This is a genomic window from Photobacterium sanguinicancri (assembly GCF_024346675.1).
Classification (GTDB): Bacteria; Pseudomonadota; Gammaproteobacteria; order Enterobacterales; family Vibrionaceae; genus Photobacterium; species Photobacterium sanguinicancri.
Map to the genome: position 1 here is coordinate 1,095,759 of NZ_AP024850.1, position 115,343 is coordinate 1,211,101.

The 115,343-nt window shown below is 44.0% G+C and carries 101 protein-coding genes (2 of these 101 cut by a window edge); 53 read left to right on the plus strand and 48 right to left on the minus strand.

Annotation, left to right across the window (positions count from 1 at the left end; genetic code table 11):
- The 5 genes from moaA to OCU87_RS05440 form a co-directional block, all read left to right on the plus strand.
- Positions 1-914, plus strand: partial view of a GTP 3',8-cyclase MoaA gene (gene moaA, locus OCU87_RS05420; RefSeq protein WP_062688478.1) — the 3' portion only. The gene continues 76 nt to the left of window position 1, outside the view; only the last 914 of its 990 coding nucleotides appear in the window; its start codon lies beyond the left edge, outside the window; the stop codon is at positions 912-914.
- Between the two features lie 61 nt (positions 915-975).
- Positions 976-1,455, plus strand: coding sequence for a cyclic pyranopterin monophosphate synthase MoaC (moaC, locus tag OCU87_RS05425; RefSeq protein ID WP_062688480.1), 480 nt, complete (start codon positions 976-978; stop codon positions 1,453-1,455).
- The gene (gene moaD / locus OCU87_RS05430; RefSeq protein WP_062688482.1) at positions 1,452-1,697 is read left to right on the plus strand and encodes a molybdopterin synthase sulfur carrier subunit; all 246 of its coding nucleotides are present in this window, start codon (positions 1,452-1,454) and stop codon (positions 1,695-1,697) included. The genes moaC and moaD overlap by 4 nt, the downstream gene beginning before the upstream one ends.
- A 2-nt stretch (positions 1,698-1,699) precedes the next feature.
- The gene (moaE, locus tag OCU87_RS05435) at positions 1,700-2,149 is read left to right on the plus strand and encodes a molybdopterin synthase catalytic subunit MoaE (protein WP_261857960.1); all 450 of its coding nucleotides are present in this window, start codon (positions 1,700-1,702) and stop codon (positions 2,147-2,149) included.
- Positions 2,150-2,766: 617 nt separating this feature from the next.
- Positions 2,767-3,303 carry a hypothetical protein gene (locus OCU87_RS05440; RefSeq protein ID WP_062688486.1) on the plus strand — a complete coding sequence of 179 codons (537 nt, stop codon included), beginning with the start codon at positions 2,767-2,769 and terminating at the stop codon, positions 3,301-3,303.
- 92 nt (positions 3,304-3,395) lie between these two features.
- Here the strand turns inward: OCU87_RS05440 and OCU87_RS05445 are convergent, their stop codons facing one another.
- A complete protein-coding gene (locus OCU87_RS05445) occupies positions 3,396-3,785 on the minus strand; it encodes a hypothetical protein (RefSeq protein WP_261857961.1) in 390 nt (129 codons plus the stop codon).
- Between the two features lie 101 nt (positions 3,786-3,886).
- The gene (locus OCU87_RS05450; RefSeq protein WP_062688488.1) at positions 3,887-5,089 is read right to left on the minus strand and encodes an aspartyl protease family protein; all 1,203 of its coding nucleotides are present in this window, start codon (positions 5,087-5,089) and stop codon (positions 3,887-3,889) included.
- A gap of 156 nt (positions 5,090-5,245) precedes the next feature.
- Between OCU87_RS05450 and OCU87_RS05455 the strand changes: the two genes are divergently transcribed.
- The 9 genes from OCU87_RS05455 (at position 5,246) to OCU87_RS05495 (ending at position 15,099) form a co-directional block, all read left to right on the plus strand.
- The gene (locus OCU87_RS05455; protein ID WP_261857962.1) at positions 5,246-5,779 is read left to right on the plus strand and encodes a DUF2975 domain-containing protein; all 534 of its coding nucleotides are present in this window, start codon (positions 5,246-5,248) and stop codon (positions 5,777-5,779) included.
- A complete protein-coding gene (locus OCU87_RS05460) occupies positions 5,780-5,995 on the plus strand; it encodes a helix-turn-helix domain-containing protein (RefSeq protein WP_062688490.1) in 216 nt (71 codons plus the stop codon).
- A 558-nt stretch (positions 5,996-6,553) separates the two neighbouring features.
- Positions 6,554-6,718: a hypothetical protein gene (locus OCU87_RS05465; RefSeq protein ID WP_164488541.1), complete on the plus strand. Its 165-nt coding sequence runs from the start codon at positions 6,554-6,556 to the stop codon at positions 6,716-6,718.
- Between the two features lie 451 nt (positions 6,719-7,169).
- The gene (locus OCU87_RS05470; protein ID WP_062688492.1) at positions 7,170-8,804 is read left to right on the plus strand and encodes an ABC transporter substrate-binding protein; all 1,635 of its coding nucleotides are present in this window, start codon (positions 7,170-7,172) and stop codon (positions 8,802-8,804) included.
- 79 nt (positions 8,805-8,883) lie between these two features.
- A complete protein-coding gene (gene oppB / locus OCU87_RS05475; RefSeq protein ID WP_062688494.1) occupies positions 8,884-9,804 on the plus strand; it encodes an oligopeptide ABC transporter permease OppB in 921 nt (306 codons plus the stop codon).
- A 15-nt stretch (positions 9,805-9,819) separates the two neighbouring features.
- Complete coding sequence (gene oppC / locus OCU87_RS05480) at positions 9,820-10,731, plus strand: oligopeptide ABC transporter permease OppC (protein ID WP_062688847.1); 912 nt, start codon at positions 9,820-9,822, stop codon at positions 10,729-10,731.
- A 111-nt stretch (positions 10,732-10,842) separates the two neighbouring features.
- Positions 10,843-11,808 (plus strand): ABC transporter ATP-binding protein, encoded by a 966-nt coding sequence (gene oppD / locus OCU87_RS05485; protein WP_062688496.1) that lies wholly within the window; start codon positions 10,843-10,845, stop codon positions 11,806-11,808.
- Positions 11,808-12,794 carry a murein tripeptide/oligopeptide ABC transporter ATP binding protein OppF gene (gene oppF, locus OCU87_RS05490; RefSeq protein WP_261857963.1) on the plus strand — a complete coding sequence of 329 codons (987 nt, stop codon included), beginning with the start codon at positions 11,808-11,810 and terminating at the stop codon, positions 12,792-12,794. The genes oppD and oppF overlap by 1 nt, the downstream gene beginning before the upstream one ends.
- Before the next feature lie 202 nt (positions 12,795-12,996).
- A complete protein-coding gene (locus OCU87_RS05495; protein WP_261857964.1) occupies positions 12,997-15,099 on the plus strand; it encodes a methyl-accepting chemotaxis protein in 2,103 nt (700 codons plus the stop codon).
- An 81-nt stretch (positions 15,100-15,180) separates the two neighbouring features.
- On the opposite strand, the gene OCU87_RS05500 is transcribed toward OCU87_RS05495, so the two are convergent.
- The 7 genes from OCU87_RS05500 to OCU87_RS05530 form a co-directional block, all read right to left on the minus strand.
- A complete protein-coding gene (locus OCU87_RS05500) occupies positions 15,181-16,314 on the minus strand; it encodes a ribosomal protein uL16 3-hydroxylase (protein ID WP_261857965.1) in 1,134 nt (377 codons plus the stop codon).
- A gap of 100 nt (positions 16,315-16,414) precedes the next feature.
- A complete protein-coding gene (gene norW, locus OCU87_RS05505; RefSeq protein ID WP_261857966.1) occupies positions 16,415-17,566 on the minus strand; it encodes an NADH:flavorubredoxin reductase NorW in 1,152 nt (383 codons plus the stop codon).
- Between the two features lie 11 nt (positions 17,567-17,577).
- Positions 17,578-19,092 carry an anaerobic nitric oxide reductase flavorubredoxin gene (gene norV / locus OCU87_RS05510; RefSeq protein WP_261857967.1) on the minus strand — a complete coding sequence of 505 codons (1,515 nt, stop codon included), beginning with the start codon at positions 19,090-19,092 and terminating at the stop codon, positions 17,578-17,580.
- A gap of 246 nt (positions 19,093-19,338) precedes the next feature.
- Positions 19,339-20,709, minus strand: a complete 1,371-nt coding sequence (gene purB / locus OCU87_RS05515) for an adenylosuccinate lyase (RefSeq protein WP_094958706.1) — start codon at positions 20,707-20,709, stop codon at positions 19,339-19,341.
- A gap of 81 nt (positions 20,710-20,790) precedes the next feature.
- Positions 20,791-21,408: a high frequency lysogenization protein HflD gene (gene hflD / locus OCU87_RS05520; protein WP_261857968.1), complete on the minus strand. Its 618-nt coding sequence runs from the start codon at positions 21,406-21,408 to the stop codon at positions 20,791-20,793.
- Between the two features lie 13 nt (positions 21,409-21,421).
- Positions 21,422-22,537: a tRNA 2-thiouridine(34) synthase MnmA gene (gene mnmA, locus OCU87_RS05525; RefSeq protein ID WP_062688504.1), complete on the minus strand. Its 1,116-nt coding sequence runs from the start codon at positions 22,535-22,537 to the stop codon at positions 21,422-21,424.
- A 390-nt stretch (positions 22,538-22,927) separates the two neighbouring features.
- Positions 22,928-23,572 (minus strand): pseudouridine synthase, encoded by a 645-nt coding sequence (locus OCU87_RS05530; RefSeq protein ID WP_094958709.1) that lies wholly within the window; start codon positions 23,570-23,572, stop codon positions 22,928-22,930.
- A 141-nt stretch (positions 23,573-23,713) separates the two neighbouring features.
- On the opposite strand from OCU87_RS05530, the gene icd reads away from it, so the two are divergent.
- On the plus strand, positions 23,714-24,964 hold the full coding sequence (gene icd, locus OCU87_RS05535) for an NADP-dependent isocitrate dehydrogenase (protein ID WP_261857969.1): 1,251 nt from the start codon (positions 23,714-23,716) through the stop codon (positions 24,962-24,964).
- A 197-nt stretch (positions 24,965-25,161) separates the two neighbouring features.
- On the opposite strand, the gene cspD is transcribed toward icd, so the two are convergent.
- A complete protein-coding gene (gene cspD / locus OCU87_RS05540; RefSeq protein WP_062688509.1) occupies positions 25,162-25,383 on the minus strand; it encodes a cold shock domain-containing protein CspD in 222 nt (73 codons plus the stop codon).
- Positions 25,384-25,967: 584 nt separating this feature from the next.
- On the opposite strand from cspD, the gene clpS reads away from it, so the two are divergent.
- Positions 25,968-26,288 carry an ATP-dependent Clp protease adapter ClpS gene (gene clpS / locus OCU87_RS05545; protein WP_094957116.1) on the plus strand — a complete coding sequence of 107 codons (321 nt, stop codon included), beginning with the start codon at positions 25,968-25,970 and terminating at the stop codon, positions 26,286-26,288.
- 45 nt (positions 26,289-26,333) lie between these two features.
- A complete protein-coding gene (gene clpA, locus OCU87_RS05550; protein WP_094957117.1) occupies positions 26,334-28,598 on the plus strand; it encodes an ATP-dependent Clp protease ATP-binding subunit ClpA in 2,265 nt (754 codons plus the stop codon).
- A gap of 103 nt (positions 28,599-28,701) precedes the next feature.
- Here clpA and speB read toward each other — a convergent pair whose 3' ends face one another.
- The 5 genes from speB to aat all read right to left on the minus strand — a co-directional run bounded on the left by speB (position 28,702) and on the right by aat (position 34,110).
- On the minus strand, positions 28,702-29,616 hold the full coding sequence (gene speB / locus OCU87_RS05555; protein WP_261857970.1) for an agmatinase: 915 nt from the start codon (positions 29,614-29,616) through the stop codon (positions 28,702-28,704).
- Between the two features lie 94 nt (positions 29,617-29,710).
- Positions 29,711-31,615, minus strand: coding sequence for a biosynthetic arginine decarboxylase (gene speA, locus OCU87_RS05560; protein WP_261857971.1), 1,905 nt, complete (start codon positions 31,613-31,615; stop codon positions 29,711-29,713).
- A 647-nt stretch (positions 31,616-32,262) separates the two neighbouring features.
- Positions 32,263-32,481 carry a translation initiation factor IF-1 gene (infA, locus tag OCU87_RS05565; RefSeq protein WP_005298441.1) on the minus strand — a complete coding sequence of 73 codons (219 nt, stop codon included), beginning with the start codon at positions 32,479-32,481 and terminating at the stop codon, positions 32,263-32,265.
- A 217-nt stretch (positions 32,482-32,698) separates the two neighbouring features.
- Positions 32,699-33,394 carry an arginyltransferase gene (locus tag OCU87_RS05570; protein WP_094957120.1) on the minus strand — a complete coding sequence of 232 codons (696 nt, stop codon included), beginning with the start codon at positions 33,392-33,394 and terminating at the stop codon, positions 32,699-32,701.
- A gap of 2 nt (positions 33,395-33,396) precedes the next feature.
- Positions 33,397-34,110: a leucyl/phenylalanyl-tRNA--protein transferase gene (gene aat, locus OCU87_RS05575; protein WP_062688515.1), complete on the minus strand. Its 714-nt coding sequence runs from the start codon at positions 34,108-34,110 to the stop codon at positions 33,397-33,399.
- 37 nt (positions 34,111-34,147) lie between these two features.
- Between aat and OCU87_RS05580 the strand changes: the two genes are divergently transcribed.
- Entirely contained in the window at positions 34,148-34,609 is a 462-nt protein-coding gene (locus tag OCU87_RS05580; protein ID WP_062688517.1) for an outer membrane lipoprotein, read from the plus strand.
- A gap of 99 nt (positions 34,610-34,708) precedes the next feature.
- On the opposite strand, the gene cydC is transcribed toward OCU87_RS05580, so the two are convergent.
- The 4 genes from cydC to ald all read right to left on the minus strand — a co-directional run bounded on the left by cydC (position 34,709) and on the right by ald (position 40,680).
- Positions 34,709-36,430 carry a heme ABC transporter ATP-binding protein/permease CydC gene (gene cydC / locus OCU87_RS05585; RefSeq protein WP_261857972.1) on the minus strand — a complete coding sequence of 574 codons (1,722 nt, stop codon included), beginning with the start codon at positions 36,428-36,430 and terminating at the stop codon, positions 34,709-34,711.
- Positions 36,423-38,195, minus strand: coding sequence for a heme ABC transporter permease/ATP-binding protein CydD (cydD, locus tag OCU87_RS05590; protein WP_261857973.1), 1,773 nt, complete (start codon positions 38,193-38,195; stop codon positions 36,423-36,425). The genes cydC and cydD overlap by 8 nt, the downstream gene beginning before the upstream one ends.
- Positions 38,196-38,401: 206 nt before the next feature.
- Positions 38,402-39,364: a thioredoxin-disulfide reductase gene (trxB, locus tag OCU87_RS05595; RefSeq protein WP_094957123.1), complete on the minus strand. Its 963-nt coding sequence runs from the start codon at positions 39,362-39,364 to the stop codon at positions 38,402-38,404.
- A gap of 194 nt (positions 39,365-39,558) precedes the next feature.
- Positions 39,559-40,680 (minus strand): alanine dehydrogenase, encoded by a 1,122-nt coding sequence (gene ald / locus OCU87_RS05600; protein WP_062688519.1) that lies wholly within the window; start codon positions 40,678-40,680, stop codon positions 39,559-39,561.
- A gap of 157 nt (positions 40,681-40,837) precedes the next feature.
- On the opposite strand from ald, the gene lrp reads away from it, so the two are divergent.
- The 5 genes from lrp to serS all read left to right on the plus strand — a co-directional run bounded on the left by lrp (position 40,838) and on the right by serS (position 48,523).
- Positions 40,838-41,332, plus strand: coding sequence for a leucine-responsive transcriptional regulator Lrp (gene lrp / locus OCU87_RS05605; RefSeq protein ID WP_048896983.1), 495 nt, complete (start codon positions 40,838-40,840; stop codon positions 41,330-41,332).
- 398 nt (positions 41,333-41,730) lie between these two features.
- Positions 41,731-45,000 carry a DNA translocase FtsK 4TM domain-containing protein gene (locus OCU87_RS05610; RefSeq protein WP_261857974.1) on the plus strand — a complete coding sequence of 1,090 codons (3,270 nt, stop codon included), beginning with the start codon at positions 41,731-41,733 and terminating at the stop codon, positions 44,998-45,000.
- Positions 45,001-45,057: 57 nt separating this feature from the next.
- The gene (gene lolA, locus OCU87_RS05615) at positions 45,058-45,690 is read left to right on the plus strand and encodes an outer membrane lipoprotein chaperone LolA (RefSeq protein WP_094957124.1); all 633 of its coding nucleotides are present in this window, start codon (positions 45,058-45,060) and stop codon (positions 45,688-45,690) included.
- A gap of 73 nt (positions 45,691-45,763) precedes the next feature.
- Complete coding sequence (locus tag OCU87_RS05620; protein ID WP_094957125.1) at positions 45,764-47,104, plus strand: replication-associated recombination protein A; 1,341 nt, start codon at positions 45,764-45,766, stop codon at positions 47,102-47,104.
- Positions 47,105-47,230: 126 nt separating this feature from the next.
- Positions 47,231-48,523 (plus strand): serine--tRNA ligase, encoded by a 1,293-nt coding sequence (gene serS, locus OCU87_RS05625; protein ID WP_094957126.1) that lies wholly within the window; start codon positions 47,231-47,233, stop codon positions 48,521-48,523.
- Positions 48,524-48,659: 136 nt separating this feature from the next.
- On the opposite strand, the gene OCU87_RS05630 is transcribed toward serS, so the two are convergent.
- The 4 genes from OCU87_RS05630 to metG form a co-directional block, all read right to left on the minus strand.
- Positions 48,660-49,829 carry a DUF3103 domain-containing protein gene (locus OCU87_RS05630; RefSeq protein WP_261857975.1) on the minus strand — a complete coding sequence of 390 codons (1,170 nt, stop codon included), beginning with the start codon at positions 49,827-49,829 and terminating at the stop codon, positions 48,660-48,662.
- 58 nt (positions 49,830-49,887) lie between these two features.
- Complete coding sequence (locus OCU87_RS05635) at positions 49,888-50,742, minus strand: hypothetical protein (RefSeq protein WP_261857976.1); 855 nt, start codon at positions 50,740-50,742, stop codon at positions 49,888-49,890.
- 470 nt (positions 50,743-51,212) lie between these two features.
- Entirely contained in the window at positions 51,213-52,526 is a 1,314-nt protein-coding gene (locus OCU87_RS05640) for a dicarboxylate/amino acid:cation symporter (protein WP_094955759.1), read from the minus strand.
- A gap of 575 nt (positions 52,527-53,101) precedes the next feature.
- Positions 53,102-55,150 (minus strand): methionine--tRNA ligase, encoded by a 2,049-nt coding sequence (gene metG / locus OCU87_RS05645; protein WP_062688532.1) that lies wholly within the window; start codon positions 55,148-55,150, stop codon positions 53,102-53,104.
- Between the two features lie 224 nt (positions 55,151-55,374).
- On the opposite strand from metG, the gene apbC reads away from it, so the two are divergent.
- From apbC to OCU87_RS05660, 3 genes are all read left to right on the plus strand, one after another.
- On the plus strand, positions 55,375-56,469 hold the full coding sequence (gene apbC / locus OCU87_RS05650) for an iron-sulfur cluster carrier protein ApbC (RefSeq protein WP_241148806.1): 1,095 nt from the start codon (positions 55,375-55,377) through the stop codon (positions 56,467-56,469).
- A 180-nt stretch (positions 56,470-56,649) separates the two neighbouring features.
- Positions 56,650-57,294 carry a uridine kinase gene (gene udk / locus OCU87_RS05655; RefSeq protein WP_062688534.1) on the plus strand — a complete coding sequence of 215 codons (645 nt, stop codon included), beginning with the start codon at positions 56,650-56,652 and terminating at the stop codon, positions 57,292-57,294.
- A 289-nt stretch (positions 57,295-57,583) separates the two neighbouring features.
- Positions 57,584-59,743: an AsmA family protein gene (locus tag OCU87_RS05660; RefSeq protein ID WP_261857977.1), complete on the plus strand. Its 2,160-nt coding sequence runs from the start codon at positions 57,584-57,586 to the stop codon at positions 59,741-59,743.
- Between the two features lie 90 nt (positions 59,744-59,833).
- Here the strand turns inward: OCU87_RS05660 and OCU87_RS05665 are convergent, their stop codons facing one another.
- On the minus strand, positions 59,834-60,286 hold the full coding sequence (locus tag OCU87_RS05665; protein ID WP_094955762.1) for a CBS domain-containing protein: 453 nt from the start codon (positions 60,284-60,286) through the stop codon (positions 59,834-59,836).
- Between the two features lie 268 nt (positions 60,287-60,554).
- Between OCU87_RS05665 and OCU87_RS05670 the strand changes: the two genes are divergently transcribed.
- The gene (locus tag OCU87_RS05670; protein ID WP_261857978.1) at positions 60,555-61,613 is read left to right on the plus strand and encodes a metal-dependent hydrolase; all 1,059 of its coding nucleotides are present in this window, start codon (positions 60,555-60,557) and stop codon (positions 61,611-61,613) included.
- Between the two features lie 366 nt (positions 61,614-61,979).
- A complete protein-coding gene (locus tag OCU87_RS05675) occupies positions 61,980-63,308 on the plus strand; it encodes an anaerobic C4-dicarboxylate transporter (protein WP_062688540.1) in 1,329 nt (442 codons plus the stop codon).
- Positions 63,309-63,384: 76 nt separating this feature from the next.
- Here the strand turns inward: OCU87_RS05675 and OCU87_RS05680 are convergent, their stop codons facing one another.
- From OCU87_RS05680 to OCU87_RS05705, 6 genes are all read right to left on the minus strand, one after another.
- On the minus strand, positions 63,385-63,819 hold the full coding sequence (locus OCU87_RS05680) for a phosphate-starvation-inducible protein PsiE (RefSeq protein ID WP_062688542.1): 435 nt from the start codon (positions 63,817-63,819) through the stop codon (positions 63,385-63,387).
- A gap of 216 nt (positions 63,820-64,035) precedes the next feature.
- Positions 64,036-65,397, minus strand: coding sequence for an endonuclease/exonuclease/phosphatase family protein (locus OCU87_RS05685; RefSeq protein WP_062688545.1), 1,362 nt, complete (start codon positions 65,395-65,397; stop codon positions 64,036-64,038).
- Positions 65,398-65,717: 320 nt separating this feature from the next.
- A complete protein-coding gene (gene cobO, locus OCU87_RS05690) occupies positions 65,718-66,323 on the minus strand; it encodes a cob(I)yrinic acid a,c-diamide adenosyltransferase (protein WP_062688547.1) in 606 nt (201 codons plus the stop codon).
- A 25-nt stretch (positions 66,324-66,348) separates the two neighbouring features.
- Positions 66,349-67,164 (minus strand): adenosylcobinamide-GDP ribazoletransferase, encoded by an 816-nt coding sequence (locus tag OCU87_RS05695; RefSeq protein WP_261857979.1) that lies wholly within the window; start codon positions 67,162-67,164, stop codon positions 66,349-66,351.
- Complete coding sequence (gene cobT / locus OCU87_RS05700) at positions 67,161-68,189, minus strand: nicotinate-nucleotide--dimethylbenzimidazole phosphoribosyltransferase (RefSeq protein WP_261857980.1); 1,029 nt, start codon at positions 68,187-68,189, stop codon at positions 67,161-67,163. The genes OCU87_RS05695 and cobT overlap by 4 nt, the downstream gene beginning before the upstream one ends.
- A gap of 184 nt (positions 68,190-68,373) precedes the next feature.
- Positions 68,374-69,285: a D-alanine--D-alanine ligase gene (locus OCU87_RS05705; protein WP_162267736.1), complete on the minus strand. Its 912-nt coding sequence runs from the start codon at positions 69,283-69,285 to the stop codon at positions 68,374-68,376.
- A gap of 96 nt (positions 69,286-69,381) precedes the next feature.
- Between OCU87_RS05705 and OCU87_RS05710 the strand changes: the two genes are divergently transcribed.
- Positions 69,382-69,855 (plus strand): low molecular weight protein-tyrosine-phosphatase, encoded by a 474-nt coding sequence (locus tag OCU87_RS05710; RefSeq protein ID WP_062688549.1) that lies wholly within the window; start codon positions 69,382-69,384, stop codon positions 69,853-69,855.
- 144 nt (positions 69,856-69,999) lie between these two features.
- Here the strand turns inward: OCU87_RS05710 and OCU87_RS05715 are convergent, their stop codons facing one another.
- Together OCU87_RS05715 and rne are read right to left on the minus strand one after the other, a co-directional pair.
- Complete coding sequence (locus OCU87_RS05715; RefSeq protein ID WP_062688551.1) at positions 70,000-71,559, minus strand: SulP family inorganic anion transporter; 1,560 nt, start codon at positions 71,557-71,559, stop codon at positions 70,000-70,002.
- A gap of 226 nt (positions 71,560-71,785) precedes the next feature.
- Positions 71,786-75,022 (minus strand): ribonuclease E, encoded by a 3,237-nt coding sequence (gene rne, locus OCU87_RS05720; protein ID WP_261857981.1) that lies wholly within the window; start codon positions 75,020-75,022, stop codon positions 71,786-71,788.
- Between the two features lie 647 nt (positions 75,023-75,669).
- Here rne and rluC point away from each other — a divergent pair.
- Complete coding sequence (gene rluC / locus OCU87_RS05725; protein WP_062688554.1) at positions 75,670-76,617, plus strand: 23S rRNA pseudouridine(955/2504/2580) synthase RluC; 948 nt, start codon at positions 75,670-75,672, stop codon at positions 76,615-76,617.
- Positions 76,618-76,751: 134 nt separating this feature from the next.
- Here the strand turns inward: rluC and OCU87_RS05730 are convergent, their stop codons facing one another.
- Complete coding sequence (locus tag OCU87_RS05730; protein WP_261857982.1) at positions 76,752-77,333, minus strand: Maf family protein; 582 nt, start codon at positions 77,331-77,333, stop codon at positions 76,752-76,754.
- A 277-nt stretch (positions 77,334-77,610) separates the two neighbouring features.
- On the opposite strand from OCU87_RS05730, the gene yceD reads away from it, so the two are divergent.
- The 14 genes from yceD to ptsG all read left to right on the plus strand — a co-directional run bounded on the left by yceD (position 77,611) and on the right by ptsG (position 90,037).
- A complete protein-coding gene (yceD, locus tag OCU87_RS05735; protein ID WP_062688556.1) occupies positions 77,611-78,126 on the plus strand; it encodes a 23S rRNA accumulation protein YceD in 516 nt (171 codons plus the stop codon).
- A 19-nt stretch (positions 78,127-78,145) separates the two neighbouring features.
- Positions 78,146-78,316 (plus strand): 50S ribosomal protein L32, encoded by a 171-nt coding sequence (gene rpmF, locus OCU87_RS05740; protein ID WP_062688557.1) that lies wholly within the window; start codon positions 78,146-78,148, stop codon positions 78,314-78,316.
- A 9-nt stretch (positions 78,317-78,325) separates the two neighbouring features.
- Complete coding sequence (plsX, locus tag OCU87_RS05745; protein WP_083540825.1) at positions 78,326-79,351, plus strand: phosphate acyltransferase PlsX; 1,026 nt, start codon at positions 78,326-78,328, stop codon at positions 79,349-79,351.
- A gap of 5 nt (positions 79,352-79,356) precedes the next feature.
- Positions 79,357-80,313 carry a beta-ketoacyl-ACP synthase III gene (locus OCU87_RS05750; RefSeq protein WP_062688559.1) on the plus strand — a complete coding sequence of 319 codons (957 nt, stop codon included), beginning with the start codon at positions 79,357-79,359 and terminating at the stop codon, positions 80,311-80,313.
- Positions 80,314-80,399: 86 nt separating this feature from the next.
- Positions 80,400-81,323 (plus strand): ACP S-malonyltransferase, encoded by a 924-nt coding sequence (fabD, locus tag OCU87_RS05755; protein WP_062688561.1) that lies wholly within the window; start codon positions 80,400-80,402, stop codon positions 81,321-81,323.
- Between the two features lie 53 nt (positions 81,324-81,376).
- A complete protein-coding gene (fabG, locus tag OCU87_RS05760; RefSeq protein ID WP_094955770.1) occupies positions 81,377-82,111 on the plus strand; it encodes a 3-oxoacyl-ACP reductase FabG in 735 nt (244 codons plus the stop codon).
- Positions 82,112-82,268: 157 nt separating this feature from the next.
- Positions 82,269-82,505, plus strand: coding sequence for an acyl carrier protein (gene acpP / locus OCU87_RS05765; protein ID WP_062688563.1), 237 nt, complete (start codon positions 82,269-82,271; stop codon positions 82,503-82,505).
- An 86-nt stretch (positions 82,506-82,591) separates the two neighbouring features.
- Entirely contained in the window at positions 82,592-83,830 is a 1,239-nt protein-coding gene (gene fabF, locus OCU87_RS05770) for a beta-ketoacyl-ACP synthase II (RefSeq protein WP_062688565.1), read from the plus strand.
- Between the two features lie 107 nt (positions 83,831-83,937).
- Positions 83,938-84,747 (plus strand): aminodeoxychorismate lyase, encoded by an 810-nt coding sequence (pabC, locus tag OCU87_RS05775; RefSeq protein ID WP_094955771.1) that lies wholly within the window; start codon positions 83,938-83,940, stop codon positions 84,745-84,747.
- The gene (gene mltG, locus OCU87_RS05780) at positions 84,741-85,751 is read left to right on the plus strand and encodes an endolytic transglycosylase MltG (protein WP_261857983.1); all 1,011 of its coding nucleotides are present in this window, start codon (positions 84,741-84,743) and stop codon (positions 85,749-85,751) included. The genes pabC and mltG overlap by 7 nt, the downstream gene beginning before the upstream one ends.
- Positions 85,751-86,380 (plus strand): dTMP kinase, encoded by a 630-nt coding sequence (tmk, locus tag OCU87_RS05785; RefSeq protein WP_062688568.1) that lies wholly within the window; start codon positions 85,751-85,753, stop codon positions 86,378-86,380. The genes mltG and tmk overlap by 1 nt, the downstream gene beginning before the upstream one ends.
- Entirely contained in the window at positions 86,381-87,346 is a 966-nt protein-coding gene (gene holB / locus OCU87_RS05790; RefSeq protein ID WP_261857984.1) for a DNA polymerase III subunit delta', read from the plus strand.
- 15 nt (positions 87,347-87,361) lie between these two features.
- Entirely contained in the window at positions 87,362-88,141 is a 780-nt protein-coding gene (locus OCU87_RS05795) for a TatD family hydrolase (RefSeq protein WP_062688571.1), read from the plus strand.
- Positions 88,142-88,606: 465 nt separating this feature from the next.
- Positions 88,607-90,037: a PTS glucose transporter subunit IIBC gene (gene ptsG / locus OCU87_RS05800; RefSeq protein WP_062688572.1), complete on the plus strand. Its 1,431-nt coding sequence runs from the start codon at positions 88,607-88,609 to the stop codon at positions 90,035-90,037.
- A 413-nt stretch (positions 90,038-90,450) separates the two neighbouring features.
- Here the strand turns inward: ptsG and OCU87_RS05805 are convergent, their stop codons facing one another.
- The 3 genes from OCU87_RS05805 to OCU87_RS05815 all read right to left on the minus strand — a co-directional run bounded on the left by OCU87_RS05805 (position 90,451) and on the right by OCU87_RS05815 (position 93,146).
- The gene (locus OCU87_RS05805; protein WP_261857985.1) at positions 90,451-91,350 is read right to left on the minus strand and encodes a lysine exporter LysO family protein; all 900 of its coding nucleotides are present in this window, start codon (positions 91,348-91,350) and stop codon (positions 90,451-90,453) included.
- Positions 91,351-91,525: 175 nt separating this feature from the next.
- Positions 91,526-92,449, minus strand: coding sequence for an HDOD domain-containing protein (locus OCU87_RS05810; RefSeq protein ID WP_062688576.1), 924 nt, complete (start codon positions 92,447-92,449; stop codon positions 91,526-91,528).
- 121 nt (positions 92,450-92,570) lie between these two features.
- Positions 92,571-93,146, minus strand: a complete 576-nt coding sequence (locus OCU87_RS05815) for an LON peptidase substrate-binding domain-containing protein (protein ID WP_261857986.1) — start codon at positions 93,144-93,146, stop codon at positions 92,571-92,573.
- 444 nt (positions 93,147-93,590) lie between these two features.
- Here OCU87_RS05815 and OCU87_RS05820 point away from each other — a divergent pair, with 444 nt between their 5' ends.
- The 3 genes from OCU87_RS05820 to OCU87_RS05830 all read left to right on the plus strand — a co-directional run bounded on the left by OCU87_RS05820 (position 93,591) and on the right by OCU87_RS05830 (position 95,801).
- Positions 93,591-94,175 carry a TfoX/Sxy family DNA transformation protein gene (locus tag OCU87_RS05820; RefSeq protein WP_062688579.1) on the plus strand — a complete coding sequence of 195 codons (585 nt, stop codon included), beginning with the start codon at positions 93,591-93,593 and terminating at the stop codon, positions 94,173-94,175.
- Between the two features lie 102 nt (positions 94,176-94,277).
- Complete coding sequence (gene dsdC / locus OCU87_RS05825; protein ID WP_062688581.1) at positions 94,278-95,189, plus strand: DNA-binding transcriptional regulator DsdC; 912 nt, start codon at positions 94,278-94,280, stop codon at positions 95,187-95,189.
- 90 nt (positions 95,190-95,279) lie between these two features.
- Positions 95,280-95,801, plus strand: a complete 522-nt coding sequence (locus OCU87_RS05830; protein ID WP_094955777.1) for a DUF2058 domain-containing protein — start codon at positions 95,280-95,282, stop codon at positions 95,799-95,801.
- Between the two features lie 85 nt (positions 95,802-95,886).
- Here OCU87_RS05830 and OCU87_RS05835 read toward each other — a convergent pair whose 3' ends face one another.
- From OCU87_RS05835 to OCU87_RS05870, 8 genes are all read right to left on the minus strand, one after another.
- Complete coding sequence (locus tag OCU87_RS05835) at positions 95,887-97,071, minus strand: dicarboxylate/amino acid:cation symporter (RefSeq protein WP_261858346.1); 1,185 nt, start codon at positions 97,069-97,071, stop codon at positions 95,887-95,889.
- Positions 97,072-97,519: 448 nt separating this feature from the next.
- Positions 97,520-98,326 carry a tryptophan synthase subunit alpha gene (trpA, locus tag OCU87_RS05840; RefSeq protein WP_062688586.1) on the minus strand — a complete coding sequence of 269 codons (807 nt, stop codon included), beginning with the start codon at positions 98,324-98,326 and terminating at the stop codon, positions 97,520-97,522.
- Entirely contained in the window at positions 98,326-99,516 is a 1,191-nt protein-coding gene (gene trpB, locus OCU87_RS05845; protein WP_094955780.1) for a tryptophan synthase subunit beta, read from the minus strand. Before trpB ends, trpA begins: the two co-directional genes overlap by 1 nt.
- A 1-nt stretch (position 99,517) precedes the next feature.
- Positions 99,518-100,900: a bifunctional indole-3-glycerol-phosphate synthase TrpC/phosphoribosylanthranilate isomerase TrpF gene (trpCF, locus tag OCU87_RS05850; RefSeq protein ID WP_261857987.1), complete on the minus strand. Its 1,383-nt coding sequence runs from the start codon at positions 100,898-100,900 to the stop codon at positions 99,518-99,520.
- 2 nt (positions 100,901-100,902) lie between these two features.
- On the minus strand, positions 100,903-101,913 hold the full coding sequence (gene trpD / locus OCU87_RS05855) for an anthranilate phosphoribosyltransferase (protein WP_062688587.1): 1,011 nt from the start codon (positions 101,911-101,913) through the stop codon (positions 100,903-100,905).
- Positions 101,914-101,927: 14 nt separating this feature from the next.
- Positions 101,928-102,560: an aminodeoxychorismate/anthranilate synthase component II gene (locus tag OCU87_RS05860; RefSeq protein ID WP_062688589.1), complete on the minus strand. Its 633-nt coding sequence runs from the start codon at positions 102,558-102,560 to the stop codon at positions 101,928-101,930.
- 10 nt (positions 102,561-102,570) lie between these two features.
- Positions 102,571-104,139: an anthranilate synthase component 1 gene (locus OCU87_RS05865; protein ID WP_261857988.1), complete on the minus strand. Its 1,569-nt coding sequence runs from the start codon at positions 104,137-104,139 to the stop codon at positions 102,571-102,573.
- Positions 104,136-105,149, minus strand: a complete 1,014-nt coding sequence (locus OCU87_RS05870) for a bifunctional 3-deoxy-7-phosphoheptulonate synthase/chorismate mutase (protein WP_261857989.1) — start codon at positions 105,147-105,149, stop codon at positions 104,136-104,138. The genes OCU87_RS05865 and OCU87_RS05870 overlap by 4 nt, the downstream gene beginning before the upstream one ends.
- Before the next feature lie 299 nt (positions 105,150-105,448).
- On the opposite strand from OCU87_RS05870, the gene rnm reads away from it, so the two are divergent.
- From rnm to rluB, 3 genes are all read left to right on the plus strand, one after another.
- Entirely contained in the window at positions 105,449-106,318 is an 870-nt protein-coding gene (rnm, locus tag OCU87_RS05875) for an RNase RNM (RefSeq protein ID WP_094955786.1), read from the plus strand.
- Between the two features lie 31 nt (positions 106,319-106,349).
- Entirely contained in the window at positions 106,350-106,970 is a 621-nt protein-coding gene (locus OCU87_RS05880; RefSeq protein ID WP_094955787.1) for an L-threonylcarbamoyladenylate synthase, read from the plus strand.
- Positions 106,971-107,115: 145 nt separating this feature from the next.
- The gene (gene rluB, locus OCU87_RS05885) at positions 107,116-108,168 is read left to right on the plus strand and encodes a 23S rRNA pseudouridine(2605) synthase RluB (RefSeq protein ID WP_062688593.1); all 1,053 of its coding nucleotides are present in this window, start codon (positions 107,116-107,118) and stop codon (positions 108,166-108,168) included.
- An 86-nt stretch (positions 108,169-108,254) separates the two neighbouring features.
- Here rluB and OCU87_RS05890 read toward each other — a convergent pair whose 3' ends face one another.
- A complete protein-coding gene (locus OCU87_RS05890; RefSeq protein ID WP_062688595.1) occupies positions 108,255-108,998 on the minus strand; it encodes a YciK family oxidoreductase in 744 nt (247 codons plus the stop codon).
- A gap of 201 nt (positions 108,999-109,199) precedes the next feature.
- Between OCU87_RS05890 and sohB the strand changes: the two genes are divergently transcribed.
- Both sohB and OCU87_RS05900 read left to right on the plus strand, forming a co-directional pair.
- A complete protein-coding gene (gene sohB, locus OCU87_RS05895) occupies positions 109,200-110,261 on the plus strand; it encodes a protease SohB (RefSeq protein WP_261857990.1) in 1,062 nt (353 codons plus the stop codon).
- Positions 110,262-110,269: 8 nt separating this feature from the next.
- Positions 110,270-110,683, plus strand: coding sequence for a DUF805 domain-containing protein (locus OCU87_RS05900; protein WP_094955789.1), 414 nt, complete (start codon positions 110,270-110,272; stop codon positions 110,681-110,683).
- 108 nt (positions 110,684-110,791) lie between these two features.
- Here the strand turns inward: OCU87_RS05900 and OCU87_RS05905 are convergent, their stop codons facing one another.
- Entirely contained in the window at positions 110,792-111,040 is a 249-nt protein-coding gene (locus OCU87_RS05905; protein ID WP_062688599.1) for a YciN family protein, read from the minus strand.
- A 461-nt stretch (positions 111,041-111,501) separates the two neighbouring features.
- Between OCU87_RS05905 and topA the strand changes: the two genes are divergently transcribed.
- Entirely contained in the window at positions 111,502-114,153 is a 2,652-nt protein-coding gene (topA, locus tag OCU87_RS05910; RefSeq protein WP_062688600.1) for a type I DNA topoisomerase, read from the plus strand.
- Between the two features lie 70 nt (positions 114,154-114,223).
- Here the strand turns inward: topA and miaE are convergent, their stop codons facing one another.
- Together miaE and OCU87_RS05920 are read right to left on the minus strand one after the other, a co-directional pair.
- Positions 114,224-114,979 (minus strand): tRNA isopentenyl-2-thiomethyl-A-37 hydroxylase MiaE, encoded by a 756-nt coding sequence (miaE, locus tag OCU87_RS05915; RefSeq protein WP_261857991.1) that lies wholly within the window; start codon positions 114,977-114,979, stop codon positions 114,224-114,226.
- A gap of 139 nt (positions 114,980-115,118) precedes the next feature.
- A protein-coding gene (locus OCU87_RS05920) for a hypothetical protein (RefSeq protein WP_062688603.1) crosses the window boundary here: on the minus strand, positions 115,119-115,343 show its end. The gene runs 537 nt beyond the window's last position; only the last 225 of its 762 coding nucleotides appear in the window; the start codon falls outside the window, past its right edge; the stop codon is at positions 115,119-115,121.

A 115,343-nucleotide genomic window follows, 5' to 3' on the forward strand; every position in this document is an offset into this window, starting at 1 on the left:
TTAAATGTACTTATTGCCTGCCTGACGGTTACCGTCCGGAAGGTCATAAGAAACCCTCATTCCTAACGCTTGATGAAATCGAGCGTGTCACTGGCGCGTTTGCACAGTGTGGTACAACTAAAGTCCGAATCACAGGTGGTGAACCCAGTTTACGCCGTGATTTTACCGACATTATTCGTACTGTTGCTGATCAGCCTGGTATTACCAAAGTCGCTACTACGACTAACGGTTACCGCATGGCTAAGCATGTGCATGAATGGCGCGAAGCTGGCTTAACCAACATTAATGTCAGTGTTGATAGTCTTGATCCTAAAATGTTCTACCAGATCACTGGCGAGAATATGTTTAATCAGGTGATGGAAGGGATCGACGCTGCCTTTGATGCAGGTTTTGAGCAAGTGAAAATCAATACCGTTTTGCTTAAAGACCTTAACTCACAAGAGTTGCCTAAATTTCTTGATTGGATCAAAACACGTCCAATTCAATTGCGCTTTATTGAGTTAATGCAAACCGGTGAGATGGACAATTTGTTCAAGAAACACCATGTCTCAGGGGTAAGTATTCGTAATCACCTGATTGCGAATGGCTGGATTTTGAAACTCAAAAGCAGCAATGATGGCCCCGCTCAGGTTTTTTGTCATCCAGACTACATGGGTGAGATTGGCCTCATCATGCCGTACGAAAAAGACTTTTGCCAAAGTTGTAATCGTCTGCGTGTTTCTGCAAAAGGTAAGCTTCACCTTTGTCTATTTGGTGACCAAGGTATCGAATTACGTGATTTACTAGAGCAAAACGAGCAACGTGATGCTTTAATTGCCCGCATTCAAGGCGGTTTGCAACAAAAATCAGTAAGTCACTTTTTGCAAGACGGAAACACGGGTATGACCCCACACCTAGCCTCTATTGGCGGTTAATTCTATCGCAGAGTAGGCGCATGCTTACTCTGTGCGAACATCATTCTGAGAACTCAAAAACATGACCCAATTTACCCACATCAATGCTTCTGGCGAAGCGAACATGGTGGATGTTTCTGCGAAAACTGACACTGTCCGTGAAGCTCGCGCTGAAGCTTTTGTTCATATGGCTCCTGAAACGTTAGCACTCATTGTTTCTGGCGATCACCATAAAGGTGATGTTTTCGCAACAGCACGTATTGCGGGCATTCAAGCCGCTAAGAAAACATGGGATTTGATCCCTCTTTGTCATCCATTGCTGCTTTCTAAAGTTGAAGTGCAGTTAGAAGCCATTGAAGCTGAAAGCAAAGTACGCATTGAATCTTGCTGTAAATTGGCAGGTAAAACAGGTGTTGAAATGGAAGCACTGACTGCAGCATCTGTTGCGGCGCTGACTATCTATGACATGTGTAAAGCTGTTCAGAAAGACATGGTGATAGATCAAGTCCGTCTACTTGAAAAAACGGGTGGTAAATCAGGTCATTTTAAGGTGGAAGCATGATTAACGTCCTTTTCTTTGCCCAAGTGAAAGAGCTTGTGGGTACTGATAAACTTGAGATTGCTGCTGAATTTACAACGGCTGATGCACTACGTGAACATTTAGCACAACGCGGTGATAAGTGGGAATTAGCTTTAGAGAAAGGTAAACTGCTTGTTGCTGTCAACCAAACCATTTGTGCGTTAGATAGCGCGATTACCGATGGTGACGAAGTGGCTTTCTTTCCGCCAGTAACTGGGGGTTAAGAATGATCTCAGTACAAGAAGCAGATTTCTCTGTTGCTGAAGAATACGAGCGCTTAGCGCAAGGTACCAGTGCTGGCGCTGTTGTCACTTTCATTGGTAAAGTGCGTGATTTTAACCAAGGTGACGATGTTACTGGGTTATCGCTTGAGCATTACCCTGGCATGACGGAAAAGTCGCTAGAGAAAATTGTTGAGCAAGCGAATGAGCGCTGGCCATTAATTGCTACACGTGTCATTCACCGTGTAGGCGATTTAGAGCTGGGCGATCAAATTGTGTTTGTTGGCGTATCAAGTGCACACCGTGGCGCTGCTTTTCAGGCATGTGAGTTCATTATGGATTACTTGAAAACACAAGCGCCGTTTTGGAAGAAAGAGCGTACAGCGGAAGCAACTCGTTGGGTTGATGCGCGTGATACCGACACAAGCGCTGCAGATCGCTGGAATCAAGATTAACCGATTATTTAGCGATAAAGTGAGTATTGAGAGAAAGGAGCTTATTAGCTCCTTTTTTTATGGCTTCATTTCCTGTCCTGCGTGCTAATTTTTAAGCGCATTGCTCTACTCAAATAATATGTTGTCGTGAAACGGCAGATGTATATCAATCCTACCCATTATTAAATCCTTCTTGTTAGTTTAATCCTATGCCTAGCTCTACCTGTTTTCTTGGGCAATATTTTGTTTGGCTCATCAATTGAATTGATATTCTTGAATGCTATTTTGACTACATTTTCATTTGTTGCTTTTTCTAATGAAAGGCGTAAAAACTGTTATTTAGATAAGCATTCATTTCTTTTTTTAGCTGCTTATGAATATAAAAGACACTTTTTGCTAATTTATTACGCTTGTTTTAGCTTGAGATTTAAGTTTGAATTCCTTTATTTTAGGGGCTTAGAGTGGTGAATTGGAGGTGTGAATAATCTTTCTTGTATATTCGGGTTTTGTTTCATAAAACACTGTGCTATGTTCAATTTAACAGCATAAATAACCTGTATATGTGAATGGTTATATTTTATTTGAGTGTGTTAAATGTGTTACGCGATTAAGTATCATGCAATAGAAGGAGAGACATTATGATCAGGAGCGATCGCTTACTCTACGACATTGCCCCAGAAGGCTTTGGTGAACGTCATTGTGAATCTTGGGATACTTGGCGCGTGCGAGCACATACCATGTTGCCGCAGTTTCCTGATGAAGTATTAGAGCAGTGGCTTTATCGCCACTGGAAGGGGGTACTGTGCAATTGGGGATGGCTAGACTTCAGTGCGATGAGTTTTACGAAACAGTCGTGGAGCAGTGATAAGATCTTATCTGAGATCTGTACACCACATGATGATGTGATTGATAAGCTATCTCGTCGTATGAGCAACCCTATTTTTCAGCGCAGCTGGCTTGTACAAAACATGCAAGACACTGGAACCTGGCCTGTAGCACCGATTGTACTTGAGTATGAGCGTGATTTGTACGCCACCAATGGCCGTGTACTAAAAGCGCCATTTAATTTACTGGAAGGTCATCACCGCTTTGCTTACTTAAAGAACTTGTCTGAGAATCATGAGTTCATCCAAGATAAGCATGAAATATGGGTCGCTAAGATCCCTGTTCATTAGAGCGCCAACCTTATTTAGGACGAGACACAATCTATATAAAAAGGCCGATTATTCGGCCTTTTTATTGGGGCGGAGATATAATCGATAGTCTTTTAGTCAAATTCCCACTTCACACCCATGCTCATCTCACCGTCTTCGTTAGATTGCATGTGAGTTTCTATACCTTGGCCTGGAAATTGGGTGATATAACATGCGCTATCATTTTTTTTCTGTTGGCTCTGTTTAGCGCTTAATTGATCTTGTGTGATGTATACGCAGTCATCGCCACTGAGTTGTTGCTGCGTTGGTGTCGTGCTGGTTGAATACGCAGAAGGTTGCCAGTCTGTGGATTCTGCGGCTAGCGTTTGATTGTTTAATGCTACAAGCTCTGTGGGTTTTGCAATTGTAGCTTGGCTGTTTAGCTCTGTTAGAAATGTTTCACCAGCAAAAGTGGGGCAGGCTGATAACGTTAAATACGCGGCTAATAAAGAGTGTGTTTTCATGAATGATCCTTTGGCTTATTTTATTTGGTTAATGATGCCAGTGAGTCGATGTGTTTAAGCGGCACTAACACTTCTGTGTCGTTGCTTCTTTTTGCTTGATATTATTTTTTGTAATAAATACTAATGTCTTTTTGTTTACCTTTCCGAAGAACGGTTAAATTCAATCTTTTACTTCGGCTGATATACAAACTATTGGATTTGTCGAGATAGACGTTGCAGTAATCATTCTGAGAGAAAATAGACTTATTCGAACCATTGATGGCGATGATCTGGTCACCATTCTTCAGCCCTGCTTGATGAGCGAGCATCCCCTTAGCAACATGTGACGTTAAAAGCTTTCCATCTGGTGTTAGATCTAAGTTGAAGCCATATCTGGGTAAAGATAATCCATCTTCTTCTTTACTAATGGGCTTGAGCCAAAGCACTCGGGATGGGAAGTCAATAATGGTTTTAAAGTAACTGAGAAAGCCCACACCAGCGAGAGATATCCCTTCTTTTACTTGAACTGTTACCCTTGTATCGTTTAGCACAACACGGCCGATGTTCATATTGCTGAGCGTATAGTCTCGTACGTCATACTCTTTTAAGCCATACATGCCAAGTGCATCTATTGTATAGCGATTGTCTGGTTTATATCCGAGGTTTTCTAATACCGATAGCATTTCAGGATGATTGAAAGTAATGCCGTTATTTTTGCCGGTATCAATACCAAGAAGAAGGTCGCCAAACTGATGAAATATAGCGACTTGAGGAGCGTCATCATTATAGAAAGAAAAACCTATGGGGTTATAGCCTTCCGACACAGGGTTTCCTTGGTAGGCATTACTCAGCGTAATTTCATTTTTTTGAAAGTCGATAGCCACTGCAGGGTGGCGTAGCAAGTTATACCCAAGTATTCCATCGAGCTTAAAACATGACATTGGAAAATCTTTTAATGTATCTAGTGCTGCAAAGTCGAAATTTGTAAAAGAGACATCGCCTATGTGCAGATCTGGCCCTTTATATAATTTTGATTCACGCTCCTCACCACTAATGTCATGAAGCTTTATTGTGTAGCTACGTTTCTTTAGACCTAGTTCTTTAATGGCTTGATTGCTGAGTACATTTGTAGCGCCCGTATCAAACATAAAATGGTAGTTTTTGCCCTTAATCGGTAAAGAGACAATCATCATGTTATCAACGAGCTTAAATGGTAGAGAGACAGAGTAATGAGCTTTCGATATTTCACCGGAATCCAGAATAGATGCATATGCACCTAAAGGAGTGATGAAAACAATAGCTAGCAATAAGGTGAGTATTTTCATAGGGGCTCTTAGGGCTCTTCTTACTTACATGTTTATTAGGCTAATGAGTGGTATCACCTTGGTCAATAAAAAGTTATCGTAAAACGGTAAGTTTTTATTGTTTTTTGATTTTTATTGAGTAAGATAAACTCAAATTATTTGGGAGTTAGGTGAATTATGTCGCAACAATCAATCAGTAGCTTTAGCCGTAAGTTGCTTATTTTATTCTGGTTATCTTTAATATTTGTTGCTGTAGTGAACGCTGCATTTTGGTTCGTTCCTACTTTACTAGGTGATAACTTCGATTGCCTTACAGTTACATTTCCTGTCGAGGTGATTTTACCGCTTCCCGTGATGCGCTCTTTGTTAGGGTTTATCCCGAGTATGTTTTCAGCCTTTTTGACTGTGGCATTACTGTGGCAACTTATTGTTCTGTTTCGTCTATATGAGCAAGGTACGATTTTTAAACGTAAAAATGTAGACTGCTACAAAAAGCTAAGTTATTTATTGATTGCTTCTCCGTTTGTCAGTGTAGTGGGGGATGTACTCGTGAGTTTAGTTTTAACACTTGATAATGAAGGGTTTAACTTATCCGCAGAGACCAATGATGCTGATATTACTATGATGGTGATTGGCTTTATCGTACGTGTTATTGCGGTAGTTATGGAAAGAGCGGTAGAGCTCCATGAAGAAAGTGAGCTAACAATCTAAATGGCGATAATAATCAACCTGGATGTAATGCTAGCGAAAAGAAAAATGCGTTCAAATGAGCTTGCAAAACGAGTGGGTATCACAGAGCAAAACTTGTCAGTTCTTAAAAACGGGCGCGCCAAAGCGGTAAAGCTCGTAACACTAGAGGCCATTTGCCTTCACTTAGATTGCCAGCCTGGTGATATTTTAGAGTATGTGCCTGAGAAGGAGGATTAAAGAGGGCTTTTGGCCTGGTGAGTACGTCTAATAACCGCTATGTCTTCTATAAAATGTAAACCTTTGTCGGTATTTATGTACTTGTTGTTTGCGGGCTTGTGCCACAGACAAAAAAAATAGCCCCTGAAATCAGGGGCTACGAGGTTGTGCTGTATGTGTTAACGAGTAACTTATTTAGCACTGTTTGCTTCGTCTTTCGCTTTATGCGCTGGTGGCACGTAGCCATGACGAACACGGGAAGGACTTGGGCGTGAGAAACAACCAGCTGGTCTCATATGTAAACTCTCGACTTCTACTTACGGAACGGGAACGGAATGAGAAAAAGCATAAAAAGCCAGGAAAAACTCTTAATGCAACTCTCATTTCTGATAGTAGCGTCATTGAGTGGTTGTAGGTACTTGAATTCTTCGTAAAAACAGCGATGTGAAAAGTTAATCTATTGGTGTTTTTTTTATGCCTTTTTGTTATTAAAAGTGACCTGAGACACGCACAAATTGTGCCATGCTTATTAGTGCTAAACAGAAATACGTTTGGCACTGTTTAACATTGGAGGGTTGAATGAAACATAGACGTGTATCAAATAAACGCATGAAGCAATTGTTGGCTGAAGTGGGTATTGGTCAAGATAACCATGAAAATGAAGAACAAGCATTGCTAGAGAAAAAACAGCAATCGGTCAATCCAGACAAACAACTAATTAACATTGATAGCCAAAATAAATAGAATTGAGACTTATTATTAAAAAGCGCCGTGTTGGCGCTTTTTTTGTTTTTATTGTTACGAGAATGTGATCGTTGTTGCTGACTATGTTGTGTTCTGCTGTTAGTACTGGTGGAAAATGCTGGTTATTTATGCAAAACAATAATTATTTATTCAAAAATGAGCCTTTTTTGGCTGATTTGGCGGATCTTTCTTTGTTTTTACTAAATCACAAACACTTTGTCTGAAACTGACTTTCTTTGTGGTGGATGTAACTGCCTGTTCAGCTGTTATTAAGAATAATACTGCTTTTTGTGATAGTTTTGTGGCAAATTACTTCAATGCCTGTTAGTGTTTTGAGCAATTCTTCGGTTAGATTTACATTGTTTAGGATTAACGATGTGAATATTGCGTAACATTAGACGCCTACCGAAGAACGTCATGGACGCAACGATAGAATGTATTGGAGTTATGCATGTATAAGAATAAAATCACTCAGGCGTTATTAGTAAGTGCGGGTCTGGCTGCTTCAGCTATGTCATTTTCAGCACTAGCAGCAGAAGTGCCTGAGGGTGTAAAACTGGCAGCTACACAAGAGTTAGTTCGAGGTAATGGTACTGAAGTTGCTTCGCTTGACCCACACAAGACTGAAGGTGTGCCAGAATCAAACGTTATCCGTGACCTACTTGAAGGCTTAGTTAACCAAGATGGTGACGGTAACACTATCCCTGGTGCTGCTGAAAGCTGGGAAACTACTGATAACCGCACATTTACCTTCCACCTACGTAAAGATGCTAAATGGTCTAACGGTGACCCTGTTACCGCTGACGATTTCGTTTATAGCTTCAAGCGTGCCGTCGATCCTGCAACAGCTTCGCCTTATTCATGGTATTTAGAAATGACCACCATGAAGAATGCTGAAAAAATTATCGCAGGTAAAGCAGACAAAGAATCACTAGGTGTGACAGCGGTAGACCCGTATACACTGAAGATCGAACTTGAATCTGCAGTACCTTACTTTGTGAAAATGATGGGCCATACAACGGTTAAGCCTGTAAATCGCAAAGTAGTAGAGAAATTTGGTGATGATTGGACTAAACCTGCAAACTTCGTGGGTAACGGTGCATTCGTACTTGATAAGTGGGTAGTGAACGAGCGTATCGTGCTTAAGCGTAATACGCAGTACTGGGACGATAAGAAAACAGTTATCGATCAAGTAACTTACCTGCCAATCGAAAACCAAGTAGCGGAAATGAACCGCTTCTTATCTGGTGAAATTGATATCACCAATGAATTACCAAACGAGCACTTCCGTCGCTTGCAAAAGCAACATGCTGAAGATGTACAAATTGTTGGTAACCTATGTTCGTACTATTACGGTTTCAATAACGAGAAAGCGCCGTTTAATGATGCACGTGTTCGTAAAGCCCTATCTTATGCGATTGACCGTGACATAGTAACGAAAGCATTGCTTGGCCAAGGCCAAAAGTCTGGTTATTTCCTAACACCTGAAATTACTGCGAACTTCAATCCAGTAACGCCAGCCTACGGCAAGCTTTCGCAAAAAGAGCGTAATGCTAAAGCGAAAGAACTGCTGGCAGAAGCTGGTTTTGATAGCAGCAACCCTCTAGAGTTTACTCTGCTATACAACACCTCTGAAAACCATAAGAAAATTGCGGTTGCAATTGCCTCTATGTGGAAGAAGAACCTAGGTGTGACAACTAACCTTGAAAACCAAGAGTGGAAAACGTACCTAGACAACCGTCGTCAAGGTAACTTTGATGTAACTCGTGCGGGTTGGTGTGGTGATTACAATGAAGCATCAAGCTTCTTGTCACTAATGCAAAGTAACAACAGCTCAAATGATCCTAAGTACCACAGCAAAGAGTACGACGGAATCATGGAAAAAGCGCTGGCGTCGACTTCAGATGCTGAGCGTGAAGCGCTATACATCCAAGCTGAAAAACTTCTGGCAAAAGACATGCCAATTGCCCCTATCTATCAGTATGTTAAAGCTCGCCTTGTGAACCCTCATGTGGGTGGTGTAGCAATGAATAACGCTGAAGATAAGCTTTTCTCTAAAGATATGTACATCATTGCTGACAAATAAACAGCAAGCATAATAAATAAACACTACACCCAGGACTGGGTGTAGTGTCTTCTGTCACAGACCAAACTCGGTAGAAATTATGATTAAACTAATTGCTAAAAGGATTTTAGAAGCAATACCAACTTTGTTGGTGTTAATCACTATCTCTTTTTTCTTAATGCGTTTTGCACCAGGTAACCCTTTTTCTTCAGAGCGTCCATTACCACCAGAAGTAATGGCCAACATTGAAGCGAAATACGGCCTTGATAAGCCAGTATTTGAGCAGTACACCACTTACCTTGGCAACGTATTACAAGGGGACTTCGGTCCGTCTTTTAAATATAAAGATTTCACAGTTAATGAACTAGTAAGCAAGGCATTGCCTGTTTCAGCAAAGATTGGTTTCTTTGCCTTCATTTTTGCAGTTGTTATGGGGGTTACGGTCGGAACGGTGGCCGCCTTGAAGCATAATACCTGGATAGACTACACCATAATGTCTACGGCAATGGCCGGGGTCGTCATGCCCTCCTTTATTCTCGCCCCAGTATTGATCTATATTTTTGCGATTAATCTTGGTTGGTTACCTGCTGGTGGCTGGCAAGACGGTTCGCTGAAATTCATGTTATTACCCATGTTTGGTATGTCGTTGCTTTACGTTGCTACTTTTGCTCGTATCACTCGCGGTAGCATGATTGAAACGCTAAACAGTAACTTTATTCGTACCGCCCGTGCGAAAGGTCTAAGTTACCCTTACATCATTTTAAAACATGCACTTAAACCTGCGCTTCTTCCTGTTGTGTCATACATGGGTCCTGCGTTTGTCGGCATCATCACAGGGTCGGTTGTTATCGAAACCATCTTTGGCCTACCAGGTATTGGTAAGCTATTTGTGAATGCAGCCTTCAACCGTGATTACTCATTGGTACTGGGTGTGACCATCCTAATTGGTGCGTTGACCATTATCTTCAATGCCATCGTTGATATTGTACTTGCGTACATTGATCCGAAAATTCGTTACTAGGAGAACAAGAAGATGATGTTAGTTAAAAAGGAAAGCGTTGACGCTATCGAGAACTTCTCTGATCAGTTAGAAATTGAAGGTCGTAGTTTGTGGCAAGATGCCCGTACTCGATTTAAGCGTAACAAAGCTGCGATGGTGAGCTTGACGATTCTTACGCTAATCACTCTCGCGGTTGTTTTTGGTCCAATGTTCAGCCAGTACGCGTTTGATGATACCGATTGGTATGCATTGCACGCGGCGCCAAGCCTTGGCGCTGAAGGTCACTTTTTTGGTACTGATAGCTTAGGTCGTGACTTGTACACACGTACGTTGGTTGGTGGCCGAATCTCTTTGATGGTGGGTATTCTTGGTGCCTTGGTCGCGGTTGTGATTGGTACACTTTATGGTGCGACATCTGGCTTTATTGGTGGCCGTACCGACCGTATCATGATGCGTATTTTGGAAGTGCTTTACTCCATTCCATTCATGTTCTTTGTTATCGTGCTTGTGACATTCTTTGGCCGAAACATCATGCTGATATTTGTCGCTATTGGTGCAATATCTTGGCTTGATATGGCGCGGATTGTACGTGGTCAAACGCTGTCTTTACGCAGTAAAGAGTTTATTGAAGCAGCGGAAGTCTGTGGTGTAAGCCGCTGGAGAATTATTACTCGTCACATTGTTCCTAACGTACTCGGTATTGTTGCGGTCTACTCAACGTTGCTAGTACCGTCAATGATTCTGACTGAGTCATTCCTTAGTTTCCTTGGCCTTGGTGTACAAGAGCCAATGACAAGCTGGGGTGCATTATTGCAAGAAGGTTCTCAAACCATGGAAGTTGCTATTTGGCAACTGTTGTTCCCGGCTGCATTTATGGTCGTAACTTTGTTCTGCTTTAACTATGTCGGTGATGGTCTGCGCGATGCGCTTGATCCGAAAGACAGATAACAACAGCACCTGCTAACAGGTACAGAACAAATTAATGGATATATTGCAATAGTTTAGCGCAGCCCTATCAAGCAACACTGCGCTGAACCGTTGCAAATAAGGAAGGAAGCAATGAGCCTATTAGATGTCAAAGATCTGCGTGTTGAATTTACTACGCAAGACGGGATTGTTACCGCAGTTAACGATCTAAACTTTTCTCTAAACCAAGGTGAAACCTTGGGTATTGTGGGTGAATCAGGATCAGGTAAAAGCCAAACTGTATTCGCTATTATGGGTCTACTCGCTAAAAACGGTATCATCAGCGGTAGTGCTGAATTTGAAGGCCGTAACATTCTAAATTTGCCAGAGAAAGAACTGAACAAAGTTCGTGCTGAGCAAATTGCGATGATTTTCCAAGACCCAATGACTTCGCTTAACCCATATATGAAAGTCTGCGATCAGCTGATGGAAGTGTTGATGCTGCACAAAGGCATGAGCAAAAGAGAAGCTTTCGAAGAATCGGTTCGTATGCTTGACGCGGTTAAAATCCCGGAAGCACGTAAGCGTATTACCATGTATCCTCACGAGTTTTCTGGCGGCATGCGCCAGCGTGTAATGATTGCGATGGCACTGCTTTGTCGTCCTAAATTATTGATTGCCGATGAACCAACAACGGCATTGGATGTAACCGTTCAAGCGCAAATCATGGAAATGCTTAACGAGCTTAAAACGGATTTCAATACCGCGATTATCATGATCACGCATGACTTAGGTGTTGTTGCGGGTAGCTGTGACAAGGTACTCGTTATGTACGCTGGCCGTACAATGGAATATGGCAAAATTGATGAGATTTTCTACAAACCTTCGCACCCATATACGGAAGGTTTATTACGCGCTATCCCACGCTTAGACACTGAAGGTGAAGTATTACCAACGATTCCAGGTAATCCACCTAACTTACTTCGCTTGCCTGTTGGCTGCCCGTATCAAGACCGTTGCCACCGTGTGACAAGCCGTTGTAAGCAAGAAGCACCAGATCTAAAAGCTTTCACTGAAGGCCGTCTACGTGCGTGTTTTTCTGATGTGGGGACGTGGTAATGAATACTCAAAAGAATCTGTTATTAGATATAAAAGACCTTAAAGTTCATTTTAACATTGCGGCTAAATCAGCGTGGCCTTGGGCTAAGCCATTAAAGCTTAAAGCCGTCGATGGTGTTGATATTCGTTTATACGAAGGCGAAACCTTGGGTGTGGTAGGTGAATCTGGTTGTGGAAAATCGACCTTTGCTCGTGCAGTTATTGGCTTAGTGGAAGCAACAGAAGGTAGTGTTGTTTGGTTGGGCCAAGATCTGACGAAGTTGCAGCACAATGCTTTGCGTGAGAAACGCAAAGAGATCCAAATGATCTTCCAGGATCCGCTGGCGTCGCTAAACCCACGTATGACAGTCGGCGAGATCATCGCGGAACCGTTGAAAACCTTCTTTCCTGAATTATCAGAGGAAGAGGTAAAAGAGCAAGTGAAACAAATGATGACCAAGGTGGGCTTACTACCAAACGTTATTAACCGTTACCCACATGAATTTTCGGGGGGTCAGTGCCAGCGTATTGGTATTGCTCGTGCGCTTATTCTTAAGCCGAAAATGATCATTTGTGATGAACCTGTATCTGCTTTGGATGTGTCTATCCAAGCGCAGGTGGTGAATTTGCTTAAAGAGCTGCAGAAAGAAATGGGGCTAAGTTTAGTCTTTATTGCCCATGATTTGTCTGTCGTTAAACATATATCTGATCGTGTACTGGTTATGTACCTTGGTAATGCGGTGGAGATGGGTGAAAGTGATGCGTTATTTGCAGAACCTAAGCACCCTTATACCCGTGCGCTGATGTCTGCGGTACCGATCCCTGATCCTGAACTAGAAAGAAACAAGACTATTCAGTTGTTGGAAGGTGAATTGCCATCACCCATAAATCCACCAACAGGCTGTGTGTTCCGTACACGTTGTCCGCAAGCAACTGAAGCTTGTGCACAGCAAAAACCATCGTTAAAAGGCGATGATATTCATGCGGTAGCTTGTTTGAATGTGTAACAATTCGAGCCTGTGACAGGCTTTGAGCGCGGTGTTAAAACCGCGCTTTTTTTATGCCTGTAATTTAGACTCGAGTTATGTGCGTCATAAAAATGACTTCATAGTCAATGATTTAACATATTGATAACTGGCTTAATAAAGGTTAAATTTAACACTTAGTTTACTTTTATAATTTGGTTTGGCATTACACAAGGATGTTGTTATGCGGTCGCTTTCAGTGCAATGGAAAATTACGCTACTTGCAGGTATGAGTTTACTCGCCACAATTACAGTGCTTACTGGCCTGTCATTTTATTTCTCATCTCAAAGCCAACGCTTGGTGAATGAGCAGACATTTTCGTCGCTCAGAGAACAATCTCAATCTTTGGTGCGGGTTCAAGCGCAGCGTCAGGCTATTCACGTTAAGCAGTATTTAGATGAAGCGGCTTACCGTGCTGAAATGTTGGCGCAGAGTGTGCTTTTCTTAAAGTTTAACGCGGAAGAAAACTATACGAATAGTTCTGAGCTTCGTGGTTCAATCAATGAACTGTTACGTCGTTCAGTAGATAGTTTCAGTAACATTCGTGGTGCTTTTGTTGTATTCAATCCGAACGCTTTGGATGGCGAAGATGGCAATTACCATGGCGCCGATTACGTTGGTGCTAACTCAACAGGGCGTTTTTCACCTTATTGGGTGACAGCGCAGGATGGAACCCCACAGCAAACTATTATCAATGAAGCGGATATTACAACATCGGCACAACGTCGGTTTAATTGCAGTATTGCTCAGCAAGCAGCCTGTGTGCTGAGCCCTACGCGTTCTGCTAATCAGATGCTAATCAGTTCAATCACTACGCCACTCATTGTTGAAGGCCAAGCGATTGGCTTGCTGGGGCTCGATATTAATTTAAGTGCGTTGCAGAGTGTCATTTCTGATGTTGATGGCAATCTGTTTGATGGTGCAGGCAAGGTCAGTTTGCTTAGCGATAACGGTACAATTGTCGCATGGGATCAAAGTCGTCAACGTATTGGTAGCCAATATAGTGCCAGCGATGCACTCCCGAGTGAGATTACTACTTGGTTAGCGGCAGGTGATGAATTCATCGATTGGAGTGCTGATCAGCAGTGGTTAACCGCTTATATGCCGGTTGAACTTGGTCAATCAGCATGGGGGATTGTTATTCAGCTCCCTACAGGCAAGGTGCTAGCAGAGGCAACGGCATTGAATGCCAACATAGATACGTTGCGGGTTGAGTCATCGCAGGTGCAAATCATAGCCAGTGTGGTGATGGCATTCGTTGGGTTAGTGGTTGTGTTATTCGCTTCTGCAAAGCTAGTGGCTCCAATCAAGGTGTTGGCTGCTCGGTTAGAAGATATCGCATCGGGTGAAGGTGATCTTACCCAGCGTATTCAGCTTGATCAGCAAGATGAAGTGGGCCAGTTAGCAATGTGGTTCAATCGTTTTCTTGATAAGTTGCAAACGACAATGAAACAAGTTGTCGTGGCGGTTGATGAAGTTGATACCACGGCCAGTGAAGCGGCTAAAGTGGCGAGCAATAGTCGCGATGGTAGCCAAGCGCAATTTAAAGAAGTGGATATGGTCGCGACGGCCTCGGAAGAGATGACACAAACCGCTGGTGAAGTGGTACAACATACCCAAACCGCGCTGGAAGCTGCGCAGCAGGCGGGTGAAGCCGCGATGGCAGGGCAAGGCGTTATTCAGCAATCTGCGAGTTCGATGACGAGTTTGGTTGAACGGATGGAGCTGGCGGTGCCAGTTGCAAATGAACTTTCTAATAGCAGCAAAAATATTGAAGAAATACTGCAAGTGATTGGCGGCATTTCGGAACAAACAAATTTGCTGGCTCTGAATGCAGCGATAGAGGCGGCAAGGGCGGGTGAGCAAGGACGTGGTTTTGCGGTTGTGGCTGATGAAGTACGCCAGCTTGCGAGTCGGACTCAAGATTCGGTAGGGCAAATTCGTGAAGTCATCGAACAATTACAGCAAGGTACTCGGAGTGTGGTCGCGGCGATTCAAGAAGGGAACCACTTAGCGGGTAATACCGCGTCACAGGTGTCTGAGGCTGTCGTGAGTCTAGAACAAATTACTGATTCAGTAACGGCGATTCAAACCATGAACGAACAAATCATGCGTGCGGCGCAAGAGCAGCAGGCGGTCTCGGGGGAAGTGAACCGCAATGTTTCGAATATTCGAGAGTTGAGTGAAAGTATTTTGCATCAAGCGGGCAGTTCTGCGGATATTAGTGATCGTTTAACCGCACTAGCTGAGCAGCAAAAACGATTAACAGGGCAATTTAAAGTCTGATAAATTCGTTACGCTAAATCAGAGATGAAAAAGCCGAATCCTTGGATTCGGCTTTATTGTATAGGTTTGTCCGTCTTGAAATTACTCGGCAGGGTACCAGCAACCTTGGTTGATCAGCTGAGTCAGCAGATCAATTACGGCAGGGTGCTCACGCATAGCCCCTAATGTTTTACCATCAAGTGTTTCTTGATCACAAAGCGCAATGATCACTTGGCTGCACTCTTCTGGTAATTCAACGGTTTCACCATTGATATAGCCAATATGAGGTGTTTCAGGGTAATAGAAAGCACGTAAACCACCAAGGCGCTTTAAGGTTTCGTTCGCCATGAAGAATTGGTGTGTTTCACTGTTTTCCCATGACGGTTCAGCAGCAATCAGATCTAGCTCATGACGGCTTTGGCTTAGGTGTTCACCCATCCAGCTTTTCATTAGCTCTGGGTGGTCTAATAAGCTACGCATCATATCTTCTAAATCTTGACGTTCAGCGTCTAAGATCGCACCGCTGTTACTGCGTGCCGGTAAATCAGGGTTGTGATAGTGCACATCGCCAATTTCATTGGCAATTACATGATCAGCAAAACTGCTTAATAACTCTTGTTTTTTCGGTGAACGGAAACCGACCGAAAAACTCATTGATGTTTCGATTGCGTAGCCATCGTGTGGGAAGCCCGGTGGGATATATAAAATATCACCCGGTTCTAATACATCGTCGATGATAGGGTCAAAAGATTTAATTTGACGCAATGCAGGGTGACGAAACTCTTCTTCGTAATCGTCACTTTTAGGGCCAACACGCCAATGACGCTTACCCGAACCTTGAGTAATGAATACATCGTATTGATCGATATGAGGGCCAACACCGCCACCAGGGGTCGAGTAGCTGATCATCAAATCGTCCATCAACCAGTTTGGTAGTTGGCGAAATGATGTCACAAGGCGAGCTGCGCCTTCGTGCCAATGGTTTGCAGCCTGAACGATGAAAGACCAGTGATCTTCTGGTACGTCATCAAATGTCAGCGGACCGTGTTTAACTTCCCATTCGTCGCCATGTTGGGCAATGTAACGTGAATCAACTTCGTCTTCCATTGCAAGACCTGCAAGTTCATCAGGACTGATTGGATCAATAAAGTTTTTGAAGCCACCTTTAATCATGGTGGGTTTTTTCTGCCAATATTCGGCAAGGAATTCTTCGAAGTTGAAAGTTAAATCGTACATGTAGGTTTTGACTCGATGTGCATGAGCCGCGATTATAGCGTATTCCTCACCAAACGTGATGAGGAATTCGTTTAATGCGTATAGGTGAAGCTTTGAACCGTTATTGCAACTGCCTTAGCAGAGGAAATGCTGAGGATTGTTGATCGTGACTTGCGACAAAACCTAGCAAATTATTGGTTTGTGGATCAAAGGCTTTAGCTATATATCCACTCTCAGTCTTGATGATTTCCCACTTAGTATCTTTACGTGTTGTTTGACCTGAAAGCGATAGTGGGAACCACGGCGTTTTTGCTTTTATCAAACTATTTGGAAGATTAACTGGGGTTGGATTTCCCGTTAATGTTTTCGCTAATGCCATTGCTGATAGCATGGTTGGTTGTAAGAAAGCCCGTACTTGCCCATCCATTTCTGCGCAATCACCCAGTGCGTAGATATCTGGATGTGACGTTTGCAGATGACGATCAATCACAATGCCCTGTTGGATTGTTAAACCCGCTTGCTTCGCTAAAGTGATATTCGATTTAAGCCCCATTGCTGCAATAATGACGTCATATTCGGTATTCTGACCGTCACTAGTTTGGGCTATTAATTGCTGATGGTGGCGATGAATACTGTCAACGGTTTTGCCTAGCTTGAGTACGACACCATGCTCCGCCATCGTTTGATATACCGACGCACTCAGTAGTTCTGGCAGTAAGCTTGGCATGATATGAGTGGCTTTATCAGTTAGGGTGACTTGCTTTCCTGCTATCGATAAATCCATCGCAATTTCAGTGCCAATGAGACCAGCACCAAGGACTAATACTGACTTAGCGGCTGCAATTTTGTCCTGATTGGCTGCGTACTCCGTCAAGCTATTAAGCGTGACCACCTCATCCGCGGCGTTACCTGTAAAGGGAGGTACGAAAGCTTGCGCGCCTGTAGCGAGTACTAACTTGCTATATTGCAGCGTACCTTTACTTGATTCATTGACGTAATCTAGTTGTTTATCCGTTGAATCAATCGCTTCAACCCAGGTATTGTTTAGCAATGTGATTGCATTTGTTTGAGCAAACTCTGTTGCGGATTGTTTAATTAAATCACTGGCTGTTTGCTGCCGTGAAAAAACATGGCTGAGATCGGGCTTCGCGTAATCATCACCATTGTCAGCGGTGACAACGGTAATAGCGGTGGCGGTATCTAGCTTACGGATTGATTTTACAAGTTGGTAAGCGGCAAAGCCGCTCCCAACAATAACAATGTGATCGCTCATTGTATTTTTCCTTACGCCAATGGCTCAAAAACTTCTTTGCCAATGCCGCACTCTGGGCATAGGAAGCTATCTGAAAGGTCATGGAATGAAGTGCCAGGTTCTACATTTTGGTTCGGCTCGCCAACTCTAGGGTCATAGATCCAATTGCAGACAGTGCAGATATAGCAAGTGCAATCATCAGCGTGATCCCCTTTATTAGCTTCCACTTTAGCGGCTTCTTGAGCAGCCTCTAGAGGAACTTGAACTTCTGATTGTAGCTGTTCATCAGTTTGACTTGTTACAGTCTCTGGCTCTTGAGGTTTCTCGCCCATGTCTGCCGCAACAACATTTTGGTCATTCCATGCTTTGGCAATAGACACACCATACTCAACAGAAGTTGCAACGCCTTCACCGTCTGGTTTCCAGTGTAAGTGCAAGGGTGCTTCAACGCTAAATCCAGCTTCTTTCAGACGGGCATCAATGCGCTTCACTGCACCACCAGTCCAGCCTGAAGACCCAAATGCTGCCGCCGCTTTTTCTTTGAAGCGCAGGCCATGAATTTCTTCAAGCAGAGCCGCTACTTTAGGCATCATGACATTGTTCATTGTAGAGCTGCCCACTAGCACGCCTTTAGAGCGGAATATGTTAGCGAGAATGACGTTCTTATCATGACGAGAAATATTATAAATTTTGATTGCAGTATTAGGACTTTCGCTACGAATACCTTTAGCAACCGCATCTGCCATGATTCGAGTATTACCACTCATGCTGTCATAAACGATTGTGATGCAATCTTCTTTGTATGCTTGTGACCACTCGTAGTATTTCTCTACGATTTGAGTCGCGTTCTCGCGCCAGATACAGCCGTGAGATGTGGCGATAATGTCGATTGGAACACCAAGTGCTAGAACCTCTTCGATTTTAGCTTTAACTAGCGGTGCGAACGGAGTCAGAATGTTTGAGAAGTAGCGCTGGCATTCATCGAATAGCTCAGTCTGATTCATCTCATCATTGAACAGGTGCTCATCACAGTAGTGCTGGCCGAAAGCATCATTAGAGAATAGGATGTTGTCGCCAGTCATGTAAGTAGCCATTGAATCAGGCCAGTGCAGCATCTTCATCTCAACAAAGACAAGTGCTTTGCCGTTACCAATATCAAGTGTGTCACCCGTCTTGACCACTCGGAAATCCCAGTCTGGCTGGTGGTGATGACCAATGATACTGTCAACGCCAGCCTCAGTGCAGTAGATCGGTGTGTTTGGAATCTTTGCCATTAGCGTAGACAATGCACCAGCGTGGTCATGCTCTGCATGTTGAGTGATGATGTAATCAATTTGGTTAAGGTCAATTTCTTGTTCTAGGTTCGCAATGAATTGCTCGTCGAACTGATGGTCGACTGTGTCGATTAGAACCGTTTTTTCTTCTTGGATTAGGTAGCTGTTGTAACTCGTACCACGGCCCATTTTGTACTCAGTACCGTGGAAGTATTCTGTTTCCCAGTCTTTGATACCAACCCATTTCACATTGTTTTTAACTTGAATAGACATAACAGCTACCTATGTATTTTGCATAACATGTATTTTGAGTGCATGTTATACCTCGATATTTGTTATGGCAACACTAAACATGCATAAAAAATACATGTTATAAATAAATTATTGATTATATTGATTATAAAAATAAAACTGGGTGTTTTATGATTGAGGGGATAAAGGGCGGGGGATTAGTTTTGGCTGGAAAGTAAACAAAAAAAAGGTTGGCACTAGGCCAACCTTTTTATGTCAGAGCGTGAATTAAAGTGCGTCTGTTAGCTTAACTGCATCACCGATGTAGTTAGCTGGTGTCATTTCTTTTAGACGTGCTTTTTCGTGCTCAGGAAGCTCAAGGCCATCAATGAATGCACGCATGCCTTCACCGTCGACACGCTTACCGCGCGTTAGCTCTTTTAGCTTCTCGTAAGGTTTTTCGATGCCGTAACGACGCATAACGGTCTGTACTGGCTCTGCCAATACTTCCCAGTTACGGTCTAATTCAGCTTCTAGCGCAGCTTGGTTTACTTCAAGCTTGCTAATACCTTTAAGCGTTGATGTGTATGCAATGATCGCATAACCACAACCTACACCTAGGTTACGAAGTACTGTTGAGTCAGTAAGGTCACGCTGCCAGCGAGAAACTGGAAGCTTTTGAGCTAGGTGATTAAAGATAGCGTTAGCTAGACCTAGGTTACCTTCTGAGTTTTCAAAGTCGATTGGGTTAACTTTGTGTGGCATGGTTGAAGAACCAATTTCGCCAGCAATGGTTTTTTGCTTAAAGTGACCCAGTGCAATGTAACCCCAAACGTCGCGATCGAAATCAAGAAGAATGGTGTTGAAGCGTGCGACTGCATCGAATAGCTCTGCGATGTAATCGTGCGGCTCGATTTGCGTTGTATATGGGTTCCACGTTACGCCAAGAGATTCAGTGATGAACTCTTCGCTGAACTGGTGCCAATCAACTTCAGGGTAAGCCGAGATGTGTGCGTTGTAGTTGCCTACAGCACCATTGATTTTCGCAAGAATTTCAACGCTTTCGATTTGCTTGAATTGACGTTCCATACGGTACGCCACGTTAGCCATTTCTTTACCCATCGTTGACGGAGAAGCAGGCTGGCCGTGTGTACGAGACAGTAGTGGAATTTCACGGTATTCGTTAGCCAATGCTTTAATAGCGTCGATAACGTTACGGATTTCAGGAAGGATCACAGTCTCACGCGCTTCGCTTAGCATTAGTGCGTGAGAAGTGTTGTTGATGTCTTCAGAAGTACATGCAAAGTGAATAAACTCATTCACAGCGTGTAGCTCAGGTACGTCAGCAACTTTCTCTTTCAGGAAGTATTCAACCGCTTTTACGTCGTGGTTTGTTGTACGCTCGATCTCTTTGATACGTAGCGCATCTTCTTCACTAAATTCAGCAGCAACGCGATCTAAAAAGGCGTTTGCTTCTGCGCTGAATGCAGGAACTTCCACGATAGCGTCAGTAGCAGCCAGTTTTTGTAACCAACGGATTTCAACAATAGTGCGGTACTTTAGCAGACCAAATTCACTGAAGATGCTGCGAAGGGCAATTGTTTTACTTCCGTATCGGCCGTCTACCGGGGAAACAGCAGTCAATGCTGACAGTTCCATGTTGTCTCTCTCCTGATTGATGAGGTTTAACAAATTGGATATTACGAAGCAGTATTAACTGCTTCGTAATCAATAAAATTATTAACAGCGAGCAAGCAAAATTTTTGCTTGTTCAACCATTTGCTTACGCCCGAAAATTAAATGACGACGCTTACCACCGACTTGACGCCACAATACAGCACTGCGCACAGCGGCAAGTAGCAAACCGCGTACTTTGTGCTGAACACTATTTTGTTGTAAGTGGGCAGGTGTACCTGTTACCTGAATGCGAGGCCCTAATGGGCTGATGGTATCAAGGTAAACGCTGGCAATATTGCTAATCATTTGTTCTTCGAGCAATTCAAAATGCTCGGTTTGGCGCTTGAGAACGTCAATGCGCTCGCCAAGCTGAGCCATGCTATCGCGGCGGCTAGATAATTTACGCTCTAGTGCCATTACGCTAACGAGGTAGCGTGTGATTTCATTGCCAGATGGTGTGTTATCAATCTCTGCTGTTAAGGTTTCTAAGCCCAAACGTAAGCTTGATTCATCACCGTAAATATCAAGGGTGTTAGCAGGATCTGTCGCCATAATACTATTTAGACAGGTTGCTAACTCATCGCTATCGCAATTGCCGTCGCGGGCAACTTTCTGAACGAGTTTCACTGCTTGGCAGATACCAGCAAAAGCGATGGTACGATCGTATAAAGAGTTTGCCACGTGCGACTGCTCCTTAAATGCGTTGTTCAATAATGCCGCCACCTAGACAAATTTCGTCAAGGTAGAAGACTGCTGATTGGCCGGGTGTTACTGCGATCTGTGGTTCATCAAAGATGACTTTGATGTTCTCATCATCGATTGGCAAGATAGTACAAGGGATATCTTGCTGACGGTAACGTGTTTTCACCGTACATTTCAGTGGTTCACGAATTGGCTGACGATCAACCCAATGCAGTTGTGAAGCCACTAAACCTTCTGATTTTAGGCGAGGGTGATCTTTACCTTGGCCTACAATTAAAACGTTACGTTTCACATCTTTATCAACTACGTACCAAGCGTCTTCTAAGCCGTTTCCGCCTTTTTGTCCGCCAATATGTAGGCCTTTACGTTGACCTAGTGTGTGGTACATCAAGCCTTGGTGTTCGCCAATGACTTTACCTTCGTCAGCCGTTTCGATTTTGCCAGGCTGCGCAGGTAAGTACTTACCTAAGAATTCAGTAAACTTACGCTCACCGATGAAACAAATACCGGTTGAATCTTTTTTCTTGGCTGTGATCAGGTCTTGCTCTTCTGCAATACGGCGAACTTCAGGTTTTTCTAGTTCACCAACAGGGAATAGGCTACGAGAAATTTGCTCATGGCTTAGTGTGTATAAGAAGTAGCTTTGATCTTTGTTGTTATCAACACCACGTAGCATCTGAGGTTTATCACCTTCAGTAGTTGGGAAACTACGGCGTGTGTAGTGACCCATCGCGATGTAATCGGCTTCTAGAACTTCGTCTGCAAATTCTAAAAACGCTTTAAATTTGATTTCTTTATTACAAAGAATATCTGGGTTAGGGGTACGGCCAGCCTTGTATTCTTCAAGGAAGTATTCAAAGACGTTGTCCCAGTATTCAGCTGCAAAGTTAATGGTGTGCAGTTGAATGCCCAGTTTGTCACATACAGCTTGTGCGTCAGCCAGGTCTTCTGCAGCAGAGCAGTATTCCTCGTTATCATCTTCTTCCCAGTTCTTCATGAACAGGCCTTCAACCTGATAACCTTGTTGAAGGAGTAGGTAAGCGGATACCGATGAATCAACGCCGCCGGACATACCGACTATGACTTTTTTTGGGCTGTTATCTGACATATTTCTCTTCAGTCGCTAATAAGTGTTAAGAGCGTAATTCTAACAGAAAGCAATCTGACGAAACAGACTACGATATGAATCACACTTTCATTATTGGCTTCTTTTTACGCTGTTATCAGCAGTAGTACAGCAAGAACGTGCTTTTCATTAGGAAATTAGCGTTTCAGCGCTAGCTATAGATATAAGCTAAAAGATTGAAACAGACTTTTAGTCTAGCTAGGCAAACGTTTGCTATTTGCGGCAATAATAGAGTAACTGAGTGTAAAAAGGTAGTGTTTTATCTACGGTGCCACAGGGTTTTGTGGTTATTTAAGCGGTAATGTTGAAAGGGATAGGGGATTGACTAAGTCTGAAAAAGATTATTGATCTGACTTAGTCATTAATGCGCTTTTATTGCGAAGATGGCAGTGTGACCTCTCGCCATTCGCCAGGAGCAAGATCATCAACTGTCCATTGCGCCATTTTGTAGCGGATCAGACGAAGTGTCGGGTGATTGATGTGTGCTGTCATACGACGAACCTGACGGTTACGGCCTTCTTGCAAGGTAATGGCTAACCAAGTGGTCGGCACATTTTTGCGTTCACGAATAGGTGGAACACGATCCCATATAGGAGGCTCGACCATGCGTTCAACTTCAGCTGGTAGTGTTGGTCCATCTTTTAGGGTTACACCATTACGTAGCGCGTCTAGTTGCTCATCGCTTGGCTCACCTTCTACTTGTGCCCAATAGGTTTTTGGAGACTTAGATTGTGGTTGAGTCAATCGAGCCTGCAAGATGCCATCATTGGTTAGCACTAGCAAACCTTCACTGTCTTTATCCAATCTTCCTGCTGGGTAAACGTCTTTTACAGGGATGAAATCAGACAGTGTTATATCGCCTTCTTCACCCGTAAATTGGGTCAGAACGTTGAAGGGTTTGTTAAATAAAATGATCTTTTGAGGGCCGCGAGGACGCTTCGGTTTATTGAGTTTTCTTGATGCTCTGCGCTCATTATTGGCACGTTGAGGTTGACGTGAGGTTGTATTTGGCTTCATAAATAGCGTGTTACTGGGTATTTAGTGATGATGACTCGCATATTATACGTGAAAATTCGTAGATTGGCGTGTCGTTAAAAAATCGAGTATGATTTGCGCGCATCTTACAAAAAGATAACAAATGGACGCTAGGAGATTTAAATGGATAGTAAAGTAGTTGTACCAGTTGAAGGTCAGAAAATTACGCTAGATTCTGAAGGCAAACTGGTTGTTCCTAACAACCCTGTCATTCCTTATATTGAAGGTGATGGTATTGGGGTTGATGTAAGCCCTGCAATGATCAAAGTAGTTGATGCGGCTGTCAACAAAGCCTATGCCGGTGACCGTAAGATTGAATGGATGGAAATCTACACGGGCGAAAAATCGACCCAAGTCTACGGTGAAGATGCATGGCTACCACAAGAAACATTAGACTTTATTCGTGATTATAAAGTTTCGATTAAAGGCCCACTGACAACGCCTGTTGGCGGTGGTATTCGCTCGTTGAATGTAGCATTACGTCAAGAGCTTGATTTATATATTTGTGCTCGCCCAGTACGTTACTTTGAAGGTGTTCCAAGCCCAGTTAAACAACCTGAGTTAACTGACATGGTTATCTACCGTGAAAACTCAGAAGATATTTACGCGGGTGTTGAATTCCAAGCGGGTACAAAAGAAGCTGATAAAGTGATTAAGTTCCTTCAAGACGAAATGGGTGCCACTAAAATCCGTTTCCCACAACAATGTGGTGTAGGCATTAAACCTATCTCTGAAGAAGGTACTAAGCGCCTAGTACGCGCAGCACTTCAGTATACAATCGATAATGATCGTGATTCATTAACGATTGTACACAAAGGTAACATCATGAAGTTCACCGAAGGTGCCTTCAAAGATTGGGGTTACGAAATTGCTGTTGAATTCGGTGCTGAGCTGCTTGATGGTGGCCCATGGATGACATTGAAAAATCCAAACACAGGCAAAGAAATTGTAATCAAAGACTGCATCGCTGATGCTTTCTTGCAGCAAATTCTTCTACGTCCAGCAGAATACGATGTTATCGCAACCATGAACCTTAATGGTGACTACATTTCTGATGCACTAGCTGCGCAGGTTGGTGGTATCGGTATCGCACCGGGTGCGAACATTGGCGATGGTGTTGCATTGTTTGAAGCAACACACGGTACTGCGCCTAAGTATGCAGGCCAAGACAAAGTGAACCCTGGTTCATTGATTCTTTCTGCTGAAATGATGCTTCGCCACCTAGGTTGGACTGAAGCGGCAGATTTGATCATTAGCTCAATGGAAGCTGCGATCAGTAATAAGACAGTAACTTATGATTTTGAGCGCCTAATGGAAGGTGCAACACTGCGTAAGTGTTCTGAATTTGCTGACGATATGATTGAGCACATGTAATTAATCACTGATTATATGTCGAGAAACCTCAGCGTTATGCTGGGGTTTTTTTGATCTATCGTCAATTGTTAACAATAATGTTAATAGGTGTGATTTGTTTGTACTGCCAAATATTCAATTACTATTCATTGAATATTAATTTTTAGATTCAAAAAAGGTGAGCAAGATGCTCACCTTTAATACTGCCAGAGAGAAGACTACTTAGTGAGTTCACCTTCAACGGGAACGATTTCACTGGCATGGAAACCTTTAGGACCGGTTTCTATCGTATAGTTGACCTGCTGGCCCGCTTTAAGCGTACGATACCCATCCATTTGAATGGTAGAATAGTGTGCGAAGATATCGCCATCACCCTGCTCTGGACAAATGAACCCAAATCCTTTGGCGTTATTGAACCACTTAACTGTACCTGTTGCCATGCTTATACTTCCTTCTTCGCATTTCAGTTCCATTGAGCATTTAGTGTACAGGGGTGTCAAAGACTTGTCTTGCATACTAATGCTATTTTGATGCAGTTTATACCTACTACAGGTTACACTTTAGTAAATGAAGCTAGACAGTCAAGTGCATATTGTAACATCCCGATAAAATCTTATTTGTGTCGCTAAAAGCAGTAGGATGTTATTGAAATAATGAAATGAGAGTCATTTTCAATGATGATTTCCTAGTAAATATCGGACCGTTAATTTGGATATTTCGGGGATGTCTCAGGGGTGGTACATTCTGGGCTTATTCCGCAATATTAGCCTAGCGAGCATGGTACTTTCGCTTATAAAGCACTCGTGTTTTTTGATTATGCATACTGTTTGTACTTATGATCTGCGCTGAATCACCTCATAAGACTTTGAGCATGGTCATCTTAGATTTGCTGGAATACAATGTGTGCATTAGTCTCAGTATATAGGTAGGCAAAAGTGCTAGCGCTGCACTGATTGTTGGCAATAGAAATTGTTGAAAATTGTTGATTTTTGGTTTGTTTCTACCGAGCGTATAAGTTAGGTTTATGAGTAAGTTATATGAATGGGTTGTGCCTGAGTCTGATGTCTTAGATAAGGAAGAAGCTCAAGTAAAACCACCATCGATGTATAAGGTACTTATCAATAATGATGATTACACACCGATGGATTTTGTGATAGAAGTGTTACAGAAGTTCTTCTCCATGGATCTGGAGAAAGCAACACAGTTGATGCTTTCAGTGCATTATGAAGGAAAAGCTATTTGTGGCACCTTTACTGCCGAAGTCGCTGAAACAAAAGTGGCACAGGTAATGATGCACGCAAGAGAGCATGAACATCCGCTGTTGTGTACGATGGAAAAAGCCTAGCTTTTTCCGGCACGCCATTTTGAGTGGTATTTAGGGGAGGTGCCTATGCTAAACAAAGAACTTGAAGCTAGCTTGAATGGAGCATTCGCTCGAGCACGAGAGAAGCGCCATGAATTTATGACAGTCGAGCATCTGCTACTGGCATTGCTTGAGAACGCTTCAGCACAAGAGGCACTCATTGCTTGTCGTGCGGATTTGGATCAGCTTCGCAAAGAGCTTGATTCTTTTATCGAGCAAACCACGCCTCTTATCCCTGCTGATGATGAGAGCCGAGAAACCCAACCTACACTCAGCTTCCAGCGTGTACTTCAACGTGCTGTTTTCCATGTTCAGTCTTCTGGTCGAAGTGAAGTAACTGGGGCCAATGTCCTTGTTGCGATTTTCAGTGAACAGGAATCTCACGCTGCTTACTTGCTTAAGAAAAGTGACATTAGCCGCCTTGATGTTGTTAACTTTATTTCTCACGGTACCGTGAAAGATAGTGACAACGATGATATGGGTGGGGCAGATGTTGGTGGTGAAGAAGTTCGCGCAGAACAAAACTCTGAAGATAAATTAGAGAACTTCGCAACGAACCTCAATCATCTTGCAAAAGCGGGGGGGATTGACCCATTAATTGGTCGAGATGGTGAACTTGAACGTACGGTTCAAGTGCTGTGTCGTCGCCGTAAGAATAACCCATTGTTAGTTGGTGAAGCGGGTGTCGGTAAAACGGCTATCGCGGAAGGATTAGCATGGCGTATTGTTGAAGGCCAAGTGCCTGATATCATCAAAGACTGTGTTATTTACTCACTGGATATTGGTTCGCTATTGGCGGGCACGAAATACCGTGGTGATTTCGAGAAACGTTTCAAAGGTATTTTGAAGCAACTTGAAAAAGAAGAACATGCGGTATTGTTCATTGATGAGATCCACACGATTATCGGTGCTGGTGCGGCTTCTGGCGGTCAAGTTGATGCGGCTAACTTAATTAAGCCATTGCTTAGTAGTGGTAAATTACGCTGCATGGGCTCGACGACTTATCAAGAGTACAGCAATATTTTTGAGAAAGAGCGTGCCTTGTCTCGCCGTTTCCAAAAAATTGATGTGATTGAACCATCGCTTGATGACACCACTAAGATTTTGATGGGCTTGAAGCCAAAATACGAAGCACACCATGAGGTGCGTTTTACCAATAAAGCGATTCGTGCTGCGGTAGAGCTTTCAGCGAAATACATTAATGAGCGTCATCTGCCTGATAAGGCGATTGATGTAATTGATGAAGCGGGTGCCCGTTGTCGTCTTGCTCCTGCTAGCCGTCGAAAGAAAACGGTGAATGTGAGTGACATTGAGGCAATGATCGCCAAAATGGCACGTATTCCAGAGAAATCGGTTTCTTCAAGTGATCGCGATGTACTGAAAAACCTTGATAGCAAACTGAAGATGCTGGTGTTCGGACAAGATCCCGCAATTAACGTACTCACAGAAGCCATTAAACTAAGCCGTGCCGGTTTAGGGGCAGACAATAAGCCTGTTGGTTCATTCTTGTTTGCGGGCCCTACAGGGGTAGGTAAAACAGAAGTGACCGTTCAGCTTGCACGTACTTTAGGCATTGAGCTACTGCGCTTTGATATGTCTGAGTATATGGAACGTCACACAGTGAGTCGCTTGATTGGTGCACCTCCGGGCTATGTTGGTTACGATCAAGGTGGTCTGTTAACCGATGCTGTTATCAAACAACCTCATTCTGTTGTGTTGCTTGATGAAATCGAAAAAGCACACCCAGATGTATTTAATTTGCTATTGCAAATTATGGATAACGGTACGCTAACAGATAACAATGGCCGTAAAGCTGACTTCCGTAATGTTATTTTCGTGATGACAACCAATGCGGGTGTAACGGAAACAGTACGTAAATCGATTGGTCTGATTCAGCAAGATCACAGTCACGATGCAATGGCGGAAATTAAGCGCGTATTTACGCCTGAATTCCGTAACCGTTTAGATAACATCATTTGGTTTAATCACCTTGAAAAAGATGTTATTCACCAAGTGGTTGATAAGTTCATTGTTGAGTTACAAGCACAGCTTGATGCACGCGGTGTTTCAATGGAAGTGTCTGAAGTCGCTCGTCAGTGGTTATCTGATAAAGGCTACGATAAAGCGATGGGTGCGCGTCCAATGGCACGTGTTATCCAAGAGAACCTTAAAAAACCAATGGCAAACGAGTTATTGTTTGGTTGCCTAACTAACGGTGGTTCGGTACGTGTTGATTTAGTGAATGATGAGCTAGATTTCCAATTCAGTAGTGAAATGGAACCTGCACACTAATCTCCACTTATTAAGCTAAGTGATCTTTTCGTTAGAAATAAAATAACCGCCAATTGGCGGTTATTTTTTATCTAAACTTACGCGTTTCGCTATTTATCTGCGGTTAGCGCTGACTAGCCCAAAGGTGCAGTAAATCTGTTGCGATAGTCGCTGCCGCTAATGCTGTCATGTCGGCATGATCGTAGGCTGGTGCAACTTCTACTACATCCATGCCAATCAAGTTAATGCCTTGTAAGCCACGAATGATTTTCAGTGCTTTATCAGACGTTAAGCCACCGCAAACCGGTGTACCAGTTCCCGGAGCAAAAGCAGGATCGAGGCAATCAATATCAAATGTTAAGTAAACAGGGCGATCGCCGACGGTTTGCTTAATATTTTCGACAATTTGCTCAACAGACCAATCATTAGCTGTGCCAGCATCAATCACATTAAAACCCAGAGTGTTGTCATAATCAGTACGAATACCAATTTGCACTGAGTGCTTAGGATCGATCAAACCTTCGTTTGGTGCATGATAAAACATGGTGCCGTGATCGTACTGACTACCCATATCATAGGTATCTGTGTGCGCGTCGAAATGGATCAGTGCCATTTCGCCGTGTTTTTTAGCATGCGCACGTAGCAAAGGCAGCGTGACAAAGTGATCACCGCCAAATGTCAGTAAGGTTTTACCTTGCTCTATCAAGCTGGAGGCATGCTGTTCTAGGCGTTCGCACATTTGGCCTGCATCACCACAGTCAAAAACAAGATCACCGCAATCAGCCATGCTAATTTTGTCTGTCAGCGAAAAAGACCAAGGCCAGCGCTTCCCTTCCCATGCAAGGTTGGTTGAAATTTGGCGAATAGCGCCAGGCCCCATACGGCTGCCAGAACGGCCCGTCGTCGCCATATCAAATGGCACACCAGTAATGATGACATCTGCATCTGATGTTTGCGGATTAAAATCTAACGGCTGGCGTAAAAAGCCAAAGGCATTGGCATACAGTGAGTAATCAGGGTGTGTGGCTAGTGTTGCCATAGTAAAACTCCTAACAGCTCGAACCTACGATTCGAGCTGTGTTAAACATGTTGTCAGTGACGGCTTTAAGCGCTGAGAATCGAGCGAATCACTCTCACTCTAGATAGGTGTAACCTTTTAGGCCTTCAGCCAGCTCTGCCAGAATAGTTTCATGTTCGTCTTCTGGTAGATGCTGTTTTACCATCAGCTCATATTGGTGTAGGAACTGCTCTGAATCAAGGTGTACATAACGAAGTACATCACCCACACTGTCACCACGTACTATTTGCTCTATGTCGTAGCTACCTTCCGCGTTACAACGAACAATTGCAGTATCAGTATCGCCAAATAAGTTGTGCATGTTGCCCAGCACTTCTTGGTAGGCACCTACCATGAAAAAGCCTAAGCGGTATGGCGATTCATCGGTCCATGTTGGTACAGCGAGTGTACTTTCAATGCCTTGGCCTTCTACATACTGATCGATTGCACCGTCTGAATCACACGTCACGTCAAGAATCACAGCGCGACGCTCAGGCTCTTTGTCCAATTTACTTAGCGGTAGAACAGGGAAAATCTGATCGATCCCCCATGCATCTGGCAGTGATTGGAATAGTGAAAAGTTCACAAAGAACTTATCAGCTAAACGCTCGTGCATTTCGTCTAATAATGGGCGGTGTGCACGGTTTTTAGTCGATAGTCGTTTTTCAAGCTCGTAGCATAAACGTAAGCTGATTTGTTCAGCCCACGCACGTTCTGTAAAGTTCAACATACCCATGGCAAACTGAGTGTGTACTTCAGCAAGATCGCTTTGGTTGTCATGGTAAATTTCAACCAGCGAACGGTGATCGCTCAGTGCTTTCAGATCCTGCCAAGAATTCCACATGTTATGTAGGATCAGTGGTGCTGACGCTTCTGGCGGGTATACAGACTCTTGTTTATAGCTTTCAACGCCGACAACATCAGTGATGAGTACAGCATGGTGAGCCGTTAAGTTACGGCCTGATTCAGAGATGATTCGTGGCATACGAATGTCATACTCTTTACAGATGTCACCAAGGGTATAAACCACGTTATTCGCGTATTCACGTAAGCTGTAGTTCATTGAGCAGCTACTTTGGCTACGTGTTCCTTCATAGTCCACGGCCAAACCACCACCCACATCAACGGTGGTAATCCCAGCGCCTAGTTTGCACAATTCGGCATAGACACGGCCAGCCTCACCCACACCATTGCGTACATCGCGAATATTGGCGATTTGAGAGCCTAGGTGGAAATGCAATAGCTGTAAGCAGTCTTGCATGTCGTTGTCGCGAAGTGTGTTGATCACTGTCAGCACTTGAGAGGCTGATAGACCAAACTTAGACTTCTCGCCACCGCTTGCTTGCCATTTGCCTTTACCTTGAGAGGAAAGGCGTGCGCGTAAACCTAAGCGAGGTCTTACGCCTAATGCTTCAGCCTCTTGCATGACGGTGTGCAGTTCAGATAGCTTTTCTAGAACAATGTAAACTTCGTGACCGAGTTTTTCACCAATTAGCGCTAAGCGGATATATTCACGATCTTTATAGCCGTTACAAACAATCACTGAACTTGCTTGTTGTGCCATTGCTAGCACCGCCATCAATTCAGGTTTGCTGCCAGCTTCTAATCCAAGTTGACGCTGCTGTTTAGCATATTGGCTTGCTAAAATTTCACTAACGACGGCATCTTGTTGGTTCACTTTAATAGGGTAAACCGCAAGATATTCACCTTGGTAGCCATAGTGTTCGATTGCTTGGTTAAAGGTCGAACATAGGCTGTCCACCCGATGATGCAAAATATCAGGGAAACGAACTAATACCGGTAATGATGCGCCTTTGGCAATAAGCTCATCAGCCAGTTGTGAGAGGGCAACGGTATTGTTCGGGTTGAGATTGTCAGGCTTTGCAATAACTTCACCTTGAGCGTTAATGTCAAAGTAGCCTTGACCCCAGTAAGGGGTGTTGTAGACGTCACGTGCATCATTGATAGACCAATCACTCATGTTTTTTCCTCGATCAGTGATTGCGGGCAAGCAGCAGGCGTTAATGACAGTTGTCGTAATTTGATTATTAGGCTGCAAGCACCAAGTTGATAAGATTCATCAGGCGAGCGAAAGAGCATATCTATTTGAAAAATAATATGTATCGCAAGCTGAATGAAACCGATTAAGCCATATTGACTAAGCTAACTGAGCCCTTTGACTTCGCCTGAGCGATGTCCTTTTTTTTCGACGGGTAACAGAAGTCGATGGCGTTAGCATAACTTTTTGAGAGGGAATATTGGCTGCGTTATCGCAAACGGTCACTAGGCTCAGTTGTACTAGTGCATCGTGGATTGCGAGAGGTTTCATTAGCATTCCTACATGGCCGTGCTGTAAATAGGTTCACGGTATGAAAGAAAGATGAGGTTCATGGCTGAACCCGTCTACACCTCGGTTGAAAAATTAGGGATACAACTGGGTGCGATGCGATTAAACAACCGAATACAATATGAGGCAAATAAAATAATTTTATCGTCGTGATGAGGGATTTTTATGATGAAGCTGAAGGGGCGAAAATAGGGCGGTAACAAGAGAATGGTGCTATTTTTTAGATAAATAAAACCCAGCATAGTGCTGGGTTCCATCTGTATTCTTTAATCTATAAAAGATTAACGAGCACGGAAGACGATACGGCCTTTAGTCAGGTCGTATGGAGTCAGTTCCACAGTTACTTTGTCGCCAGTAAGAATACGGATATAGTTTTTACGCATTTTACCAGAGATGTGAGCGGTTACAACGTGACCGTTTTCTAGCTCAACGCGGAACATTGTGTTAGGTAGTGTATCAAGTACAGTACCTTGCATTTCAATTACGTCTTCTTTTGCCATTGAATCCTCTTAGGCTACCAGCCATGCTTCTGATCGGGCTGGATAATGCCTCGAAACTGTTTAAGTGTAAAGTTTAGGTCGCAATTTTACCCTTGCAGGGATCCTTTGTCAGCTTTTGTTCTGGATTAATACGGATTTATTTATCTTTTTGTGTAAATAGAGCCCGTAGTTACAACCTAAAAATGTATGAGAGCACGAAATTGCAGCTATACCATGCCTACTGAGACTGCCATTGTCCATCAATAAGTTTTTGATGAGGCTGGAAGCGAACTTTGTAATTCATGGCTTTACAGCCATCAATTTGGTATCCCGGATACAGCCAGCGACGACCTGTTTTTCGAGAATACTGGATTTGGAATAACACACAGAGCGTCCCCAAAGACAGGGTCGAATCGGGGTCGAAAAAGCTATATACCGCGCTTAGGGCATGTTCAAACACGTCAGTAACGGCAATCGCGATAAGCTTTTGGTCATCATAAACATGAAGGAATAAGCTATCCATCCATTCAGCCGTACTAAACTCAAAGAAATGTGCTTTGTTGGGTGGATACATAGATCCGTTTGCATGGCGTGCTGTGATGTATTTTTCGTATAGCGAGAACCAGTCGTCATCTAACTGAGGTTTAAATTCCCAGCGCAATTTTTTCATTTGATTAAGCTGGCGCTTCTGGCTTTTTGATGGTGAAAATAAAAAGCAATCGACACGCAAGGGGACGCAGGCCTGACAAGCGGAGCACATTGGCTTATAGATAGCTTTACCGCTGCGACGATAGCCTGAAGCGATAAGAAGCTGATAGCCATGAGGGCTAAACCAGTCTTGATCGATAACAACGCCAAGCTGCTCCCGTTGATTTGGTAGATAGTTACAATCTGAAGTCGGGGTTAGCCCAATACGAAAACTAAGATCATTCATGGTTACTCTGCTGGCAGCCTTAAAATTTGAGGAGTGAAACAGCCTGATTCAAGTATGGCAGTCTTTGCTTCTGCAAGGTGTGCCAAAAATGGTTCACGTTCGGATGTTGTTGCGCCAAGTGACTGCAAGTGATTGTTCATTATTTGGCAATCTACGAGTGAACCACCGTGAGCTTTAAAGTGTCTGATAAAGTACCAGAGAGCCATTTTTGAGGCGTTATCAGCGAGGGTAAACATAGACTCACCACAAAAGACTGAACCGACTTGAATTCCATACAGTCCGCCAACGAGTTGGTTATCTTGCCAAACTTCGACAGAATGGCAGTAACCATGTAAGTGCATTGTTTTATAGGCCGCTATCATATCAGGCATGATCCAAGTTTCATCTGGACCACGGCAAGCTGCGCACTGCTCGATAACCTGAGCACAGGCTCGGTTCAGGGTGATCTGGTAATCTGACTTACGAGCAAATTTACGCAAGCTTTTACTTGGCTGGAAACTGGTCGGGCAAAATACAGCGCGTGGCGCTGGGCTCCACCATAAAATGGGTTCACCTTCTGAATACCAAGGGAAGATACCTTGTTGATAGGCTGCCAGTAAGCGTTGAGGCGATAGATCACCCCCAAACGCGAGTAAGCCGTTCGGATCGTCAAGTGCGGTATGAGGGCTTGGAAATTGGGTTGTCGACAAACTCAGTTCGGGTAGATAAATGGCCATATAATCAAAGTAATAACTGTTAGTAGAGAAATTATATATGAGAAAGTTGTTAATGTTACTGCTAATCGTCCCTCTGACGTTGACGGCGGCTCCTTATAAGCGCAATGAAGCGCGTGCTGTGAATCAAATTGTATTTGGTAATGTGGATTCTGTACGTTATATCACGCAGCAAGAAGTGATTAACTCTCAGCATAGCGGTTGGGAAACCTTACTGGGTGGTGTGGTTGGTGGCTTGATTGGTAATCAGTTTGGCGGTGGTCGAGGGCGTGAGGTCGCGACAGCCGTTGGTGTTGTTGCTGGCGCCGGTTATGCACATAACCGCCAAAATACCCAGCAGGTGATTCAATACCGTTTGGTTGAACTTCTCATTAAAAGTGAAGATGGAAAATTCATTGATGTGATTCAAGATGTTGATCAGAGCATGATTTTCAACCGTGGTGACGAGGTGCGTATTCTGTATTTCAGTGATGGTGTGCGAGTGGATAAAACATACCCATAGCCTTTTTGTTGTTTATCCCTACAGGGCATGTATTACAAAAGTAAACGGGTAGCCACTGGCTACCCGTTTTTTATCGTTTCTATTAATCAGGTTTATCGACTAAAGGCGATCCCACAATTCAGTGTAGCGGCCATTACGCTCAAGTAGCGCTTGGTGCTTACCTTCTTCAATAATACTGCCTTCGTCCATTAAACAAATGTGATCCATCTGATCCAGGCCAACAAGGCGATGCGTAATAAAGAGCACTGTCTTATCTTTCGCGTGTTCCATTAATAAACGTAGGATTTGCTGCTCTGTACGACGGTCCAGTCCTTCTGTTGGCTCATCCAGTAATAGGATAGGTGCATCGTGTAAAAGCGCACGTGCAATGCCAATACGACGACGTTCACCACCAGAGATCTGACGTCCACCTTCTCCTAACCAAGTATCAAGTGCTTTATCTTCAAGTAACGTATCAAGACCAACGCGCTGAAGAGTTGCGGCTAATTCATCATCAGATGCACTTGGTTTCGCTAACAAGAGGTTTTCGCGTAGAGAACCATTGAAAACATCTACGCGTTGGCTGACCACGGTAATCGCATCACGCAGTGAAGCTTCATGCCACTTAGGTAATGCCACACCATCGATACTGATGTTGCCTTGTTGTGGATCCCAGCTACGCGTCAAGAGTTGTAGCAGGGTTGATTTACCACAACCAGTACGACCAAGTAGCGCCAGCTTTTGGCCAGCTTGTAGGCTAACCGATACTTGGTTTAGTACCGGTTTGTCACTACCGTAGTAGGTGTAGCTGATGTTATCGATAGTGACATCGCCACGCACAACCGCTTGGTGACCATTTGGATCAAACGGCGTATCTGGCGTGGCTTCAATGATTTCATTCAAACGACGCGCAGAGGTTAGGGTTTGTCCTAGGTACTGGAAGGCACCAGCGACAGGCATCATCATTTCGAAACTTGCCATAGTCGCGAACGCAACTAACGCGATGAATGGGTCGGGCATGTTGCCACCGACACCGTCAGCAGCTATCCATAGGATTAGCACTAATGTCCAACCCGTCGCAGCCATTAACATGCCATTGGCAAAACCGGTTAATGATGCCATTTTTCGTTGGGCATCTAACAAGCTGTCTTGCTCTAACTCGGCTTCTTGGCGGTAGCGCTTTTCAGCATTAAAGAGTAGTAGCTCCGCATGACCTTGTATCCAATCAAGCAGTTTTACTCGGTAGTTGGCTTTTGCCATGGTTAAGGCTTCACCGTTGGCTTTACCTAATCGGTAGAAGATAACGGGCAAGGCGAGCATCAAGCCAAGCAAGATGGCACCAAGAGTTAAGCCGATCGCCATGTCAAACCAGCATAAAAAGGCCGTAATCGAAATTAAGCCAATAACGCCAATCACTAATGGGCTGATTAATCGAAGGTAGACGTGGTCCATCGCATCGACATCGGCAACTAAACGGTTTAATAAATCAGCATCACGCAGATTCGTTTGACGACCTGGAATGAGTGGCGTTAATTTACGGAAGAAAAATAAACGTAAGTCAGCCAATAGCTTAAACGTGGCATTATGGCTGACGACGCGCTCGCCCCAACGCCCTGCCGTTCTTGCCATCGAGAAACCACGAACACCCGCACCCGGTAACATGTAGTTAAAGGTTTCGCGTGCAATGGTTAACCCTGCAATAGCTGACGCCGAAATAAACCAACCTGATAGCGTTAATAAGCTCATCGCCGCGAGTATGGTACCTAAACCAAGCAGCATGCCTAGAGTGAGTCCAAACCAGTGTTTACGGTAAAGTTTTAGGTAAGGGAGTAAATCACGCATCGAGATCCCTCATATCTTTGTTTGCTAACATTTCAGCAAGTAAACCTTGTTCGCGAATCATATCGAAATGACCATTTTGAACCAGTTGACCGTTCTCCATTACAAAGACACGATCCATCATCGATAGTTGATCAAGACGGTGGCTCACCATCAGTGTGGTTTGGCCACGTACCGCAATAGATAAACTATCGAGTACTAGGCGCTCGCTGTTTGCGTCTAGGCTGGCTGTCGGTTCATCAAGTAGCCAGAAAGCCCCGTTTTGTAACATGGCACGGGCAACGGCAATACGCTGAGCCTGACCGACAGATAAACCACCCGAGCGATCACCCACTATGTGTTGATCACCAAGTTCTAAACGGTCGATGAATTCATCGGCATAAGCTTGCTGTGTAACTTGGCGAACGTGTTCATCGGTCGCCAGCGGGTTACCCAGTGTTACATTGTCGCGAACAGTGCCGTGAACTAACATTGGGTTTTGGCCCACCCAGCTGATAGCTTGACGCCATTGGCTGTGATCCAATGCTTTGAGCTCAACCCCATTCACTTTTAGGCTACCACGGTAGGGTAGGAAACCTAATATCGCGTTTAATAAGCTGGTTTTACCTGCACCACTTGGGCCCACAAGCGCGACGTGCTCATTGGGTTTGATGGCAAAAGTGAGTGGACCTGTGAGTACTTGTCCTTCAGGACTTAATACTTCAAGTGCATTGGCTTCAATTTGAATGGTTTCAGGTGATGGTAAGTTATCAGTACCTTGTTCCATTTCGTCCGCTTCGGCATTTAAGAACTCAACAATCGACTCTGCCGCGCCAATTGCTTGCGCTTTAGCATGGTAGAAAGTGCCTAAATCACGTAACGGTTGGTAAAACTCAGGTGCCAAAACAAGCACAAATAAGCCAGTAAATAGGCTTAAGGGGATGCCATAAGTGCCGAAGTTAAGTTCACCGATAAAGGTGAAACCAAAGTAGACGGCAACCATAGCGACTGAGATTGAAGAGAAGAACTCTAATACCGCAGATGATAAGAACGCGAGGCGTAGTACTTCCATCGTACGCTTACGCAGCACATCTGATGCGACATGCAGATTCTCTGCTTCAGCTTCAGCTCGATTGAACAAACGAAGTGTCGACAGGCCTTGTAAACGGTCAAAAAAGTGGCCGGATAAACGCTGTAATGCTTTGAAGTTACGGCGGTTAGCATCAGCAGCGCCAAGCCCCACAAGAGCCATGAAAATGGGCACTAAAGGCGCGGTGATTAAGAAAATTAAACCAGCAGCCCAGTTGAGCGGAAACACAACGACCAAGATGGTGAGGGGAACCAATACCGCAATAGACATTTGTGGAATATAACGAGAGAAGAAATCTTGCATCTCTTCCACTTGCTCTAATACTAAACTGGCCCACGCACCCGCAGGTTTACCTTTAATATAGGCAGGGCCTAAATTATGTAGGCGTTGCATGATGAGTTGGCGAATATGGAGGCGAATTTTTTCGCCACAACGATAACCAAAGACTTCTCGTCCCCAGCTGCACGCTGCGCGTAAACCAACAACCGTGATTAAGCCGATGAAATGGCCGACTAATTCACTCTTGTCTGTGTGTTCAATAATGAGTTGATGAAGGATATGAGCCAGCAAAGCGGCTTGTCCAACTAGAAGCAACCCTGAGACAAAACCAAGGCCAACACTCAGCATCAACCAGCGTTTTGCTAGTTTACTTTGTGATTTTAGCCACTTGGTTAAATCGCGTTGTAATTGTTTATCCATAAAAAAAGGTTCTAAAAGCTATGGGCTGTTGATAAAAGGCAGGTTAGCAAGTCAAGACTCTGAGTGCCATGAGTGCAAACTGAGAATGACGAACTGAGTGCCAAAGCGCGATATAGCTGCGATTAATGATGCTGCTAATTGGATGTAATTAGTTTCATCATTAACGCAAAAAGGCTGCACAAGGCAGCCTATTCGGTATTCAGTTATTATTGTTGCTCGTCAAGCGCATCGAGGTAGCGTTCAGCGTCGAGTGCGGCCATGCAACCTGTACCCGCCGAGGTAATCGCTTGGCGGTAGGTATGGTCCATCACATCGCCAGCGGCAAATACACCCTCAACACTGGTTTGCGTTGCATTGCCTTGGGTACCTGACTGAACTTTGATGTAGCCATTTTCCATTTCAAGCTGGCCTGCAAAAATTGCAGTGTTTGGCTGGTGACCAATAGCAATAAATGCGCCCATGACTTCGATGGTTTCTGTGGCATCAGACTGGGTGTCTTTAATGCGAACAGCTGTTACACCCATGTCGTCGCCTAATACTTCATCAAGCGTACGGTCAGTGTGCAGAATAATATTACCGTTCTCAACTTTATCCATTAAACGCTTGATGAGGATTTTTTCAGAACGGAACGTATCACGGCGGTGAATGAGGTGAACTTCAGACGCAATGTTTGACAAGTAAAGTGCTTCTTCCACAGCGGTATTACCACCACCAACAACCGCGACTTTTTGGTTGCGGTAGAAGAATCCATCACAGGTTGCACAGGCTGATACACCGCGGCCTTTGAATGCTTCTTCAGACTCTAAGCCAAGGTATTTCGCTGATGCACCTGTAGAAATGATTAACGCATCACACGTGTACTCACCATTGTCACCTTTGAGGCGGAAAGGGCGTTGGCTAAAATCAGTTTCACTTATGTGATCAAAAATGATTTCAGTCTCAAACTTTTCAGCATGTTCTTTCATTCGATCCATTAATGCAGGGCCTGTTAAGCCTTCAGCATCACCTGGCCAGTTTTCCACTTCTGTTGTGGTCGTCAGTTGGCCGCCTTGCTGCATGCCAGTGATCATGACTGGATTAAGGTTCGCACGTGCTGCATAAACCGCTGCAGTATAGCCCGCAGGGCCAGAACCAAGGATGAGCAGATTACAGTGTCTTACGTTACTCATTTCTTCTCCAGGCTGAATGAGATAATTCTTATATGGTGAACGATTGTAGGTAAATTGTCGGTGTAAAGGAAGGACTTGGTGATAAGGGTTATCAATTCTATTAATAGATTCAGACTATCTTGCTAGCAGAGTGTAAAAAAAAGGATAAAAAAGCCTCATTTTACTGAGGCCTATCTAGAATATTTAGTTATAAGTTAATGCATACTTATAGCAACAGATGGGTCTGTATAGTGCAAATTGAATGCATCGGCCACTTCTTTACAGGTCACCTTGCCATACATGACATTCATGCCATTTATGAATCCATCATCTTCTAATAATGCTTTTTTATAGCCTTTTTCCGCCAGCTTAATGACATAAGGTAGGGTCGCGTTATTGAGCGCGAAAGTTGAGGTGCGTGCGACAGCGCCAGGCATGTTAGCAACACAATAATGTACCACGCCATTGATGATGTACGTTGGGTCGGTATGTGTTGTCGGGTGGGAGGTTTCAAAGCAACCACCTTGATCGATGGCGACATCCACTAAGGCAGAGCCAGCCTTCATTCTATCTATATGCTCAGCTGATATTAGCTTGGGTGCAGCAGCCCCTGGTATGAGTACAGCACCAATAATAAGGTCGGCAACAGGAACCAGTTTATCGATGGCTTCTCTCGTGGAATAAAGGACTTTTGCGCGGCCTTGAAATTCCTTATCTAAGGAGCGAAGGGTGTCTATATTTCGGTCTAAAATGGTCACGTCAGCACGCATTCCTACTGCCATGCGAGCAGCATTAGATCCCACAACACCGCCCCCTAGAATTACCACGTTAGCGGGTGAAACACCGGGAACGCCGCTTAATAATAATCCACGTCCACCGCTAGAATTCTCTAGTGTTTGGGCCCCTGCTTGGATGGACATTCTGCCAGCGACCTCAGACATAGGTGCTAATAGTGGTAATCTGCCGTATTTATCTGTTACTGTTTCGTAAGCGATGCAAATGGCTTTGCTTTGTATAAGTTCTTTGGTTTGAGGAAAATCAGGAGCGAGGTGAAGGTAGGTGAATAGTATCTGTCCTTCGCGAAGCATAGCTCTTTCTACTGCTTGAGGCTCTTTTACTTTGACAATCATCTCTGATCTGGTAAAAACTTCTTTAGCTGTAGAAATAATGGAAGCGCCTACAGCTTGGTAGTCTGCATCAACAAAGCCGATACCAATTGCTGCATTAGATTCAATAAGAACCTGGTGGCCGAGTAACACAAGTTCACGCACACTGGCTGGGGTTAACCCCACCCGATATTCGTGATTCTTTATCTCTTTGGGTACACCAATGATCATCCTGCTACTCCCGCTATATTATAGTGTGACGTGCTATTGAGAAGGTTATAAATGCGGATCTAATGGCAGTATAGTTTGACTACTAGAGTATTTGATTCTAAATATTAGAAAGATGTAGTATATTTTTTTGCAAGGAAGTAAGAAGGTGGAATAAAAAATGGTAGATACCAAAAAGAAACCATCCAAGGAATTGGATCGCATTGACCGTAACATTCTGAACGAACTACAGAAAGATGGCCGAATTTCAAACGTTGAGCTATCTAAACGTGTAGGTCTTTCACCAACGCCGTGTCTTGAGCGTGTACGCCGCCTAGAGCGACAAGCTTACATTAGCGGTTACACAGCACTGTTGAATCCTCAATTCCTTGACGCGTCTTTATTGGTGTTCGTTGAGATTACACTTAACCGTGGCACACCAGATGTGTTTGAAGAGTTTAATAAATCAGTGCAAGAGCTTGAAGGCATTCAAGAGTGCCATCTTGTATCTGGTGATTTTGACTACCTACTTAAAACACGTGTATGTGATATGTCTGCGTACCGTAAGTTATTGGGTGAAACCCTGTTGCGCCTTCCTGGTGTGAATGACACGCGTACATACGTAGTTATGGAAGAAGTGAAGCAAACTAACCATCTTGTGATTAAAACGCGTTAATCGTGTATTAATACCAAAGGTGTCGGTTTCTCTTTCAATACTCAAGCGGCCTCGGTCGCTTGAATTGTTTTTATCCCCCCCTTATCTTCATTTATGCCCCTTAGTTATGTGATATCGCTACCGCATTACCACAACGATAGATTTAATTGCTTTAAAATTCACCGATTATTCGCGTGTTTTAACAATTCCATGCGTTATTCCTCTCCATAAACGATTACAATAGACTGATCAGTTATCCAGTGGTTTTTCCCTTCATGGCGAGATCTGGTATAACATCGATACAGATAATATTCGTAAAATGTATTTTGCTAAGTCTGTTTCACTTGAAGCAATAAAAAACATAAATAACCCAGATAGTGTGACGGGAGTAGCCAGTAGCAATGACAATGGAGATTTCTTTGAGGAAGGTTAAAGGCAAGCAGTCAACGAAAATACGCCTAAGCGGTGTTCAGCGTTTACTGGAAAGCTTTCTTATAATTGCACTTTTTGCATCTATTTACATAATGGTCGCATTAGTCAGTTTTGACCCTGCCGATCCTTCGTGGTCGCAAACTGCATGGCAAGGTCCTGTTCAAAATAAAGCAGGCGCATTCGGTGCTTTTGTGGCGGATAGTTTGTTTTTTACTTTTGGCTCATTGGCGTATTCATTACCTGTCGCACTTATATTAGCTGCGTGGGTATTGTTCCGTCGACGCGGCGTTCGTGAACCGATTGATTTTATGATCTACGGAACACGGTTGCTGGGAATGCTGATTCTTTTCTTAGCGAGCTGCAGCCTTGCTGATCTTAATTTTGATGATATCTGGTATTTTTCTTCAGGGGGCGTGATAGGCGATGTTGTCTCGAACATGGCATTACCGCTGTTTAACCTGCTGGGTACCACTTTAGTCATGATGTTCTTGTGGGCGGTCGGCTTTACCCTGTTCACGGGGATATCGTGGCTTTCGATCGTCGATACCTTAGGTGAAAGTACGCTGGCTTCGATGGCATGGCTTTTAAATAAAGTACGCTCCGATCGTTCAGAAACATTAACGTCATTTGCTAAAGATGAACCATTTGCAGCCGAACCTAATGTGGCTGATTTACACCATATGGATAATCCTTTTGCGGGCCAAGGTCAGCAAGATTCAACACCTGATGCTGATGATGTTTTACTTGCATCAAATAGTCGCCCAGCGGCGATGCAAGGTGACGATAATCTATCCCATGCTCATTCAGCCGCTCAAGTTCAAACGCCAGTTACTTCGCAACAAGATGATGACTTACCGCGTATCGTGATTAACCCTCGTCCTGTTGTCGCAGTGGCGAGTACTGTTGCTGCGGCGCAAACAGAAGGTGCACAAGCCAGTACAATGGTGACTGAAACGCCAGTATACGCAGCGCCTACGCCTGTTGTGGCAGAGCAGACAGCAGAGCCGCAAGCTGTAGCTCCTGTAATGGCAGAAGCTACAGTCATGGCTGAAGAGCCAATGGCCGCTAATTCAACGGCGCAAGCGAAGGGGATGACCATCGCTCAGCTAGAGCAGCAGCTTGACCGTGATGAAAACTTCACCATGTATGTTGACGAACCTGAACAAACTGCAGTGCCTGCCTCGGAACCTGTTGTTAACGTAACTGAAGCGGTTGGTAATATAACTGAGAGTTACGCGGCAGAGCGTGTTGCAGCAGACGTGGTTGATAATACCCCTGCGTTTAATCAAGATTTTGGCGTTATTGAAACCGATGAGCCTGCACTTGAATTAACGCCAATGTCACCAGATTCGATTACTGCATCTTCTGCGGTATTAGCTGCACAAGCACAAGCCGTGAGTGAACCTGAAATTGCACCTACGTTTTCACCTGCTGAGCCTATACCAGAACCACAAGTGGCACCTACTGCTCACTCAATGGTTGTAGAGTCAGATCTGATTGAAGAGGCTGACTATGCGGCACAAGAATCACCAGTAAATATTGAAATTGGTGTTCATGATGGATTGTCAGAACTAGAACGGGCGCAGCAAAGCGATGCGGGGACATCTAATGGTGAGTTAGTTGATAGTGCTGCGGATGAGATGAGTGATGAAGATGCTTTCTTAAAGCGTATTCGTGATGCACAAAAAGAACAAGTACATGCCGCGGGGCTTGATAACCCATTCCTGATGAAATCAGAAGCGGATCTACCTGTACCCACTTCGCCATTGCCAACAATTGACTTACTTGCTCCTGCACGCCAAAACGTACAGCCAGCGACAGAAGAAGAGTTGATGCACACAGCGCGCCTTGTTGAATCAAAACTGGCAGATTACAAAATTAAAGCCAAAGTGGTTGGGGTGTACCCTGGCCCTGTTATAACTCGTTATGAGCTGGACTTAGCGGCGGGTGTAAAAGTTAGCCGTATTTCTGGCTTGGCAAAAGATTTGGCTCGTGCGCTATCTGCGACGGCGGTGCGTGTGGTTGAAGTTATCCCGGGCAAACCCTATATCGGTTTAGAGTTACCAAATGAGAACCGTGAAACCGTCTACATGTCGCAAGTGGTAGACAGCGATAAATTTAAAGAAATGAAAGGCGCATTGCCGATTGTATTGGGCTACGACATTGCGGGTGAAGCCGTTGTGGCCGACCTTTGCAAAATGCCTCACTTGCTGGTGGCGGGTACAACGGGCTCGGGTAAATCCGTGGGTGTGAACGTCATGATTGTCAGCTTGTTGTACAAATGTACCCCTGATGAGTGTCGTTTCATCATGATTGACCCGAAAATGTTGGAACTTTCTATCTATGAAGGTATCCCACACTTACTGACGGAAGTGGTTACCGACATGAAAGATGCGGGCAATGCCCTGCGTTGGTGTGTTGGTGAGATGGAGCGCCGTTACAAACTAATGGCAGCCGTTGGTGTCCGTAACCTTGCAGGCTTTAATGCTAAGCTCAAAGAAGCGGCAGAGGCAGGGCATCCAATTTACGATCCAATTTGGCAGCCTGGCGATAGCATGGATGAACATGCACCTTTGCTTGAAAAAATGCCAAGCATTGTTGTTATTGTTGATGAGTTTGCCGACTTAATGATGGTTGTGGGCAAGAAAGTTGAAGAGCTGATTGCGCGATTAGCGCAAAAGGCACGTGCCGCGGGTATTCACTTAGTCTTGGCGACCCAGCGCCCATCGGTTGATGTTATTACTGGCTTAATTAAAGCGAATATTCCGAGTCGTATGGCGTTTACCGTATCGACTAAAACGGACTCACGTACCATTCTGGATCAGGGTGGGGCTGAATCACTCCTTGGTATGGGTGATATGTTGTACTTACCTGCGGGCCAAAACCACCCTGTGCGTGTTCACGGTGCGTTTGCATCAGATGATGACGTACATAACGTGGTTAACGATTGGAAAGCCCGTGCGAAACCACAATACATTGACGGCATTCTAAATACCGATCAGGGAGCCGACGGTTTACTTCCGGGTGAAACGCCTGTTGCTGGCGATGATGATTTGGATCAGTTGTTCGATCAAGTTGCTGCGTTTGTAACTGAAACTCGCCGAGGTTCCGTTTCGGGCGTTCAACGTAAATTCAAGATTGGCTACAACCGAGCCGCTCGAATAGTTGAGCAACTTGAATCGCATGGCATTGTGAGTTCACCGGGGCATAATGGTAACCGTGAAGTACTTGCGCCAGCGCCACCACCACGAGATTAATAAGCAGAGCCTGCATTAAGACAATTCAGTTCAGGCCTGATTAGAGAAGGTTTAATAATGATTAAAAATACACTTGTGAAACGTCTATTGATTGGCCCGCTATTGATGGCACCGTTATTGATGACAACTGCCGCATGGGCGACGCCTCAGCAAGAATTAAGCACCAGACTCGATAAAGTGAATGCATTTAGTGCGTCTTTTGCCCAAAAGGTCGTGAGCCCTGAAGGGGATTTACTGGTTGAAGGTGAGGGGGATATGGCAATTAAACGCCCGAACCTTTTCCGTTGGAATACGTTGACACCTGACGAAAATATGCTGGTGTCAGATGGTAAAACCTTATGGTATTACAGCCCCTTCATTGAACAAGTCACGGCTATGTGGCTGAAAGATGCGACAGAGCAAACCCCGTTTGTCTTGCTCACTCGTAACAGTGATGCAGATTGGGCAAATTATAATGTTGCTCAAACAGCTGATACCTTTACGCTAACGCCTAAAGCAACCAATACTTCTATGGGGAAATTTGTACTCACTGTGGCTAAATCGGGTGAAGTACGAGGCTTCTCTGTGATCGAACAAGATGGTCAACGTAGCCAGTTTACATTTAGCCAATTTAAAAAGGCTGAACCTAAAGCGAGCATGTTTACCTTTGTGCCGCCTAAAGGCGTAGAGCTGGATGATCAACGTAACTAATTACGTGAACTCCCGTTCGTTAAGATTTATAGGTGGCCTCATGGGGTCACCTTTTGTTATTTAAGGGGTTGTTGTGAGCAATTTGAGCCTAGATTTCTCTTCTGATTTTCGCCCATTAGCCGCGCGTATGCGCCCGCGAACAGTGCAAGAATATATTGGTCAGCGTCATATTCTGGGTGAAGGTAAACCACTACGCCGCGCGCTAGAAGCGGGCCACCTTCATTCTATGATCCTTTGGGGCCCGCCAGGCACAGGTAAAACAACCTTGGCTGAAGTTGCCGCAAATTATGCTCAAGCCGAAGTGGAACGCGTTTCTGCCGTGACTTCTGGCGTGAAAGACATTCGTGCTGCGATTGATAAAGCGCGTGAAAATAAAATGGCAGGCCGCCGTACTATCTTGTTTGTGGATGAGGTACATCGCTTTAATAAAAGCCAGCAAGATGCTTTCTTGCCACATATTGAAGATGGCACAGTGACTTTCATTGGCGCAACAACAGAAAATCCGTCGTTTGAATTAAACAACGCACTATTATCACGTGCGCGTGTTTATAAACTAAAGTCGCTAGAAAACGATGAAGTACTTGCTGTTATTGAACAAGCTCTGTCAGATACAGAGCGCGGTATTACCGACGATAACCTTGCATTTGTTGATGATGTGAAAGCACGATTAGCTGAGCTCGTGTGTGGTGACGCGCGAATGTCACTGAACTACCTAGAACAACTTGTCGACATGGCAGAGGAAGATAGCAAAGGCATTAAGCAGATCACTCTGGCCTTATTAGCTGAAGTGGCAGGTGAAAAAGTCGCGCGCTTTGATAACAAAGGCGACCTTTGGTACGACATGATATCTGCTGTTCATAAGTCGATTCGAGGCTCAAGCCCTGATGGTGCGCTGTATTGGTTTGCCAGAATGCTACAAGCAGGCTGTGACCCTTTGTATATCGCACGTCGTTTATTAGCGATTGCATCTGAGGATGTGGGCAATGCTGATCCGCGCGCCATGCAAGTGGCTGTATCAGCATGGGATTGCTATACCCGCGTCGGGGCTTATGAAGGCGAGCGTGCTATCGCTCAAGCTATCGTTTATCTAGCGTGTGCACCAAAAAGCAATGCAGTTTACACGGCGTTTAGCCAGGCAAAACAATTGGCAAGTAATCATCCTGATTATGAAGTGCCGCCGCACTTACGTAATGCACCGACCAAATTAATGAAAGATTTAGGTTATGGTGCTGAATACCGTTACGCCCACGATGAACCGGGTGCGTATGCGGCAGGTGAGAGCTATTTCCCACCAGAATTGAAAGATACACGCTTCTATGTACCCACAAATCGAGGCTTGGAAACTAAAATTAGTGAAAAGTTGGATTATCTTGCTGCATTAGATGCAAAAAGCACACTAAAGCGCTACCAATAATAGGGCTTTTTGGGTATCGTTTAACGACAGTTACCAGTTGCACTGGTTACCGAACAAAATAAAGGTATTTAGGCGATATTTGCCTAAATAACACGCACTTCAGAATATACAGAGCATAGGATTAGCATGCTAGATTCTAAATTACTTCGAACTGAGCTGGATGATACAGCTGCCAAACTCGCACGTCGTGGCTTCACGCTAGACGTAGAAAAATTACGCGCCCTTGAAGAGCAACGTAAATCCCTTCAAGTTAAAACGGAAGAGCTACAAGCTCAGCGTAACTCGCGATCGAAGTCGATTGGTCAAGCTAAAGCTAAAGGCGATCATGAAGAAGCTGAAAAGATTCTAGCAGACGTTGCTAACCTTGGCAGTGAACTAGATGATGCAAAAAAAGCGCTAGCTGAACTGCAAAACGAACTTCAAGATATCACGCTTTCTGTGCCAAACTTACCGGATGATGCAGTACCATCAGGTAAAGATGAAAACGAGAACGTTGAAGTTTCACGTTGGGGTCAACCTAAAGCGTACGACTTTGAAGTGAAAGATCACGTTGATCTAGGCGAAATGGCTGATGGCCTTGATTTCGCAAGCGCAGTTAAAATCTCAGGTTCACGTTTCATCGTGATGAAAGGTCAATTCGCACGTCTACACCGCGCAATTGCACAGTTCATGCTTGATCTACACACAGACGAGCACGGCTACACAGAAATGTATGTACCGTACCTTGTGAACCGCGATAGCCTATTTGGTACTGGTCAGTTGCCTAAATTCGGCGAAGATCTATTCCACACCCAACCTGCGACTGAAGAAGGCGTAGGTATGTCACTGATCCCAACAGCGGAAGTACCAGTGACAAACATGGTGCGCGATACTATTACTGATGAAGCAGATCTGCCTCTGAAAATGACGGCTCATACGCCTTGTTTCCGTTCAGAAGCGGGTTCTTACGGTCGTGATACTCGTGGTCTTATCCGTATGCACCAATTCGACAAAGTTGAATTAGTACAGATTACTAAACCAGAAGATTCAATGAATGCTCTGGAAGAACTAACGGGTCACGCTGAGAAAGTACTACAATTATTAGACCTTCCATACCGTAAAGTGATTCTATGTACGGGTGATATGGGCTTCGGTTCTCGTAAAACTTATGACTTAGAAGTTTGGGTTCCAGCACAAGAGACTTACCGTGAAATTTCTTCATGTTCAAACATGTGGGATTTCCAAGCTCGTCGTATGCAAGCGCGTTTCCGTCGTAAAGGCGAAAAGAAACTTGAGCTAGTACACACATTAAACGGTTCTGGCCTTGCTGTTGGTCGTACTATGGTTGCGATTCTTGAGAACAATCAAGAAGCTGATGGCCGTATTATGATTCCAGAAGTACTACGTAAGTACATGAATGGCACAACGCACATCGGTTAATAACCTGATAGCGTAGCGAATAAATAAAAACCCAGCGAATAAGCTGGGTTTTTTTATGCCTGCGAAAGGCTAAAGTTTCTGCCAGCCAGAATAAGTCGCTGAACACGTACTTATCCTGATTGGTATTCCATCGGTATTACTTCGTTAACGGAATTTCGCGAGGTTCAAGCGTGATTGTGGCATTGTTGCTTGCACCTGGCTGATCGATTAGCTCATCGGTTTGCAGGATGGTGTAGTAGAAGTCCACCATATCGTCATTGTTGGTAAAGGTCTCATCTGGGATCGCTTTTAAGATCGCATCCACTAACTTATTCACGATAGGTAAGCTTGCTGCACCACCATCAATTTGGCTTGCAATAACCGTTGCTGCAGTCTTAATAATGACTTGCGCTAATTCACGGTAGTTAGTGTTAGTGTCATGTTCCATAAGGATTATATTGGCAGCCCCCCAACGGTAACGCGCCCAGTACACCATGATTTGGTTCGGGTAGTACACTTGGTCTTGATAATCCAAGTACGGCATTTCCACTACATCAAGGGTGGGTTCATCACGACTGGGATCAACACCACTGACTAGAGCATAAATCTCTGCTTTACCTGAAATCCAAGGTTCTTGATCATCTTTCACACTGATTTTTTTCAAAACGGTAGTCGATAAGAACTCTTCACTCACCTTCGGCGCGCTTGCTAACTTAGGTAAGTAATCTAGCGTTACTGCGTCATTTTCGTTAAACACAGATTGCATGGTGGCAAGACCTGCACGCATCGCTTTTTGCTCATCAACACCCACGATAAAGACAGGTTGATCAGGCATCACATCGGCAGAACCCACAACAAGGTCACCATGGCTATCGAACATATCGATACTGTCACCCGCTTTGACGTTATCTTGCTGGTAAGTAAATAGAGGCTGTTGACCCGCTTCAACGCCTGGCAACATTGCTGGGTTAGCCAAAGAGACTGTCAGTAGGTCTTCTGGCTGCTGATCTAAACCTCGTTTCTCGATGACCATTTTTTCGGTGTTAGCCGCTTGGGTCGTTAGCGAAGGTAGATTAATCGTCTTCACTAAGCTTTCTAATGGCATGCCACTGTTTTCAACATTAATGTGTTGTTTTAGTTGGTCGGCAATTTGCGCATAGTGTTGACCTAATTGTTGGGCAATTTCACGCTGATTTTTTGCTTCGATATTGGGTGTTGCTTGTTCCGCTGGGTTGGTTGTTTTGTCGGTTGTGTTTTGTTGCTCTTGGCAACCTGATAGGGCTAGGCTTAAGGCAATAAATGCCGCACCGATTGGTATGTATCTCATAGGTATCCCTTATAGGAATTGGGTGTACCTATTATAAGCGACTAAGTGCATCTATTACTTAACTGGTTAGACCTTGTGAGGTCTCATTTATAGCATTTTCTTGCTTCCTTTTTGGCAGGTTAACGGCTATATCATCCGCAATGTCGCTAAGGACGAGATCAAACAGTAAATATAGCGCATCAGACAGTTTTAAAGAGTGTTGATATAACCTTAGCCTCGCCTGAGCTACTGGGAGTTGCTCAATTTGAATCGCATTAAACTGCTGGCGTAAATTATCGATGAATAGAGGTGGCACTGGTTGATGAACTTGCATGCTGATCTGCTCTAATCGGCGATGAAAAATATCAACATGCACTTCTATTTCACGTGTTGTTGTTGGTATGCCTGTTTGGTATTTTTCAATGGCGCACCGATAACGGGTAAGGTTATCTATCGCATTTAAAATGATGGGCCAGATAGTTTGGTAGTGTTGGAATTGTGTGGCTTTATCTGTATTAAGCAAGCTCTGGGTTATCGTATCATCGATGAGGTACAGTACATGGCGGATCATTTTTCCATGGACTGCCTGATTTCGCTGAATATTATATTGATGCCACTCACTCAGCATTGTTGATGTTCGTTGCTGTAATACGCGATACATTGGCTTGTGAGCTTGCTCTGCTTGCGAGAGTAAAGTTTCACTCAATCTTTTTATGGCTAAAGACTCAGCGAGCATTGGCCGCGCAACGGGCTTGCCTTGTAGTGTTAATATTTTATGTGTTTGTCGGCGATGAAAGCGCAGTAAGTCTATTAGCTGCCGCAAGCCAATCACTTGATCAAAGCGTTGCTGTAAAAATTGCTGATTGCTGCGATGCCGATAGAAAAAATAGGTAATACCTATGCTTATCAGTGTAACGAAAACAAGTCCGAACATACTGCTTCCTCCTTCAATTACTAACATCTATTACATGCTTACCATCGGACAAGGTACATATCGTTTATGTTGTCTTGTCTCTATTTTTGTTTCAGAACATAGATAGAGCAATAAGCACACCAATACAGCGATAATTTTTAGGAGAATGGTAATAAGCATATAAATGAAGATGGAGAGAGTAGAAGAGTGTGAGCTTGTTGGTTTGTTTTATTGGTAACTTGTTGTTATTTAAGAGTTAAGGTTGAATGTTGTTTTTAATAGGAAGCAGAGATAACGAGTTTTAACAAAGGGTGTTTTTACATTGGTTTCGTAGAACGGAATAGGTTTAGTATTACTATGCCCTTAAGTGAATCACTGTTGCTCTTAAATGGTGCGTTATTAGGATGATTGTATAAACAGATTAAAAAAGAAGATCCCGAAGGATCTTCTTTAATCAGTAATTTTACTATCAACTAAGCGTTATTTTTGGCTTAGCTTTGCTGTGTACTTGTGTGAAAGTGAACTTCTTCATCTTTTTCACCAGCCTTAGGGTCATTGAAACGTGCGATGTCCATTTCATTTTCTGTCTTAGCTACAATACAAGTTACTACACTGTCACCAGTGATATTAACCGCAGTACGGATCATATCTAGCAGGCGATCAACACCCATGATAAGTGCAATGCCTTCAACAGGAAGACCAACTTGGTTCAGTACCATTGCTAGCATGATCAAACCAACACCTGGTACACCAGCTGTACCCACTGAGGCTAACGTTGCTGTCATAATCACGGCAAGGTAATCGCTCATCGTCAGATCGATATTAAATGCCTGCGCGATAAAGACGGTTGCTACACCCTGCATGATCGCTGTGCCATCCATATTGATGGTTGCGCCTAGCGGTACAGTAAAAGAGGCGATTTTGTTATTAACGCCTAAGCGTTTAGTCGCTGTTTCCATGGTAACAGGGATAGTGGCATTCGAAGATGCAGTAGAGAACGCAAACATGATTGCATCTTCCATCTTCTTCAAAAACACTTTTGGGCTAAGACCTGTAAATGTTTTCAGCATAATGCTGTAAGTAACTAGTCCATGGATCAGTAGCGTTGCGGTTAGCACCATGAAGTATTCAAACAGGTTGAAAATAGCGTCTAGCCCTAAGCCTGTGAACAATTTAGCCATTAGGAAGAATACACCGTAAGGTGCAACGTTCATGAGTAAAGCAACCAACTTCATGATGACTTCATTTAAGTCAGAGAAGATACTTGCTAAACGTTCGCCAGCTGAACCAGCAGCGCTGATGGCAACACCGAATAGAATCGCAAAGACAATAATTTGTAGCGTATTACCTTGTGCCATCGAATTGATAGGGTTGGTTGGGAACATACCAACAATCACATCCCCTAGAGATGGTGCTTCTTTTGAAGCAAAGGTTGTAGCAGCAGTTAGATCGGCGCCGGCCCCTGGTTGGAAAATATTGCCCATAGTAAGGGCTAGGGTAATCGCAATGGCCGTTGTCATTAAGTAGAACGCCACTGTTTTACCACCTAGGCGTCCTAATGTACTGATATCTTTTAGTGAGCTAGTACCACACACTAGTGATACGAAGACAAGTGGAACTACAAGCATCTTCAAGCTAGCAATAAAAATTTTACCACCCACGTCAAATAGTCCATTTACTAAGTACTCATGGACAAAAGAGGTTTCTGCAAAAAGGGAGCGAATGATAAAACCAGTCATTATGCCTAACAGCATGCCGAGAATTACACGGCCAGTTAGGGATAATTTCTTTTTATTTGTATTCATTATTGGAATACTCCTTATAATTATTCACTAGAAAAATCGTTTTTCTAAGTGCGGAGCAGGTTATCAGTAGTTTGGGTGTTAAAGCGAAGTGAAATTCCAAGTGGAGTTCAAAGTTCTGTTTGCGATCACGTTTTTGTCATCAGAACGGCATGTTGAAAACGATATTTTTAACCAATATTTAACGATAATTAGGTTTTAAATTAATATCCGCTGGTATTTTAACCATTAATCAGAGCGTATTATATAAATAATAGTGCCCTAGTATGGTTTTTTAGATACGGTTGTAACAAATTGTTCTGATGGTGTAAAACCCTGTTTTGGTTTGCTGATATAGGTATGTATATACTATAGGTGTGCTGTTGTATGAATGTTAAAGCAAAGCTGTGTTAACAAGCCATAAAAAGGCGGGATTCAAAATGTGCATAATTGACCACGATTATGCTTGTAACTATATGTTTCTAAATGCCCTCGTTAGCTGCGTATTTAAAGTTATCTGTGTAAACCATTTTTTATCTCGTGTTTTTACAGGTAATAAAAAAGGAGCCGAAGCTCCTTTTTTTATGATGATGTGATGATTACATCACACGCATACCAGGCTGTGCACCTTCGTGTGGTTCAAGGATCCAAAGATCTTTACCACCAGGGCCTGCCGCAAGGATCATACCTTCTGACATGCCAAACTTCATCTTACGAGGTTTTAGGTTAGCAACCATGACAGTGTGCTTACCAATAAGCTCTTCAGGTGTATATGCTGATTTAATGCCAGAGAATACCTGACGCATTTCACCACCAATATCCAATTGGAACTTCAGCAGCTTGTTTGCTTTTGGTACTTCTTCACAAGAAACGATCTTAGCGATACGCATATCCACTTTAGCGAAGTCGTCGAACTCGATTTCAGCTTCAATAGGCTCGTCGTCTAGTGGGCCTTTTGTTGCGGCTTCTGCTTGTGCTTTCGCTGCTTGCTCTGCGGCTGCATCTTCTTTCGATGCTTCAACCATCGCTTCAACGTGTTTAGGATCGATACGGTTGAATAGCGCTTTAAACTTAGTCACTTCGTGATTAGTTAGTGGCTGTGCAACGCCTTCCCACGTTAGGGTTTCATTTAGGAAACCTTCTGTACGTTCAGCAAGCTTAGGCATAACTGGTTTCAGGTATGTCATTAGTACGCGGAACAAGTTAATACCTACAGAACAGATTTCTTGTAGTTCTTGGTCTTTACCTTCTTGTTTCGCAACAACCCAAGGTGCTTTTTCATCAACGTATTGGTTAGCTTTATCAGCTAGTGCTGTGATTTCACGAATAGCACGGCTAAATTCACGTCCTTCGTATAGCTCTGCAATACGATCAGCAGCGCCTGCAAATTCAGCGTATAGCTCAGGCTCTACGAAGTCAGCAGATAGCTTACCTTCAAAGCGTTTAGCAATGAAACCAGCATTACGTGACGCTAGGTTAACAATCTTGTTCACCACATCGCTGTTAACACGCTGTGTGAAATCTTCAAGGTTAAGATCTAGGTCATCAATACGGTTATTTAGTTTCGCTGCGTAGTAGTAACGCAGGCATTCTGGGTCTAAATGCTCTAAGTAAGTGCCTGCTTTAATGAAGGTACCTTTAGACTTAGACATTTTCGCGCCGTTTACAGTTACGTAACCGTGTACGTAAACATTATTCGGCTTACGGAAACCTGCGCCTTCAAGCATTGCAGGCCAGAATAGGCTGTGGAAGTAAACAATGTCTTTACCAATGAAGTGGTAAAGCTCTGTGGTGCTGTCTTTCTTCCAGTATTCGTCAAAATCCAGATCATCACGTTTGTCACATAGGTTTTTGAAAGAACCCATGTAGCCGATTGGTGCATCTAGCCAAACGTAGAAGAACTTGCCTGTTTCACCTGGGATTTCGAAACCGAAGTAAGGTGCATCGCGAGAGATATCCCACTGTTGCAGGCCTGACTCAAACCACTCTTGCATCTTGTTAGACGTTTCGTCTTGAAGTGCGCCAGATTTGGTCCACGCTTTTAGCATGTCTTCAAATTGTGGTAGGTCGAAGAAGAAGTGCTCAGAATCCTTCATGACAGGTGTCGCGCCAGAAACCGCTGATTTAGGGTTAATCAGGTCTGTTGGGCTGTATGTTTCGCCACAGTTATCACAGTTGTCGCCGTATTGGTCTTCTGCTTTACACTTAGGGCATGAACCTTTAACGAAACGGTCTGGCAGGAACATTTCTTTCTCAGGATCAAACAGCTGAGAGATAGTACGGCTAGTAATAAAGCCTTTTTCTTTCAGTTGTGTGTAAACAAATGAAGCTAGCTCACGGTTTTCATCTGAGTGTGTGCTGTGATAGTTACTGAAGTTAATATCGAAGCCAGCAAAGTCCGCTTGGTGTTCTTTGCTCACTTCCGCAATCATTTGCTCTGGCTCAACACCCATCTGCTGAGCCTTAAGCATGATTGGCGTACCGTGTGCATCATCTGCACAGATAAAATGAACGTCGTTGCCGCGAAGGCGTTGATAGCGCACCCAAATATCCGCTTGCACATGTTCAAGCATGTGGCCTAAGTGGATAGAACCGTTAGCGTACGGTAGGGCGCAGGTCACCAGAATTTTTCTCGGATTTGCAGCCATAATTACTTATTTCGCTCGTGATGGGTAAAAATATAGCCTTAAATAGTAACTGATGGGGAACGTATTGCCTAGCGCGTGACAAGGATATTCCCCTTAAAAAGCAGCGATAAATGCCCTTTGGTGATAGGATTTATTAAAGTGTTTGATTGTCCTATTCATAACAACAAATTAATTGGATAGAAAAACAACAATTTCATGCCAATCTGGATAACGGAGTCGTAAATATGGCGGGAAACGAGGCAGCAATGCCATTTGAAAGCATTGCAGACATTAGCCGTTGGTTGAACCATTTTGAACATCCATGGTTACCGCACGAATGGGCGGATACACCCAATATCATTTCTGTTTCAGCCGAAGGTGGCGTGACCATTACTCTACCTTTTGCATCTGCATCAATCATAGAGCTGCTTCAGCATTGGATTGTTACTCAGCAGCAGCTTCATCACCTTGCACCCAATGTTGCTTTTACCGTTACCAGCCGTGTCGCCACGCTAGCAACAGGCGATAAGCAGCCGCTAAACGGTGTCAAAAACATTATTGTAGTCAGTTCTGCAAAAGGCGGGGTGGGGAAATCGACCACATCCGTTAACCTTGCTCTGGGTTTGCAACAGCAAGGAGCGAAAGTTGGTTTATTAGATGCTGATATTTATGGCCCTTCGGTCCCTATGATGTTGGGCACTGTTGACGAAAAACCACAGTCACCGGATGGCAAAATGATGATGCCAATCGAATCTTGTGGCTTATATACCAACTCAGTGGGTTATTTAGTGCCAGCAGAAAGCGCGACCATTTGGCGTGGCCCTATGGCATCAAAGGCGCTGCAACAAATAATCAGTGAAACATGGTGGCCTGATCTCGATTACTTGGTTATCGACATGCCGCCGGGTACAGGTGATATCCAGTTGACGCTTGCTCAGCAAATTCCGGTGACGGGTGCTGTGATTGTTACTACGCCGCAAGACCTTGCATTAGCTGATGCTATCAAGGGCGTGAATATGTTTGATAAGGTGGCTGTTCCTGTTTTAGGTTTGGTTGAAAATATGAGCTACCATATTTGTAGTAACTGTGGACACCATGAACCTATCTTTGGTTGTGGTGGCGCGGAGAAGATGTCGAAAGAGCAGTCGATTCCACTATTGGCGCAACTTCCGCTGCATATCAAAATCCGAGAAGATATTGACCGTGGCAAGCCAACGGTAGCGGCTTCGCCTGAGTCTGAACAAGCTGCGGCCTACATCCAATTAGCGGGTGAGGTAGCTAGTCGATTATATTGGACTGGTGATGCGGTAGCAGAGCAGATTACAATTCGCACAATGTAAACCATTGCGTAGTGATAAATCGCTCATTTTTAGCTCAACTGCGCTAGGTGCGGTATTTCTACTAGCATCTAGCGGTGCAACTCCCTATAATCAGGCGGTTTAATTCCCCTCAGTAGAGTGAAATACTCATGGGGTGAATGGATTTTAACCTCGCCAAAGTTGTTACAGGTGCATTCTGCTATGTCTGAAAATTCACACCAATGCGTCATTATCGGTATCGCAGGCGCGTCTGCGTCCGGTAAAAGTTTGATTGCCAGTACGGTTTACCAAGAGCTAAAAGAAAAAGTCGGCGATCATCAGATCGGTGTTATTACGGAAGATTGTTACTACAACGATCAAAGTCACCTGAGCATGGATGAGCGGGTTAAAACGAATTATGACCACCCAAGTGCGTTGGATCATAATCTTCTTAGCGATCATTTGATCCAGCTAATGAAAGGTGAAGCGGTAGAAGTACCTCAGTACAGCTACAATGAACATACTCGTATGACAGAAACGACCACGATGACACCAAAGAAAGTGATCATTTTGGAAGGTATTCTATTGCTTACAGACCCACGTCTACGTGACATCATGCACGCAAGTGTATTTATGGACACACCACTAGACATCTGTTTACTTCGTCGTCTTCAACGCGATGTTGCAGAGCGTGGTCGTACAATGGAATCTGTACTGAAGCAATACCAAAAGACGGTACGCCCTATGTTTATGCAGTTTATTGAGCCGTCTAAACAGTATGCAGATATCATCGTACCGCGTGGTGGTAAAAACCGTATCGCGATTGATGTATTAAAAGCACACATTGCTAAACTACTGAAATCGTAATTGATAAAGTAGTATCGCAACACAGATATTCAAGTGAAGGCTGACAGTGTCAGCCTTTTTTGTATCTGGTGATCAAGTATTTGTATGCCTCGAGATTATGCCTCTTGGACGTCTCCATCCGTGTTATTGCAATAAAAGCAGCAATTCTGACGGCTTTTATTTTTTCTTTGATCGGATTGGTATTATTATTTGTTCTAAATACAACTATTTATCGCTTTAACTGTCGTAACGGAATGGATTATTACACCTTGGGTAATAATCGTTGTGGACGGAAAACACAGAGGACACGATGAAAAAGTTTCTTTATATACTTCTTGCGCTAGTGCTGGTGGTCGTTATTGGCATTGCGGCACTATTGGCCTTGGTTGATCCAAACCAATTCAAACCACTGATTGCAGAGCAAGTGAAGAAAAACACTGGCCGTGAATTAGTGATTAACGGTGATATTGATTGGCGCTTCTTCCCAAGCGTAGGTCTTACGCTTGGGGAAACTGAGTTTCGCAACCCTGACGGATTTGCAGAGGCGAACTTGGTTCGTTTTAGTAATGCCGATCTTTCTGTTTCTGTGATGCCGCTTCTTTCACAACAACTGGAAATCGGTAACGTCAGTTTGAATGACGCTCGCGTGTTTATTCAAACACGTAAAGATGGTGTCAGTAACCTTGATGGTCTTGGTGCGCAGAATGCAGCAGTGAAGGATTCGGCAGCTCAGGATGCCGCACCAGCAGACGCTAAGCAAACAGCCGCGCAAGAGACTACAGCAGCACCAGCATCAGCTTGGACTATTAGTCTTGCGGGTGTAGAGCTAGTGAATGCTAGCGCTGTTATTCGCGATGATAAAACGGGTGCACTGACAGATGTGGCGCAGCTTAACTTTAGCCTAACCCGTTTTGCGCCAGGCGAATGGGCACAAGCAGCATTCGATGTGCAAGGTAAGAATGGTGAGTTGAACTTTACTGCCAAAGGTGACACCGAGCTAATGATAGCGCCAACGCTTGATGGTGCAGAGCTAAAAGGCTTGTCATTGATAGCTTCGGCTGCAGACAGCGTGAATAAAATTGAATCGGTTAGCTTAACCATGGATCAATTTCGTATCGGTGATTGGTCAGCGCTAACGTTTAGTGCAAAGGGACAAATTCCAGATTTAGCTTTTGCTGCTGAAGGTAAAGCGCGTTTAAAACTGAGTAAGGATTTTAACCTTGCGCAGGTTGAAGGCTTAACGCTAAATAGCGACCTGAAAGGGAGTACTTTACCTCGCCCTGAGATGAAAGTAGGCCTGACGGCTGATGCTTCTTACGATGTGGCGAAAGGTTTAGCGACGTTATCTGCATTTACGACGCAAGTGGATGAAATTGGCCTAGATGGTCAAGCGTCTTTCCAAACGGCAGATATCCCTGTGATTCGTTTCGATGTTCACAGCGATAAAATCGATTTAGATGCGTTCCTTGGTTTAGACAAAGCAAGTAAAACAGGCAGTGAAGAGCCCGCTGAAGGTGAAGCATCAGGTACGAGTACGACACAAGGTGCAGTAACGACGACAGATAAATCAAAAGAACCGGATTTATCTGCACTGAAAACACTCGATATTGCCGGTAAAGTCGCAATTGATAATTTCAAAGCGGCGAATGCCAAAGTCTCTGATGTGGTGACTGAGCTGGCGGTTAAACAAGGTGTGCTTAATCTAAAACGCTTTGATGCTAAGTTATACGGAGGTTCGATCAATGCTAAAGCGACGATTGATGCTAACGGTAAACTACCGACTTATAAAGTGACCAAGCATATTAAAGGGGTTCAAGTTCAGCCGTTGTTGATGGATGTTGCTGAATTCGAAAACCTTGCCGGTACGGGTAATATTGATATCAAAGTGTCAGGTACTGGTTTAGCTGAAGCGCGAATTCGCCAGAATATTGCAGGTACTGTAAATATTAATTTCGCCGATGGTGCGATATACGGTGTTAACGTTGCTGAGATGATCCGTGAAGCACGTGCTACGTTGAAAGGTCAGAAAGCTGAATACGTGAAAGAAGAACGTAAAACAGACTTCTCTGCACTAACCTCGACCATGACGCTGGGTAAAGGGGTACTTTCTACCAACAATTTACACTTAGCATCGCCGTTACTGCGTATTGACGGGGAAGGACAGACTAATTTAGTGTTAGAATCGATTGATTTCATGGTGATGACATCTGTGGTGGAATCTTCACAAGGTCAGGGTGGTAAAGACATTGATGAGCTGAAAGATCTGACCGTACCGATTGATGTGAAGGGCAACTGGACCGAGCCTAAATTTTCTCTGAACTTAAAAGAGCTTTTAAAGCGTAATAACGAGTTAGAGAAAAAAGCGGAACGTGAAGTTGAGCGTGGCTTGAAGAAGTTGTTGGGCGATAAAGCGGACGACGATAAAGTCAAAGATGCGGCAAATAAGCTATTAAAAGGTTTATTTAATTAAGTGTAACTGAACCGTTTCATCTTAAAATTGAAAAAGCTTGCTCTGAAAGGAGCAAGCTTTTTTATTATTTGTACCAAGAGGATAGGGGGGTTACACCGCGGCTTTTTTCTTTTTGTTCATTTTTTGTGATTCTAAACTGTCTTGGAAAGCACGAAGTAAATCAACGGCAGACAGCATACCAACTAGGTCGCCTGTTTTATCAAAGACTGGCGCAGCACCTATGGTGTTATCTAGCAATGTTGCGACCGCTTTGGTGAGCGTGTCGTAAGTACGTACGTGGATCACATCTGTGATCATAACATCGCCAATGTGCAAATCGTCTGACAAGTCATAGTCATGGCCAATATCGGGTGTTTCATCCACCCAACCAGGCCGACGAAGCTCGCGGTCACTCACCATCCCAATCACAGTATTGTTTTGATCGATAACGGGTAAGTGGCGGATACCTTCATCTCGCATTTTGAAAAAAGCTTCTCTTAAGCCTGTTTCAGCGGTGATCGTAATCACTTTGCGTGTCATATACTCTGAGACTTTTGTCGGCATTAGCATTGTTCCTTATAGGTTTAATCAATGTGCCTCTCTAACGCTAACGAAAAGTATCTTGCTTAACTGCGACTCAGAGCGCGTTTTTACTTTTGGATATACTTTATTGCAAAGTGGTTAATCATTCATCAGATCCTATTTGATATCAGTTACAGGTTTTATTTACTACTGGGATGATGATGAAATTTGTTATCATTTCGTTACGTCGGACAGCTAGCTAAAGTAAGTATCTATGAATGCACTTGCTTTGGTATTAAAGGAGATAAACTTGGATTCAGTTACACAAGCGGCATTAGGTGCTGCTGTCGCCGGCCTTATTGCAGGGAAGAAGTGCTCGCCGAAAGTCTTACTCGCAGGTGCTGCACTTGGGACCATTCCTGATCTTGATGTATTTATTCATTATGGCGATCCTGTGTCTGACATGGTGAAGCATCGTGGCTTTAGCCATTCCATTTTTGTGCTTCTCCCTTTTTCGTGGTTATTAGCGTTAGCTTGGCAGCGATTTAAACCAACCCAGTTTTCTTTTATGCACTTGTGGCTGTTAGTGGCCGCTTGTTTAATTACGCATCCATTGCTGGATTCATTTACTTCTTATGGCACTCAGCTGCTCTGGCCGTTGTCCGAAAGTATTGCGGTATCCAGTATTTTTATTATTGACCCTATTTATACCGTGCCATTGGTTATCATGGTCCTTGCCAGTTTATTGTGGCGGGAAAAAGGGGCAAAGCTCTGTGGTATTGGATTAGGCTTATCGTCGCTGTATTTAGCTTGGTCAGTTTTTGCATTATCGACAATAGAAAATAGAGTTGAGAACCAATTGGTTGGTACTAACTTGGAATCGCAACCTGTCTTTATTGCTCCCACACCATTAAATACTGTGCTTTGGCGGGTGGTGGTGCTTGATGGTGGTACGTATTGGGAAGGGTTAACCTCGCTACTGGATGACAATCCCCATATTGATTTTATAGCGAAAGAACGTGGTGAATGGCCTTTAGCGGATAAGCCACAACATTTAAAGATGCTAGAACAATTTACCCAAGACTTTGTGAAATATCAGCAAATTGATAGTGCGCTAACCGTTACAGATCTGCGACTCGGTGTCGCTCAGTATTTGCCTTTCAGTTTTCAGTTTGCTGAGAAAAATACGGTCCAGGAATGGCAGTTCGGTTTGCCAGCCGCGATTGAATCACCCGATGTACGTATAAAACATGTCCCTGCACTGTGGTTACGCTTATTGGGTAATCAGGCGATCGATGCAAATTTATGCCATGAAGCTGAATGTCCTAAAATGGATAAGTCTGATGAAACAGCAATAATTGCAGGTTAATAACCTTCGAGATTATTAACAAATGAGTTGTTACACTTTGTAGCACATTAAAGTGTAATGGCTCATTTTAGTCTATTAATTGCATAGTGATAGTTTTGTATTTTAACAAGCACATAAATTTCACCGCGCTAAATGTTGCGAGCTATTAACTTTAAAGTAAAGAAACCAATCAAAACATGTAGCGGATGTGAAATTACAGCACGTTGTTTTTAAGGAAGTGCTCACATAACCGTTGCATATTATTTTTATAATTTCTCAATTTGATATTTATCAATAGCTCAGCGCAATTGTGCTGGCAATCTACCTATATAGTATTAACGGCTTCGTTGTGAAGCTGACATTTATCGATATAGGGAGATAACGAGCATGTTGTATTTGGAATTTTTATTCCTGTTGCTTGTGTTGTATGCAGGTAGCCGCTTTGGTGGTATAGGTTTGGGTGTGGTATCGGGCTTAGGCTTGGTTGTTGAAGTCTTTATTTTTAGAATGCCACCGACATCACCACCAATTACAGTAATGTTGATTATTTTAGCCGTGGTGACTTGTGCTTCTATTCTAGAAGCTGCTGGTGGCTTAAAGTACATGCTTCAAGTTGCTGAACGTATTCTACGTAGCAATCCTAAGCGCGTTACTATTCTTGGTCCCTTAGTGACTTACACCATGACATTCATGTTGGGTACGGGCCATGCTGTTTACTCAATTATGCCAATCATTGGTGATGTTGCGTTAAAAAATGGCATTCGTCCTGAGCGCCCAATGGCTGCATCTTCTGTTGCTTCCCAGTTAGCCATTACTGCGAGTCCAATCTCTGCTGCAGTTGTGTATTACCTTGCACAGTTATCAGGTATTAATGAAAGCATTCACTTACTGACTATTTTGATGGTAACAGTGCCTTCAACGCTACTTGGTACAATTTTACTGTCGCTATACAGCCTACGTCGCGGTAAAGAGCTTGAGGATGATCCTGAGTACCAGCGTCGTTTGGAAGATCCAATTTGGCGTGAAAAAATTCTTCATACAACATCAACGTCACTGGATGAAAAGCTGCCGACATCTGCTAAGCACGCAGTGCTGCTATTTGTTCTTGCTCTAGTGTCGATTGTTATTGTCGCTATGGTGCCAGAGATCCGTACTATCGGTGATGCTAAGCCAATTTCAATGTCTTTGATTATTCAGATGATGATGCTGGCGTTTGGTGGCCTGATCTTGCTCGTGACACGTACCAACGTACAAAAAGTACCTGAAGGTGTGGTGTTTAAGTCAGGGATGGTCGCAGCTATCGCAATCTTCGGTATTGCGTGGATGAGTGATACTTACTTCCAGTATGCAATGCCTTCGTTTAAGTCTGGCATTACAGAAATGGTACAAGGTTATCCTTGGACATTCGCACTAGCGCTATTCATTGTTTCTGTTGTGGTAAACAGCCAAGCAGCAACTGCACGTATGATGCTGCCTGTTGGTATGGCAATGGGTTTAAACCCTGCATTATTGATTGGTTTGATGCCAGCAACTTACGGTTACTTCTTCATTCCTAACTACCCATCAGATATCGCGACATGTAACTTTGATGTGACGGGTACAACGAAGATTGGTAAGTACTACTTTAACCACAGTTTCATGGTGCCGGGTCTGATTGGTGTCGTGTCGGCGTGTTGTATCGGTTACACCATTGCACAAGTGGTTGTTCCAAGCTAATCGCTTAACTTGATTGATAAAAAAGCGGATAACCTGATGAGGGTTATCCGCTTTTTTTATATTAAAACATCAGAAATTAATCTTCGGGTTGAATTTTAGAGGGGTCAGTCACTTGTTCGTAAGGCCAGTAGTGATGGCCAATACGTATCAGCAATGTCGCGGCGGCTAAGATAAAAGCAGCGAGGGATAGCCAAACCACAAACATGCCATCTAATTCTTTCATCCCCAATGTGATATAGCGGGCAATCGCCATTATGGCAATATAAATTGGGTAGCGTACCGGGATCTTACCGTTGGCCACAAATTGCTGAACCATCGCCAATACTTCAAGGTAAATGAACATTAATAAGATGTCGGTCAGCTGAATGTTTTGCTCGCTGAAAACATGGATGAACTCGTTCACCATCGCAAGTAAAGTGGCTAAGGTTATTGCAACTAATAAGATGGCTTCAAGAATATGAAACACTTTTAGAAAACGAGAGCTAAAGGCTTTAGGTAAATGTGAAGGCATGGTTTCTCCGACTTTGCCACGGTTTTAGTCTGTAGCATCTATAGATTAATTGTTACTTTTGATGATGCTACATCTGTCTATTGACCGTTATTATAGAAAGCTTGCGCTAAAAACAAAGAAAAATGCATGCTATTCAGCAATAGAGTGAGGATATTTATCTATAAAATTAAAAAGCCTCATAGTATGAGGCTTTTGTGTACAGAATAAAGAGCTGAATTATTTCGTTAGATCTAAATCCACCCACACCATGCGATGATCCGAGGTGACGCCTTTACTTGCACCAAGATCTTTATCGTAAACTAAATGATAGCCATCTTCACTGCTCGACGGGAAGAATACCCCTGAATTATTAACCGCAAGGTTTGCAGATGGTATGACGTAATCTAGGCGTAGGCCTGAAACGCTAGTGATAGCTTCAGGGTAGGGGGTGTTGCTGTTTTCTGCTTTACAGTGACCAAGATCAAAGCACTCTTGTCCACCTTTACTGCTTGGTGCGTAGGAGCCAATTGTTGCATCAGTATTTACATAGTGGCTCTTCAGTAAATCAGCAATCATTCGGCGATCGCCATCACCTTTCATAGCATCTGCATTCATGTCCCCTGCGATAACAAATTTACTACCGACAGTTAAGCCACCAGTTTTGCCATTATCATCGTAGAAGTAGCTTTGGGCGTTAATGTAATCATTCCAAAATTTTAACTCAGCGCGATTATGTTCATAGTTATGGTTCGCGACGTTGTTAAAAATTGGTGGCGCAGGGTGAGATACCAAGAAGTGTATGACTTCATTACCTGCTGGTGTTGGAATAACTAAAGGCACATCGACGTGGTTCTTTGATGACAAAGGCATTTGTTGCCATGCTTCATCTGTGTACCAAGCATCACCTTCTTTCATGCCTGTTGGGCAACCCGTTTTACTCAGTTTACAGTCAACAATGGTGATGTTTTTCTCACCTGGCATATCTTTCCATTTGAAGTTTTGGAAAGTACGCACATTTTTTTCATCAATTTCAAACTGAGAGAAAATAGCGAACGCATACTGACCGTGATAGCCACCAAAGCCCCACGCATCATTATTAACGTCAGTTTTCTTGCCATCGCGGTCTAAGTCAAATCCGCTGGCTTTACCTGTGTTAGTGGCAATGTTTTTCTTGAACATAAAGCTAATCGGACGCTGATCGTTTTGGCTGTATGCTAAGTAATTATCATGGAAGCCATTAATGGCCGTCATATCTTCGCCAGTACCATCGTTATTGAACTCAGCCAATACAAATGCATTAGGACGAACGCGCTGAATGGTTTCGGCAACGTTGCGAATTTGGATAATACGTTTAGCCGTCGTTTTTTGATCTTCCGTTAATTTCTCTGGCGACTGATGGAACATGTTGATTAAGTTGCTTTGTTCTGTACGACTCATCGACATCTCATTCGCGAGGATCTCATAAGTTGCTCGATCAAAAGACAAATTGTAAGTCGCGAAGCGAGCGGCAGAGTATTCAGGATTTGCATTATTGCTATTACAGCCAGTCAGTGCCGCGAGAGTAATGGAAGCAGCAATAAGCGATCTTTTTAAAAACATTATCGTATTCACATCTATGGTTTGATGTGATGCAGGCTATAGAATTAATGGGCTTCTTTCTGTTGGTAGTCAGAAAAATGAGAGCAAGATCAAGGGGTGATTTGATGTTTGTTTGAAATCCGATCTAATTGATAGTCTTATATCTAACCAGTTGATTGTTAATTGTTCATGCAAGCGTTTGCTTTGATACGTTGTCGTTAGATATCGAGCTAAAAATTGAGCGATTATCGTGGATAGAGTTGGGTAAGTAAAAAGCCACGAGGAGGTGGCTTTATACGAGGAAGTATATATCAAAATTTCAGGCGTAAATTACACAACGGCTACCAATCGACACCTTTACGTGCCTTGATACCATTCTCAAATGCATGCTTGATACTACGTACTTCAGATACAGTATCGGCAACTTCGATTAAATCACGATGTGCTGCACGGCCTGTGATGATGACTGATTGAGTTGCTGGGCGCTGTGAAATAGCAGTAAGAACGTCCTCTAACTCAATGTAGCCATAATTAACCATGTAGGTCATTTCATCGAGTAATACCAGATCGTAGCTTTCATCTGCTAGCATCTTTTTACATTCACCCCAGGTTGTTTGCGCTGCCTGCTTATCGGCTTCTTTGTTTTGTGTTTCCCATGTAAAGCCTGTAGCCATTACTGCAAAGGTAACATCATGTTGTTCAAGTAAGTTACGCTCACCACAATCCCATGTACCTTTAATAAATTGACCGACACCGCATCGTAAACCGTGACCAACTGCGCGTGCGACGGTACCAAATCCTGATGTCGATTTTCCTTTACCGTTACCTGTGATGATGAGGAATAGTCCCTTCTCAATTTGGGCGGCATCGATTTTAGCATCAACACTTTCTTTTACTTTTTGTTGGCGTGCTTTGTAGCGTTCATCTTTTTGATTTTGATCGGCCATGTTACTTCCTTTTCGTTGTCGCTATTTAGTATGTCGTGAAGAACGCTAATAACGCGAGATAGCCCGCGAGTTCACTTAATTGTTGCGTTGCCCCTAAGCAGTCACCTGTATATCCGCCAAGTTGTTGCTTAAACCAAAGGCCGCAAGCATAGCGGGTTAGGGTAAGAACAACGAAGAGCGTGATGGCAAGGCTAAGTGGGAATAACAGTAATATAAAGCAACCAGTAAAGATTAAAACCCACAGTTCACAAGGGCTTTGCTGATTTGCCAACGGTTTAACTTTACTATTTTGGTCGGCTCTTACATACGGGTATGAAAAGATCAAACTGGCAGCACTAATGCGGCTTAGCCCATGGAGTGCAAAAAGTGCGATAGCTGGATAGATAGCGTCAAGGTCAGCGAGCGAACTCAGCACTAGCCATTTAAAGACGAGCATCATTATCAGCGCGGCTGCACCGTATGTACCTAACCGTGAATCTTTCATAATGTCGAGCTTTTGTTCTACTGTCCAGCCACCACCAAAGCCATCGAAAACATCAGCAAGGCCATCTTCATGAAAAGCCCCCGTCACAAGTAGGCTAATAACCATCGCAAACCCTACTGCAATGTTAGCTGGAAAGATCTGGATAGCTAACACATACACTAAGGCGCTGATTAAGCCGACAATGCAGCCCACTAAGCCAAAATAGCGATTGGCTTTATTGAGACGTTCGCTGGAGTAAGGCGTGTCTTTGGGTACTGGAATGCGAGTAAAAAAGGCTAACGCAACCAAGAAGATTTCCCACTGCTGTTTAATGTGTACTTTTATTGTTTGTGGGGAAGCTTCTATTGGTGAGTTCACACTGTTACTCCCGCTTGTTCAAAGCTTGCCATGTCATTATAAAATGCACAGGCAGAGCGAATGAGTGGTAATGAAAGAGCGGCGCCAGTCCCTTCGCCTAAACGTAAACCAAGGCTTAAAAGCGGCGATGCATCAAGATGGTTCAACATGCGTTGGTGACCCGCTTCTTGAGAACAGTGGCAAAAGATGAAATAGGCTTTGGCTGCTGGGTACATTTCGACGGCTAGCATTGCTGCTGCTGTAGCAATAAAACCATCGACTAGTACCACCATTTTATTTTCTGCGGCTTTTAACATCCCACCGACTATCTGTGCGATCTCGAAGCCACCGACAGCCGTTAAGATTGATATGGGATCTACCATTGACGCTTGATGATGATTCAGGCCTTGGGTGATCAGTTGTTCTTTTAAAGAAAGCTGCTGATCATCAATCCCGGTTCCTCTACCAATACATTCATCGATGGGTAAATTCAGAATACTCGCCATAATGGCTGTTGCGCTGCTGGTATTTCCGATCCCCATTTCACCAAAAGCGACCAAGTTTGTCCCCTGTTGGTAAACATGATTTACCGCATTTGCACCATATTCAATTGCTGTAACAGCTTGCTCACGACTCATCGCGTTTTGTTGGCTAAAGTCGAGAGTACCTGCGGCAATACGTTGTTTTAGGAGCATTGGGTGGTCGTCAGGTTCGACTAATATTCCCGCATCGATCACCATCATCGCCATATCGTTACTACGACAAAAGCAGTTAATAGCGGCACCACCATGAAGGAAGTTGGCGACCATTTGCTGGGTGACAGCTTGTGGTGCAATGCTAATACCGTGGGCTGCAATACCGTGATCTGCGGCGAAAACCAACATGTAAGGCTGTTCAATAGACAGTTTTTCATTCTGTTGAATTAACGCGATTTGCTCTGCAATATTTTCAAGTTGGCCGAGCGATCCTAACGGCTTTGTTTTGGTGTTGATTTTGTGCTGGATGGCATCTTGGTTTGCTGATGATGGAAGGGTAATGGTAAACATGCTGGCAAATTCCTTGTTAATACGCGTCTAAGGATTTTGCGGCAGCCATAGATTTAAGGCAATGTAAAACGGGAGTTTTTTATCAGTTTCAAACAAAAGCAACGAACGGAACATTCATGCATTGGGAGTGGTAATGAATAAGCGACACTCCCAATGGGTTATCAATAATTATGTCACTATATGATTAGTGACTATTTAAGATCGCGTCGACAGTGTCATCGTAGTTAAGCCCGACCTGTTGGCTGGCTAGTGGAAACACACTACGCTTAGTCATGCCAGGGATTGTATTGACTTCAATGGCATAGAAAAAACCATCTGGGTCGGCCATGATATCAACGCGTCCCCAGCCTGAAGCTCCGACACTTTCGAATGCGCGAGCAGCCAGTGACCGAATGGTTTTCTCTTGCTCTTCGGTTAAATTTGCCGGGCAGTAATATTGTGTATCTGCAGCACTGAATTTAGCGTCATGATCGAAGAAAGAATGCGAGTGATCGATTTCAACGGCTGGTAGTGCGACACCGTTAAGTAAACTGACGGTAAATTCACGGCCATGAACGTAGTCTTCAATAATAACGGTATCTTCATACTTGAAAGCTTCATCTACGAAGAATTTCAACTCATCTAAATCGTTTGCTTGGTTAATGCCAATGCTACAACCTTGAGTGGTTGGTTTTACGACCACAGGAAAGGTGAAGCTATCTGCACGTTCATCTAATTGTGAGTCTGTAAAATAGGCTTTTTGTAGCTCGATAAATTGGGGCGTCGGTATGCCAGCTGCTTGCCATACTTTTTTGGTTAGTCCTTTATCTATCCCAATAGCAGATGCACGATGGTGGCTGCCGGTATAGGGAATTTTCAGCATTTTAAGCGCCGCTTGCAACGTACCATCTTCACCTATACCACCATGCAGAGCGAGAAAGGCTTTATCAATGTTATGGGCTTTAAGGCTGGTTAAGTCGAAATTTTCATCAATGTCGACAGGTACTACATCATAACCTTTACGCTGTAGTGCTGCGGATACAGCTTCTCCAGACATTAATGACACCGCGCGTTCACTTGAGCTGCCACCGTAAAGTACTGCAATTTTCTTTAACACGTTAGATTTCTCGTTATATAGTGATATAAGTGTGTAGTTACAGCAAAACTGTATGCACATATTTGTTGGGAGGCAATATTAACATCGGAGTGTTTTATGTCTAATAGTTCATACAAGATTTTGGTTATCTGTATGGGGAATATTTGTCGTTCCCCAACTGCTGAGGCCGTATTAAAGAAGAAAGTGCGAGATCGCGGTCTTCATGTCTTGGTCGAGTCTGCTGGTACTATCAGCTACCATCACGGAAATCGTCCTGATCCGCGCTCAGTTGCTGCAGGCGAAGGGCGTGGTTACGATTTCTCTGGGATCACAGCACGCTCGATTCAACCTTCTGATTTTGAAGTGTTTGATAAATTGTTAGTTGCAGATAGAAATAATTTAGAAGATGTACTGTCGATTTGTCCACCAGCACTGCATCATAAAATTGCATTGTTTTTGAGCTATGGAGAAGGGGAATTGGATGAGATACCAGACCCTTATTATGGCGGGGCACGAGGTTTTGAGTATGTGTTAGATTTAGTGGAAGATGCCGCTGATCGCATACTAGATTCTATTCAAACGACGCTGTAATTATTTGATGTATTGAGCTTAATTAATTAGTTTGTTTTTTAGATATAAAAACGCCCGCAATAGCGGGCGTTTTTGTAACTTACGTTGTAGCTGATTATGCAACAAAATGGTTAAACAGGTTAACGCTCTTGCTAGCAAGCCAGATTAACCGCCCAGGGTATCTGTTGCTACTTTGTAAGTTGGATCTTCCATTAGGTTCACTTCTACCAAGTTGCCTGCTTTTTTAAGTAGCGAGCGACATTCTTGGCTAAGGTGGCGAATGTGAAGCGTCTTGCCTTGGCGTGCATAGCGCTCAGCAATCGTATCAATGGCTTCAATGGCAGAGTGATCCGATACTCGTGATTTTGCAAAATCAATAATCACATCTTTCGGGTCGTTTTTAGCATCGAATAGCTCAAGGAAATGCGAGGCTGAACCGAAGAACAGTGGGCCATTCACTTCATACACTTTAGTGCCGCTTTCATCTGTGTGTGTTGCTGCGTAAATGTGTTTTGCATGTTCCCAAGCAAAGACAAGTGCAGAGTAGATAACACCGACAATAACAGCCAATGCAAGGTCAGCAGCAACAGTGACGCAAGTAACCAAGATGATTGCAAAGAAATCATGCTTAGGTACTTTACGTAGCATCTTAAGGCTTGCCCATTCAAACGTACCGATCACAACCATGAACATCACACCCACAAGCGCAGCCAGTGGAATGATTTCGATCAGCGCGGAGCCGAATAGAATGAAGAGTAATAGACCAACAGCACCCGTAATGCCAGATAAACGACCACGGCCACCAGAGTTAATGTTGATCATTGACTGACCAATCATCGCACAACCACCCATAGCGCCAAATACTGAACACGTTACGTTAGCCATGCCTTGGCTGACACACTCTCGGTTACTTTGACCGCGTGTACCTGTCATTTCGTCAATAACGGTTAGCGTCAGTAGTGATTCGATTAGACCAACAGCAGCAAGTACCAATGAGTACGGTAGAATGATTTGCAACGTTTCTAAATTGAAGCCGACTTGCGGTAGTGCAAATGTAGGTAAGTTACCTGCAAGCGTTGCATCTACATTACCACTCATCGAGCGTACAAAATCGATAACAGTACGAGAGTCTAAGCCAAGGCCATGAACCAATGCTGTCACTGTGATGATCGCAACAAGTGACGAAGGCACTGCTTTGGTGATTTTAGGTAGGAAATGGATGATGAACATCGTTAAACCTACTAGCCCCAGCATGGTGTAAAGCTCAGCACCTTGCATCCACTGGAGTGTTCCCGCAGCATCTGGCACTTTAAATTGGCCAAGTTGTGCAAGGAAAATAACAATCGCTAAGCCATTAACAAAGCCGATCATCACAGGGTGCGGTACCATTCGGATAAATTTCCCGAGTTTAAATACACCCGCGAGAATTTGCAGTATACCCGCGAGCATGACTGCGGCAAAAAGGTACTCGATACCGTGTTCAGCAACCAGGCTGACCATGACCACTGCCATTGCACCTGTCGCACCAGAAATCATACCTGGACGACCACCAAATACGGCAGTAACTAAACCAACGATAAAGGCTGCGTATAGACCAACCATAGGATCAACGTCAGCGACAAAGGCAAAAGCAACGGCTTCAGGCACTAAAGCCAGCGCTACAGTTAAGCCTGATAGAACGTCATTCTTTACAGACTGACGTGAAAATTGAGGGAATTCAAACATGTTTAATAAGGGCTGCTTTATTTTATAGAAGAGGGTATAAAGTCGCGAATCCTACAGAAAAGCCTCATTTAGTTCAACTTATATGCTGACTTATTACTGCTTTTAATATAATTCAGATGAATTAAAGTGTTGTGTAGTGATAAATCACGCTTTATATCATTTGGATGAAACGTAAACAAAAAGGCCATGCAGAAGCATGGCCTTTGTTTATAGCTTGATGCACGTATTAGCTAAGCATAGTGCTTGCCATTGGTGCAGTTGCTTTGCTAGTTGCTGTTTGGCTACCTGCTTGGCGCGCTTGTAGGCGCTCCTCACGTAATGGTGCACTTGCTACAACAACCGCTTCTGCAGTCTCAACTGGTGCCGGTGCTTTTGCCATCATCGCAACAGCATGTCTGCCTCGCGGTGATGTTACTGTTACCAGCACTTTCTCAGTCGGTGCTGCTACAGGAGCAACTTCTGCTTTAGGCTCAGCAATAACAGGCTCTTGAGCAACTTGAACTGGTGCACTTGGTGTTTCAGCAATCTCTGCTACTGGCGCTTCTTGAGCAACAACAGTTTCTGTAGCAGCTGCGATATCTTCAGTAACGGCTTCATCACGAAGAGGGAAAGCTTTACCCATTGCCAGTTCAGGCATAGCAACACCAGATAGTGCTACTGCTTCTTCAACTGTTTCAACAGGTGCTTCTACTGCTGGCGTTGCTACAGGTGCGACTTCAATCGCTGTAACTGCTGGTTTCGGTGCGCGAGCCCATACTTTGCCCATCGCCATTTCTGGTGATGCAACACCAGTGCGAGGACGAATTGCTTGAGGCTTCTCAACAACTGAAACAACATTTTCTAGGTCGTTTAGTGTATCCGTGTCTTCAACAACAGCATGGCTGATAGCTTCTGAAGCAACATCTTCATCAGATGGTTGTTCAACACGCGTATCACGCAGACGACGACGGCGTTGGCCGCTTGCACGTAGATGACGAGGAGAACGACGGTTACGGCGTTGGCCACCTTCACGTTCGTTTTGTTCTGCATCTTGGTCTTGATCAACATTCTGCGCTTGTTCTTCAACAGCGTTTAGCGGAGCAGTCTCAGATTGTGCTTCTTTCGCCATTGATGTACCCATCTCTTGAAGAGGAGAGGCTACTGGCTGTTCAACAGTTTCTGATACTGGAGCTTCAACGATCGCTGTATCTTGTACAATTGCATTTTCTGCTTCATCAACAACACGTACTTTCTTACGAAGTTGGCGGCGTTGACGGCGCTGTTTGATCTTCGCTGTCTTTGCTTGCTCGCGTTGTTGATCTTCTGCTTGAACGTTGTCAACAACAGCGGGTTGTGGCTCTTGTTTCTGACGTTGTTTTGGCGCTTGAGTCTCATCTTTACGAGCTGGACGTTTTTGATCTTTTACTTCTTCGTTACGAGGCGAACGTTGTTTGTTCGGCTTGTCACCTTGGGCATTGCGATCTTGACGTTCTTGCTTCTGCTTATCGTTACGGCGCTGGCGCTGTTCACCTTGGTTTTTCTCACCACGGTTGTTGCGCGGATTGCGGTTTTCACGATTTTCGCGGTTGTCATTTTCGTTGTCGTTACGCTCACCATCTTGTTGGCGATTGTTACGGCGACGGTTGTCTTTATCGCGACGGTTATTGCGGTTGTTGCGGTTATTGCGGTTGTCACGACGCTGACGGTTATCTTTTTGCTCTTGTTCTTTCTTTTCAGTTTCTTGCTCAGCAGAACCAGAGAAGAAGTTAGCAATTGCAGAGAATAAACGACTAAACAGGCCTGGTTTTTCTTCTACTGGTGCTGGCGCGGCAGCTGGTTTGGCAGCGGCTGGTTTAGCTGTAGGAGCTGGCTGTTTTGGTGCTGCAAAACCTTGAAGTACAGGCTCTTCACGTTTCTTAATGATACGCTCAGGTTGTTGTAGTTCTGCGGCTTCCGCTTCTTTCAATGCTTCCAAGTTCTTTGGAATTAAGTATGAAAGTGCATCACTTTCTTCACCACCACGAACACGTAGTACTTCGAAGTGAGGAGTTTCCATATCTGCGTTCGGCACGATGATGACACGAACATTATGGAATTTCTCGATGTGCTGAACAGAGCGACGCTTTTCGTTCAGTAGGTAAGAAGCAACGGCAACAGGCACAATAGCAAGTACTTGTGCGCTATTATCTTTCAATGCTTCTTCTTCAATTAAACGAAGAATAGAGAGAGCCAGTGATTCGTTATCACGAACAACACCAGTACCCGTACAACGCGGACATACATGGTGGCTTGCTTCAGCCAAAGAAGGGCTTAAGCGTTGACGTGACATTTCTAGTAGACCGAAACGAGAAATACGACCAATCTGTACGCGAGCACGGTCAATACGAACGGCTTCACGTAGACGGTTTTCAACTTCACGCTGGTGACGCACTGGCGTCATATCGATAAAGTCGATAACAACTAGGCCACCAAGGTCACGTAGACGAAGTTGACGAGCAATTTCATCTGCCGCTTCAAGGTTAGTCTGTAGTGCTGTTTCTTCAATATCACCGCCCTTTGTTGCGCGAGCAGAGTTGATATCAATCGAAGTAAGCGCTTCAGTTGGGTCGATAACAATTGAGCCACCAGAAGGCAAACGAACTTCACGCTGGAACGCAGATTCGATTTGGCTTTCAATTTGGTAGTGGCTAAATAGTGGCACTTCACCTTCGTAGCGCTTAACACGAGATAAGAAGTCTGGACGAACCAGCTTGATATGATCGCGTGCACGGTCGAAGATTTTCGGGCTATCAATCAGGATTTCACCGATATCACGACGTAGGTAGTCACGAATTGCGCGTGCAATTACGTTACTTTCTTGGTGAATCAGGAAAGGCGCTTCAGCTGCATCAGCGGCTTCTTTTACTGCGCTCCAGTGATTAAGTAGAACATTTAAATCCCACTCAAGCTCTTCTGCTGATTTGCCAACGCCAGCTGTACGAACAATCAGACCCATACCTTGTGGTAGTTCTAATGTGCTTAGTGCAGCTTTAAGTTGGGTACGCTCTTCACCTTCGATACGACGAGAGATACCGCCAGCACGAGGGTTATTAGGCATCAGTACAAGGTAGCTACCAGCAAGAGAGATAAAAGTAGTTAGCGCAGCACCTTTGTTGCCTCGCTCTTCTTTATCGACTTGAACGATAACTTCTTGGCCTTCATTTAACACTTCCTTGATGTTTGGACGACCTTGGTAAGTGTAGTTAGCTGGGAAGTAATCGCGTGCGATTTCTTTAAGAGGGAGGAAACCATGGCGCTCAGCACCATAATCAACGAACGCTGCTTCCAGGCTTGGTTCGATGCGCGTGATGCGACCTTTGTAGATATTTGATTTTTTAGATTCGTGGCCAGGGCTTTCGATATCAAGATCGAACAGCTTCTGCCCATCAACTAATGCGACGCGCAACTCTTCCTTCTGAGTTGCGTTAATCAACATTCTTTTCATTTTTATATACTCGTTTATTGTCGTTGTTATAGCGAGTAGATCAGAGATTCTTTATCGACGGTGCCAGACTCCAAGACTGTATATGAGTGCAGCCTCACGGCTGGGATTTCAGGAGTGCTTTTTGGCTACACTTATTAGCCAGCTGTTTCAGATGGTTAAATCAGAAAATAAACAGCCGGCATCACCACATCGACGCGGTTGTATCTACGCATCAATAAAAATTCTTTAATCAAACACGCTAATAATGCTCTAAAAACGCTTAACGTCTTACGCCATCTGCTGCGTACGAATTTAAAGCTGCATAAATATTAGTCGTTTAGGTGAGATAATCATCACCTTGTCAAATAAGTAGGCGTTTTGCCCTACTTAGTACGCAATGATAGCAGGCAGCATTTTTTGCGGCAATCAGCTTTATACCAATCCCATCACTATCAAATCATTCTTGCGGGTTAAACTCACTGATAACTGCGTTATAGATTTTGTAGGTAGAACAACTAGCTAACTGCAATCTATGTCTAGTTCTTAGTGTTTTTTCCTGCGTAATATTCTGCTTAGTTAATTAATGGTCTTGGTATTACATGCGAGTTGTACCCAAAGTACTCATGAACATAGCATCAAATAGTCATTTGGGTATACAATCATGCCCCATGAATGAAGATAAACCAAAAGTGCATTTCATCGAGATTACTGATGATTTTGCAGGCCAACGGATCGATAACTTTCTCCGTGCTCGGCTTAAAAACGTTCCAAAAAGTATGATTTACCGCATTTTGCGCAAAGGTGAGGTGCGAGTAAACAAAAAACGTATAAAACCTGAATATAAATTGCAAGATGGCGATCTTGTACGTGTTCCGCCAGTTAAGGTGCCGGAAAAAGAAGCACAAGCGCCGCTAAGTACTAAGCTCGACAAAGTGGCAGAGTTAGAGTCATGCATTATCTATGAAGATGATCATATGCTGATTCTAAACAAACCGTCGGGTACGGCTGTCCATGGTGGTAGTGGTTTGAAATTTGGTGCAATTGAAGCATTGCGAGCATTACGTCCTGATGCGCGCTTCCTTGAATTAGTTCACCGTATCGACCGCGATACATCGGGTATCTTGCTGATAGCGAAAAAGCGTTCTGCGTTGCGTCGCTTGCAAGAACAGTTTAGAGAGAAGACAGTACAGAAGTATTACTTTGCTTTGGTAATGGGGGAGTGGAAAGCAAGTTGCAAGAAAGTGACTGCGCCACTACTTAAAAATGAAGTGAACAGTATTGTTCGTGTGAACCCTAACGGGAAAGCGTCGGATACGCGTTTTAAAGTATTAGAGCGATTAGATAAGTCGACGCTTATCCAAGCGAGCCCTGTTACTGGTCGTACACACCAAATACGTGTGCACTGTCAGTATGCTGGTCACTCCATTGCGTGGGACGACCGCTATGGTGATCCACGATTTGATGCGTTTACCAAAAAAGCTGGGCTAGACCGTTTGTTCTTACATGCTGCCAATATCAAATTCACTCATCCGGGTACGGATGAGGCGATGGATATTAGTGCGCCAATGGAAGCCAAATTACAGCGTGCCGTTGAGAAACTGCGTGTGAAAGGCTAAAGCTAGCGCACTATCGTCAGCGCTAATAGTTAGGCGGCGATAATCATGTTCAGGATGGACAAAGAGAGGTGACTTAGGTCACCTCTCTTTTATTTTAGTGATTTGTTTAGCTGATATTTGTTGGATGTACTCTGTTACAGGATCTGTATGCCTTGTTTTTCAAGCATTTCACGTAACGCAATCAGTGGCAATCCAACTAGTGTGTTAGGGTCTCGTCCTTCTAGGCGGTCAAATAGCACAATGCCTAAGCCTTCACACATAAAGCTGCCTGCACAATATAATGGCTGCTCTCGCTCAACGTAACGCTGAATTTCTTGCGTAGTTAGAGCGCGAAAATGAACATGAAAGGGCTCGCAAATAACATCGGATAAGCCAGTTTGCGCATTGAAAAGGCAAAGCCCTGTATAAAAGGTGACAACTTGGCCACTTGCGTTAGCCAATTGGCGACAGGCATTTTCAATAGTATGAGGTTTACCTATAATTTCACCATTGATTACACAGACCTGATCTGAGCCTATAATAAGGTGCTCAGGATGGCTAACGGCACATGCTCGGGCTTTTTGCTCTGCGAGTCTAACAACAAGTTGTTCCGCAGATTCGTTGTCCAGTGCTTGTTCATCAGTATTTGGGCTTGCTGTTTCGAAGGGGTAACCAAACTTTTCGAGCAAGGCTTTACGAAATGGCGACGTTGAAGCTAAAAGCAGAGGCTGTGACATGGTGATATCTCGTTATAGGTTTATTGCCTGTATTCTAATATTATTACCCTGTGTCCGCAGCAGTTGATGAATAAAACAGCATGAAGTGATGGTTATTTCACCGTACTGAAGTGCACTTACAAGTGACTCATTGTGTTGCTGAAAGTAAGATATAAACAGGAAATAGACATGTTTTATAACGGTTCACTAAGTAACACTGAGTGAATTGGTTAAAAGCTAGTAATTCACACACATTTCCTTTGACTCAAACAAATTAGAAGGCTAATATTCGCGCCCTATGCAAAAGGTAAAATTACCGTTAACGATGGATATCGTTCGCAGCGCTCAAAAAAGACTCGACTATGATGGCATCATCAAAGCTGATCTTTTAAAGCGTTTGGCGAAATCTGTCCAGAGCGTAACAAGTGATGCAAACGTCACCTTATCATTTGACTTTGACCAACGTCACCTTGCTTTCATGCGCGGAAGTGCAGATGTTGAAGTGACGTTGACCTGTCAGCGATGCCAGGAAGAGTTCCAACACAAATACGGTGTTGAGTTCTGTTTTAGTCCGCTCCTCAAACCAGAGGCAGTTGATGAGTTCCCGGAAGCCTATGAGCCGGCGGAAGTCGACGAAAATGGCGAGATCAACCTAATTGAAGTCATCGAAGATGAGCTGATGTTAGAATTACCACAAGTCGCAATGCATGATGAAGCTGACTGTAAAGCTAGCGGAAACATGACTTTTGGTGAGATCCCCGTTGCTGATGAGCGTCCGAATCCGTTTGCAGTATTGAAAAATCTAAGTAAGTAATTTAACAGGAGTAGGGTTAATGGCCGTACAAAAGAGCAAAAAATCACGTGCAGCACGTGGTATGCGTCGTTCACACGATGCACTAACAACTTCAGCTGTATCTGTAGATTCTGCAAGTGGTGAAACTCACCTACGTCACAACGTGACAGCTGACGGTTTCTACCGTGGCCGCAAGGTTATCAACAAATAAGGTTGAACCTTGAGTGGTCTAACCGTTGCACTTGATGCAATGGGTGGGGATTTCGGTCCTCATGTAATAGTGCCTGCCGCTGTGCAGGCATTGTTACAATACCCAGAGCTAAAAATTATATTCTATGGTGATCAAAGTGCGATCACATCTCAACTATCTCTTCATAATCACGTTTCACACCCTCGAATCTCTATTGTTCATTGCGAACACATCATAGAAAACAACACTCGTCCGTCTCAAGCTTTGCGTCATAGCAAAGGTACTTCTATGCGTATGGCTATTGATGCTGTCGCTGAGAAGCAAGCCGACGCTTGTGTCAGTGCGGGTAATACTGGGGCGTTAATGGCGTTGTCACGCTATATTTTAAAGCAGCTCCCTGGTGTTGAACGGCCTGCGCTTGTCTCTGCTATTCCAACTAAAAATCACAATAAAACATGGTTGCTTGATTTAGGGGCTAATGTGTCATGCGATGCTGATACATTATTCCAGTTTGCTGTGATGGGCTCTGTAATGGCGGAACAGTGCGATATTGAAAAGCCACGTGTTGCGCTGCTCAATATTGGCGAGGAAGAAATTAAAGGCAACGATTTAGTGAAGCGTTGCGCAGAGATGTTACATCAATCACCAGATATTCATTTTATTGGCTACTTAGAAGGTGATCAGCTTTACTCTGATAAAGCGGATGTTGTGGTTTGTGATGGATTTGTCGGCAATGTTTGTTTGAAAACAAGTGAAGGTGTTGCTGATTTATTTATCTCGAGCTTCAAAAAAGCCGTGATGAGTAATCCAATAAAAGGTTTATTGGCCAAATGGTTATTTAGTGACCTATTCCAAAACCTTAAGCAGTTGAACCCCGACCAGTATAATGGTGCAAGTCTGCTAGGATTGCGCGGTATTGTGGTCAAGAGCCACGGAAGTGCCGATATAGCAGCTTTTACATATGCCATTGGTGAAGCTGTACACGAGGCCAAACGACAAATACCGAAAAAAATCAGTCGTCGTTTGGAAGAAGTCTTACTCGAGAGGCCTTATTGATTTTCATGAACAGTAAAATATTAGGTACTGGTAGCTACCTACCAGCACAAGTGCGTACTAACGCCGATTTAGAAAAAATGGTCGACACAACCGACGAGTGGATCGTTGCGCGTACTGGTATTCGCGAGCGTCGTATTGCCGCTGAAGATGAAACCGTTGCGGTAATGGGCTATCAAGCATCTTTAAACGCTATTGAAATGGCGGGCATTGATAAAGAAGATATCGACCTGATCATTGTGGCGACGACCAGTGCAAGTCACGCATTCCCATCAGCGGCTTGCCAAGTGCAAGGCATGCTCGATATTAAAGGTTGCCCTGCATTCGATATTGCAGCTGCGTGTTCTGGTTTTGTTTATGCGTTAAGTATTGCAGATCAGCATATTAAAACGGGCATGGCGAAAAATGTTTTAGTGATCGGTGCTGATGCGTTATCGCACAAGTGTGATCCTAACGATCGCGGTACGATCATCTTATTTGGTGATGCTGCTGGTGCTGTGGTTGTAGGTGCAAGCGAAGAACCTGGTATTCTTTCTACCCATTTACATGCAGACGGTCATTTTGGTGGTTTACTAAGCCTAGCGACACCTGAACATGGTGAAGCATTTACTGATGATAAATGGTTGTACATGGCGGGTAATGAAGTCTTTAAGGTTGCGGTAACACAGTTATCAAACCTAGTTAAAGATACGTTAGCGGCGAACAACATGGACAAGTCTGAGCTAGACTGGCTTGTTCCGCACCAAGCGAATTTACGTATTATTTCAGCGACAGCGAAAAAGTTATCCATGTCGATGGAACAAGTGGTTGTTACCCTTGACCGTCACGGTAATACCTCCGCAGCAACAGTGCCAACAGCGCTGGATGAAGCGGTACGCGATGGCCGTATTCAACGTGGCCAGACGATGCTGTTAGAAGCGTTTGGTGGCGGTTTTACTTGGGGCTCTGCGCTCGTTAAGTTTTAATTTTATGGCTGTTGATGCGTCTGCAGCGGTAACTCTTACAAAAAGAACTGAATATTATTCAGTAAAATAAGAATAAGGATTCTCGGATGTCTAAGTTCGCGATTGTATTCCCTGGTCAGGGATCTCAAGCAGTTGGCATGTTGGCTGAACTAGCTGAAAAATTTTCTGTCGTTACTGACACATTTGCTGAAGCATCTGAAGTACTAGGCTACGACTTGTGGGCATTAGTACAAAACGGCCCAGCAGAAGATTTAAATCAAACGCACCGTACGCAACCTGCATTGCTAGCAGCGTCTGTTGCAATTTGGCGTGTATGGCAACAAGAAGGCGGGGAGCAACCTACTGTTGTTGCTGGCCATAGTCTTGGTGAATACTCTGCGCTTGTATGTGCTGGCGTTATTGACTTTAAAGATGCGATTAAATTGGTTGAACTACGTGGCCAATTAATGCAAGAAGCGGTTCCAGCAGGTGTTGGTGCAATGTCTGCAATCATTGGTCTTGATAACGACGCGATTGCAAAAGCTTGTGAAGAAGCAGCACAAGGTCAAGTTGTGTCGCCTGTGAACTTTAACTCGCCAGGCCAAGTGGTTATTGCGGGTAATAAAGAAGCCGTTGAGCGTGCAAACGTATTGTGTAAAGAAGCGGGTGCTAAACGTGCATTACCACTTCCAGTATCAGTACCATCACATTGTGAACTTATGAAGCCTGCTGCTGACAAACTAGCTGTAGCACTTGAAAATATTGAATTTAACGCACCTGCAATCCCTGTGATTAACAATGCAGATGTGGCAACTGAAACCGATCCTGCTGCGATTAAACTAGCGTTAGTAAAACAGCTTTATGGTCCAGTTCGTTGGACAGAGTCTGTTGAGCGTATGGCATCAGAAGGTATCGAACAGTTGCTTGAAATGGGCCCAGGTAAAGTACTTACTGGTCTGACAAAACGTATTAATCGCGCACTTGGTGGTTCTGCGGTAAATGATTCTGCTTCTGTAGAAGCAGCAAAATAACTGAATAGTTATTGCATTACCCACTAAGTAGTATTAGTTAAAGAGGAATAACAATGAGCCTGGAAGGTAAAGTTGCACTGGTAACAGGTGCAAGCCGTGGTATCGGTCGTGCGATCGCTGAAATTTTAGTCGAGCGTGGCGCAAAAGTAATCGGTACAGCAACATCTGAAAGTGGCGCAGAAGCAATCAGCGCTTATTTGGGTGAAAACGGTAAAGGTCTGGCACTAAACGTTACATCGCCTGAGTCGATTGCAACGGCGCTAACGCAGATCAAAGAAGAATTTGGCGATGTTGACATTCTTGTTAACAATGCGGGTATCACCCGTGATAACTTGCTTATGCGTATGAAAGATGACGAGTGGCAAGATATTATGGATACCAACCTAACATCGGTATTCCGTCTGTCTAAAGCAGTACTACGTGCAATGATGAAAAAGCGTCATGGCCGTATTATTAGTATTGGCTCAGTCGTTGGTACTATGGGTAATGCGGGTCAAACCAACTATGCGGCAGCAAAAGCAGGTTTGATTGGCTTTACTAAGTCAATGGCGCGTGAAGTGGCTTCTCGTGGTATTACAGTAAATGCTGTAGCACCTGGTTTTATCGAAACCGATATGACAAAAGCCCTGAATGATGACCAACGTGCTGCTACACTAGCAAACGTACCTGCAGGTCGCTTGGGTGACCCACGTGAAATCGCGGCAGCTGTTGCTTTTCTAGCCTCTGAAGATGCTGGTTATGTAACAGGTGAAACGTTGCACGTAAATGGCGGCATGTACATGATTTAACCAATAAAGTTGTAAAACTTGATGATGCAAGTCAAAGTCAGTGTATTTTCATGCAAAATCGTGGTTTGACCAGCACTGTGATAGTTGCAACTTTTGTAGTAATGAATAAACTACAGCAAATCGCATTAGCGAATTCTTGTTTTAAGGAAATAGATTAATGAGCAACATCGAAGAACGCGTAAGAAAAATCATCATCGAGCAACTGGGTGTAGACGAAGCTGAAGTTAAGAACGAAGCTTCTTTTGTTGACGATCTAGGTGCTGATTCTCTAGATACAGTTGAACTAGTAATGGCTCTTGAAGAAGAATTCGATACTGAAATTCCTGACGAAGAAGCTGAAAAAATTACAACAGTTCAAGCAGCAATCGACTACGTTGTTGGCGCTTCTGAGTAATTAAGAACACCTCAAGGCGGTCACCATGACCGCCTTATTTCTTTATGTATCCCTGTTTAAACCCTCAATTCCCGGAGAGATAGATCGTGTCAAAGCGTCGCGTTGTTGTTACTGGCATGGGAATGCTGTCGCCTGTAGGCAATACAGTTGATTCTTCATGGAAAGCACTGTTGGCTGGTACTAGTGGTATTAGCAATATTGAGCATTTCGATGCAAGTGCTTTCGCTACTCGTTTTGCGGGTATGGTGAAAGACTTCAATTGTGAAGAATACATGACTAAGAAAGATGCTCGTAAAATGGATTTATTTATCCAATACGGCATTGCGGCTGGCGTTCAGGCTCTGAAAGACTCTGGTTTTGAAGTTACTGAAGAAAATGCACCACGTATTGGTGTTGCTATTGGTTCAGGTATTGGTGGTCTTGGTCTTATTGAATCAAACCATCGTGCATACATGGAAAAAGGGCCGCGCAAAATTAGCCCGTTCTTTGTTCCATCTACAATTGTTAATATGATCGCTGGCCACATGTCTATCATGCATGGTCTTCGTGGTCCAAATATTGCAATTTCTACTGCGTGTACAACTGGCCTTCATAACATTGGCCATGCTGCACGTATGATCGCTTACGGTGATGCAGATGCAATGCTAGCGGGTGGTGCAGAAAAAGCATCAACTGAGCTAGGCATGGGCGGCTTTGCGGCTGCTAAAGCACTATCTACACGTAACGACGACCCACAAGCGGCTTCTCGCCCATGGGACAAAGACCGTGATGGTTTTGTTCTTGGTGATGGTGCGGGCATGATGGTGCTGGAAGAGTACGAACATGCAAAAGCGCGTGGCGCAAAAATTTACGCTGAACTTGTTGGTTTTGGTATGAGTGGTGATGCTTATCACATGACTTCACCAAGCCCTGACGGTTCTGGCGGTGCATTAGCAATGGAAGCGTGTATCCGTGATGCGGGTATTAATGCGGATAAAATTGGTTATATTAATGCACATGGTACTTCAACACCTGCGGGCGATGTAGCAGAAACGCTTGGTATCAAGCGTGCTATGGGCGCGGCAGTGAACGATGTACTGGTTTCATCAACTAAATCAATGACTGGCCACCTTCTTGGTGCTGCGGGTTCTGTTGAGTCTATCATTTCAGTGATGGCGCTAGTTGATCAAGCAGTTCCACCAACAATTAACCTTGAAAACCCAGACGAAGGCTGTGATTTAGACTACGTCGCGGGTGAAGCACGTCAAGTAAACCTTGAGTACTCTCTATGTAACTCATTTGGTTTTGGCGGCACAAACGGCTCGTTGCTGTTCAAGAAAATTTAATTGTAACCTGTTATCATAAAGCGGCCTGGTATTCTTACCGGGCCGTTTTTTTTTGCCTATACCCCAACCATTATTAGGGTGGGTATAATCGTTATAAGTGAGTGGATATGACGTGCATTAATGGAGCTGAAGCTGAGTATATAGCGGTGAGCGATCGTGCGATGCAGTATGGTGATGGTTGCTTTTCCACTATTTTGGTTGAACAGGGAAAGCCTCGTCTTTGGCCTTTACATCAAGCTCGTTTTGAAAAAACATTAGCCGCGTTATCCATTCCCATGCCTGATTGGCTGACAGTTCAGCAACAAGTCGAACGTATTGCTGCTAATTTTGCCAGTAAAGGGGTGGTAAAGCTTTTAATCAGCCGAGGTAGTGGGGGGCGAGGTTATAGTCCTACAGGATGCGAATCGCCGAGTGTCGTGATTTCACATTCTCCATTCCCAAACCACTATCATGGCTGGCAACAAGTCGGTATTGAGTTAGGTGTCTGTCAGCAAGCATTAGGCCTTTCACCTATGTTGGCTGGATTTAAACACCTTAACCGATTAGAGCAGGTGTTATTGAAGCAAGAAATTGAATCTTGCAACTGGGCAGATGCTGTCGTTTGTGATGTGTTGGGACAAGTCGTGGAGACGTCTGCATCCAATATCTTTTGGCGAAAAGGAAATACTATCTTTACGCCAGATTTATCAATGGCAGGGGTATGTGGTGTGATGCGATCACATGTAATGACATTGATTAAATCGACGCCATATTGTCTGGAGATTGTAAAATCACCACTTGATGCATTGCTTTGCGCAGATGAAGTCTTTATTACTAATGCCCTAATGGCGTTGGTGCCTATTAATCAAATTAATGAACATTCCTTTACTGAGCGCATGGCGTTTAATGAGTTGAATAAGAGGTTGTATTCGTGCTGAAGAAGTTATTGTTAGTTATCGTGGTGTTAGCGGTAGTTGGCGCAGGTGCTATTGGCTGGTCGTATCAACAGGTCGTGGCATCTTTGTCGCAACCTGTGATTAATACTGAATCGAAATTATTTACGGTTACACCAGGTTCAAGCTTTAGAGGCGTATTGAATCAGCTGGATCGTGCGAAAATTATCAAGCAAACGCGCTGGACCCGCTGGGTGGTAAAGCTTGATCCATCATTAGCACAAGTTAAAGTGGGTACTTACCAAATTCCAACAGACCTGACACTACATGGTGTATTAGCCTTGCTAACCAGTGGTAAGGAACATCAGTTTGCGATCACCTTAGTGGAAGGTGACCGTTTTTCAGATTGGTTAACACAACTAAGCCAAGCTCCGCATATCAAACATGCGACTGAAGGCATGAGTGAAGCGGATATCGCAGACAAGATTGGCGCGACCACAGATAAGCTAGAAGGGTACTTGTTACCTGAAACCTACCATTACACGGCAGGTACCAGCGATCTAGAAGTATTGCGCCGTTCGTTTAACGCGATGGACAGTTTATTAGGTTCAGCGTGGCAAAAACGTGATCAAGCTATTCCGCTTAAGACGCCCTATGAAGCGTTGATCATGGCCTCGATTATCGAGAAAGAAACCGCTGTTGATAATGAACGTACATTAGTGTCGTCGGTTTTCATGAATCGTTTAAATAAAGGCATGCGCTTACAAACAGATCCAACGGTTATCTATGGTATGGGTGAGAACTACAAAGGCAATATTCGTAAAAAAGATTTACGTACGCCAACCCCATACAACACGTATACCATCTTTGGTTTACCACCTACGCCGATTGCGATGCCAAGTGAAGCATCGGTATTAGCCGCAATGAAGCCAGAAAGCAGTAACTATTATTATTTTGTTGCGGATGGTAATGGCGGTCACAAGTTTTCGAAGTCACTCCGTGAACACAATCGCGCAGTACGCGCCTACTTAAAAACATTAAGAAAGTAATGAACGGTAAATTTATTGTAATTGAAGGCCTTGAAGGCGCAGGGAAAAGCACTGCCATTAAGCAGGTGGTGGCGACGTTAGCTGCACAAGGGATCCATGATCCACAATCTACGCGTGAGCCAGGCGGAACACCGCTTGCTGAACAAATGCGTACCTTGGTGAAAGAAGGTCACCCTGATGAGCCGTTAACTGATATGGCTGAATTGCTACTGCTTTATGCTGCGCGTATTCAGCTAGTGGATAATGTGATTAAGCCTGCACTTAATTCAGGCCGCTGGGTTGTTGGTGATCGCCATGACATGTCATCGCAAGCATACCAAGGCGGTGGACGTGGTTTTGATAAAGCCTTGATGGAAAACCTACGTGATACTGTTTTAGGTGATTTTCGTCCTGACTTTACGATTTATATGGACATCGATCCTGTGCTCGGGCTTGAACGTGCTCGTGGTCGTGGTGAACTTGATCGTATTGAACAGATGAATGTTGATTTCTTCCACCGTGCCCGCGCGCGTTTTCTTGAGCTTTCAGAGAACGATAGCCGTGTTGTTATTATTGATGCAAGCCAAACGCTAGATGCGGTAACGGCGGACATTACAGCAGCGCTAACGCAGTGGTTGGAGACGCAGTAAATGTTATACCCGTGGCAAGAAGTGCTATGGCAACAATGGCAGCAATTGATTGCTCAAAAGCGTTTGCACCATGCAATTTTGCTGACTGCGGCAAAGGGCAGCGGGCGGGCTGTTTTAGCCAAGCACTTAGCGCAAACCGTTTTATGCTTGAATGGCGGCAATGAACCATGTGGTTTATGTCATGCTTGTCAATTATTCGATGCTCAAACGCATCCAGACTTCCACTGGATAAAACCAGAGCAAGAAGGTAAGCAGATCAGTGTTGATGTGGTGCGTAAATGTAACCGTTTAGCGGTTGAGACTTCACAACTTGGTGGGCGTCGGGTGATTTTTATCGAATCCGCTGATGCATTAGGTGAAGCAGGTGCGAATGCAATTCTAAAAACATTGGAAGAGCCGCCACAAAATTGTCAATTTATCCTGACATCCCAGTCACTCGATAGCCTATTACCGACGATTGTCAGTCGCTGTAACAAGTGGCGCTTAAGTGTGCCAGATGAAGCACAAGCCAAACGCTGGGTAGAACAGCAGCTAAAGCAATCTATCAGTGCCGAGTCTGTCCGTTTAAATTGCGGCGCACCATTGGCTACGCTAGCCTTTGTCGAGCAAGGACAAGATATTCGCCATGGCAAGCTAATTGAAGCTTTTGCTGAATTTTTACAGCCGCCTAATGTTGGTTTATACGATGTCGCGGGTCTGTGTGCCAGTGAAGGCGCGGTAAGTCTGCAATGGCTAAGTTTTTTCTTACTGGATTGTATTAAGTACCAACAAGGCGTAACAAGTCATCTCGTTCACCAAGAATCAGTCACCAAGGTAGAGCAAGTTGCACGTACTGTGCCCGCGGCGGTCTTGATTCGACAGGCTAGACAGATTAACCAGCTCCATCAACAATTACAGAAGCACACAGGCCTTAACAGTGAATTACTCATTGTTAAATGGTTGAGTACTTTTTTGAAAGAAGAATAGAAAGAGGAATATAACGTGTTAGTGGATTCACATTGTCACCTTGACAAACTTGACTACGAACAGCTCCATACAGGGATTGATGATGTGTTGGCCAAAGCGAAGGCTCGCGGTGTCGAGTACTTTTTGTCTGTTGGTGTTACCTTACGTAGCTTCCCTGCCATGATGGAGATGATTGAACCTTACGATAATGTTTTCGCATCGTGCGGTGTTCATCCATTGGATATTGACTCTGGTTTGGATTACGAGCAATTCAAGACCTATGCACAAAATGAGCGTGTGGTTGCGATTGGTGAAACAGGGCTTGATTATCACTATCAACCTGAGACAGCACAAGCACAGCAAGATATCTTCCGCCAACATGTGCGTGTTGCAGTCGAGCTGAATAAGCCGTTGATCATTCATACGCGAATGGCACGTGAAGATACCATGCGTATTTTGCGAGAAGAAGGTGCAGAGAAGTGTGGCGGAGTATTGCATTGCTTTACTGAAAGCCTAGAGATGGCGCAAGAAGCGATTGAACTTGGTTTTTACATTTCAATTTCAGGCATTGTAACCTTCAATAAAGCCAGCGAGCTGAAAAATGTAGTCAGTAATTTGCCATTAGAACGCTTGCTTGTTGAAACGGATTCTCCTTACCTTGCGCCAATTCCATATCGTGGTAAGCAAAATCAGCCAGCGTATGTGAAAGAAGTTGCTGATTACATTGGCTTGTTGAAAGGGGTTTCTGGTGAAGAAGTAGCTAAAGTGACCACTGAAAACTTCTTTAAACTTTTTTCGCGAGCTAAAAATAAGTAACTGGTATTAGAGGGGCTTATGTCCCTCTGGTTTTAATGTTTACTTGTTTTGTTGATAATTCGCTAGTGGCATACTGGTAATTGATTAATTATCAGACAAAACTATCAATTTACCTCTAAATGTAGTTTTGTTACGTAAAATAACAAGCGTTACAAGATTGAAAACTGCATAAAAATCCCTTTTGTTACTTTTTGTTTTCAATTAAATTCTTATTTTACAATGGGTTGCTGGTGTTTGGTCCGCTTTTTTACACGTTTTGCACGCAAAATGTAACTGTGATCTATATTATGTTTTGAAATTATATTTCAGGCTCTATTGGTATTTATGATTGTCATCAAGTTATATTTGCACCCGCATTTTATACTGATGCCGAAATATATAAAAAGAGGTCTAGCATTATGACTACGGGGGTATGTCGCTAGTACCGATTCAATTCAAACAATACATCTCACTCAGGAGCACAATATGTTTAAGAACTTATTTGCAAACCTACAGAAAGTCGGTAAGGCGCTTATGCTGCCTGTATCGGTTCTTCCTGTAGCTGGTATTCTATTAGGGGTTGGTGCTGCCAACTTTAGTTTTCTTCCAGAAGTGGTTTCTCACTTAATGGAACAAGCTGGTGGTTCCGTATTCGGTCAAATGGCTCTGCTATTTGCTGTTGGTACTGCGCTTGGTTTTACAAACAATGATGGTGTTGCGGGTCTAGCAGCTGTTGTTGGTTACGGCATCATGATTGCTACACTTAAAGTGATGGCAACTGTAATGGGTGTTGATGGCATTGAGACTGGTGTTCTTGGTGGTATCCTTGCCGGTGGTGTTGCTGGTTGGGCTTTCAACAAGTTCTACCGTATCCAACTTCCTGAGTACCTTGGCTTCTTCGCTGGTAAGCGTGCCGTGCCAATCGTAACAGGTTTTGTTTCTATTGCTCTAGGTCTTGTACTTTCTATCGTTTGGCCTCCAATCGGTGGCGCAATTGCGGCATTCTCTGATTGGGCTGCTAACCAAAACCCAGTAATGGCATTTGGTATCTACGGTGTAATTGAACGTTCTCTAATTCCTTTTGGTCTTCACCATATTTGGAACGTACCGTTCTTCTACGAAGCGGGTTCTTGTGTGAACGCTGCTGGTGAGCAAGTGAACGGTATTATGACTTGTTTCCTAACTGCTGATGACGCATCTCGTGCTGCAGGTAACGGTTTCGGTCAACTAGCTGGTGGTTACTTATTCAAAATGTTCGGTCTTCCTGCTGCTGCAATCGCGATTGCACATTCAGCGAAACCTGAAAACCGCGCTAAAGTAATGGGTATCATGGCATCTGCTGCGTTAACTTCATTCCTTACTGGTATTACAGAACCAATTGAATTCGCATTCCTATTTGTTGCTCCAGTTCTTTATGCAATCCACGCAGTACTTGCTGGTGTAGCATACATGCTAACTAACGCATTAGGTGTTGTTCACGGTCATACGTTCTCAAATGGTTTCATTGACTTTGTTGTTCAATCGCCACGTGCAGAAAACATGCTGCTTCTTGTTGGTCTAGGTATTGCTTACGCTGTAATCTACTACGTCGTATTCCGTGCTGTAATTCGTGCTCTTGACCTGAAAACTCCAGGCCGTGAAGATGAAGACGAATCATCAGAAGCTGCTTCTACAGGTACAGAGCTAGCGAAAGATCTAGTAATGGCATTCGGTGGTAAAGACAATATTACTGGTCTTGATGCTTGTATCACTCGTCTACGTGTATCAGTAGCAAGTGTTGAAAACGTAAACCAAGATAAACTGAAAAAACTAGGTGCAGCAGGTGTTGTTGTTGCAGGTAGTGGTGTTCAAGCTATCTTCGGTACTAAATCTGATAACTTGAAATCAGACATGGATGAGTGGATTCGTAATAACTAATACGAATTAACCATACATAAATATTTAGGGAAGCTTCGGCTTCCCTTTTTTGTGTCTGCGTTTTCAGTTCTCGTATTTGTGAGTGTTTAAAACAACGATGTCTCTATTGGGTGTTTGAATTTGCTGTAACTGTGTTTCTTTAGAGCAAGGCAACTGAAGTTTGTGATGAAGAGTTCCGGTAAGACCTAGCGGAAATCCGAATTAACTCTCAAGGGTGCTTAAAGATGGTGAAAGGAATCATTAAAAGCGGCTCAGACATAGAAGAGTGAAATAAATTGCGGTGAGCGGACAGATTAGCAAACAAAGATGAGAAAGCCCTTAGAATGGCTTAGGGAGAGCTCGTGGTGCCGGAGAGTGTGTAAAGCGGAATGATAACAGCGACATAACGTATCGCTGTTATCTGCAAGTTTGTTTTAAAGAGAGAGGAAGAACAACATCAGAACAGGGACTAGCAAGCTTAAAATAAACCCACTAACGATAGCGATAGGAACACACCGGATACCACCAGAGTTTTGGATCACAGGGAGAGTGAAATCCATCGCCGTTGCACCAGCATAGCCGATTGCAGTACTTGGATAACGACGAATAATTAAGGGGATCAGCGTGAGTGCCACCAGTTCGCGTAGTAGCTCGTTTAAGAAAGCGGCGCCCCCATAAACAGGGCCAAGTCCATCTCCCATTAAAATACCCGCTAGAGAATACCAGCCGAATCCTGATGCCATCGCAAGCCCATTTTTTACTGGCACATCAAGGATCAGTGCTGCAATTATGCCACCAAGCAAAGAGGTTACGACAATAGTTGCGGCAATCAGCATCCCATTTTTGTTTAATAATATTTGCTTAAGTGTCATACCACTATTACGTAGCTGAATACCGATCAAAAATAGCAAAAGTAAGAGAATACCTTCACTTGCAGTGTCCACCCACGATAGATCCATGCCAAGCATCAAGCCTATAATTAACCCTCCAGCGACGACTAAAATCAACCGAACAGATTCCATCATCATTTCTTTAAAAGGCAATTTCTTATGTTGTAGCTCGGTTGCAATAGGGAGAAGTTTGTCGATAAAAGGGAGGGCAACGAGGTTACAGGCACTTATCGCAATGAAGAAGGTCGCGGTATAGAGTAGTATTTGGTGAAGGTTTTGACCTAAGTTATCAAGTCCAGCAAGGCTTAATCCCATCAGCCCTAGAATCACCAATACAAGACGACTAGTTTGTTTATTGATAAATTCCAATAGGTTATTGTTATTAATTGGAATTAAGTACCCCACGATTAGAGGTAAGAAAATATAGAGCATCCCTGAAAACATACTGATCCTTGCGCGTAGAGTGAAAGTTAACGAGCTGTATGTATAGGCACAATAAATGAAGCTTATTTATTCTTAATAAGCTTTAATTTATGTTAAGCGTAACAAGAAGCTGCTGATTTCTGTAGATTATCAACAGCGTCTAAATAGGGCAATATTAAGATGTAGGCAAAAAGGATTAAAGGCCGCTATTTTGCATCGCTTCTTTAGTTAACCCATTAAATTCACTATCTGAAATATTCGTCAATTCATACATCAGTTCAGCCGCATAGAGATCTAGCTCGATTTCATGGGTATCTATGTCAGCGTCGTCGTTTCTATACATGAGAAGATGACTAGCCATTCGAGCGGCGTCAAGATACTGACTGTTATGATTTTCCGGATAACTATGCTGCTTGGTGTTCGTTGCCACTGCAAGGAAGTCTTCGTCAAACCCCCAATGTTTCAACACCGTTTCACTGCTTTTGTCACAACAATTTTCAAAAATATATTTAGCAATATCAAGATCTAAGTAATTACCTGAATCAAGGTATGCTTGATATTCATGGATTAAGCCAAACAAGCCTATGTCAGCTAATAACCCCGCTAAAAGGCATTTATCTACTTCTAGCTTATTTTTTTGATGACTTTTATTAGGAAGACGACTTGCAATAACAGCCATTGTTGCTGCTAACTGGCGGGAATTTTGCGCACTGTGTTTCAAGATATTGTTACATTCTAAGCTGAAGTTTGCGTTGTTTTTTAGCTCTTGAACTGTATATGCGGCCACAATATCTCTGACACGAAAGATACCTAATCGAGAAACTGCGGTGAAAATATCGTGGCAAATGACATTACGGCGATTAAAAATAACCGTGTTTGAGGTTTTGATGATCAAGGCAGTAATACTAGGGTCATCAAGCAGCAAATCAGCCACATCATGTACGCTGGTTTCTTCATGTTTGCAAAGCTCTAGCAGCTTGGCGAGTACTTCGGGTATAGGGGGTAAAATGAGGCGATTGTGGCGAATTGCGTCCTTTACAAGCGCATAGAATTCAGATTCGAGCCCTTTCACAATTTTATTATTTTCAGGTTTTAACCAGAAAAAAGAGACATGGTCCATAAAGATAAAAACTTGGCAGAAAGCGATTAGCCTTATCAATAACACAGCCGTATAAAAGACGATAACCTTTCATTGAAGTTTGTGATAAATCAGTCTAAAGGTGCTGCCTTTTGGTGGTTATTTATCCGTGTTGAAAAAGCTTGAGTAAAAATCTGATGGTTAGTTTAGGTGAATCTTGGGCGATTAATAACTGTTTGTAATAGACTTCGATTGGAACAATTTCTATCCATCGCAGGCATACCCAGCTGATATCATCGTATTTGAGTTTGTCGTCACTGATTTTGCTTTTTTGATTGTAAGCAAAATGACGCTTTAATTTCTCAGCTAAACATTCATTTGCTGAATCAATGGGAAGGGGAGACCAGCTGGGTAAGATAACAGCATCGCCACTAAATAAACCATCGTATTCATGATAGACCGCTGATAACTTCACATTATGGATGCCCTCGATTGAAAGGTTTATTAAGCCACCATCAGTTTGATTAAAATCAATAATTTTTGAGAGCGTCACTATAGCGGGTAGGTTTTTGACAGGGTCAGATTCTGTTCCTTCATTTAGCATACAAAGGGCAAATTGACGTTTTTCTGACAAGGCATCTTTCATCATTCGTATAAAACGACTTTCTATTATGGTTATTTCAAGCCTCCCCCCCGGCAGCAAATGATTGGTATGAGGCATCAACGCTATTTTCTCCATTAATACGTCCTTTACTGAGATCGCTTTGAATTTACAATGCTTTGATTTCTCTTTCTATCAGGGAAGTTGTCAATAAGAGACCTCCTTGCAAATATATATCCACATATCTCCTAAGTGATTGAATTTTTATAATTTTTCTTTTTCCTTTGGTTGTTTTATTATTAATAAGCATAGCAATTACTGATAGAAACAACACATAAATAGATAGAACTGTCAATTGTGGAAAGGTGTTTTTAATCCCAACTTTCCTCTTCCTTTTGGTCTCTTTTTGTCTCTTTTTGCTTTTTTTGCAGCGCATAATATGCTTGAAATCTCATCGTGAATAAGCCGAGTGTTTCATATGTGGAATTCATCAAACTGATATGGCACAGTCAAATTGTTGACGTCGTCATTCGTTTCAATATGGATACGACTACCGCTTACTTTTCAAGAGAGAGAATTGTTATGTCGTTTAAGGAAGAATTTTTCACCTACCTCAGTGGATTTGGCGAGTATGAGAAACGTTCTATGTTTGGTGGTATGGGCGTGTTCATTGATGGGGCGATGTACGCAATTATCACAAATAAATCATTGTTTCTACGCGGTGGTGAAGTTCTTGATGAGCGTTTATGTCAACTTGGTTGCGCCAAGTTTAAGCACATTAAACGCAGTACGACAGCAATAGTAAACTATTACGATATAACGCCATTATTTAGTGAATCGCGTACGTTGAGTAATGAGCTAGTTGAGCATTCGATCCAAATTGCGCGTCAAGATAAAGTTGAAAAAGCTGCAGATAAAAACAAGCGTATTCGTGATCTGCCTAACATGCGCTTGACCTTGGAACGTATGGTAAAAAAAGCGGGTGTAAAAGATGTAACAAGTTTTATGGAGCTTGGAGCGTCGGAAGTATTCTGTAAGGTGCGTCAGGTGCATGGCCAAGATTTAGATATTAAACTGCTTTGGATGTTTGCAGGCGCGGTGCAAGGTTGTCACTGGACTTTGTTAAATGATGATCAGAAGTCGGGCTTATTGAGTGCTGTTAGCTAATATCTCTTTAATATTACGATTGTAATGGCCGCTGCCCCCAGCAGTGGCTTTTTGTTGTTATAATAGACGCATACGCCCTATAATCAAGAATATCAATAACGTATGCAGCTTCCAAAATTAACAGGTTCCGTCCTTTCTGGTTTACATTGTTTTTTGATCGCCGCAGATCAAATGAGCTTTACTCGTGCCGCTGAAATTCTATGCTTAACGCAAAGTGCAGTTAGTCATAAGATAAAAAATCTTGAAGATAGCCTTGGGGTTCAGCTCTTTATTCGCCAGACCCGAAAACTCTTGTTAACCGAAGAAGGTAAACGTCTCAAAGGAGTTGTTGCTCAAAACTTTGGTGACATTGCACATGAATTGCGAGATCTAAAAACGTTAGAGTTGAGTGGAGATTTCAATGTTTCAGTCCCTCCAACGTTTGCACAGACTTGGTTATTACCTCGCTTAAAGCACTTCATTGATAAATATCCAGCGCTTCGCTTTCATTTACGTACCCGTAATGATCTTGTTGATTTTCAGACTGAATCGTTCGACTGTGCTATCTACTTTGGGCATGGTAAGTATGCAGGGTTACATTCTGAAAAGTTGATGGATGAAAGCATGGTCCCAGTATGTAGCCCTCAATATGCAGATCAAAACCATTTACACAATAACCCAGAACAATTAATGGTGTGTACGTTATTGCATGATGCGGCTCCTTGGGCGCGGGCAGGACGTAATGATGAGTGGCAATACTGGGCTCAAACCAATGGGATCGAATTACCTGAAAATAGTTGTACATTTGATCGTGCTGATCTGGCATTACAGGCGGCTGAAAATGGTTTGGGTATTGCGATGGGCAGGCATTCATTTGTTGATCAACAGCTAAAAGATGGTCGATTGGTGGTGCCTTTTGATATGGCAGTACAGTCACCATTGAGCTATTACGTTGTTTGTCGTCAAGATGCGACGATTTCACCGCGGATAAAGGCGTTTCAGACATGGCTTCATAGTGAAATAGCAGAATTTTAATGTTTCGAGCTCGATAGTGGCTTGACCCTTATATCACTCGGTAGTGATAATAGCGTTATAAGTGTTATTCAGATTAATAGTGGAGAATCAATGGCCAAGTTAAGCCTACAAGAGCAAATGCTTAAAGCTGGTTTAGTTGATAAGAAAAAACTAAAAAAAGCAGCGAAAGGTGCGAAAAAATCACGCGTTCAAGCACGTGAAGCGAAAGCGGCTGTTGAAGCAAATCGAGCAGCTCAACTTGAGCAAGATAAGAACCTAAACCGCCTGAAGAATGAAGAAGTTCAGAAAAAAGAGTTTCAGGCGCAGGTAAAACAACTTATCGAGATGAACCGCATCGATCGCAAAAAAGGTGATATTGGCTATAACTTCACTGACGGTACATTAGTGAAGAAGATTTATGTTGATAAAACCATGCAAGATCAGCTGGTACGTGGTCGTTTAGCGATTGTTCGTTTAGCGGATAGTTACGAAGTGATTCCAAGTGTGGTAGCAGATAAAATTGCGCAGCGTGACGAATCAAGTATCGTACTGAATAACGTTGTTGAAAACGACGAGCCTGACGAAGATGATCCGTACGCAGACTTTGTGATTCCAGATGATTTAATGTGGTAATCATCGCTTAATAAATGGTTACGCATAAAGTATAAAGCCCTGATTATCAGGGCTTTTTGTTGCCTGGTGTTTTTGTTCTAGCTCACTAAGCTTTGCTTGGTTCTGCTTCTACATTAATTTGGTCATTGATGATCACCGCACAAGCGGCATCGCCGGTGATATTTAGCGCTGTGCGTATCATATCGAAGATACGATCCAGTGCGAACAATAGCGGTAGCCCTTCGATAGGGATCCCTGCCGACAGCAGTACAGCAACAACTAAGAAAGAGGGCCCAGGCACACCTGCTTGGCCAACGGCGCCTAACGTCGAAGTGATAATAATTGCCATATAAGCACTCATGCTTAAATCAATATTGAATATTTGCGCAAAGAAGATAGCCACTAAACCATAGTAAATAGCGTTACCACTCATGTTGATGGTTGCACCCAGTGGCAGCACAAATGAGGCGGTAGCATTTTTAACTTTTAGTTCTTCTTCACACACTTCCATAGTAACAGGCAGCGTTGCCATTGAAGACGCGGTAGAAAGAGCAACCGCTTGTGGTTTTTTCATGACTGACAAGAATTTCAATGGTGAGGTTTTACTGAACACTTTGATCATCAGTGGGTAGAACACAAAGCCGTACACTAAAATAGCCACTACGTAGACGACAAAGAGCTTGAAGACCACCATAAGAGCACTAAAGCCAAATGTGCCTACCGCATCTGCCATCAAGCCAAATACGCCCAGAGGTGCGATTTTCATAATGACGTTGATCATCCAAACCATGGCATCAACAATGGCATTAACACCGTTGATTAGTGGATCTCTGCGATCTTTTTCTAACTTAGAAACAGCAATACCAAAGAAAAGGCAGAATACTAAAATTTGGAGGATATTGGCTTCATTTAACGATTGAAAAACATTGGTTGGGATCATGCCAAGCACTGTTGCCCAGAATGAGGGTAAATCACCTTTATCAGCGTAAGCATTTGAGAACATCCCTTCAACACCTGACAGATCTATGCCGACACCAGGTTGGAACACTTCCCCCAAAAAAAGTGCTAGGGCAACGGCGACAGCCGACGTGAAGCCAAAAAAGCCTAGGGTCATTAATCCGACCTTTCCTGCGGCCGAGCTATTACCTAACCCTGCAGCACCAGAAATAATGGCAACCGCAACTAAGGGGATCACTAGCATTTTTATCAAGTGGATAAAGATACTGCCAAGTGGCGCGAAAATACTTGCTGTTGGCCCCATCATGGCACCGACGAGGGTTCCCACAACCATCGCGATGACGACTTGAATGCCAATATTGTTTAAAAATCCTTTATTTGTTAACACCTTCGATACCTCTGTCGTGTCTAGATTTAGTCGTGCAATAAGCCACTAACTTAGCTTATAAAGAGTAGAATCTTGTTTTGCATTTGTTGTAATTGTTGGTCTTATGTTTTGCAAGTGTGTTTTTACATGTAACTATCGTGAAGATCAATTAATAACGGCTGCATTTGTTTTTTAATTGCAGCTAGTGTGGGTGTTATGTGCTACATGAATGTTGCGTTTTCGAGTTTTATTGCATGACATTAGCGGAAGGGTAATTGAAGTATAGTGGGGAGGCGTTAGTGAACAGGGCTAAAGTCGACGGTTAGCTAATTAATGTGACTGAGTAGCGATGTTCATAAAAAAACGGCGATAGAAGTATGATCTCTATCGCCGATTAAGTTTTTGTTTTGCTTATTTATAGCTGAGTAGCTGCTTTCATCGGTGTGACAAAATTAGCGAGCTTACTAAGCATACTTGGATGGTTCTCAAGATTGCTTTCAATGATTTTCACCACTGCAGAGCCTGAGATTGCACCTGCAGCCCCGGCTTCAATCGCGTCTTTAACTTGTTCTGGTGTTGAAATACCAAATCCCAGAATAGCAGGTGGCGCATTATGCTTTTTCAGGTTTTCAAGTAGGGGGCCAATTGGCATTCCAGCTTTGGTTTCTGCCCCGGTTACACCCGCGCGCGAGAGTAAGTAAGTGTATCCGCCACCTAGCTCAGAGACTGTTTTCAATGTTGCCTCATCAGCATTAGGTGGTGCGATAAATATAGGGTGTATGCCATGTTTTTCAGCAGCTGCGTGGAAGTCAGCGGATTCATTTACTGGTACATCAGCAATCAGTACCGAATCAACACCCGCCTCAGCACATTGTTGGTAAAATTTATCAATACCGGCTGAAAATACCAAATTAGCATACATGAGCAAGCCAATTGGCAGATCTGGGTATTTAGTGCGGATTTGCGTGATCATATCAAAGCACACAGCTGGTGTGGTCCCTGATGCTAGCGCGCGGATAGTGGCCCCTTGAATTGTTGGGCCATCGGCTAATGGATCAGAGAAAGGAATACCGAGCTCAAGGGCATCTGCGCCTGATTCAACAAGCGTGTCGATAACGCGCATTGATTGCTCTGGTGTTGGGTCTCCAATTGTCACGAAAGGAACAAAAGCGCCTTGTTGTTTTTCTGCCAATTGGCTGAAAAGTTGTTGATAACGATCCATTACAGCGCTCCCTTTGCTTCAAGAATGTCGTGAACTGTGAAGATATCTTTATCGCCACGGCCTGATAGGTTCACAACTAGTAGTTGTTCTTTTTCTGGGTTTTCTTCAATCATTTTCATTGCATACGCCAGTGCGTGTGCCGATTCTAGTGCTGGGATTATGCCTTCTTTACGGGCAAGTAGTTGAAAAGCATCTAACGCTTCATCGTCGGTCACGGCGCCATATTGTGCGCGGCCAATCGCATTAAGGTGTGCGTGTTGTGGGCCAACAGATGGGAAATCAAGGCCAGCAGATACAGAATATGATTCTTCTACTTGGCCATGCTCGTCTTGCATCAGTGGTGCTTTCATACCAAAGAAAATGCCCAGCTTACCGTGTTTAAGTGGTGCGCCGTGCATGTTGGTATCTAAGCCTTTACCCGCAGGTTCAACGCCAATCAGTGCAACATTTTCTTCTTTTATGAAGTCAGAGAACATGCCAATGGCGTTAGAACCACCACCAACACAAGCAATCACCGCATCAGGGAGGCGACCTTCTTTCTCTAAGATCTGTGATTTAGTTTCTTCGCCAATGATGTGCTGGAATTCACGCACTATGGTTGGGAATGGGTGAGGGCCTGCTGCTGTACCAAGTAGGTAGTGCGCCTTGTCGTAGCTTGCAGACCAGTCACGCATTGCTTCATTACAGGCATCTTTCAATGTGGCAGAGCCTGAATGTACAGGAATGACTTCTGCACCCATTAACTTCATACGGAAAACATTAGGGCTTTGACGCTCAACGTCTTTTGCACCCATGTAGACTCGGCATTTTAAATCTAATAATGCACAGGCTAGCGCAGTTGCAACACCGTGTTGACCAGCGCCGGTTTCCGCAATAATTTCATGCTTACCCATACGTTTAGCAAGTAAGGCTTGGCCTAGTACTTGGTTTGTCTTATGTGCACCGCCATGAAGTAAATCCTCACGTTTTAAGTACAACTTTGTTTTTGTACCTTTGGTCAGGTTTTGACAAAGTGTTAGGGCCGTAGGGCGACCTGCGTACTCTTTTAACAGGGTAATAAATTCGTGTTGAAAAGCAGGGTCTTGTTGGGCCTCAATGAAAGCGTCTTCCAATTGGTCTAATGCTGGTACCAAAATTTGAGGTACGAACTGACCGCCAAATTCGCCAAAGTAGGCATCTAACTTGCTCATATTATTTATTGTCCTTAATGCTTTTGATTGCCGCAAATGCCGCATCCAATTTTGTTTTGTCTTTTTTTCCTGGTGCACTTTCAACGCCAGAGTTCAGGTCAAGGCCGCGGCAACCTAGCTTGGTCGCTGCACTGACATTATCTGGTGATAGGCCGCCAGCAAGAAGAATATTGGCTTTATCAGCCTCTGATATAATTGACCAATCGAAGGCTTTACCTGTGCCGCCTGTTTGTTGGCCGACTTTGCTATCGAGAAGGTGTTTATCGACTTGCCATCGTGCAAACTCAGGCAGGGTGTCGGTAATGCCATGCGCTTTCCATATCTCACACTCAGCAGGCAGTTCTGCCTTTAAATGTTGTACATATTCAGGTGATTCCTCACCATGTAGTTGTACGGCGGAAAGTGCTAATGCATGTGCCGCCTTAAACACTTGTTCTGGATCTGCATTTTGGAATACACCGACATACTTCAGTGGTGCGCCGCTCATTATCATGCGGGCTTGTTCTACATCAACGTGGCGAGGTGACGCTGAGACGAAAATTAAACCACCATAAACAGCACCACTTTGGTAGGCCGCGGCTGCATCATTGGCGTGTGTTAGCCCACAGACTTTATTTTCACCTATGAGCACTCGACGAACAGCAAGCTCTAAATTGTCTTCCGACATCAATGAACTGCCGATCAAAAAGCCATTGGCATAGGCAGAAAGATCACGGATCTGCTGGTTGGTATAAATACCAGACTCAGAAATAACAATGGTATCTTCACTTAAACGGGGTGCCAGTTGTTTGGTACGGTCTAAATCAATGCTTAGGTCGCGTAAGTTGCGGTTGTTGATACCCACCACTTTGGCTTTAAGCGCGATTGCACGTTCAAGTTCGGCTTCGTTACTGACTTCGGTTAACACACCTAGCTTTAGGGTTTCAGCTACATTCGCCAGCGTGCGGTATTCGTCATCAGACAGCACCGACAGCATCAGCAAAATTGCATCGGCTTGGTAGTGACGAGCAAGGTAGACCTGATAAGGGTCGATCATGAAATCTTTACACAAAACAGGTTGAGTAACTTGGGCTCGAACTTGTGGAACAAAATCAAAGTTGCCTTGAAAATATTTTTCATCAGTAAGTACCGAGATTGCGCTCGCATGATTTTTGTAAACTTGAGCAATGTAATCTAAGTCGAAGTCATCACGAATAAGCCCTTTTGAAGGGGAGGCCTTTTTACATTCCAAAATGAATGCGGGCTCTTTCTTTGCCAATGCGTCGTAGAAGCTGCGGTCACTGTGGGAAAGCGTATCAATAAAGCTTTCCAGTGGTTGCTCGGCTTTGCGTGCTTCTACCCAAATACGTTTATCAGCAACAATTTTTGCTAGAACAGTTTCCATGATTAACCTCGTGCAGCTAGTTGTTCAACAAGCGCGAATGCAGAGCCAGATTGCATAACACCAATGGCTTTTTGAGTATTCGTTTTTAAATCTTCATGACCAAATAAGCGCATCAGAAGGGCGACATTGACAGCTACAGCACCTTGTTGTGCATCTGTCCCTTTTCCTGTCAGAATATTGGTAATAATGGCGCGATTTTCTTCTGGTTCGCCGCCTTTGATTGCTTCTAACGGGTGAACATCTAAGCCGAAATCAGCAGGGGTGAGTGTGTATTCAGTGATTTCACCATTAATGATTTCTGCCACTGTCGTTTCGCCATGGATAGCCACTTCATCTAAGCCACTACCGTGGACAACGGCTGCGCGCTTCATGCCCATGGTTGCCATTGTTTCTGCGATGGGACGAACAAGCGCTTTATCGTACACACCCATTAATTCGATATTTGGTCGAGCAGGGTTAATCAGCGGACCTAAAAGATTAAAGATAGTGCGTGTTTTGAGCGTCTGGCGTACAGGCATCGCGTGACGAACCCCGCCGTGGTACTCAGGTGCAAATAAGAAACAAACACCTAAATCATCCAATGCTTGGCGAGCAGTTTCTGGTTTCATCGCTAAGTTAATACCGAATTTATCCAATAGGTCTGATGAGCCAGATTTACTGGAGACACCACGGTTACCATGTTTTGCGACTTTTATGCCACACGCAGCAGCAACGAAAGCAGCGGTGGTAGAAATATTGATGGTATTTGCACCGTCACCACCAGTACCGACAATATCGCCAAAGTCGTAGTCTGGACTTGGGAATGCATTGGCGTTGGCTACGAGTGCGCTGGCTGCACCTGCGATTTCTGCTGGTGTTTCGCCTTTAATTTTGAGTGCGGTTAATACGGCCGATAGCAAAATTGGCTCTACTTCACCTTTGATGATGGCATCAAAAAGTGTATGGCTTTCTTGCTGGCTTAGTGGTTGTTGGGCATAAAGTTTATTTGCAATGTCGTAAATCACAGCATCCATGATGATAGTCCTTATTATTCTACGTCTTGTTTAACCGCTTGTTGTGAAGGCGAGGGTACAAAGGGGGTCGTTACCCAATCGAGCGTGTTAATCAGAAGTTGTGCACCTTGTGTCGTTAAGATGGATTCTGGGTGGAACTGAAAACCACATACTTTATCTTCATCTTGTGTAACAGCCATAACTAAGCCATTAACATCAGCAACAACCTTTAAACTATCAGGAACTTGAGTTGCAACCAAGGAATGATAACGTGCAATCGATAATGGATTAGGCAGCTCGCCAAAAACAGGATGCTGGTTGTGGCGCATCATGGCGGCTTTCCCATGGACAATGTCGCCAGCACCTTCCACTTTACCGCCATACGCTTCTACAATCGCTTGATGACCAAGACATATCCCTATCATAGGGACTTTACCTTTTAGGTGGACAATCAGCTCAGGCATGCAGCCTGCATCGGCGGGCGCTCCAGGGCCTGGAGACAAAACCAGTACAGGGTTGGTTTTTTCATTGATTGCCTGCGACATTTGCTCAACCGTTAGGCTGTTGCGATAAACGGTAACGGGATGGCCAAGTGAGCGAAATTGATCAACAAGGTTATAAGTAAAAGAGTCGAAATTATCGAGTAGGACAATATGGGCTTTAGTCATCATCTTTTCCTTATCCTTGAGTGTGAGCTTTGCGAATAGCACTGATAACAGCTTGTGCCTTACCGCGGGTTTCATCTGCTTCTGCTTGCGGTACTGAGTCATACACCACGCCAGCCCCTGCTTGTACGCTAGCAATACCGTCTTCAACGTAAGCTGAACGGATAACAATACAAGTGTCCATGTCGCCATGACCTGTGATGTAACCCACCGCACCGCCATAACTACCGCGACGACGCTTTTCGACATCACGAATTAATTGCATTGCGCGAATTTTTGGCGCCCCTGTCAGGGTGCCCATGTTCATGCAGGCTTGGTAAGCGTGAAGGGCATCAAGGTCGCTTCGTAGTTGACCAACCACCCGCGAAACCAAGTGCATTACATGACTATAACGGTCAACTTTCAGTAAATCGGCGACATAGCGGGTGCCTGCTTCACTGATCCGCGCCACATCATTACGCGCGAGATCAACTAGCATCATATGCTCTGCGTTTTCTTTCATGTCGCAGCGTAGTTCTAATTCGATACGGCCATCTAAATCGAGATTAATCGAACCATCGGTATTTTTGCCACGCTGGCGTGTACCTGCGATTGGGTAAATTTCGACTTGATTGGTTTCGGTTGCGTATTTCAGCGCACTTTCTGGTGAAGCACCAAAGAGGGTGAAATCGGCATCTTGCATGAAAAACATGTAAGGGCTTGGGTTGCCAATTTTTAATTCTTTATAAGCCACCAGTGGTGATGGACACGGTAAGGTAAATTGACGAGATGGCACCACTTGAAATACATCTCCACCAATGACGTATTGTTTTAAATCGGCAACGGTTTGGCAAAAATCAGCGTCACTAACACTCACTTCAGGTTCGCATTGCGTCAATTGAATTGCTGGTGGAACGGTAGCAGGAGCTAAACACGCTTCTTTGATTTGCTGTAAGCGACGGCTTAGTTCGAAGTAGCTATTGGTATATTGATCGCCACCAAACAGTGTGGCTTGCAGCTTACCTTTGCGGCGCTGGTGATCGATAACCAGCAATGTCTCAGCGATATAGAATAAGTAATCTGGACATTTGTTATCTTGCTCGACTTCCGCCAAAGGCTCAAAGCCGGCTACAAGGTCGTAGGCAAAGAGTCCGCCAAGGAACAAGGCTTCCTGTGGGTGACCGGAAGTATCGAATGCATGTTGCACCATACGCAGTGCATCAAATGAGGATGCTTGGCGTAAGCGACTATCCTCATCAAGCGCGCGTTCTGCGGTTGGAAATGTCAACGTAAGGCTATTGCTCGTACGCTGATGGCCCACTGTGTCGGGAATGTTATGCTCGATAGTTTGTAATACATTCAAGCCATTATCTGTAAGGGCTTCTAATTGCACCTCGGTGCCACGGCAAACAATGCGTACGGCGGCGTCGATTAACATTAAGCTTTTAAGGTCTTGCTTAGAGTCGACTTCGGCCGACTCCAGTAATAGGTTATGTGGTCGATCACCGCAAACTGTGTAATACAGCTCAGTTGGCTCCGCTACATAGGGTACATCAAGGCTAAGCACTTCCAGCTCGCCAATGGTGCGTTGGGTTGTGTTCACAGCGTTCTCCCTGCCGCTTCTACAAATGGTTTGAGTTCTTGCATAAGTTGCTCAAACATTGGACCTGTTAGTGCTTGGTGCCCGTCTGATAGGGCCTCACATGGTTTAAGATGTGATTCAACAATAATACCGTCAGCGCCAACTGCAGCAGCTGCACGTGATAGTGGAATAACCAGCTCACGAACGCCTGTGCCATGACTCGGGTCAACCACTACGGGTAAATGAGTGCGTTGTTTTAAATACGCTACCGCGTTTAAATCCAATGTATTGCGCGTTGCTGTTTCGTAGGTACGAATACCACGTTCACACAGGATAATATTCGGATTTCCTGCATCATAAATGTATTCAGCAGCTAGAAGCAGCTCCTCGATAGTGGCTGAAAGTCCGCGTTTGAGCAAGACTGGTTTTTGACTTTCGCCCACCGCTTTTAATAATGCGTAATTTTGCATATTACGGGCGCCAATCTGTAGGCAGTCTACATATTCACACATTGTATCAACCTGACTCACGTCCATGACTTCAGATACGGTTGGGATATTGAGTTGTTCATTCGCAAGTTTAAGTAGTTTTAAGCCTTCAACACCCATGCCTTGAAAATCGTAAGGGCTGGTACGAGGTTTGTATGCACCACCACGAAGGGCGACAGCACCGTGTTGTTTAACCACTTCAGCCACTGAAAGTAGTTGTTCTTCTGATTCAACCGAGCAAGGACCCGCGATGACTGCAAATTTATCGCCACCGATAGCGGCATTACCAAAACGAACAACAGTATCGTGCGCCTGTACTTCGCGGCTAACCATTTTGTACTTCGTGAGAATAGGTTTAACTGTCTCAACGCATGGGTACGCGTCTAGGTTCAGCTTTTGGAGAACACGTTCGTCACCAAGAGCGCCGAGTACAATGCGTTCAACGCCTGGCATGTAAAGTGGCTTGAGCCCTGCGTCTTCGATACGTTGCAAGATTTCTTTTGCTTGAGACTCGGTAGCTGCTGGTTTTAGTACAATAATCATAATAGTGTCCTTGTTAGCATCAACATCGATAGACATTGGGCTGAAATATGGTGGTAATAAAGTGCTTTGAGAAAAAATAGGCCGAAAAAAGCCCGCGAGAGGCGGGCTGATGTGTATGCTGTCCGTTAGGTACAGGGAATTACACCGCCCAAGATTGGGAGTGCCACCACCAAGAGAATAAAGCGCAGAGTTGATGATGAATATGCTGTACCATGGGATCGTCCTGTAGTCGATTTATGATTTCGGGTAACTGCGTACTAGTAAACTAGTTTACAGATATAGAGTCAAGAATAAAATTTATGTTATTTGATTTACATAGCCACACGACGGCATCTGATGGCCGTTTATCACCAAAAGAGTTAGTTGAGCGAGCAGTGCTAAACCGTGTTGATGCACTTGCTATTACCGATCACGATACTGTGTCAGGGTTGGTGGAAGCTCAACAAACAATTGATGAACTAAATCTGCCTTTAACTCTCATCAAAGGCATTGAAATATCGACACTTTGGCAAAATTTTGATATTCACATTGTGGGGTTAAATATTGATCCTGAACACCCAGCAATTACGACTCTGATTGCTGAGCAAATAACACGTCGCGCGGAACGTGCAGAGCAAATTGGTGACCGACTTGAAAAGAATCGCATGCCGGGCGCATTGGCTGGTGCCAAAGCCTTAGCAGGTGATGCGACACTGACACGTGCGCATTTTGCCCAGTGGATTGTGGCGGAAGGCTATGCCAAAACCATGCAAGCGGTGTTCAAAAAATTTATGACCCGAGGAAACCCAGGTTATGTTCCACCAAGTTGGTGCTCAATAGCAGAAGCTGTGGCGGCCATTCACGCTGCGGGTGGACAAGCGGTGTTAGCGCACCCTGGTCGCTACAAAATGACAACAAAATGGCTTAAGCGATTATTAACCACTTTCGTGGAAGCAAAAGGCGATGCTATGGAAGTGGCACAGCCGCAACAAGGACAGCATGAACGCCGTAATCTCGGTGATTATGCCATTGATTATCAATTACTTGCTTCTCAAGGCTCCGATTTCCATTATCCGTCGCCATGGACTGAACTTGGTCGTAACTTGTGGTTACCTAAAGGGGTAACCGAAGTGTGGCACGATTGGAATGTCGAAAAGAAGCGAGATGATTCAGAAGACGTAACCGAGTAATTACATCTTGTTATGCCTTTTGGGAGGAACCATGAGCCAATTTTTTTACATGCATCCCGAAACACCACAAGCTCGTCTTGTAAAACAATCTGTTGCGATTATCCGTGATGGCGGCGTCATTGTTTACCCAACGGATTCTGGTTATGCCCTTGGCTGCCAGCTTGAAAATAAAGCAGCACTTGAGCGTATTTGTCAGATCCGTCGCTTAAACGATAAGCATAACTTCACTTTGTTATGCCGTGATCTATCTGAGCTTTCTTTATATGCCCGTGTTGATAACGTGGCATATCGTTTACTGCGTAGCAACACGCCGGGCGCTTACACCTTTATTTTTAAAGGGACCAAAGAAGTGCCGCGTCGCCTAATGAATCCGAAACGTAAAACGATCGGTATTCGTGTACCAGATAATGCGATCGCTTTAGCTTTGCTAGAAGAGCTGGGTGAGCCGATGATGTCGACCACCTTAATTTTGCCAAATAGCGATATTGCAGAATCAGATCCGGAAGATATTCGCGACAAGTTAGAGCATGCTGTCGATTTAATCATTAATGGCGGCTACTTAGGTGAGCAGCCAACCACAGTGATTGATTTTAGTGATGGTGATGCGCAAATAGTGCGTGTTGGCTCAGGTGATCCTGCACCATTTGAGTAAATTAAATGCGAGCAGCGGTTGAACATGAAAGTGTGATTTAAGTAGTAACTTCATGGTGCTTTTGGCATAATTCGCCGCTGCTTGGTACCACCCGGTATCAGGGATGAGTATTTCGACGCCTGTGAAGGCGACAAAGGTTTGTCTAATGAGTGAAAAATTACAGAAAGTACTGGCACGTTCGGGTCAGGGCTCTCGTCGAGAAATCGAATTAAAGATTCAAGCTGGTCGTGTAAGTATTGATGGCGTTGTTGCCAAGCTTGGTGACCGCCTTGACGATCTAAGTGTGCTTGTGCGCGTTGATGGTCATAAAGTTGATCTGGTTGCTACCAGTGATGAAGTATGTCGCGTCTTGGCTTACAACAAGCCTGAAGGTGAGCTATGTACTCGCCACGACCCTGAAGGTCGTCGCACTGTATTTGATCGTCTACCACGCCTAACGGAAGGTCGTTGGGTATCGGTTGGTCGCCTTGATGCGAACACCAGTGGTCTTCTTCTATTCACCACCGATGGTGAATTAGCAAACCGCTTGATGCACCCGAGTCGTACGGTTCCACGTGAATACATGGTACGTGTGTTCGGTGAAGTGACTGAAGATATGGTTCGCAACCTTGTTCGTGGCGTTAAGCTAGAAGATGGTATGGCGCGTTTCGAAGACGTTGTTTACGCTGGCGGCGAAGGTATGAACCATACTTTCTACGTAGTGATCACTGAAGGTCGTAACCGTGAGGTTCGTCGTTTATGGGATTCACAAGGTGTAACTGTTAGCCGTCTTAAGCGTGTTCGTTACGGTGATATCTACCTAACCAAAGACTTGCCTCGTGGCGGTTGGATGGAGTTAGAGCTGACGGAAGTTAACTACCTGCGTGAAATGGTTGAACTTGAACATGAAAGCGAAACAATGCTGACTGTTGAAGGCCAAAAACGTAAGCGTGGTGTTCGTCAGATCCGTCGTGCTGTTCGTCGTCATGAAGAGCGTGCAACTGAAGAATCTTCAGGCCGCCGTGGACGTGGTAGCAAAGAACGCCGTACTCCAACCTCTACCCGTAATAAAGGTACAGAGGAAAGTGGCAATGCGCGTGGTAGCAAGGGCAAGGGCGGAAATAATGCATCTTCAGGCAAGCGTAAGCCGTCTGGTAATGCAACAAGCCGTCGTAACCCGTTGAAGAACAAACCTGCGAAGCCTCGTACTCGCAAGTAATTCTTATGGTTAATAAAAAAGCAGCTCAATAGCTGCTTTTTTTGTATCTATATTTTGGTAATAGCTGTTTGGACTTGCTGTTTAAACTAGTGTTTTGGCTGTGCGTCAATGCACTGACCGTTAACGTCTTTACTTTCTGGTGCCATCAAGAACAAGTACAGCGGCATAATATCTAACGGCGTTTTTAGCAGCGACGAATCTTCAGCAGGAAAAGCCTGTGCACGCATACCAGTACGCGTACCACCGGGGTTAATCGCATTCACTCGAACATGGGTATTGCTGAGTTCATCGGCTAATACTTGCATCATGCCTTCAGTGGCAAACTTAGAAATCGCATAACTTCCCCAGAATGCACGGCCAACATGACCCACTGTTGAGGTGGTGAATACAAGGCGCGCATCATCAGCTTGCTTTAATAGTGGCAGTACGGCTTGAGTCAGTAGCATTTGTGCTTTGACATTGACTTGCATTACATCGTCAAAACTACCTTCATCCAGTTGATCAAACGGGCTGAGTACGCCCAATAAGCCTGCATTGTGTAGTACACCATCAAGGCGACCGAACTGATCACTGATGGTTTCAACCATATCAATGTAGTTCTGTTTAGTTGCACCTTTTAAGTCGAGCGGGATGATGGCTGGCTGTGGGTAGCCGAGGGTTTCAATCTCATCGTAAACAGCTTCTAACTTAGCGACAGTGCGTCCTAGCAAAATAACGGTCGCGCCATGAGCTGCATAACTAAGAGCGGCCTGACGGCCGATACCATCACCTGCACCGGTAACCAAAATAACGCGATTTTTTAGAGAGTCAGCTGCAATTTGATATTCCACGTATTACTTCCTTATTGAATATTCGCTTGCTTATAGTCGTGATAAATCGTTGAGATAAGCATCAGTTCACGCTAGATGCTTGAAATAATATGCTGATAGCACGTCGATTTAACGAAAATGTAAAATAGTCTCTTTTTCATTGCATTGCCATAGCCTCAGCAGGTTACAATGGGGTTAAGTTCATAAAATGAGGACTCAACATTGGATTTTTTGTTTGATTACGGCTTATTTCTAGCCAAAATCGCCACAGTTGTTATAGCGATTGTCGGTATTCTTATTGTCGCTAAAGGTTTAAACGGTCGCCATGGTTCACCAAAAGGTGAATTAGAAGTTACAGATTTAACTGAGCAATATAAACATACTGTGCACCAACTCGAAGGGCACCTTTATGATAAAGCCCTACTAAAAGCAAAAGAAAAAGTTGAGAAAAAAGAAGAAAAAGCGAAAGACAAAGTACGCCAGGAAGAAGTAAAAAAAGCGGCAAAAGAGGGAGAGCTATCCCATGCTCGCGATCCTCGGTTGTTTGTTTTAGATTTCCACGGCAGCATTGATGCGAAAGAAGTGACATCACTACGTGAAGAAATCACGGCTATTTTAGCGGTAGCGATTGAAGGTGATGAAGTATTGCTTCGCCTAGAAACTGGCGGTGGCATGGTTCATGGCTATGGCTTGGCTTCATCGCAGCTTGATCGTCTAAAAGCCGCGGGCATTAAACTGACAATCTCAGTGGATAAAGTTGCAGCAAGTGGTGGTTACATGATGGCGTGTGTTGCCGATAAAATCATTTCTGCTCCGTTTGCTATTGTGGGTTCTATCGGCGTTATTGCCCAACTCCCTAACTTCAATAAGATCTTGAAAAAGAACGATATTGAGTTTGAACAAATTACTGCAGGCGAGTTTAAACGTACGCTAACAATGTTCGGTGAAAACACGGATAAAGCCCGCGATAAATTCCAAGATGAAATCGAAGAAACGCACGGATTATTCAAAGATTTCATTGCGGTACATCGCCCTGAGTTAGATCTTGAGAAAGTGGCGACAGGTGAGCACTGGTTTGGTCGACAAGCACATGATCTTGGCTTAGTTGATGAAATTGGCACTAGTGATGACTATATTACTAAGGCGTGCAAAGAGCGTGAAGTGTTGAATATTCGATATGTTCGCCGTAAAAAGCTGGCCGAAAAGTTAGCGGGTGCAACAGGTGAAGCCGCAGATATCCTGTTACTTAAATGGATCAGTCGTGGTCAGCGACCAATCGTATAGGGCTTATTATGAACCAGAAATGGGCACTTTTTTCATTTAAAGGGCGTATGCGACGACGTGATTACTGGCTATATAGTTTGCCAGTATTATTCGTCACGATTCCTGTTTTTATGTATAGCTCACCTGAGAATACAGGTACTAACCCTATGGCTGATATATTAGCTATGGTGGTGCTGGGCTTTGTTATGTGGGCATCAATGGCACTTAATATTAAGCGTCTGCATGATCGCAATAAAAGTGCTTGGTGGGTTGTGGTGACTTTCCTTCCTTTAATTGGTCCTATCTTTGCTTTAGTGGAGTTAGGTATTTTGAAAGGTACGGAAGGGGATAATCAATTTGGCCCCGATCCTAAAGGTGGCTCAACGCCGCCTTCATCACGTCCGAACGATGATGATAAAGAGAGTATGACCATAGAAATGTAATGGCTTATTCTGCTTGAAAATAACCCGCCACAGCAATGTTGGCGGGTTTTTCTTTGACCTTAAGCGGACAACACTATATGTGCGTGAGCGGCTATAAATTGTGCTGGATTAGCTTTCTAGCGTAAATTTTGGCGACAGCTGGTGGGCTAGGTATTTAAACATATTGAAAACCGCAGTTGTTTTTGCGGTAGGTAACCCATTGTCGTCAAGAAAGTACTCACCTTTAAAGACAAGTACGCCGTCTTTTTCTTCAACAGATGTGGCACGCATGCCATCGAGAAATCCATCGTGATCTTGAATTTCTTGGTTCGCAATCATTAATAGGTCATTGGATGAAATAGAAGTTTTGTCGCTCATTGTGAATGCTCTATATGGAATGTTTAAAACCTCGCTAGTGTATGAATTATGCAAACAGAACTCAAACCCTTCGTTTATTAGTGTTTTTTTTCTTGTGAGGCTATAAGCTGTGCGCAAAACCAAATGAGTGGCTGTATTTCTGTGAGCAGTTGCAAATTTTTTTGGTAAAAAATAGTCAAACCGTGGGATAGGTGGTAATCATTAGCGCCTTAAAGCTACCTCACAGCAAGAAAAGGCATTATTAAATCGCAAGAAGTTAGGTTTGATATATCATTTAACTTATGCGTAACAACTGGGGAAGGGACGAGCAATCAGCGCGTTTTCATCAAAAACCAGTTGACCTTCTTGTATAGTAGCCCAATATTGTAATAACGTTGCCATGCGATTCAATACGTTTTTTGGTGTGCAACCTTATGTTTTTATTATAATTTTTACGAGCACGAGGACGTAATAGAGTCATTATGGGTAAATCTCTCGTTATTGTGGAGTCCCCTGCCAAAGCCAAGACGATTAACAAGTACTTGGGTAAGGACTTCATTGTAAAGTCAAGCGTTGGTCACGTTCGTGATTTGCCAACGGGTGCGCGTAGTACCGGCAAGAAAGCCGCTGCGACTTCAACCAAAGGGTTAAGTCCAGAAGAAAAAGCACGTATCAAGAAAGAAAAAGATCGTAAATCGCTCATCGGAAAAATGGGTGTTGACCCATATAACGATTGGGCGGCTCAGTACGAAGTGCTTCCAGGCAAAGAAAAAGTTGTCAGTGAACTTCAAAAACTCGCGAAAGACGCTGACTTCGTCTATCTCGCAACCGATTTGGACCGCGAAGGGGAAGCTATTGCGTGGCACCTTCGTGAGATCATCGGCGGCGATGATGCACGTTACAAACGAGTGGTTTTCAACGAAATCACCAAAAATGCAATTCAGCAGGCATTTGAACAGCCGGGTGAATTAAACATTGATGGTGTAAATGCCCAGCAAGCGCGTCGATTCCTTGATCGCGTAGTTGGCTTTATGGTTTCTCCACTTTTGTGGAAAAAAGTCGCTCGTGGCTTGTCAGCAGGTCGTGTTCAATCAGTAGCGGTTAAGCTAATTGTTGAGCGCGAACGTGAGATCAAAGCGTTTACACCTGAAGAGTTCTGGGATATTCACGCGAATACTCAAACTGTAGGTAGTGATGCACTGCGCTTAATGGTAACGCAGCAGGCGGGTAAAGCATTCCGTCCTGAAAACGAAACGGATGCAATGGCTGCTAAGTCTGTGCTTGATAGCGCAACTTATACCGTGGCAGATCGTGAAGATCGCCCGACAAGCAGTAAACCATCTGCACCTTACATTACATCGACGCTACAACAAGCGGCGAGTACACGTTTAGGTTATGGCGTTAAGCGTACAATGGGCCTTGCTCAACGTTTGTATGAAGCGGGTTACATTACGTATATGCGTACTGACTCCACCAACCTTTCGAAAGAAGCGGTTGAGTCTGCACGTGAGTTCATTGCATCTGAGTACGGTGATAATTACCTACCAGAGAATGCGAATGTATACGGTAGTAAAGGCAATGCTCAAGAAGCGCACGAAGCTATTCGTCCTTCAAGTGTTGAAGTACAAGCTGAACACCTAGAAGGCATGGATCAAGACGCTGTTAAACTGTACGACCTTATTTGGCGTCAGTTTGTGGCTTGTCAGATGATGCCTGCGAAGTACGACTCAAGTACGATCACAGTATCGGCTGCAGACTTCACGCTGAAAGCGAAAGGTCGCACCATGCGTTTTGCTGGTTGGACACACGTACAGCGTCCGTCTGGTAAGAATGAAGATACGACACTGCCTATGGTTCACGTTGGCGAGACATTAACGCTAACTGAACTTGAGCCTAAGCAACACTTCACCAAGCCGCCAGCACGCTTTACAGAAGCAGCATTGGTTAAAGAGCTTGAGAAGCGCGGCATTGGCCGTCCATCGACTTACGCTTCGATCATTTCTACGATTCAAGATCGTGGCTATGTGCGTGTTGATATGCGCCGTTTCTTTGCTGAGAAAATGGGTGAAATCGTCTCAGACCGTTTGGACCAGTCGTTTGCTGATCTAATGGACTTTGATTTTACCGCTCGCATGGAAGGTAACTTAGATAAAATCGCAGAAGGTGAAAAGAACTGGAAACAAGTTCTTGATCAATTCTTCAGTGACTTCACCGCAGAGCTTGAAAAAGCAGAGCTTGATGAAGGCGAAGGTGGCATGAAGCCAAACAATATCGTAGAAACCGATATTGAATGTCCGACGTGTTCACGCCCTATGGGTATTCGTACTGCATCAACAGGTGTATTCCTGGGTTGTACCGGCTATGCACTGCCACCTAAAGAGCGTTGTAAGACAACGATCAACTTAGGTGACGAAGATGGCATTATTAACGTACTTGAAGAAGACGTTGAAACGGCGGCATTACGTGCGAAGAAGCGTTGTCCTAAATGTGACACTGCAATGGATGCTTACCTAATCGACCAAGATCGTAAATTACATGTTTGTGGTAATAACCCAAGCTGTGATGGTTACATCGTAGAGAAAGGTGAGTTTGTTCTTAAAGGCTATGACGGCCCAGTTATCGAGTGTGATAAGTGTGGTTCAGACATGGAGCTTAAGAACGGCCGTTTCGGTAAGTACATGGGTTGTACCAGCGAAGATTGTAAGAACACGCGTAAGATCCTTAAAAACGGTGAGATTGCTCCACCGAAAGAAGATCCAGTTCATTTACCTGAACTGCCGTGTACGCAAGATTCAAATGCTTACTTTGTATTGCGTGATGGTGCATCTGGTCTCTTTATGGCAGCAAGTACCTTCCCTAAATCGCGCGAAACACGTGCGCCATTAGTTGAAGAGCTGGTTCGCTTTAAAGATCGTTTGTCACCGAAGTTTACTTACTTAACGGATGCTCCAACGGAAGACCCTGATGGTCGCCCGACGGTGGTTCGCTTTAGTCGAAAGACCAAAGAAAACTACGTGCGTTCAGAAGTAGATGGCAAGCCATCTGGCTGGACTGGTTTATACATTGGCGGTAAGTGGGAAATTACCGACAAGCGTAAAAAACCGAAGAAAGAAAAAGAAGATGACGCTGAGTAATCAGCAGTCACTTTAGATAAAAAAACCGCCGAGAGGCGGTTTTTTTGTGGCCAAAATTCAGACTAGAAACTTAGGCTGGTGTACCACTATGGAATTTGAAGTCTGTATCGGCTGATGTGATGAGATCAGCTTCGATGCTGGCAAAGTATGCGATGCGCTCTGAAATGTCTTTGCCTGCAATTTGCTCTGCGAGTGTGAGATAGTCTTGATAGTGGCGCGCTTCCGATCGCAATAAAGAGATATAAAACTTCTCAATGTCTTTATCAAGGTGCGGCGCAAGTTTGGCAAAACGTTCACACGAGCGAGCCTCGATGAAGGCGCCAATAATCAGCTTGTCGATCAGGGCATCAGGCTCGTAACTGGTAACGTGCTTGATAAGCCCTTTAGCATAACGACCCGCATCGATCAGTTCATAGCTAACGCCTTTCTTTTCCATTAGCTCTAACACCTGATAGAAGTGGTGCAGCTCTTCTTTGATCAGCAATACCATCTTATCAATCAAATCTTGGCTGTAAGCACAGTCTGCGCGTGGCGTTATTTGTTTTGACGCGTTGCTTTTACCTCGAAGAGACTCAAGCGTCCCTGTCTTTTTATACGCTAAGGCCTCGTAGGGTTTCACCCATTCCGCCAGCTGTTGTGCACTTTCTTTATCGACTGCATATTTACGAATAAGAAAGATTGCACTTTGCGCGGCTTTTAATTCGCACAACATGTGGTCACGCAAAATAACGGAAAGGTTCTCTGGCTTGCGAGCTTCATTAATCCATTCGTCTGGCGTAGAGGCTTTAAGAAACTGGTTTATTGGCGCTAATAGTTCTGAAATCATGAGCTTTTATAAGAGGCTGATTGCTATATGAGGTTTCATCATATCATAGCGACGGAAGGAAATAATAAGATGCAAAGTGTGAATTAGTGGCAATAAAAAAGGCCGCTAAGCGACCTTTTTAAAAGGGTAAGGAAGAGGGTTACCACTTCTTTTTTGGCTGGAACAATACGTCGAGATCATCTTGATCTTTATTTAGCATGTCTTGGCGCTCTTGCTCTTGTGTTGCTGATTGACTGTTATCAATCTCATTCAGCATCATCTGCAATTTTTCTCGTGCTTGGTTAGCGTAGTTATCGTTTTTACTCGCTAGCACATCAATGCCTTTTTTCAGTAGCTGTTTCGCAGTACCCAATTGACGTTTCAT

Excerpts from the sequence above, each read along its gene's own strand:
- moaC (WP_062688480.1), top strand. The coding sequence starts at position 976 with ATGACCCAATTTACCCACATCAATGCTTCTGGCGAAGCGAACATGGTG.
- moaD (WP_062688482.1), top strand. The coding sequence starts at position 1,452 with ATGATTAACGTCCTTTTCTTTGCCCAAGTGAAAGAGCTTGTGGGTACT.
- moaE (WP_261857960.1), top strand. The coding sequence starts at position 1,700 with ATGATCTCAGTACAAGAAGCAGATTTCTCTGTTGCTGAAGAATACGAG.
- OCU87_RS05440 (WP_062688486.1), top strand. The coding sequence starts at position 2,767 with ATGATCAGGAGCGATCGCTTACTCTACGACATTGCCCCAGAAGGCTTT.
- OCU87_RS05445 (WP_261857961.1), bottom strand. The coding sequence starts at position 3,785 with ATGAAAACACACTCTTTATTAGCCGCGTATTTAACGTTATCAGCCTGC.
- OCU87_RS05450 (WP_062688488.1), bottom strand. The coding sequence starts at position 5,089 with ATGAAAATACTCACCTTATTGCTAGCTATTGTTTTCATCACTCCTTTA.
- OCU87_RS05455 (WP_261857962.1), top strand. The coding sequence starts at position 5,246 with ATGTCGCAACAATCAATCAGTAGCTTTAGCCGTAAGTTGCTTATTTTA.
- OCU87_RS05460 (WP_062688490.1), top strand. The coding sequence starts at position 5,780 with ATGGCGATAATAATCAACCTGGATGTAATGCTAGCGAAAAGAAAAATG.
- OCU87_RS05465 (WP_164488541.1), top strand. The coding sequence starts at position 6,554 with ATGAAACATAGACGTGTATCAAATAAACGCATGAAGCAATTGTTGGCT.
- OCU87_RS05470 (WP_062688492.1), top strand. The coding sequence starts at position 7,170 with ATGTATAAGAATAAAATCACTCAGGCGTTATTAGTAAGTGCGGGTCTG.
- oppB (WP_062688494.1), top strand. The coding sequence starts at position 8,884 with ATGATTAAACTAATTGCTAAAAGGATTTTAGAAGCAATACCAACTTTG.
- oppC (WP_062688847.1), top strand. The coding sequence starts at position 9,820 with ATGTTAGTTAAAAAGGAAAGCGTTGACGCTATCGAGAACTTCTCTGAT.
- oppD (WP_062688496.1), top strand. The coding sequence starts at position 10,843 with ATGAGCCTATTAGATGTCAAAGATCTGCGTGTTGAATTTACTACGCAA.
- oppF (WP_261857963.1), top strand. The coding sequence starts at position 11,808 with ATGAATACTCAAAAGAATCTGTTATTAGATATAAAAGACCTTAAAGTT.
- OCU87_RS05495 (WP_261857964.1), top strand. The coding sequence starts at position 12,997 with ATGCGGTCGCTTTCAGTGCAATGGAAAATTACGCTACTTGCAGGTATG.
- OCU87_RS05500 (WP_261857965.1), bottom strand. The coding sequence starts at position 16,314 with ATGTACGATTTAACTTTCAACTTCGAAGAATTCCTTGCCGAATATTGG.
- norW (WP_261857966.1), bottom strand. The coding sequence starts at position 17,566 with ATGAGCGATCACATTGTTATTGTTGGGAGCGGCTTTGCCGCTTACCAA.
- norV (WP_261857967.1), bottom strand. The coding sequence starts at position 19,092 with ATGTCTATTCAAGTTAAAAACAATGTGAAATGGGTTGGTATCAAAGAC.
- purB (WP_094958706.1), bottom strand. The coding sequence starts at position 20,709 with ATGGAACTGTCAGCATTGACTGCTGTTTCCCCGGTAGACGGCCGATAC.
- mnmA (WP_062688504.1), bottom strand. The coding sequence starts at position 22,537 with ATGTCAGATAACAGCCCAAAAAAAGTCATAGTCGGTATGTCCGGCGGC.
- OCU87_RS05530 (WP_094958709.1), bottom strand. The coding sequence starts at position 23,572 with ATGAAGCCAAATACAACCTCACGTCAACCTCAACGTGCCAATAATGAG.
- icd (WP_261857969.1), top strand. The coding sequence starts at position 23,714 with ATGGATAGTAAAGTAGTTGTACCAGTTGAAGGTCAGAAAATTACGCTA.
- cspD (WP_062688509.1), bottom strand. The coding sequence starts at position 25,383 with ATGGCAACAGGTACAGTTAAGTGGTTCAATAACGCCAAAGGATTTGGG.
- clpS (WP_094957116.1), top strand. The coding sequence starts at position 25,968 with ATGAGTAAGTTATATGAATGGGTTGTGCCTGAGTCTGATGTCTTAGAT.
- clpA (WP_094957117.1), top strand. The coding sequence starts at position 26,334 with ATGCTAAACAAAGAACTTGAAGCTAGCTTGAATGGAGCATTCGCTCGA.
- speB (WP_261857970.1), bottom strand. The coding sequence starts at position 29,616 with ATGGCAACACTAGCCACACACCCTGATTACTCACTGTATGCCAATGCC.
- speA (WP_261857971.1), bottom strand. The coding sequence starts at position 31,615 with ATGAGTGATTGGTCTATCAATGATGCACGTGACGTCTACAACACCCCT.
- infA (WP_005298441.1), bottom strand. The coding sequence starts at position 32,481 with ATGGCAAAAGAAGACGTAATTGAAATGCAAGGTACTGTACTTGATACA.
- OCU87_RS05570 (WP_094957120.1), bottom strand. The coding sequence starts at position 33,394 with ATGAATGATCTTAGTTTTCGTATTGGGCTAACCCCGACTTCAGATTGT.
- aat (WP_062688515.1), bottom strand. The coding sequence starts at position 34,110 with ATGGCCATTTATCTACCCGAACTGAGTTTGTCGACAACCCAATTTCCA.
- OCU87_RS05580 (WP_062688517.1), top strand. The coding sequence starts at position 34,148 with ATGAGAAAGTTGTTAATGTTACTGCTAATCGTCCCTCTGACGTTGACG.
- cydC (WP_261857972.1), bottom strand. The coding sequence starts at position 36,430 with ATGCGTGATTTACTCCCTTACCTAAAACTTTACCGTAAACACTGGTTT.
- cydD (WP_261857973.1), bottom strand. The coding sequence starts at position 38,195 with ATGGATAAACAATTACAACGCGATTTAACCAAGTGGCTAAAATCACAA.
- trxB (WP_094957123.1), bottom strand. The coding sequence starts at position 39,364 with ATGAGTAACGTAAGACACTGTAATCTGCTCATCCTTGGTTCTGGCCCT.
- ald (WP_062688519.1), bottom strand. The coding sequence starts at position 40,680 with ATGATCATTGGTGTACCCAAAGAGATAAAGAATCACGAATATCGGGTG.
- lrp (WP_048896983.1), top strand. The coding sequence starts at position 40,838 with ATGGTAGATACCAAAAAGAAACCATCCAAGGAATTGGATCGCATTGAC.
- lolA (WP_094957124.1), top strand. The coding sequence starts at position 45,058 with ATGATTAAAAATACACTTGTGAAACGTCTATTGATTGGCCCGCTATTG.
- serS (WP_094957126.1), top strand. The coding sequence starts at position 47,231 with ATGCTAGATTCTAAATTACTTCGAACTGAGCTGGATGATACAGCTGCC.
- OCU87_RS05630 (WP_261857975.1), bottom strand. The coding sequence starts at position 49,829 with ATGAGATACATACCAATCGGTGCGGCATTTATTGCCTTAAGCCTAGCC.
- OCU87_RS05635 (WP_261857976.1), bottom strand. The coding sequence starts at position 50,742 with ATGTTCGGACTTGTTTTCGTTACACTGATAAGCATAGGTATTACCTAT.
- OCU87_RS05640 (WP_094955759.1), bottom strand. The coding sequence starts at position 52,526 with ATGAATACAAATAAAAAGAAATTATCCCTAACTGGCCGTGTAATTCTC.
- metG (WP_062688532.1), bottom strand. The coding sequence starts at position 55,150 with ATGGCTGCAAATCCGAGAAAAATTCTGGTGACCTGCGCCCTACCGTAC.
- apbC (WP_241148806.1), top strand. The coding sequence starts at position 55,375 with ATGGCGGGAAACGAGGCAGCAATGCCATTTGAAAGCATTGCAGACATT.
- udk (WP_062688534.1), top strand. The coding sequence starts at position 56,650 with ATGTCTGAAAATTCACACCAATGCGTCATTATCGGTATCGCAGGCGCG.
- OCU87_RS05660 (WP_261857977.1), top strand. The coding sequence starts at position 57,584 with ATGAAAAAGTTTCTTTATATACTTCTTGCGCTAGTGCTGGTGGTCGTT.
- OCU87_RS05665 (WP_094955762.1), bottom strand. The coding sequence starts at position 60,286 with ATGCCGACAAAAGTCTCAGAGTATATGACACGCAAAGTGATTACGATC.
- OCU87_RS05675 (WP_062688540.1), top strand. The coding sequence starts at position 61,980 with ATGTTGTATTTGGAATTTTTATTCCTGTTGCTTGTGTTGTATGCAGGT.
- OCU87_RS05680 (WP_062688542.1), bottom strand. The coding sequence starts at position 63,819 with ATGCCTTCACATTTACCTAAAGCCTTTAGCTCTCGTTTTCTAAAAGTG.
- OCU87_RS05685 (WP_062688545.1), bottom strand. The coding sequence starts at position 65,397 with ATGTTTTTAAAAAGATCGCTTATTGCTGCTTCCATTACTCTCGCGGCA.
- cobO (WP_062688547.1), bottom strand. The coding sequence starts at position 66,323 with ATGGCCGATCAAAATCAAAAAGATGAACGCTACAAAGCACGCCAACAA.
- cobT (WP_261857980.1), bottom strand. The coding sequence starts at position 68,189 with ATGTTTACCATTACCCTTCCATCATCAGCAAACCAAGATGCCATCCAG.
- OCU87_RS05710 (WP_062688549.1), top strand. The coding sequence starts at position 69,382 with ATGTCTAATAGTTCATACAAGATTTTGGTTATCTGTATGGGGAATATT.
- OCU87_RS05715 (WP_062688551.1), bottom strand. The coding sequence starts at position 71,559 with ATGTTTGAATTCCCTCAATTTTCACGTCAGTCTGTAAAGAATGACGTT.
- rne (WP_261857981.1), bottom strand. The coding sequence starts at position 75,022 with ATGAAAAGAATGTTGATTAACGCAACTCAGAAGGAAGAGTTGCGCGTC.
- rluC (WP_062688554.1), top strand. The coding sequence starts at position 75,670 with ATGAATGAAGATAAACCAAAAGTGCATTTCATCGAGATTACTGATGAT.
- OCU87_RS05730 (WP_261857982.1), bottom strand. The coding sequence starts at position 77,333 with ATGTCACAGCCTCTGCTTTTAGCTTCAACGTCGCCATTTCGTAAAGCC.
- yceD (WP_062688556.1), top strand. The coding sequence starts at position 77,611 with ATGCAAAAGGTAAAATTACCGTTAACGATGGATATCGTTCGCAGCGCT.
- rpmF (WP_062688557.1), top strand. The coding sequence starts at position 78,146 with ATGGCCGTACAAAAGAGCAAAAAATCACGTGCAGCACGTGGTATGCGT.
- OCU87_RS05750 (WP_062688559.1), top strand. The coding sequence starts at position 79,357 with ATGAACAGTAAAATATTAGGTACTGGTAGCTACCTACCAGCACAAGTG.
- fabD (WP_062688561.1), top strand. The coding sequence starts at position 80,400 with ATGTCTAAGTTCGCGATTGTATTCCCTGGTCAGGGATCTCAAGCAGTT.
- fabG (WP_094955770.1), top strand. The coding sequence starts at position 81,377 with ATGAGCCTGGAAGGTAAAGTTGCACTGGTAACAGGTGCAAGCCGTGGT.
- acpP (WP_062688563.1), top strand. The coding sequence starts at position 82,269 with ATGAGCAACATCGAAGAACGCGTAAGAAAAATCATCATCGAGCAACTG.
- pabC (WP_094955771.1), top strand. The coding sequence starts at position 83,938 with ATGACGTGCATTAATGGAGCTGAAGCTGAGTATATAGCGGTGAGCGAT.
- tmk (WP_062688568.1), top strand. The coding sequence starts at position 85,751 with ATGAACGGTAAATTTATTGTAATTGAAGGCCTTGAAGGCGCAGGGAAA.
- holB (WP_261857984.1), top strand. The coding sequence starts at position 86,381 with ATGTTATACCCGTGGCAAGAAGTGCTATGGCAACAATGGCAGCAATTG.
- ptsG (WP_062688572.1), top strand. The coding sequence starts at position 88,607 with ATGTTTAAGAACTTATTTGCAAACCTACAGAAAGTCGGTAAGGCGCTT.
- OCU87_RS05805 (WP_261857985.1), bottom strand. The coding sequence starts at position 91,350 with ATGTTTTCAGGGATGCTCTATATTTTCTTACCTCTAATCGTGGGGTAC.
- OCU87_RS05810 (WP_062688576.1), bottom strand. The coding sequence starts at position 92,449 with ATGGACCATGTCTCTTTTTTCTGGTTAAAACCTGAAAATAATAAAATT.
- OCU87_RS05815 (WP_261857986.1), bottom strand. The coding sequence starts at position 93,146 with ATGGAGAAAATAGCGTTGATGCCTCATACCAATCATTTGCTGCCGGGG.
- OCU87_RS05820 (WP_062688579.1), top strand. The coding sequence starts at position 93,591 with ATGTCGTTTAAGGAAGAATTTTTCACCTACCTCAGTGGATTTGGCGAG.
- dsdC (WP_062688581.1), top strand. The coding sequence starts at position 94,278 with ATGCAGCTTCCAAAATTAACAGGTTCCGTCCTTTCTGGTTTACATTGT.
- OCU87_RS05830 (WP_094955777.1), top strand. The coding sequence starts at position 95,280 with ATGGCCAAGTTAAGCCTACAAGAGCAAATGCTTAAAGCTGGTTTAGTT.
- OCU87_RS05835 (WP_261858346.1), bottom strand. The coding sequence starts at position 97,071 with ATGGTTGTGGGAACCCTCGTCGGTGCCATGATGGGGCCAACAGCAAGT.
- trpA (WP_062688586.1), bottom strand. The coding sequence starts at position 98,326 with ATGGATCGTTATCAACAACTTTTCAGCCAATTGGCAGAAAAACAACAA.
- trpB (WP_094955780.1), bottom strand. The coding sequence starts at position 99,516 with ATGAGCAAGTTAGATGCCTACTTTGGCGAATTTGGCGGTCAGTTCGTA.
- trpCF (WP_261857987.1), bottom strand. The coding sequence starts at position 100,900 with ATGGAAACTGTTCTAGCAAAAATTGTTGCTGATAAACGTATTTGGGTA.
- trpD (WP_062688587.1), bottom strand. The coding sequence starts at position 101,913 with ATGGATGCTGTGATTTACGACATTGCAAATAAACTTTATGCCCAACAA.
- OCU87_RS05860 (WP_062688589.1), bottom strand. The coding sequence starts at position 102,560 with ATGACTAAAGCCCATATTGTCCTACTCGATAATTTCGACTCTTTTACT.
- OCU87_RS05870 (WP_261857989.1), bottom strand. The coding sequence starts at position 105,149 with ATGATTATTGTACTAAAACCAGCAGCTACCGAGTCTCAAGCAAAAGAA.
- rnm (WP_094955786.1), top strand. The coding sequence starts at position 105,449 with ATGTTATTTGATTTACATAGCCACACGACGGCATCTGATGGCCGTTTA.
- OCU87_RS05880 (WP_094955787.1), top strand. The coding sequence starts at position 106,350 with ATGAGCCAATTTTTTTACATGCATCCCGAAACACCACAAGCTCGTCTT.
- rluB (WP_062688593.1), top strand. The coding sequence starts at position 107,116 with ATGAGTGAAAAATTACAGAAAGTACTGGCACGTTCGGGTCAGGGCTCT.
- OCU87_RS05900 (WP_094955789.1), top strand. The coding sequence starts at position 110,270 with ATGAACCAGAAATGGGCACTTTTTTCATTTAAAGGGCGTATGCGACGA.
- OCU87_RS05905 (WP_062688599.1), bottom strand. The coding sequence starts at position 111,040 with ATGAGCGACAAAACTTCTATTTCATCCAATGACCTATTAATGATTGCG.
- topA (WP_062688600.1), top strand. The coding sequence starts at position 111,502 with ATGGGTAAATCTCTCGTTATTGTGGAGTCCCCTGCCAAAGCCAAGACG.
- miaE (WP_261857991.1), bottom strand. The coding sequence starts at position 114,979 with ATGATTTCAGAACTATTAGCGCCAATAAACCAGTTTCTTAAAGCCTCT.